This window comes from Cryobacterium sp. TMN-39-2, assembly GCF_004402745.1.
Classification (GTDB): Bacteria; Actinomycetota; Actinomycetes; order Actinomycetales; family Microbacteriaceae; genus Cryobacterium; species Cryobacterium zongtaii.
The window spans coordinates 57,672-170,754 of sequence record NZ_SOFX01000020.1; the positions used below are offsets into that span (position 1 = coordinate 57,672).

The following is a 113,083-nucleotide window of genomic DNA, read 5'->3' on the forward strand; positions in this document are numbered from 1 at the left end:
CATTGCGATCAAGATCGCCCTGATCGTCATCGCCGCCGTGTTGCTTGCCGCTACTGGTGCCTCCCTGGCTTTGGTGCTTGCTCGTGCCAAGTCCGAGCGTGACCAATGAGCCAAGAGTTGGAGAGTGCCGGCGACATCCTGCGCCGCTCTTTGTCGGAGGCCATTGCAGCAGTAGACCCAACCTTGGCGGGGCGGCTGGAGCACGAACCTGACTCCTATTTGGACCTTATTGACCTGACATCCCGAAGCGCCGAGGAAGCGTCTCGGCTCTTGTACTTAGCAGTCACATCAGCTCGTCAGGCTGGCGTGAGTTGGGAGCGGATAGGGCAGCGGCTAGGCATGAGCCGGCAAGCAGCTCAGCAGCGATTCGGGCGGGTTGTTGACAGCAAAGACAAGCCTGTCTCTGATGAGGAACGTCGGCTCTATCGCCTGACGGCATTCAACGAGATGGACGTGCTAAACGAAGCTGGTCGCATGGGGTGGCATTCCATCGGGTACGGAATGTATTTCCACGACGTCGTTCAAGCAAATGAGCAATGGGAGCACCAACGAGTCGCCGCATTCGGATCCAGTCGCCACAGCCTCGAAGGCGAAGGTTGGCATCGAATAGGCACGATGTGGTTTCCATGGGCCTACTACGCGCGCTCCACGGGCAAGCCGCTCGAAGAACCTGATCCACCCATCGTTTCCAACACATAGCCGAACCTTGTTTCATCGTGCTCGCGGTAGCTTGTGACTGTCAGCGCCATCGGGCGACTTTGCGTGATCGCTATGTGCCGCATCAACCTGCACCACCATCTGCAGTTGTGCAGACGAGCATGAAGACCAGTGCAGTCGAGTGCGAAAAACGACACATTTAGCGGAAACGGTGATCGCGGCCACCTGTCTGTGATTTTCGGCGCTATGTGGCGGCGTTCTGTGATCGCTATTTGGCGCATCGACCTGGTTATTTGCGTTGGCTCAGAGCGGGTAAACAGCGTCTTGTATCCCATGGGATACGAGGCACATAAGATACGAGACATCTCGTCTTAGTTCGTGCTCGGGCCAAATGACTCATGTGTACGCTCAGCCAAGGTTTGCACATAGTGCGATGGCACGAGGAGGGTAGTGATTCGGTGGATCCAGTGGAGTCTCCCGTTGGTTCAGTTGTGTTCTGGCTCGTCCTCGCTATCTCATTGACCCTCATCCCGGCAATATTCACTTGGTGGCTTCTCGCCCAGCACATGAACAACCGCTTAGCAAACACCGAAACCCCACCACGCGGAGTCCTCTGCCATTTCCTGCCGTTCGGCCCAACCTCACTGCTCGTCTCCGCCACTGGGTTCTCATGCGGACTCTGGATATATTCAATGCCGGAGAAAATGAGCACTTTCAGTCCGTACCTGGTAGTGCCCGCGATGGCCTTGATGGGGAGTGGCGTTCTTGCGTTCATGATGAGTATGGTGCTGTGGGCATACTCCAACTCCCCACCAAAACGGGCATGGGACGCTGACTAGCTGCGTCACGTAACCCATGGTTTCGACACATCTTGGTTGGGAGAGACCCAACCCGGCCGTGACTATTCGGGCGAGCACGTGTTCGACCCGCTCGTCCAAGGGGTGGGTATCCGATTCGCCGCAGTCCATGCCATCCTCGAACTACAACTAGAGGGGGACCATCGAGCGACCACCATCCGCACCGCCACAGCAGCCGCTTCAGGCCTGATCGCGCTCGCCTTGCTCACCAGCTGTACCACTGGGGGCGCCTCGCTTCTGCCCGACACCGCCCCGACCCCGCAAGCGACTGCCACGGCCTCCGCGCCAATCGAAGGGGACTCGAACGGGGACGGCAAGCTCTCCGAGTTCGAGAAGCAGGTGCTCACGAGGAACGCTCCCCGCGACATCACTCTTCACGATGGCACCGTCATCGTGACCCCCGGTCGGCCTCTCCCGCAGCCAGTTATCGACCAGATAGCCGCTGATGCGGCGCCCGGCGCGGCTCAGGCACAGACCGACGACGAGTTTGCGCCCATGGCGGGCATAAGAAGCATGCCTGAGGTCGCAAGCTCGTACGCGGACGAGCTTGGTCGCACCGTCGATATCGTCTACGGGGGCGGTGTCTGGGACACGATCTCCTCCGTCGACGAATCCGGCGGGACCGAGCTAGCAGGCACCAGCGACCAAGAAGCGATGGTCACGGCGGCTACCGACTGGGCCGAATCGCACGACGCCTACACGGTCGTAGTCGAATAATCATCCTCATCCTCGAAGTCCTCGCACTGCCCACCGCCGTGCTCCCCCTCACCGCGTGCTCTGCCCCAGAGCGAATCAACGCTCGACGCCGATTGGTACCGACACAAGTTGTCTCGTAACCCTACGGATGCGAGACAGGTCCAGATACGAGACAAGTCACCTGATGCTCGACGTTCGAACATGGCGGTCTCCTCTGTCTCGAATCCCATGGGTTATGAGGCGCGCAGGTTTCGAGACACTTCACTCGATCTGGCTTCGTGTCCGATAGAGGCTCCTTGCGCCTGTCCGTTGAGCCGCTTCGCAGCCATGCCAGCCCCTGCTAGTCCCGAACGCCAAGTGCAAGCAGCGCGATTGCAGTGGTGGGTGCTGGAAGTCGACTGCTCGCCACGAGTCGAAGCGCCGTTGGTTTACTTCTTCCGGATACATTCTTACGCGCTCTTGAAGACAGCGGTACGATCAAGTGGCCTTGGCCTTGACCCCGGAGAGTGGACACGGGTTAAGCGGGTGAGGCTACGAGGACTCAGGGCCGCCGCAAGATGAGCAGCCTCGAGCGGAACAGTGGGTCAAGGAAGGAAATCTTCACTGACGGAGGTAGGCGCATAGGTCTCAAGAGACGCGCAATGTGTCAATAACGCTTGAGAAGTGCGCCAGTCAATCTATGGTTGGCACATGGTTCACGACAATGCAGCCCTGAAATCGTGGGCCCCATTCACATCTACCTTCATCGCGCTGGCTTCGGTTGGCATCGCACTATCCGCGATCCTCGTCGCTTCTATTGCGATCAAGATCATATTGATCGTCGTCGCAGCGTTGCTGCTCGGTGCTGCTGGGGCTTCCCTTGCTCTAGCGATTGCGCGCGCCAAGCCACCTCACGACCGGTGAACTCGAGCGTGCCGACGACTTCCTGCGACGTTCCCTGTCAGACGCAATTGCGGCAGTTGACCCGACCCTGACGTCATTCAATCCCATGAACAATGGGAACACCTACGAGTCCGCATTCGGATCTGACTGTCACCAACCTGTCGGCTCAGCACAGCTAGGTAGGCGATCTCCTACGTCTCGTATCCCATGGGCGGATTCAAACGGTGGAAGCAACAGGGGCTATTTCCTTCCTCGAGACTAGCTCGCTCAGTGGGGAAGGAAGAGCGCTACGGCCAGGAGGTCGTAAGTGCTATCCGCCTCTTGACGAGCTAGGCCAAGGCTTCGAGACACCCAGCCGTGGAGAACGCGACGGTCAGCCTAATCTTCATCCGTCAGCGGGATACCCGCAACTGCCTGCAACGAACACCTGCGAGAATGCCAGGGCGAGTGCTGCAGATAGGATTCTCGTCTCGTCTCTGACGGGCAGCTGTTCATCGAGGTTTGGCTCGGTGTTGTGCTGCGCGGCGGCAGCGTATTGGTGGGGCGTCGACCGGCGGCCAACCACAAGCGAGAACGACGAAAAGGGAACGACACATGTCTGAGATTGAGGATCTGCTCGCCAACGTCCGCGAGCAACACCCCGTCAAGCCACGCCGTGGGAGTCGTGTGGCACTGCTGATCGCCGCGGGAGGGCTGAGTGTGGCTTTTGCGGCCGCCGCAGTGTTGGGAGTCTCCGCCACGGCGAGCATCATCTCCGCACTCGGGCTCGACAATCCATCCCCAACTGCGTCGGCAGAAACGACTACAGCTGTGGCAGAAACCCCACTTACCAGCTCTACTGCCCCCGGTCGCGGCCGCCCCGATCGCGGAACCGCCGATCTATGACGCATCCACTGACATTGCCACGATCCCACGCCCCCCGGCGGATTGGTCAGCGGACCAGCTCGCCAATGCCGAGATCTGGCTCACCCAGTCGGCGATCATTGGGGATTGCATGCTGGAAAAAGGGTACGAGTACCACTTCACGCCGTCCTGGCAGGGCTCAACCCCTTGGAAGTTTGCCGACCACGCACCCAGCGAGGCGCTGGCCCTATGGGGGCCGACGGACCGGGGGCTCGGCGACGACTATGACTGGCGGGACGCTGGCTGTCAAGGGTATGCCGTGCACGTAACCGGCATGGATGACGCACACTGAGCAACGCAAAAAAAGAATGCTTGGTCGTCCCGACTAGTACAAGAGGAGGACCGCTGTGGAACACGAAAGAACTGGATTTCTCCATCGGACCCCAATCCGTCGTTCATTCAACCGGTTGGCATTACCGAACTCATTCAAGAACAGAATCGCGAAGCCGATGGTGCATGCAGACGGCTTCGCCCCCGAACAATCGCCGGGCCGTCGATTCCCGCAAGGTCCGCCCGATGAAGATGCCCGCGCGCGTGAATCGTACGCGACACGGTACCTGTCTCGTATCCCTACGGATGCGAGACAGGTCCAGATGCGAGACAAGTCAGCTGCCGCTTGTTGCGTGAGCAGGCGAGCTTTGCCGTCTCGTAACCCATGGGTTTCAAGACAATGAGGTTTCAAGACACTGTGATCCGGTAACCCCAAGATGGGTTACTCAACGATCCCGACGTGCACTACCCAGCGAAATACCCACCGTTAGTCAGAATCGTTTGGCCCATAACCCACTGGGCAAGGACACAGGCCATGATCATCGCCGGCGCAAGGATGTAGTAGCCGACTCGCGACCCTTTGCCCATATGATGCGCATCAGGTTTCTTCCCTGAGCGCCACAGGCGAAAGAGAAGAATTAGAACGGGAGCCAGTGCGATCTGCATCGGAATTCCCGTCCCGCTCCGGTTGTATTTTCCGTCATACGGCATTCGGGTGTCCCACGGAACATTCATCAAAACAAAGACAGCGATCCCGAGAGAGGCTACGAAAGCAACAACACAAAGAACCGTCTTGATGTTCACGGCTCTTTGACCTAACAACAGGTCCTGCTCGGTAAGTCTCTTCGGCGGATCTTCATCTCCTGCGCCGGAACTCGTACCATCAGTTGCTCCCACGGCGACTCTCCTGTCCTGCCTCACTCCACAAGTTCTCCACCTGCGAATTCCGCTCTTGAAACTCGGTCCGGGAGCTCCTCGACCGGCCTGAGGGGGTTCAGGCGGATACCTTTGCTAAACCTATCGAATGCGGGACCTTGGGCCACGGCGGCAGCCGTTGACCGAGTTCCTTTTGTTCTTCATTCGTTCCGACCGTGAGCGAAGATATGAGACATGTCGGGGCCAATCGTCGCGTTAGCTGCGATTCCCTCAGTCTCGTAACCCATGGGATACGAGACGCTTGGGTTTCGAGACGCCCAGCCGCGGCCAATGCGACGGCCATCCACTTTTTTCCTCGTCAGCTGGGCGGGGCGTGGTTTTGATCCACAGGGCTCCGCGGCTGTCCGGCTCGGCTCGGTGCCGGCGTGTGCGTCGCTGTGGGAGGCTTGCGGTGTGAGCGGAAGACTGCACAGCAGATCCGTCCACGACCCCAATGATCCTGTCGGACGACTCCTGTTTAACGTGCTCGCCATGGTTGCCGAGTTCGAATCCGATCTGATTCGTGCCCGAACGCGCGAAGGCATGCAAGTCGCGAAAGCGAAAGGGCGACTCCGTGGGAAACAACCGAAGCTGTCGAACACTCAACAGAAACTTCTCGTGGAGGTGCCCAACGCCGGTACTCACTCGACAGCAGAGATTGCTGAGCTGTTCAACGTGGCTCGCTTGACTGTGTATCGGACTGTCCAGCGACAGCTCGGGACCGGACGCTGAACAACCGCTCTTTACCGTTCCCGTTGCCGGGCACTCTCGCCCTACAACGGGAACGCTCACTGTGGCAGGGCTGATTAAGGTCATTGTCCCTCCAGCATCCCTGTGAGCAGCAGGAAAACGGTGCTGTATAGGACAAAGGACTACGCAGTGGCGGGAGAGGCAACCATACGCACATCCCTGTTTTCTACAAGCAGGGCGGCGTCATCCGGCAGCATCGTCAGTCCGAGCATTCCGTCCAGCCGACGAGCCACCTCAGCGATTACCTCCGGCGGGTACGGCGGCAGCTGGCCATCAGCATGAGGCAGAATCACCGCATCCACGAGTCCGAGACCGCTGAGATCATCCAAGGACGTTCCGTCCGTGTGGCCGTCGAGTGCAATCGCTGTATCAATGCTTTTCCCTGTAATTACAGCGCCGGCGCTGGCTCCGATGTAAGGCAGCCCTGCGCGGACCCGCTCGATCAGGACTTCGTCAGTGCCTGTGCTGCGCAGAATGGCCATCAGACAATCAGCCATACCACCGGCTACATAGACCGCATCGACGGTATCAAGTGCGGCAGAAAAATCAGCAGCGGTACCGTCTCCGATCGTCAGCGGGACGAGCGTGTATCCCAAACTTTGAAGCTGAAGACGTTCCCGCTCAACAAATGGAGCATCACCGAGCGGCTTGGCTGCGTCATTGATATAAGCGATACGGATGTCCGAGAGAGAGTCTGATTTCAATGTGCTGAGGAAATCTGGAACAGCGCCGAGAAATCGGGAAAGTAGGAGAAGCTTCATGTCATCACTGTAGGCGGAGCCACTGACAGGCTCTGCGCCAGATGGATCGCCGCACACGTGGGGATCATTTTCTAGGATCGCATTGAGACGACTTCAAAGTCACGTGGGCCGGACCTCCAACGGGTACTCGCGCGGAGGCTGGCGCTTCCGACACTCCCAAATTGTGACGGTACTCGTTTGACTGTCCCGACATTAGGCCCGATGACGGGGCGCCATGCGCACGAGCTCGTCGTCTTACTGTCTCGTAACCCTAGGGATATAGGACGTCTCACGGCCTAGACCTGGTCTTTCGCATTTCTTGGGTAGTCTCGAGACCCGGCGAGTCTCGTAACTACGTCGCATAACCTCCGGCAGAAATTTCGGTACTCGTCTTTGGTTATGAGACACCATTTTGCGAGGCCCAATGCGGCTACGACTGCTCAGCTATCGGCATGGAGGCGGCGACATCCTCTCCTTGCGCGGTACGAAGACATGGCACTTGGCGCGCAGCGGACTCATCGCTCTACAGCAGCCAAAGCCTTGTCGATGGTGAGCCCGGACTCAGCGCCCTTGACGCCATCGAACCAACGCACGACGCCGTTAGCGGTTTGAGCTCGTGGGACGAGGGCGGCGGACTCCGCCGCCATTTCGAGCAGTCCGGCTACCTGTCCTGCCGGGCCCACGGCGTGAAGACCAGGCGCACCGGTGCCGTCTTTGCCTTTGTAAGGCGTGCCGTCAATCGCTTCCACGTGCCAGGCGGCCAACTGCTCGAAGACCTGCGCGAGCGCGTCTTGGGCGGCTTGGAGGTAGCACAACAGGTCGTAGGAGTCGGATGGGCGCAGAACGGTACGAATGGAGTGTGCAAGCTTTTGCGTCATAGCGAGTAGCTCGTCTGCGAGCTCGGTTTGTGGGCCTCTTCATTGACTACCGTGGCATCTCCTGGCCTGTCGGTCGTGGTTCGTGAATTCGGGATGCGTGCCGAGGTTCGGTGTATGGTTCGCGCGGCGTCGACACCGAGGAACTGCGAAAGCTCAGCCGCGACTCTGAGAAAACACAGGCTCCTCGAGTCGCTCCTGCTCGCCGCCATTGAAGTGTCCGGCAGTAGTCGCCCGACATCGCTCTTCCCGACCGCGCACGCGAACCAGTGTGATCGAGGTCGCGGGGCCTGCAACGAGGAACTTCAGCGAGTTCCACGCAAACAGCAACGCAAAGAGGTTCAGCCAGCCCGCGCCGCTATTGTCAGCCAGACCAGCACACAACACCATCGCGAATGTGTATGGGACCGCAAGAAGTGTCGCAGGCAGGCCCCACTTCAGACCGCGGCGAGTGTGGATGGCAGCGAGCGCGATGTTGGTCGGCATGAACCGCCGCACGACGTAGTAGGCGCGGGCCGTTACGCCCAGGATAAGTCCGAACATGCTTGAGCCTTCCTGATGTTCGGCGACGAGAACCTGGAAGGACTGCCTATTGGAGGGATCGTCGTGCCGTCACTGCAAGTGGCGGCGCACATGAGGTCGCTTGATTCGAGTTTAGAACTGGATGCCTGATGTCGGAAGCCCCAAGCTGACGCGCTGATGAGGTGCATCGGAGGCCGGGAGCCGATCCGCGAGGCGCTGAGCTCGTCTGAGCGCTGCGTGAGCGCGATCCCTGTCGAGCTGTTGGGCAGTCGATTGCGGTGGCGGGCCAAGAGCACTCGCGCTGACGATCTCGTATCGGTCCCGGTAGGCCGCGACGGTGCGTCCGAACTGGCGCCAAGCGCCATCCTCGGATTCCCGTGGTGCCGCCCCAAGGTGTTTCGTCCACGCCTCCGTCGCTACCAGCGAGGCTGCCAGGCATGCCGCTGCTCGGGCCTCCATCAGGTCGCTGCGCTCGGTGAGTGCTCGGTGAAGGTCAGCGCGCATCGGCCCGGAGGCTCGCGGAATGAGCCCGGCGATTAGTCTCGGCGTTTTGCGCGAGCGACCCGCCCCGGTTTCACGGGCGGTCACCGACGACACTCGGGCCCGAAGAACGGCAGCAATGTCTTGAGCATCCTCGACACCGCGAACCGCGACGACGTGCTTGAGTAGGCGCTCGATGTCGAAGTGGTGTGCCTCGGCGCGACGGAGTTCGGCGGTCAGCGGGCCGAACGCATCCGAGGCGACAACGCTATCGGCGTGCACCTGCGACAGCCCACTCTCGCGCACCATAGACACCCACCTGTCGTGCTGAGCGGCCGCCGCGATGGTCTCGTACTCTGCAGCAAGCTGGGCGATCGATCCCCACGAATCCTGCTCCCCCGCGATCGTCTCATGTGCAGACAGTTCAGCACCCACGTGCTGCAGAACACCATAGAGGATGCTTTGCGCCGTGGCTTCGGGGTTATCGCCAGGTCGAGGTCCGACGTGAGCATCATCGGATCGATCCACGGCCACATACGCGGTATTCGCCTTCCGGCCACGCGTCATCGCCACATAGAAGTTCTCCCTCGTCATGCCCGACGCAACAACAGTATGAGCGGTGTCCGTCGTCATGCCTTGGGCCCGATGAGAGGTGACCGCGTAGCCGAGTTCCAGGTGTCGCATGGTGTACTCGGCAGGGAGGAGAACCGTGCTCCCCCACCGTCGGCCGTGCCGTCGGACCTCAGCGGAGCCATTTCGGTGCACACTGATCACGGTCCACCTGTCGCCGTTGCGCACCCAAGATCTTGCCGCGCAAAGACGCCGTTCATTCCGACGCGTGATTACCGTGTCACCGACCGCCGCTCGGGTTCCGTTATGCAGGGTTATCTCCCGAAGCGCATCCACGCGCCCCTCCAGGATTAGTTCAGTCCGGGCGCGGACATTCAACGTGGCAACTGCCTCGAGCGAGTCACTAATGAGCACCGTGGTCTTGCCGGCTCGAGCATCGGTGCGCCAGGCCTCAAACGCAGCATCTGCCATTGACTCGGTGTTGCCCTCACGCACGCGATCGTGCCCGACGTAGAGGTCGATCGACTCCGGGTCACCGTGACGCAGGCCGAGTGATGCCGACTTCTCCCATTCATGGACGAAGCGGTGAACGTCAAGAAGTTCAGGCGCATCCGCTCGATCGTGAACCAGCAGGGACAACGCCCCTCCCGCATCGACCGACTGGAGCTGGGCGTAGTCGCCCACGAGGAGAACTTTCGCGCCAGCGCCCGCGGCGAGCGCGGTAACCTGGTCCAACGGCAAGGTCCCCGCCAACGATGCCTCGTCAATGATCACCAGCTGGCCAGCGCGGAATGTCGCTCCGTGCTCGAGATGGTTCTTCCACCACTTCGCCAGATTTTCGGTCGTAATGCCCAAGTCATCCGCGAGCACCTGAGCGGCGGAAGCAGAGGGAGCCAGCCCGACCACGCAACCCGCACCGTGGGCCGATTCCCATGCCCGCCGGAGCGTGTTCATCGCTGTAGTCTTACCCGCGCCAGCCGGCCCCACCAGGACGTCGAGCACCCGCCCGGATTCGATAATCGCGGTCAGCGCCTCCATCTGATCGGCGGCAAGTACGCCGCCACCGGGCAGAACCCGTCGCTCAGAAGATCGGAGTGTGGTCGCTGGTATCCGTGGGCCAGTCGTATCACGAGCCCGGTTGAGCAACCGACTCTCGGCGTTCAGCAACTCCGTGGAAGTGAAGACCGCGGAGTGTTTGGGACGGAAGACAGTCGTGCCGTCACCCCGTTGGAATGGTGCTGGGCTCGACGCCATTTCCGGAGGCGTGATCTGCAATGACGCGAACTCGGCGGCATCCACCACCAGGCCGACAACAGTTTCTCGATCGGATGCCGATGCGAAACGGTACTGCATGGTCTGGCGGGCGGCTTCGGCCAGGAGATTCCAGTGGCGCCAGGTCGCACGCCTTTCGCCGACCGCACGCACCACCTTCAACCCGAGTGCGCCGATGGTGTCAAGGGGCACGTCGGTCCCGTAAAGGACCACCGGTGACGGCCCCACCTCCGCTGCACTCGCCTGGGGCACGGCCTTATGGCCCAGCACACGCTGGGCGCGTTCACGCCACTCTGCGGTGAGTTCAGCCAGAGACCGCACTGTCTTCGTAGGTCGAGTGGACAGAGTAGCCTGCGCGCGAAGCCTGGTGATTGTGACCGGGTTGGGACGGTGACCGTGACTACCCACATATGCCTCGATTAACCGGTCGGTCTCGACATCTATTTGTCTGGACCTCGTGGAGAACTCGGAGACGAGCGCCTCGGGAACGGAGCTGATTGCCCATGCTGGGTGACGGTCTCTGCCTCGCTCGCGCGTTTCCCACCTCACGCAAATAGAGCGCGTAAGGGCGTCCGCAAACAAGGTCTCGTGCAATTCGGATAGGGCCACGACAGCCGCATGCATTGGTCGACCGTCGAGGGATCGCCACCGTCCATCCAGCACGGCTTGCACCTTGTTGCTGATCACGACATGCGTGTGCAGGTGCGGATCACCCGCCCTACTGTCAAAGTGATCGAAGGCCGTCGCGATCAAGCCGCTCACATCCACCTGGGCAACGGCGCCGTCGTGGACCGCTACGCCAGTCCTCGTGGCGGCAACCTCGCGCTCCATGTACGCGACAACCTCGGCGACCGCCGCATGATGCGCATCCACGATCTGCGCTTGGGTCGCTGCGTCTGCGACACCCCAGAGGATGCTCGCCGACTTGGGGATTGAAAATGTGAAGTCGTACCCGGCGACTGCGCGCCGCCGACGTGCTACCTGGTCGCTTCCCGCCGGGGTCACGTCCGACGCGACCGAGGTTTGATAGACGGGATACGCGCGTCCCAATGGTGCGCCAGTGACCGGGTCCCTCCCCCTACCAACCAACAGCTGTAATTCCGCCTCTGTGACTTCGGCGCCTTCGACAATGCGCCCCATCCCGAGGCTCGGGATGCCGCTGCCCATCCATCGTCCTGGCGGGGTGCCCTTCGCGCTGTAGTACCGGGTCAGTGGCGTTGACAACGACCGATCGCCGTCGCCAGCAGCGATGGTGCGGAGCAGGTACATGTAACCCTCACCAGCGCTCATCACCCGCATAGACACCGTCATTGAAACACACCGCCTCCGGGAGAGAGGTGCGCCGCCTCGATCTGCAAGAGGCGTGGCAATTCGGGATCGGTTCGCGAGGGCGTAAAACTTTGTATCGGTGGTCGTCCGCACGCGCGGTTGCTCGTGGATTCCATCTTGTGATGCATGTCAGCAGGGCTCGCGGTTGGCTTTGACGAGCTGACAAGAGACGATCTAACGTATGCACACATCAGCAACGTCCGCCCGCATCGCAGTTGTCGCTGCCATGGCATGCTCTGTCGTACTGTCGGGCTGCAGCGGAGCCGCTGTTAAGAACGATTCCTCTAGCGGGCCGCGAACACCTGTATCGCCGACGGCCCAGAGCTATGACTGCACCGCTCCCAATATCGGGGAGGAGTTGGGCTTGTCCTCTGACGCGGTCAGCGGTTCCCCAAACGCGCCTGCACCCATTCGCCTTCCTGCGAAGTTCAAGCCCGTCGGGGTGTACCGGTGCGCCATTGAGCTGACACCTACTGAATCACTGTCTAAGGGAGGCATCGTCGCAGAGCACTTGGTCGGGGACTTGTCCGCGTTGTTGCAGGTCCTTGTCACTCCGAACTCACAGGATGCGGATGGAGTCAGCGAGAACGGTGAGGAATTGTGTGCGGCAAACATGGAGATTGTTCCTGTTCTTTGGCTCGTGGATGAACTCGACCAGGCCATCCGAGTCCAATGGCCCACGAACGCCTGTGGCAAGAGCCTCACCGGGAGCCTTGAGGTTCTCGACGCCCTCGCTGCCACCCGAGTTGACGTGCGGGGGCCGTGATGCTGCCTCGCACGCGAAGGGGTGCGGCCGCGCTACGCGCCGTCCACATGAGCGGGTCTTGCTTGAGATGGCTCAGCCGAGTGCAGCCAGCGACGTCAGCCAGGCGCGGACTGCTGTCCTCCAACGCTCGCGATCTGAGTTCCAGCTCATCGTGTGGTCAGCCTCGAATTCGTCGAGACGCACGATGTCAGGGCGCAGTTCTCTGAGTCGACTCGAGACTTCGAACGGCGATGAGCTGTCGTGGGTGCCGTGCAGGATGAGTGTCGGCACGGTCAGCTCGTCAGCTCGCGCAATCCAGTCAAATCTTCGCAGCGGGACGGGATTAGGGAGACCAATCAAGCGAGCCAACGGCCAGGAGTTGAGCCAAGGCAGAGCGAAGGCTCCGGCCCATGCAGGCAGGCTGGCCCGTGAGCAGTTCGCTCTGATCGTCGACACCCAATCGAGGACAGGTGACTCAAGCACGAGGCCATTCACTACCACCCCAAGCTCTGGGTCCTTAGCAAGCTGGAGTGCGATGCCAGCGCCCATAGACCATCCGAACAGGATGACGCTGCGTGCGCCGTTCTCGCGGGCGAACCGCACAGCAGCGCGGACGTCATCCGTTTCGGCAGCACCGAGCTCGGATCGTCCAGCTCCTACAGTGGGGCCTACGCCGTCATTGCGGTACGTCACGACAAGCGAGGTCAAACCCGCTTCCGCGGCGACTTGCACCCCACGAAGCGTTCCAGCGCGCGGGCTCCCGAGACCGTGGATATGGATGGCCCACGTCGTCGATGGGCCGGCTGGCGGGCGGATGAGCCACGCTGGCGCGGGCCCAACATCGGTCGGCACCCAGACGTCCATCGCCGTCAAACCGGCATCCGCGGGGCTCGAGAAGAAGATTCCGCTCCAGGAGGCTTTGTCACCTGCTCTTAGCTCTCCGCTCAGGTCTTCCACCACGCGGCCGACGCGCCCTGTCCCACGGTCCACTATGCCCTTCGACAGCCGAACCCAGCCGCCGTTCTCGAGTATGAGGCAATAGATGCCGGATGCGCCGGTGTGAGTCGTCCGATCGAGAACGACGATGGTCCGCTCCCCCGTTTTCTCGACCCCGCGGACGGTGAGGTCAAACGTTCGATCGCCCGCGGGCGCGGTCAGGTTCCTCGCGATTACCAGTCCAAGCCAGGCGAGCGTTCCACCAACAGCGGCCGCCGCGCTGGCCATCGCCCAGCCGGCTTTCATCGCCCCAACTTTTCATCTCCGGTTGTCGTGGGTGAAGTGGCGGCTGATGAGATGGCCGGCCCCGCCCCAACAAGGTGGAGTTCGGCGCGCTCGATCAGCTCTCTCTCGGGCTCGCTGACTGCAAAGTTCACCCGGGTATCGATCATCGCGTCACGGATCTCGACGACCTGACGGTGGAGCACAGTGTCGGGTTCGTCCCCAGGGACCGCGACCTGCTGGTTTTGGCTGATTCCTGGGCGCGCCTTAGTCGCCTCTGCCCAGATCGGCCTGAGATCGTCGACCAGCTCCCGGGTCCGTCGTTCGCGAGAACGGGCCTGCAAAGTGCGAGCAGCCGGTTGGCCAGCGAAGCCGAGACAGAGAAATAGAAATGCCAGAAGTCGTAGCGGTTCGTATGTGACGGCGATCTCCGCCATCAGGTCCAGCTCGCCGGAGACGTGGGCGAGGTCCATGGCGATGACGACGACGCTCAGAATCACCCCAAGGATGCTTCCGATGAATAGAGAAGCTGGAGGCAACTTCTGGACACCCTCGATGTTGCGGAACTGCCGGGCAGCGAGAACTGCCATCGCGGCGAGGACGATCCCGTAGTAAACGAATTGGATCATTGAGTAGACAGCAGCCGCGGGTTGCTCGCCGAGTTCGAGCATGAAGTTTGTAGTGGTCCAGCCAAGGTCGATGAGAGTGAAGGCGACGACCGCACCCAGAATTGCGGTTACCAGGGCGACCCGCCCGAGCGCGAGCCTGACCGCCTTCGGTTGGCGCTCGGATGCTTTCATCACTCCGCGACCTAAGAAGAAGACACCGATCATCAACGCAACGTCTGCCACCAGGGTCACAAGGTTATCGCCGCCGGCCAGTTTGTCGAGAAGCCGATAGACAGGGTCGGTGTTTAGCGTCATTGCGACTGCAATCGTCAGCGCAGCGTAGGTAATGTTCCGTTCGGCACGACCACGCCGCAGGATAAGTAGACTCGCAGCGAGTAACCACATGGCTGCGGCAACGAGGACGACAGTCATCCGAAGGTCTCCAAATACCGAGAGTTGTGCATCGCCGACCCACGGATTGCCGCGGCGAGGCGGTCGGCAAGCGTCTCCGCAATGACCTCCTCGGCGGTGTCTAGATCCTGGCGCCTGAGTAGCCGGGCCCGAATCTGAGGCGGGATGTCAGGCAATAGGAAGTCCGGGGCTTCGGGATCATGGTTGGCATCGTGACCGAGAATCATGTGCGCCAATTCGTGAAGCACGAACTGCTGCCGATGCAGCGCCGAGTCACTGCTGGCGTGAAGGATCAAGTCTTCCCCGTCCGCCACGAGCCAAACCGCACACAAGCCGTCCTGATCGCCAAGGTCCGCGAGTTCAACGATTCTCAGTCGACGGCGCCGGCTCCTCTGCACGGCGCCGACGAGTTGATCGAATGTGAAGTTGTCCCCAAGATCGAGTTCGTCAACAGCCGTCGACACGCTCACGTCCTTGTTCACTGCGTCTTCACCTCAATTCATGGGCTATCTAGGGCTCATCTCCGGCACGATGCTCGTACGCTTCTGGAGATTTCGGAGAGATCTCCGCATCCAAGAACCTGCTGATCGCTTGCAGCGCTCCAGGAGAAATGTCTCCTAGGGTGCGTGCCGCGTAGGTCTTGATCCTGGCGGCTCGCATTGCGCGAACGAGGTCGAGTTGAGCGCTCACCTTTGCGGGAATGTCAGCGTCGGCGGCACCCGTGATGAACGCGGGATCGACGTCGAAGAATGCGGCCAGGCCGTCGAATAGTGGAAGGTCTTGTACATACCGGTGACCGTTTACCATGTACGTCCATCGCGACCGCGAGAGGTTCGTGCCGCGCTCTTCGAGGTACGCGGCGATCTGGGCGAAGGTCGGCTCGCTCCCCGTCTCCGCGGTCGCAACGTCGAGCAGCAGCCGGAGGCGTTTTGCGAGATTCTCGGCGGCTGTTTGGTCATCTTCATCGGTCATAGACAGACCCTCTCGCCCTGCGGCCTGGCCCGGTCATTGTCGGCGGTCACTCGAGGCCTTGGGAGTGCTCAATTTAGTCTTTGAGCATGGCCAACGCAATGGTTGCGCATGCTCAAATCTGGTGCTACAACGAACCTGAATCCAATTGAGCATGCTCAACGGAGACGACTCGCTAAGTGCGCTGGCATGGCGAGGCGCACCTCTGTGTCAGCCGCACACCCGTGCTGGCAGCCACTCGGGAAGGTGATCGATGTGTCAACGGATCCGCAAGCGCGAAAAGACCGGGATGCGAAGCTCGCGAGCCTTCACGAACGCCTGGTTACCTCGGTTGAGGAGCTCGTCAATGGAAATGAGTGGCGCCGCGCCCTTGAGTTCTCCGCTCGCTTTCGATCACGGTCTTTCAACAACTCACTGTTGATCTGGGCGCAGCAGTCAGCAGCGCACGAACGTGGATCCGTCCCGACTGCACTCCCGAGCTACGTGGCCGGGTTCCGGCGCTGGCAAGCGCTCGGGCGACACGTGGTCGCCGGGCAAAAGGGTTACATGATCTTCGCGCCCCTCACCGCGCGTTTCGCAACCTCCTCCCCCGTCGACATGAGTTCGTGGCGGCGGCTTAGCCGAAACGAGCGGCCTCGAGCCGGTGAGGTCGTACGCCCGCGAATGGTCGGAGCCCGACCCGCATTTGTGTGGGATGTCACCCAAACCGAGGGGTCGCCGATCCCTGAGCGTCCCACGCCAATGCTGCTCCGCGGCGAGGCGCCCAAGGGACTCTGGGATGGCCTCCGAGCGCTCATTCAAGAGTCGGGCTTCGCTGTCGTGTTGGTACCGGATGCCGCCGCGATCAATGAAGCAAACGGCCTGACCGACTTCGTGCGCCGAATCGTCTCGGTGCGAGCGGACATGGATCCTGCGGCCGGGGTGAAGACCCTAAGCCACGAACTGGCGCACATCAGAATGCACAATCTCGACGCTGGCCTGCTGTCGCACCGCGGGGTGGGTGAAGTAGAAGCGGAGTCGGTGGCACTGATGGTCGGCGCGGCACACGGGATGGATACAAGCGACTACACGATTCCGTACGTGTCCGCTTGGGCCAGCTCCGTGCCCGACAAGACCGAGACCGAGGTTATCCAGGAGACTGGCGAGCGCGTGCGTCGGGTGGCCGTGGCGATCCTTGATCGGCTCTCGACCGTTCAGATTGGCGCCGGCGATCCTCCCGAGTTGGGCCTGCCTCAACCAGTCCGGCATTCAGGAGTCACAGGGCCGGATACCCTCAATCAGCAGTCTGAGCGGCTCGGAGTCAGGACACTCTGATGGATATCGTCGACGTGCTGCTCGACACAAGCCGATCTTCGGTGGGAAGCGCAGCTCTCTCCTTCGCCCGGGCCGCCATCCCGATCTTCCCCTGCGCCAGAGACGGCAAGCGTCCGCTCACCCATGTCGGGTTTCACGAAGCAAGCTCTGACTTAGACCAGGTGCAGGCTTGGTGGGCCCGCTGGCCGTCTGCAAATATCGGGATGCCGACGGGCGGGCCGTCCGGTTTCGATGTAGTCGATATCGACGTCACGGCCGCGGGTTCGGGCTACATCGCGTATGAGCGTGCGAGTGTTGCTGGGCTCGTCGACGGCGAGCTCGCCCGGGTGCGCACTCCGTCCAGCGGAATGCATGTCTATTTCCCCGCGCTGGCGGCCCGCCCTCAACGCTGCTGGCAGGCTGCATCCGCGCATATCGACTTTCGTGGCGATGGTGGTTATGTCGTTGTGCCGCCCTCGATGCTGGCGACACCCAACGGCCGATTCAGCTACCGCCTCAACTCGCTGTCAGCGGCAGGCTCGAAGCCGGTCGACGCCATCGCCCTCCGGGAGTTCTTGGCACCCAGACCGCCTCAGGCGGTATCGAGGCCGGAGGTGCTCACCTCGGCTGAGCCTCAACGTCTGGCGCAGTGGGTCAGCAAGCTCGCCGAGGGCGAACGAAACAGAGGCCTGTTCTGGGCGGCCTGCCGGCTTGTGGAGGCTGGGTTTGCGCCCGCGGATATCGACGCTGCGCTGGCTCCGGCTGCATTGTCCGCGGGGCTGCCGACCGCCGAAATCACGGCGACCATCCGGTCCGCGAGCCGGCAGGCTGCCCCACATACGCCCGGCGCACAGAGCGAGCAATGGTGCGACCCCAGAGCTCAAGTGCGCGGGCGAGGTGACGCGCCATGCCTGGGGTGACGTTCGCGTTCCCCACGACGACTTGCCTTCCTCGGAGCGGTGCCATCCAGGTAAGTGTCGTCACTCCTGTAGTTCAAACCATCGAAATGAGGAAGGACCAAAGCCATGGCTAGGGATGAGTTCGACGAGGTAGGCGAATCAGCAGCTATCGAGACCCTCGGCGAAACGCAGCCGCAGCATCCATTGCCCGCAGAGTATCCCGTTCGCTCTGATGTAGCAGCTTCGCACGATGAAGCGGACAGACGATCACTCTTCACTGGCAAGGAAAAGCACTCCCCAGGTGGCGACGTCAACTGGGTTCGCGCTTCGGATCTACTCAGCAGTAGCACCGGGCGCATGGCCGGGCACGGCATCGACTTTGAGGCGGAGCTCGCACGCCGGATGCGCCGGACCCCGGCGACCACCCGCCGCGCAATACGCGACCGTGCGAGCAAGCTTCCCCCGCCGTCCGAATTCGGGCAGCGGAACGACCAGCCCCAGGTCTCACGCCCCGGGCTCGGCCGACCCTGATCTTAACGGCAGCCAGTGCGACGACGCACACCGATCCGAAGGGAGGTGCCGTGATGGAATGGACCACACACCGAGGAGCAGATTCGAGGGCGTTCCACGACTCCGAGGGACTGAGATCGGTGCTCGCAAGACTTCAGGCTGACGGTGGTCTCAGCTGGCGAACTGACCCCGAGGCATCCGAGCTCATGCGGTACGCCGCCAAACGCTACGCAGCCCTGGCGCACCGACACGGACTGGATCCCTGGGAGGCAGCCGCCGCGGCGTACGACGCAATGCGAGCACCGTCGGCGTTGCGCGCCGACGATCCCTGGGCAATCGTGACGAGAGCAGTGCAGGTGACCTGTATTGCGGAGGAACGCGCCCAAGGTCTCCTGTGTTCGGTCCACCAGGCACGCCGACGCAAGATCTCGAGATACCACGATGCCGAGCGCTTCAGTGATCGGGAGCACCCTCTACCGGAGTACCACCCCGCATTCCGCGCGGATGCGGGCGACCCGCAGACCGATGCATCGCCGCGACCCGAAGTGGAACCGGCTGTCGAGGACGCAATCATGCTGTTCACGCTGCTGGGCTGGGAGTCTGACCGAGCGCGAAGCTGCGTTGAGTACATCTGCAGCCGGCTCGCGGACTCCCAATCACGCCCCTCTGCTTTCGAGACTCTGCGCCGCGACTACTCCGCCCGAGCGCACCTAGACATTCCGCAACGGGCGTGGATGTCCATGCTTCGAGCACTCTTAGGGAACTGCGATCCGCTGCAAGCACACACGGCTGCCAGCCGCGGCATCCTGCTACGGTTGCTTATCGGCGAGCCACTTCGCACGCTTCTTCGCGACGACGACCTCGTTTCCGACATCGCGGCCAACGCACCAGGAGTGCGGGTATGACCAACACGCCCGGTCACATCGAGCTGGAGCGGTCGATCGACTCGATCCGGATTGGGTCGCGTCACCGCACTGACCTCGGCGACATCGATGCACTCGCGGCTTCGATCGAACGTCAGGGACTCCTGCAGCCCATCACGGTGACTCCTGAAGGCACTCTTGTCTGTGGCGCTCGCCGCCTCGCCGCACTGCGGCAGTTGGGAGTACGAAGGCTCAATGTCTGGGTTCGTTCCGGCATATCGGAGCGGCTCACCCAGCTACTTGCCGAGCAAGACGACAACGCTCTTCACAAATCGCTCAGTCCGACTGAAGCGGCCACCCTTTATCGCGAGGTGAAGGTGCTTCTCGCTGAGGATGCGAGCCGCCGTCAGGAGGCGTCGAGATTCCGTTCCGAGCAAGGAAAAGCCAGATCACACGGTGCTGCCACGGTGGCAGCACCGTTGATGCAACTCGAGGGCTATGCCCGTTCACAGGCAGCCTTGCTCGTAACCGGCCGTCGCTCGTACACGACGCTCGAACGTATCGGAGAGTTGCAACGGATCGTTGCCGACGAGAGTGCCGATGAGTCGCTCCGCAGCCGCGCCAGGGTCGAGCTCGACTTGATTCACAACGGTGGCTCTGTGACGTCTGCGCAACACCGAATGAAAACTCAAGCTGCTGTACTCGAACTGCAGCGGATGGCGGCAGACCCGGCACAGCCTGCTGGTATCCGCGAAGCCTCGTCGATGGGTGCAACACGGGTTCACGCTGCTGCCTCCATAACCCCGGATGCCGACCTCGAACGTCTGGCTAAAGATGCTCTGGCACGTGCCAAAACTGCGACGAAGGCCAAGAAGGCCCGACCCGCTGCCACCGCCGACGCGAAACTGCCTGTCCGTTCGTTCGTCTTCCTTTGGCATGATCTGGGCGAATGGTGGCTGCGCTACGACGTCGCGGAGATCGCGGCCCAGCTCGCGGATGGGCAATGGGAGCAGTTCGAAGAAACGCTCGCAGGCACCATCGCTTTCGCTGAGCAGCTACGCCGTCTGCGCGACTCTTCCCTCGGTTCAAGTCAGTTATCGGCAAGCCGATGATCCGGCACAAGACGCACTACGTCACCTGGACCTAAGGGCCTGAAATGCCCCTCGTTCATCAGCGCCGCTTCATCGTTGCGGTCATCTGCGGCGGCCTCACGCTGATTCTGCTCATAGCGATCGGCGTGTACGGCCTGATCCAAGGCCGCGAGAAGACGAGTCACCCGCACCGGCCCGCGGTCGAGACATCCGTCCCGTCGGTCTCCCCTGAACGCGCCGATGAACCGCGGCCGGTGCTAGTGACGTCGGACCCCGAGGTCTTCGCCCGCAGCGTGGCTCGTGCTTTGTTCGATTGGGACACCCGACACGAGGGTGGCCCTGCCGAATGGGCGCAGGTGCCGCTCGATGTCGCCGACGCGGAAGAGGCGCCAGCCCTGGCATCCGACGTTCGCGGCTACCTGCCCACCTCTGAGATGTGGGTGCGCTTGAGCGCTTACGGGACCCAACAACGGCTCGACGTGAAGTCAATCGCTATTCCCCAGTCGTGGTCCATTGCACGGGACCAAGCCACCGCGGGACAGCTTCCACCCGGTGCAGCGGCACTAACGATCACGGGAACCAGTCACCGAGTGGGTACGTGGAATACCGAAGTCATCCGTACAGAGCGTCCGGTGGCGTTCACGATTTTCGTTGCGTGCCAGGAAGGACAACCGTGTGTACTCCTTCGGCTTTCGCAGGTCGACCGTCCTTTGAAGTGATTGGGCGATGAAGAAGCTCATAGTCCTCAGCCTGGTACTCATATTCGTTGGCCCCTCCATCGTGCTGGTGAGCGTGGCCACCGTGATGAACCCGGCGGCGATTTCATGCGGTTCGGGATCCCTCGCCGTCGGTAGCGTGCCCGACTCGCTGACAGCCCAGACACGCGATGGCCGTTCGATCACTCTGAACAAGAACCAGCTCACCCACGCCGCGACAATCGCCACGGTAGGGGCACAAACACCCGGTGCCGGCCGAGAGGGCGCCCTCATCGCGTTGATGGCCGCGCTCACGGAGTCGACGCTCCGGATGCTGGCCAACACCAGTGCCTATCCAGAGTCAGCGAATTATCCAAACGACGGACTCGGCTCCGATCATGATTCCCTCGGCCTGTTTCAGATGAGATCTGTTTCAGGCTGGGGAACGGTGGCCGAGCTCATGGATCCGGACTACCAGGCACGAGCATTCTTCGGTGGGCTTTCCGGGCCCAATGCCGGATCCCCTCGTGGGTTGCTGGACATCCCGGGTTGGCAGTTGATGGACCCGGGCGAGGCGGCGCAGGCCGTCGAAGTCAGCGCCTATCCCGACCGCTACCAGAACTTCCAGCCCGTCGCAGAGTTGATCCTCTCGGCGTTGACTCGATCGCAGACGGCGAGCGCCGCAGGTTACGACCAGAAGGTTCCCGAAACATCGCGAGTTGCGTTCCCGCTCCCCGACGGCACATACACAAAGACAGACAGCTTCGGAATGCGGACCGACCCCTACAGCGGTGAATCTAGATTCCACGCCGGAAGTGACCTCGCGGCCCCCGCGGGCACGCCGATCCTCGCGGTCGCCGACGGCACCGTCAGCTTCGCCGCGCAACGCGGTACCTACGGAGGGCTGATCGTCCTCGACCACACTGTCGGTGGCGAGCGCGTCGCCTCGTTCTACGCCCACATGTACGAGGCGGGCATCCTGGTGAAAGAGGGTGACGGCGTTGCAGCCGGCCAGCACATTGGCGATGTCGGCTCAGCGGGCAAATCGACTGGACCCCACCTACACCTCGAGATTCACCCGGGCGGAGCAGACCAACCTGCTGTCAATGCTGAGCAGTGGCTCGCTGAGCACGGCGCCGCCGGTGTCGCAGGTGCAGCGGTCACCACAGCAGGATGCACACCAGAAAGGGCTGAATGAGATGGATGTCTTCCCCGACTTCGGAGCCGTCGGTGGCGCCGAAGAATTACAGCACATCGTCGGAGCCCTGCTCACCTTTGTGCTCATGATCTCGGTGCTCATGATGATCATCACTGGCGTCACTTGGGCGCTCGCTTCGGCGAGCGGCAACTTCCAAACTGCCGTCCGTGCTCGCACCGGGCTCTGGGTTGCATGCGGTGCAGCTGCCCTGGCCGGTGCCGGTGTCGCCTGGGTCAACTTCCTAATCGATATCGGTTCAACTCTGTAACGGCCGCCGCCCCTACGGGACGCCGTGCGCTCCTGTCTGTCGTACGTCCATCGACTGAGGGAGCTGATTGTGATCGACATTGATCCGAATGGGACGGGCCTACCCGGCATCGACCAGCTGCGCACCATTGTGGGCGCCGTCATGACCATCGGCCTGGTCCTGAGCGTCCTCGCCTTGATCGTCGCGGCCATTGTCTGGGGCTTCGGAGCCAACTCGTCCAACCCGCACCTCGCGTCGCGCGGCAAGACCGGCGTGCTCGTGTCCTGCGGTGCGGCCATCATCTGCGGCGCCGCTGTGACGCTGGTCAACTTCTTCTGGGGCGTCGGCCAAGCCGTCTGACCGTGATTCCGGCATGATCGGAGTGAGCCAATGAGCGTGTGCGATGTGCCGGTGATCGCGAGCGTTTGCGACGCGGTCGGCGAAGGCACTGCCTCGCTGGTCGCGGCACCGTTCGATTGGCTCGCCAACGCGATGGGCTCTGCCGCCGCCTGGCTGTTCGAGTCGGTGTGGGCCGCCTTCGACACGACCACACTGGTGGACGTCACGGACCCCGGATACATCGACGTCTACAACGTGCTCTTCGGCGTAGCTGTCTTCGTCACCCTCGTGCTCTTCTGCCTGCAACTCATCACCGGCCTCATTCGCCGCGACCCAACGGCACTATCCCGGGCCGCGACAGGCCTCGCAAAGTCGGTGCTCGGTGCTTTCGTTCTCATCACCATCACAGCCTTGTTGCTCGAGATCACGGATCAACTCACAATCGGAATCGTTCAGGCAAGCGGCAACACCATGGAAGGGATGGGCGACCGCATCGCTCTGCTCCCCGCCGGCCTCACAGCAATCAATGTCGCTGCTCCCGGCGTCGGCGCGATCGTGACAATCTTTCTCTCTGCGCTTGCAATCAGTGCCGCCGCGATCGTCTGGTTCTCGCTCCTCATCCGCAAGGCGCTGCTGCTCGTGGCAATCGTCTTTGGGCCAATCGCCCTCGCCGGCGCGACCTGGGATGCCGCCAAGGGATGGTTCGCGAAATGGGTCGCCTTCGTGATCGCGCTTATCCTGTCGAAGCTCGTGCTCGTCGTGATCTTCTTGGTTGCGGTCGCGCAAGTCTCGGCCCCAATCGACGCCGATCTCGCCTCGATCAGCGATCCGATCGCTGGGATCGTGCTCATGTTCGTTGCCGCGTTCGCGCCGTACATCACCTACAAGTTCATCAGCTTCGTCGGGTTCGACATGTACCACGCCATGTCGAGTGAGCAGGAAGCGAAGTCGGCCCTGAACCGTCCAGTGCCTGTGCCTGCCGCACCAATGGCAGAAAGCGCCAAGAAGATTCTTGGCCCGAACGGAGGCGACGAGAAGGGGGCAACGGCTCCAACCGCTCAGACAGCGACCACTTCGCCATCTGGGCCAGGACCCACCACCGCTTCGCCGACCGGGAGCCCCGGCCCCCCTGCCGGAGCGTCCAGCCCTGCATCATCAGGCGGCGCCAGTGCTGGAGCCGGAGCCGGCGGTGCGGGAGCAGCAGCCGGGGTGGGCAGCGCAGGAATCGTAGTTGGAGCAGCAGTTGCCGGCGCCGCCGCGGAGGCCGGACCAGGCCTCGGCAACGCGCTCGGACAGACTGCTGACAATCACACACAGGCAGTCGGTGACTCCGCCGGACCGAGCGCACCTACGGCGGAACCCGAACCCATGCAGCCAAGAACCCCCACGCCCCTAGCCGAGGCACCCGCCTCAGCATCCGGACTCGCCCGTAAGGACATTTAGTTATGGACGCCGACGAGAACCGCGCCAAGTACCAGCTGTCTCCCGTTCAATTCTCCCGTCTGACCAAACGCGGCATCGTCCTCAGCTTGTCGCTGCCACAGTTGATTGCACTGTCGATCGGAATGCTCACTCTCGTGACAGCGCTCTACACAGCTGGCGCCTCCGGCCTAGCGTGGACAAGTCCCGTCTGGGTGACCACCGCGGTCATCGCGGGTGTCTCGATCCGCGGTCGCAAGCTCGTCGAGTGGGTGCCGGTCGGCACACGGTGGATGTGGCGCGTCGCTTACCGCCAGCTGACCTACCGGCGTCGAATCATCCGGCCGCGCCCCGTTGGAACGCTGTCCCTTCCCGGCGACGCGGCCGCCCTTCGCGAATGGAACGATCCCGAGACCGGGGCGGTGATGATCCACGATCCGCACGCGAAGACTCTCACCGCTGTCGTGGCCGTGTCGCACCCGGCATTCGCTCTGCTCGACCCCGGTGAGCAGCATCGGAGGGTGACCGGTTGGGGGCGTGTACTCGCGGGTGCGTGCAGATCAGGACGCATCGCACGTCTACAGGTGTCGGAACGCACACTGCCCGATTCGGGCACCGGGCTCGCCGAGTGGTGGGAGCAACACGGCATCGATGACGGCGGGTGGGCTGCGGTCACCTATCGGGATCTCATCGGGAGGGCCGGACCAGCCGGCGAACGTCACGCCACCACGATTAGCCTCTCCGTCGATCTCGCCTCGGCGGCGCGCCAGGTCCGTACGCAAGGCGGCGGCATGCGCGGTGCGGCAGCGGTACTCCGCCAAGAAATGACGGCGTTGACGGGAGCGCTGCGGTCCGCTGACCTCTCCGTCGGAAGCTGGCTCACCGCCGACGAACTCGCCAAGATACTGCGAACCGCTTACGACCCCGCCGTGGGCGTCGACCTGGAACGGCATCCTGAGGTTGGGCGGTCGCTCGCCACGGCCGGCCCGGTCGCCGTCACCGAGAGCTGGGATCGTCTGCGCACAGACAGTGCCTTCCACGCGGTCTTGTGGATCAGCGAATGGCCCCGATCGCAGGTATTCCCCGGCTTCCTGTCGCCCCTCGTCTTCACCAACGGTGTTCTCCGCACGCTTGCGCTGCACTATCTCCCCGTTCGTGCGGATCAGGCCGCACGCGATCTCCGCAAGAAGAAGACCGAACTCATCAGCGATGCCCACCAGCGTAGGCGCATCGGCCAGATCGAGGATGCCAGTTCAACCGCGGAGTACGAAGACGTGCTTCAGCAGGAGGCGGAGCTCACCGCCGGCCACGGCATTGTTCGCGCGACCGGTCTCGTGTGCGTAACCGCATCCACTGCCGACGACCTCGACGCCGCTGTGGCGTCGATCGAGCAGGCCGCCATTCAGAGCTCATGCGAGACACGGCTGCTCGTCGGTCAACAGGCGCAAGCGTTCACTGCCGCGGCGCTGCCCCTCTGCCGAAGCGTGTAAGCGGTGCGCACCTGTCTCGTGAAGCCATCGATCGGAGTTGAGATGTTTGACGAAGGACTGAGACCAGCCGAACCTCGTTGGATCAGTGTCGTCTTCTTACAGGGAGATGAGGCGCACGCAGTGCTCGGCATGATCGACCTCAGGGGCGCCATCGCGGCGATCGATCACCTACAACAGTGGGACTACGGAGACGAGACTGTTGACGCTGCTCTGATCAACGGGTATGTCTACGACCGTATCCCGGCCGGGCGGACAGATCGGATCATCGAAGACGACGGATCTTCCTATGCGCTGACTTACAGCAAACAATTCGGCTACGTGTCGCTCTTACGCCGATATCCCGATGAACCTGAACCAAATCTTGCCCGGACCACAAGGGTCGCATCCACCCAGCCAGCCCAATCACGCCAGCCCGCCGCAACCTGGGCCAGCACTCAAGCCCGATCGAGCGCCAAGTCAGCGCAGGCGGTCTCGCTGTGAAGAATTCAACGGACGAACACCTGCACACCACTCACCTGCTTGAGCCGCACGGCGAAGTTCGGCGCGACCGCCAGGCGCGCAAACGCTCAGCGGCACAGATCGTGGCTGATGCGCGGCGCGTGAAGCACCTCGAAGCGCGAACGCAATGGCAGGCCGAACGGGACGAGGCACGATCAGCCGAATACCTTGCCGCCGGGGGTGAGCCAGGTCCCGCACAACTGCGGATGCCCGGGCGACTCCGGCTCCCCAAGCATCAGGACACCTCCGCCACTCTGTCGGGGCACTACCCATTCCTTGCCGAGGCCGGACTGGGCTCGGCCGGTGTCTTCGTCGGGCAGGACCTCTATTCCGGTGGCTCCTTCGTCTACGACCCCTGGGTGCTCTACCAACGCGGAATGATCACCGCCCCGAACATCGTCCTCGCCGGCATCGTCGGCTCCGGCAAATCATCACTCGCGAAGTCGCTCTACACCCGCTCTCTCCCGTTCGGCCGCCGGGTCTACGTGCCTGGCGATCCGAAGGGTGAGCACACCGTCGTGGCCGAAGCCGTCGGCGGCAAAGCGATCATCCTCGGGCACGGGCTGCGCAACCGGCTGAACCCGCTCGACGAAGGTCACCGGGCGGCATCCGCCACGGACGCTGAGTGGGCGGCGCAACTGGCATCACGGCGTCGAGAGCTCATCGGAGCGCTCGCCGAGACGGTGCTCGATCGAGTGCTGAGTCCGCTCGAGCACACCGCCATCGACCTCGCCCTGGCGGATGCCGTTCGAAGCGCTGAAGTGCCGATCCTCCCTATGGTCGTGGACCGTATACTCGCTCCCAACCCCGAGGACGACGAGGGACGGCTCGCAGAGGATGGACGTCTTGTCGGCCATGCGTTGCGGAGGCTCGTCGCTGGCGACCTCGCTGGGCTCTTCGACGGTCCGTCTACTGTGCGTTTCGATCCTTCCCTGCCAATGGTCTCGCTCGACCTCTCGCGGGTTGCCGAGAACTCAACGCTTATCTCCGTGCTCATGACCTGCTCATCCGCATGGATGGAAGCCGCACTTGCCGATCCGGCCGGCGGTCAACGATGGGTCATCTACGACGAAGCTTGGCGACTCATGGCCTACCCGGCACTCTTGCGCCGCATGGATGCCCAGTGGCGCCTGGCCCGGCACTTCGGGATTGCGAACATGCTCGTTTTCCACAAACTCAGCGACCTCGACAACGTTGGTGACTCCGGGTCCGCAATGCGCGCGCTCGCGTCGTCTCTGCTTGCCAACGCGGAGACTCGCATCGTCTATCGCCAGGAACCGGACCAGCTGGGGTCCACGGCGAGCGCCCTGGGACTCAGTGGGACGGAGCAGCAGCTGCTCCCCGCGCTCGGGACGGGTCAAGGCCTGTGGCGCGTCAAGGATCGCAGCTTCGTCGTGCAGCACCAACTGCACCCCAACGAGCTCGAAGCATTCGACACGACCGCCCGGATGTCCGCAGGTCGGTAGCAGTGCGTCCCCTCAGCCGACCTTCCACCCAGAACAAGGAGTCATACCGATGGTCAAGAATGTGAGCGAAGAGCGAGAAGCGAGGATGTTGCTTGCGGCGCTCTCCGAGCCGAGTGACGTCATCACGGGGACACTAGTCGCCCGTCTCGGCGCAGCGGCGACCATGCAGCTCATCACTTCCGGCGATCGGCTTCCGAATGGCGTCGAACCCGCCGAAGGCGAACTCTGGCGACGGCGGCTGGCTCCCCGCATCGACCCCTGGCAGATCGACCGCATTAACGTCGACATGGAGCACCATGACATTCGGCTTCTGACTCCTGAGGATGTCGACTGGCCCGGCGAGCTGCAGCAGCTCGGCGCTACCGCGCCCATCGCTCTGTGGCTCAAAGGCGACCCGAGTCAGCTCTCGGCTTCCCTCCCCGGCCGCGTCACCATCGTGGGCTCTCGTGCCGCAACGGCGTACGGCAGCCAAGTGGCGACCGAGCTCGCCTCGGAGCTCGCCTCGCAGGGCAGAGTGATCCTCTCCGGCGGAGCGTATGGCATCGATGGATCAGCGCATCGAGCTGCCACCGTGTCCTATCCCGGTTCCACGGTAGCCGTGCTGGCCGGCGGTCTCGATCGCCTCTACCCGGCTGGCCACGAGCAACTCTTCGAGCGCATCGAACAGAGCGGCGGCCTGCTCCTAAGCGAACTACCGCCGGGCTCCGCCCCGACTCGCTCGCGTTTCCTTCAACGGAACCGGATCCTCGCAGCGCTTTCGGGCGCGACGGTCGTCGTCGAGGCTGGCCACCGCTCCGGTTCGCTGAACGTTGCGGCCCAAGCTCACTCGTTGGGCCGACCAGTAGGCGCGGTTCCTGGACCGGTCACGAGCCCGGCGAGCGCAGGCTGCCACCGCCTGATCCAGGAAGGAATCGCAAACCTCGTGGTCGACGCCCAGGATGTGACGGACCTACTGGATGCCTCAGCCGGCTTCTCAGGAGACCGGACCTTCACTTACTCCCCCACGAGACGATTCAGTCGAAGCGGCACCGATCTCCGCCTGTAGGCGGTCTCCTCACGAAGGGACAGCACCGGTGAGCCCACCACGGAGTCAGGCCTCGCTCGGCGACGAGCTCGCAAACCTCGGCATCGGACTCCTGCTGTGCTCAGCAGTGCTCGCGCTACTTCTCCGGCTGGCGGGAACCGCCGCAGCCTGGGCGACAGGCATTCCGCAACCGGCGGGCGGACCCGAAACCGGACTCTCCGTCCTTCTTGACCCGGGCAACCCGTCAGTCGCCATGCAGGCTCCCGGGCTGCACCCGCTTCCGTACTGGCTGACGGCCAGCATCATGGTCGTTGTCGTTGGCGCAGCCGGGACCTGGCTGTGGCGGATGCTTCACGATCCGCAACGAGCAGCACGCATCGATCCGTACCGTATCCCCGGAATTGCGACACTGAACGATGTGCTGCGAGCGGCATCCAGCAAAGCGCTCATGCGTCGCGCTGCGCATCTCCGTCCGGTCCTATCGAACGCGAAACCCACGGATGTTGGCTACCGCATCGGACGATCACGAGGTACCGATGTCTGGGCCAGCGTCGAGGACTCCATCCTCGTCATCGGCCCGCCACGCTCCGGCAAGGGCGCACACATCGTCATCAACGCCATCCTCGACTCCCCCGGGCCGGTCGTGACCACATCGACCCGCCCTGACAACCTCACAGCCACACTCCGAGCACGCCAACGGGTAGGACCGGTCGCAGTGTTCGATCCGCAACAGCTCGCCCTCGGAGTGCCGGCGGGCCTGCGCTGGTCGCCGATCCGCGGCTGCGAAGATCCGCTCACAGCGATGATCCGCGCAACGGGATTGGCAGCGGGCACTGGACTCGCGGCCGGCGGCGTCGATGGAGGCGGGTTCTGGGAGGCAAAGACACGCACTGCTCTGCAGGCGTTGCTGCACGCCGCCGCCCTCGACCACCGCACGCCCGCCGAACTCTTCCGGTGGACCCTCGACCCGGCTGCAGCTCACGACGCCGTCGCTATCCTGCTCAGCGCTCCCGCAGCCGCCACTGGATGGGGTGACTCCCTGCAAGCAATGCTGGAGGCCGACCCACGAACACGCGACTCAATCTGGCAGGGCGTTTCCCTCTCGCTCGGCGCCCTTGCCGACCCGCGCGTGCTGGATGCCGTCTCGCCGGGTGAGGGAGAGAGCTTCGACCCGGAGGAATTCCTGCGCAGCAACAGCACCCTGTACCTGCTCGCAACAGGTGCGGGCTCAAACAACTCCGCCGCCCTTGTCTCGGCCTTTGTCGAGGACCTCGTAGAGACCGCCCGTCGCCTGGCCGCTCGCAGCGCGGGTGCGCGACTCGACCCGCCTCTTCTCCTTGCACTCGACGAAATCGGCAATTTGGCGCCCCTCCCATCACTCCCCAACCTGATGGCGGAGGGCGGCGGAACTGGAATCACGACCATGCCTGTGCTGCAGTCACTTGCGCAAGCACGCACGAAATGGAGCGAGAACGCAGCCGGCACGATATGGGACTCGTCCATCGTCAAGGTCGTTCTCGGTGGGGCATCCAACTCCCGAGACCTGCACGATCTCTCTACGCTGATCGGCGAGCGCGACGAGTCGACTGACTCGACCACCGTGGGCGATCGGGGTTCACGCTCAGCGCAGCGATCCATCCGCCGCGTCCCAATCATGCCGCCCGACACCATCCGCACCCTCCCGTTCGGGACCGGCTTAATCATGCTCCGCGCTGCCCCGCCCGTTATCGCGAGCTTGCAGATGTGGACCTCGCGTCCCGATTCGAAAACTCTTCTCGCGAACCGGGCGGACATCGAAGCGTTGATGCGCAGGCCGGCCCCGGAGGAACCCACGCAACCACCTATTGGCCAATCGGACTGAATCGTCGCCTCCACTGCTTCGCTGAAGTGGGTGCGGCGCGGTCGAGGTCTCTTGTTCACCGTCGTTGTGTTGGCGGCGGCACACCTAGTAGTGAGCGCGGATCAACGCAGTCCGCCCAGACCCAGGAGGTTGAGTCCCATGACACTTCACACGCAACAGTCGCTGTCAGGTTTCATCGCATCGGAGCCACAACAGTCGGTCACCGAGAACGGCGACACGCGCTTCTACGTGCGCGTCGGCCAACCCCACTTCCGTCGCGAGGGAGGAGGCTTCACCCCACTCGAGCCAAGCTTCCACGACCTCGTCGCTTACCGTGCTACCGCCGAACGGGCACTCACTCGGTTCGCGAAGGGCGACAGTTTTGTCGCCGAAGGATACGTTCGTAGCTTCCAAGTGGAGCGCGAAGGGGAAGTCATCGATCGGGAGGAGTTCGTCGCCAAGAAGATCGGCCACGACCTCGCCCGCACAAATTATGACGTGGATCGTGCTCGCCGCCCAGCACCGGCCGAGGAGTTAAATACTCCAGCCGCCCAAAAAGTCATGCGGCGAGTGCTCGGGGCCGCCCAGACCCGAACAGCAGCGTTCGGGTGGTGAAGGCGACCATGACCGTGCCTCTGGACGAGTGGGTCCCCGACGATGAGAATGCTTCGTTCGGCGAAGACTCGCTCGACGATCTCGACGGGCCGCTCACGGCAGAGCCGCCGCACCCCGTCAACTGGAACCTGCTCACCGCCGACGAAGCCGAAGTTGAGTGGATTGAGCTCAACCGGTGGGTGAATTGGCTCCGCCGGACGTATGGACTCCCGGCCTCCGTCGTGCCGCCCTTCTGGCACAACCACCCAGAACTCGTTTGGGAGCTTTCCGCGCTGCACTTACATTGGCTCTGCGCCTACGACCCCGATCAACACGGCTCGGCACCATTCGGCTGGCACCGTGACTTCGCCGACGCCCGCCAACGACTCCACGACTGGGTGGCGACATCGGGGACGCGACTCGACCGTGATCGATCTACTCGACAAACTGCATGGCCTGGCGAACCTCCTGCCGATACCGTCGAAGATATCCTCATCGACGACCGTGACGAGCATTTTGCGCGATTCGTCACTACAGACGTCGAACGACGTCGCGAAGTCGAGGTCGAATTTCAGACTCGCACTGGCCATGCCTGACCCCACATGAGTCGGAAGCCCGAAGGCCGGACCACGCTTGCGACGAGGTCGCCTAGCAGGCACACATGAGCGGGTGGGGCCGACCAAGGGAGGCACCCACCTAAGAGCGTTCTTGCCGTCTTGATTCGCGCGGCCCCACCTGCACTGGATATTCTCGTGGGTGCCGCTCTTCGACAGAAATGAAGTGCCGTAGATGACCTTTGAAGTACAAGACAACCGTTCGTCGTCCGCGCGCAATCCCCTCGATTCCACCGCGGACGATCATGGTTTGACAGCGCTGCGGCTCGTGCTCGGGCTTATACCGCTCGGTAGTTTGGCCACAGAGCTTGCTCCGTCGGCGGCCGACAGACAAACCAAACGGGCAATTCGGACTCTGCAAACGCTGGTACAGGACCTACAATTGCGGCTGGACCTCAGTACGTGGAGTCCAACGCCGACGGAAGAAGAGCTCGACGCAGCGTTCGTGCGCGCTCTGCGGGCCGCTCATGAGACTGCTGAAGAAGAAAAACGCGAATTCATCTGGCACGGCTTGATCAACGGCTGGGTGCGCACCCACGGCAATCCGAAGCGCGACCGCTTTCAACGCCTCGTTTCGAAGTACGATCTAGAGCACTTCAAGGTCCTGCGAGAGATGAGATCCTTTGTGAAGGACGATATCCACTGGTTTTCATTTGAATCAGGCAGCGATGCGCTCGTGGCTTGCTTGAATCGCAAGCGCGACGACCTTCTTCCATATCTACAGGAGTTCGCAGCCGACGGTCTGGTAATGATCTACGACCAACCCGACATCAGGCAGATGAGCGGCAATCCGTCGGTCTCGACCCGCAAGATCGTCTTATGGAAACAGGACTCAGACGACCTCCTGAACTTCATAATGGATCCAAGAAACATTCAGAACGCCCCGTCCGCTCCAGACGCACAGACCGAATGATCGTTCGGCGCTAAGCAGACGGCGTCCGCGTGAACGCACGCAGGAAGCTACGGCCATCAGCGATGAGGACCTCGCGGTCCGCGACGTGTCGTCATCGGCTGATGAGATCGGTAACCGACCAGCTCGTACCCGTCGTTGCGAACGAAACGGTGCCCTCGCTCACGTTCGATCGGTTGCCGGCGGAAATCACAAGCGATGCCGTGTGCACCCCGTGCATGTCCGCGTCGGGCTGGGCTCGGGTGGTCGGTGCGAGCAGAATGAATGAATCGGTGTCCGCCGATTCACTCGGATGCAGCGATGGGATCGTGAAAACTACTTCTGATCCGTCCTCGGATACTGAAATGTTTTTTTGCATCAGCCCGAAGTCAGGTTGCTCGACGAACGGGGACTGAGCGAGCATGCCAAGCGCGGCGAGTGTTCCGAGGGGAAGCATACCCGTCGGCGGTGCAGGTCTTTTCGGCAGTCGGCCGTCGATTTGGGATGCTTCTTCGAACGCGAGAATTTCGTCGGGCAGGCCTATCCGGATCCGAACGTCCTGCAACGGCTGGGGGGACGTATTCGTCACCTTCAACCTCAACAAACCTTCTCGTCGCGCCAACGCGGTGTGCAGAGTGTGAGCGGGCAATGCCCTCTCGAAACTCGCCATGTAGCGCTCGCGTTCAGTGGAGTAAGCGTCGAGGGCGTCCTGTTGATTCGTCCCTCCGAGCTGGAACCCGCGTGCTAGTCCAGCTGGCGCCGGTTGCTCTGCCGGGAACACAAGTATGTCGCGCTCTGCTGATACCGCCGCCTCAAGGGACGTTTCGTCAATGTCGACCACCTGGACCGCATCGGCGCGGTTGGCAATCGCAGTGACGCCGTCGATACGAATCGGGCCGGTGTGCGCCGCAAGCAGGCGCTGCTGCAGCGCGTCCAGATCAGCGGGCGTTGCCGGCTCTGAGCGAGCCTGGTGGCGGACGAAAATCGTTCCCGCCTGATGGGACTTCTTGGCTTTGTCGTCCGGCGCCCAGGTACGCATGAGCGGGAAGATGGGGTCGCCGTCGTGCGGTGGTTCCACGATGATGACGAGAACCGTTGCATTGTCAACGCGCACGGGGTGACCGGACCAAGTCGGGCCATTAGTTCCGGTGTAACGCTGAACCCATGGCTCGAGATCTGCCATATCGGGGACATCGATATCGTGCAGCTGGCCGGGTTCCGCGCCAATAATCATGTATCCGCAGCCACCGAAGTAGTTTGTTGCGGACTCGACAGGGCGGTTCGCCATCGCGAGCACGCACTTCGCAATGCTGAAGTGGCCCTCCTTCCCGGTCTTCCCGAGACTGAGAGTAGCCTTCCACTCTACGAAGTGTTGCTCGTCCGAAGGGTGCGCATCCATCGCGGCGCGAATAAGGGCGCGGAGTTGTGAGTCGGAACGGAGCGTGCGCAAGGGGTCAATGTTTAGTGCCACGAGCCATCGTCGCAGGAAAGTCCGACAACAGGTGCGGTAATTGCGAAATCCACGTATGCATCGCGTCGTCGCCACAGCGCAAAATCGACACCATAATCTCGATTATGGTGTGGATCGACGCGATGTTTACCCGAGCCGTGAAGCAACTACGGTTTGAACCCGAAGGGCCCTTTACCGCAATGAAGCTTGCGTACAAAAACGAGCGCGACATCGCTGACTTCGCGTCGCACATCGACGATACGGATGTGTGCTTCTATCCCGCGAAGAGTGAACGGGCCCACCGCTTCTTGTCGTCCCTTCGAAGCGGGGATCTTTCTCACCGTGAGAGCCCCGATTTCGAGGACGTCTCTGCATCGATTCTCCTAGAGGCGATGATTGTGGACGTCCGCGACCAGGCAAGAAGGACAAGACGCGAGCGCGTGAAGGTGCGGTGCTCCGAGAGCTCAAAGAGATCGGACTGGATGTCCCCTCCGATGTGACGGTTGTCGCTGCTGTTAGCAGCGGGCTCCCCACCAATCAAGACCATAATTATCGCGCCTACGTCGATCAGTTCACCCGCACTGTATCCGACCATGCGCGCAAGGTTGACACCTACCGTCACCAACGGCCGGGGTTCGAGCTCGGGTTCCTCGTTTTCGACGAGGCCACGGCATATTTAGAAACGCTGGGCGCCTTCGGACCATCTGGCAGAGGCAGGCCTCACTACTCGTTTGCCGATTCGGTTTTCATCGATGTAATCGTGCGGTCCGGTGTGGACTGCTTCGTCTGGCTGACACCCTACAAGCGCCTGCACACGCTCGATGTTGGCGAGTTCCCACTCCCCTTGATCACGATCATCGACCTCACGCCCTTAAAGCACGAAGAGCCCCATGTCTATAGCCCACAGCGCATGCTGTCCGCCGAAGTGTGACGCAAGTGACGCTGCAGCTCGCTGCGACGGTCGGAAGGGTAGGCATTCGGCCGCTCCCTCCTTTTTCTAAGAGCGGATGCAGCTCAGATGAGGTCGGTAATGATCACGGTCAGGCCCGTTGCGCATGAGACCGTTAGACGTCATCTTGCACGTCGGTAGCGCGCTCACAGCGATGAGAGAAGTGCAAGGTGACAGCCGGCCGTTGAGGTCTGGTGCGTCTTGCTAGGTTTGCGTCATGGCTTCCTCGAACCCGCAATTGTCAATTGACGAATTGGTACGTGGGTCGGTCAATCTCTCGTCCAGGATTAGACGAGCGTTGAACGCCCTAGATGATGGCGACCTGTCAGCGGCCGACAACATTGCTGCGGTGACCAGAATTCTGCTGGCCTATGGACGTGGCGACAAAGTGGTTTTGCGACTCTGCAGCGCGTTTGGTCTGCCGTCGCCCAGCTTCTGGCTGTCGGCGGTCCCGAACGACCAACCTGACACCGAGTTGGGAGTGGGGCGGCTGCCGATTGGAATTCCCGTCGATACATTTCGCGGCACCGCGCCGACCCGATCGCTGTTTAGTTTCGCGGACGTCCTAGATGGAACGTGCCTAGTCTCGCGGTCGACGCTTCGACGTCGGTATTCGTGGTCTCGTTTGGCCGACGAATACGGAAATGCGCGGGGAAACCACCTTGGACAGCACGTTCCGGAAATTCTCAGTCGGATCGACATGCTGGATGTCGCGGGCATGACCCTTGGGCACTTCGTTGTCAGGCAGATGGGGTGGATAGCGGAAGAGGCTTTGCGTCAAGTCCTTCCACTTGTTGACGGAGGGATAGAGGCCTGGGACCCCAGGGCCGTGTCGTTTCACGGCATAGACTTAACGCAGCTATCTGTGTACAGAACACCAATTCTGCTCGGAGATCTAAGGTCGGGTGGCCTCGGCATACGTGCCGAACTCTCGTTTCCCGAGCTGAAGGCAATAAAGGTCTTCCGTATCATGACGGAGCGATCGGACCTCACGCTCGAGCTCGATGCGTCGGGTCACTATGTTATGACGCACGGGACGTAGTTGCCCCTCGCCCCTAACGAGTCGCTAGTCGTCGTTGGTGCCGAATTCCTTGACACCGACGTAGGTCTCGGACCTGAGGCCCGGCCATTTCTCGGGCTAGGGCCTGACCGCGATCTCCAGCGGGAGCCAATGCGGCGTCTTGTAGCCCCGTTTGATACCACTCCCGGTGACGAGCGGATATTCCAACAGAGCGCCCTCCATCGCGTATGTGGCAGGCATCGCCGTAGTCACTTCCGACCGCTCGTCCGCGACGAGTCTCTGAAGCGCGGCGACGGCCTCGCCGCTCAGATCAATCCAGACGACAACATTTTCGCTCTGAAACAAGGCCCGGTCGCCCTCAACAGCTACCCCAAGCACGGCCAGCTCACCGGCAACCTCCGGGATCGTGAGCGCACCCTTACCGCGAATCGACTCGATCAGCGCCTCGTTCAATGCCACGGCATCCATGGAATCCCTTCGGTCGTTACTCACAGGCTACATCCAGCCCGGATACATCCCAGGGCACAACCCCGGCACTCATCGAGCCAGGGCCCCCTTGTGGGTCTGTCCAGTTGCGTCTCCGCTCCGATAAAGTGACTCATCATTGGTGGGGGGCGAAGATGACAGGGCTGAAATTCGAAGTTTGTGTTGCTTGCGCTGAACGTCACGCGCTATGGCGCGGAGCGATGACCGTTCACACCACGGCAGCGGGAGGACGGTGCTCCGGCAGGGTCAACGATCCGAGTGCTGCGTTCGAATCCAAAGCCGAGCAGGCCGCGAAGGTGCTCAGCCGGCAGGTTGGCGCAGTGACGACCGCACAGGTTCGAGACAAGTCACCGAAGACTTCCCACGAGGCTTACGCGCGTCACTCCGGACATCCGCTTGTCACACTCACGCCGATCCCCACACCGAAGCAGAGGCAAAACCCGCCGGGATCCAGGATGCTCCCTACGACCACGGCGGAGTCCCTCGCGAAAATTGCGAAGGCGGAGAAGAATGCACGGGATAAGAAGCGGAACAAGCTTTTCGGGATGCACCCTCGTCGTACTGAGCCACAAGATCGCGTCGTCTATGTGACGAAGACGACGCGCGTCGTCTCCGGCGGCCTTCCCAGCCTGGGAAGAGGCCGCTAGCTAGGACAACTAGGGCACGAGCAATGATGCGCTGGCGATCGCAGTCGTACGCGTCTTGGGCCACCAGGGCGCACCTACTCCAGAACTTCGAACTGGCGCGTATCGCGAGCACCGCACCCACCTCACTTCTCGACTGTGTCCCCACACACCGCGCATAGATGACCTGGGATGCACCGTCCACCTTGGGGTTTCAGCTACCGAGCACATCATCAAGGATCTCCGCGGTCACGATGTCGACCTGATCAGCCGTTACCACGTAGCTATTTCGCGTGGTCTGCTCGTTCGCGTGGCCAAGGAGTCGGGACGCCAGCGTGATACCAGCGGCCCGCTCGACGAGTGTTGCGGCCGTGCGCCGGTAGATGTGTGTGGTGTACTCGTCAACGTCGACTCCCAGCTTGACCAGGTTCTCGCGCTCGTCGGCAATGAATGAGCGCAACAGACGCTCGTAGTTACTGACACTCAGTGCGCGTCCGGTCTTAGTTGGAAATAGTGACGCCTCCGGGTCGGGTTCAGCGAGCGCCAGCCGTCGGCGCACAGCCGCTGCTGCCATCGATGGTAAAGCGATGCTGCGTCGCTGTCGGGAGCGCTTGGGCGTGTCCTTCCGGTGAATGCCCTCCGCCTTCGTGCTGACGATGGTGCCATTCACGACGAGGGTTGGTGGCCTGGTGGTCATGTCCACGTCACAGCGGCGCAGGCCGAGACATTCGCCGACGCGAATTGATGTGCCCAGCATGATTTCCATGCCGTCGATCAGAATGCGGTAGTTGGGTCTGGGACCGTCCGCTCGCGTGACTCGCCAATCCTGCATGAGCTCACGAATGCCGTTGAGTTGCTCCGTGGTGAGCGTGGACTGCTTCTTCGGGGTTGTCGGCAGGCGCTGGACGTCACGCACCGGGTTGCTGGGCAGCGCGTCGTCGCGTACGGCGTAGCCGCAGATGAGGCTCAATACCGCGCGGGCGTGGCGTGCTTTGGAGATGGATTCCTCCTCCAGAATCTTTTGGAGGATGCGATCGCAGCGACCAACGGTGAGTCGGTCGAGCTTGATTCCTCCGCAGCGGGGCAAGATGATGAGCCGCGCAGTTGTCTCATACGATTCGTAGGTCGAGTAGGTGATGCTGCCGGTCTTTGCACGGGCGGCGATTTGGGCGAGCCAGAGTTCGACCACCTGGGCGACCGTGTTCTTGGGAGACAGCGCGCCGGTGCCACCGGTACCGAGCACCGCCGCCTGCCGTAGAACGTCTGCGCGCGCGTTCTCATCAGTGTGAGCAACCGCGGACAGACGATGCAGGACTCCGCCGTCGTCGCGGAGGGATGCGCGTGCTCGATACCGGCCGTTCGGCAGGACACTCACAGTTATCGTGCCCAGCACGCCGGCGGCAATCTGTGGCCTAGCCATGCCGGTGCTCCTGGACCCAGGCCAGCACGTCCTGAACGTCGTAACGGACGTGACGGCCGAGCTTAAGGTAGGGCGGCCCCGCACGGGTCAAGCGCCAGTCTTCCAGGGTGCGCTCGGGTAGCTGGAGCAGATCGGCGAGTTCACGCTGGGTGAGAAACGTCGGAGTGATCTGTGTCGTCGCGTCCATACCCAGAAGGTGTGTGGGCGTTCCCGTGAACGGTCCGACTGTGCCGGGACAGGTCCGTATCAGTCCGGGCGATATGACGCCGAAGTCACCCCACAACGAAGTTTCTGGCCCATTTCTGGTCACAGCGGCCGATTCAGGCCTGGTCGGGAGGAGGGGCGAGGGGTGGTTTCGCCGCGGAATCCTGCGCCTGTTACTGCTGGGGTACCTGGACTCGAACCAAGAACAAATGAACCAGAATCATCCGTGTTGCCAATTACACCATACCCCAATGGCGATGTCCGAGGACCGCGCCGAAAAGTAACTCTATCCCACTCCGGGGCGACCAGCCAAATTGAGCGGTGGGTGTGTCGCGAGCGGGCCGAGAAGTTCCCGGTTTATCGCCACCGCGGCGCGAGCTCCCTCTCCGGCCGAGACCAGCAGTTGCTCCGGGCCGGGCGGGGTGGTGTCCCCCGCGGCGTAGAGTCCGGGCACCGAGGTACGGCCCTGGGCATCGACGACGAGCAGGCCGGCGGCATCCGTTGTCGGGGTCAGCGACGCAGCGAACGTGGCGGCGGCCTCGTACTTGGGGCGCACGAACCCACCCTCTCTGGCCACGAACTCGCCGTCGGCGACCTGGATGCCGGTCATGGCTCCCCGCTCCCCCACCACGTCGGTGAGCGGGCGGCGGTCGACGCGGATGCCGCGCGCGGCCAGTGCGGCCTCGTCGGGGTCGGTGACCTGGCCGACACCGTTGGTGAAGACGATCAGGTCGTCGGTCCACTGCGAGATGAGCAGAGCGTGTTCGGCGAGGTCGTCGGTCTCGCCGATCAAGGCCAGGGCCCGGTCGGCCTCTTCGTAGCCGTCGCAGGCGATACAGCTGTGCAGGTTGGTGCCGTACCAGGCGCGAATGCTCGGCAGCGCCGGCAGCGTCTCGGCCAGGCCCGTGGCGATGAGCACGGTGTGCGCGGTGACCACGCGGTTCTTCTCGCCCCGCATCCCCTTGGTGGACACGGTGAAGCGGGCGGCGGCGTCGGGCAACTGCTCGACGGAGCGCACCAGACCCATGTGGAACTCGGCGGCCGGGTAGGCCTCGTACTCCTCGCGGCCGATGCGGCGCAGCTCCAGCGGCGGCACGCCGTCGCGGGTGATGAAGCCGTGCGAACGCAGGGTGGCGGAGTGCCGAGGCCGGTTGCTGTCGATCATCAGGGTGCGGCGGCGGGCGCGCACGAGGTTGAGCCCCGCGGCCAGGCCCGCCGGGCCGGCACCGATGATGACGACGTCATACGGCGCCTCAGCGGTACCGGCAGCGGAATCGCTGCCGGCACCGGCGCTCAGCAGACCGTCCGAGCTCATGACACCAGGGTCGCCGAGAGCCGATCCAGGCGAGCCAGCGAGTCGGCACGGCCGAGGATCTCCATCGACTCGAACAGCGGCGGCGAGATCTTGCGACCGGAGACGGCGACACGCAGCGGGCCGAACGCGACCCGCGGCTTGAGGCCGAGGCCACCGATCAGGGTGTCGGTGAGGGTGCTGTGCACGAGTTCGTGGGTCCACTCCGCTTCGGGAATGTCGCGCAGCGCAGCTGTGGCGGCCGTGAGGATCTCGGCGGCGTTCTGCGGGAGCGAGGCGAGCGCATCCGGCTGGTGCTCGAGCTTGTCGGCGCTCTCGAAGAGGAATCCGAGCATGTCCGGCGTCTCACCGAGCAGGGCGATGCGCTCCTGAACCAGCGGGGCGGCGGCGGCGAGGACGGCCTGCTCGGTGTCGCTGAGCGGCTCGGTGAGCACGCCTGCGTTCACCAGGTAGGGAACCACGCGGGCGGCGAAGTCGGCCGGCTCGAGCAGACGGATGTGGTCGCCGTTGAGCGATTCGGCCTTCTTGAGGTCGAAGCGGGCCGGGTTCGGGTTCACGTCGACCACGTCGAATGCGGCGATCATCTCTTCGATGGAGAACACGTCGCGGTCGTGGGTGAGCGACCAGCCCAGCAGGGACAGATAGTTCACCAGGCCCTCGGGGATGAAGCCCCGTTCGCGGTGCAGGAACAGGTTCGACTCCGGGTCGCGCTTGGAGAGCTTCTTGTTCTTGTCACCCATCACGTAGGGCAGGTGGCCGAAACGCGGCACGAAGGTGGTCAGGCCGATGTCGATCAGCGCGTGATACAGCGCGATCTGGCGGGGCGTGGACGAGAGCAGGTCTTCGCCGCGCAGCACGTGGGTGACACCCATCAGGGCGTCGTCGACGGGGTTCACGAACGGGTAGAGCGGATGGCCGTTGGGGCGCACCACGACGAAGTCGCTGAACGAGCCGGCCGGGAAGGTGATCTCACCGCGGACCAGGTCGTCGAAGGAGAGCTCGGTGTCCGGCACCTTGAGGCGGAGCGCGGGCTCGCGACCCTCGGCGCGGAAGGCGGCCTTCTGCTCGTCGGTGAGGTCGCGCTCGTAGTTGTCATAGCCGAGCTTGGCGTCCCGGCCGAGCTTGATGTTGCGCTCGGCGATCTCCTCGCCGGTGGCGAAGCTCTCGTAAATGTGGCCGGATTCGATGAGCTTGGCGATCACGTCACGGTAGATGTCGTAGCGCTGAGACTGGCGGTACGGCTCGTGGGGCCCGCCGGCCTCCACGCCCTCGTCCCAGTCCAGGCGCAGCCAGCGCATGGCGTCCAGGAGCTGGGTGAAGCTCTCCTCGCTGTCGCGGGCGGCGTCGGTGTCCTCAACGCGGAAGATGAACTTGCCCCCGTTGTGCCGGGCGTAGGCCCAGTTGAACAGGGCCGTACGGATCAGGCCGACGTGCGGCGTTCCGGTGGGCGAGGGGCAGAACCGCACCCGCACATCAGTGCCGGTTGCGGTCGAGAACGGGTGCGCTGTTGTAGTAGACATACGACATTCATCCTACCGAGCGAGCGCCGCGCCCGGGGGGTGTTCACGGTCTGCCCCCACGAGTGACCAGGGCGCCGCGTCGATCTCGCCGATGGCCCGGATGGTGGCAGCCACGGCCGGAATCGACTCCGCGCCCTCCGTTCCCACCAGGTGAATCGTGCGGAAGTCGCCGCCCGCGGTCGGCCGGGCGACGATCCCGGCCGGCAACGGCGACGCGGCGATGGCCAGGGCGGGCACCAGCGCCACCCCCAGGCCCGCCGCGACCATGCCGAACACCGCCACGACGTTGTCGGTCTCGTAGGAGATGCTGGGGCTGAAGCCGCTGCGGGTGGCGAGGTCGAGCAGGTGCGCCCGGCAGCGCGGGCAGCCGCCGATCCACTGGTCATCGGCCAGCAGGGCCAGGTCGATCCGGTCGCGGCCGGCCAGGGGGTGCTCGCGGGGCACAACCACGAGCATCTCGTCGCGCCAGAGCGGCACGACGGTGAGGCCCTGGGCGCTCTGCCGGTGCGGGTCGGCCTGGTCGCCCGTGTAGCTGAAGGTGATCGCGAGGTCGGCGGCCTGGTCGCGCACGGCCCGCACGGCCTCCGGCGGTTCGGCCTCGAGGTAGTTCAGCTGCACACCGGGGTGCCGCTGGGAGAGGCCGCGCAGCACCGTGGGGATGACCGTGGCCGAGGCGGAGGGGAAGGCGGCGAGGGTCACCCGGCCGCTCCGCAGGCCGGCCAGGTCGCTGAGTTCGCCCGCCGCGGCATCCAGCGCCTGGGTCACGGTGGCGGCGTGCCGGGCCAGGATGCGGCCGGCCTCGGTGAGCCGCACGCCGCGGCCGGCCTTGGCCACCAACGGCATGCCCAGGCGGGCCTCGAGCCGTTTGAGGTGCTGGCTCACGGCCGGCTGGCTGTAGCCGAGCGACCGGGCCGCCGCGGTGATCGAGCCCAGCTCGTTGATGCGGTGCACGATGCGCAGCGCGTGGGAATCTACGTCGAGTGCACGGTGAAGATTTTCGGGCATGCCCAAATCATAACCACTGGTTATCTGATTGATCGAGGACTGGGCGTTGCCGAATGGATCGAACGGGGCAACGCTGGATGGATGCGATCCACTGTTTCGTCCGTAGCCCCGGCTCCCGCCCCGACCATGCCCCAGGTGCGGGCCGCCTACGCCCCCACGAGCACGCGCTACCTGGCCGCGTGCACCTCGGGACTGCCCACCCTGGACACGGTGCGGGCGCTCCGCGAGGACGCCGACATGTGGGGCAGCGGCCTGGCCTCCCCCGCGCACTACCAGGCCGAAATCGACCGGGCCCGGGCTCTCTACGCCGGGCTGGTCGGGGTGGGTATCGACCGGGTGGCGATCGGGTCGCAGGCGTCGGTGATGGCAGCCCTGCTGGCCGCATCCGTGCCAGAGGGGCGCGAGGTCGTCTGCGTCGACGGGGACTTCACGTCGATGGTCTTCCCGTTCCTGCAGCAGGAGCACCGCGGGATCACGGTACGCCACGTTCCGGTGGCCCAGCTCGCTGCCTCGCTCACCGAGCGCACCTGGCTGGTCGCCTTCTCGCTGGTGCAGTCCGGCACCGGTGTGATCGCGGATGCGCCGGCCATCCGCGCGGCCGCAGCCGCGGTGGGTGCATTCACCCTCTGCGACACAACACAGGCCACCGGCTGGCTGCCCGTACACGCCGGCGACTTCGATGCCACCATCTGCCACGCCTACAAGTGGTTGGGTGCACCGCGGGGCGCGGCCTTCCTCACCGTGCTGCCCGCGCTGGCCGAGGTGCTGCGCCCAGTGCAGGCAGGTTGGTTCGCGGGCGACGACCCGTGGGCATCCTGCTACGGCCCGACCATGACCCTGGCGACGGATGCCCGACGCTTCGACGTGTCACCGGCCTGGCCGGCCTGGGTGGGCACGCGGGTGGCTCTCGAGTTCTTCAGCTCACTCGACTCGGCCGCCGTGTACGCCCACGACACCGGTCTGGGCAATGCCCTCTGCGCCGGGCTGGGGCTGCCAGAGAACAATCAGGCCATCGTCACCTGGGCCGATCCCGCCGGAACCGACCTGGCCCGACTCACCGCCGCCGGCATTACCGCGTCCGGCCGGGCCGGCCGCGCCCGCGTGGCCTTCCACCTCTGGAACGAGCCCACCGACGTGGCTGCCGTTCTGGCCGCCCTGGGGCGCTAGCCTCGCACGAAAGCGGCCCTGTGGTCGCCTCGGGATGGTGAGGCGACCATAGGACCGCTTTCGCGAAACTGCCTGGTACGGCTAAGCGCTGCTACTTCTGCGCGGCCACCGCGTCGATGATTGCACTGGCGAGCTTCACCGAGGAGGCCGGGTTCTGGCCGGTGTAGAGGTTGCGGTCGATCTCGATGTGCTCGGCGAACGAGGCACCCTCGACGAAGTCGGCGCCGAGCTCGACCAGGCGCGCCTGCACGAGCCACTTGGCCTTCGGGGCGAGTCCGCCCAGGGCCTCCTCGGCGTCCGTGAAGCCGGTCATGCGGTAGGCCAGGAACGGCCAGGTGCCGTCAGCGGCCGTGGCGGCCAGAAGTGCGGCAGGGGCGTGGCAGAGCACACCGAGAATCCGGCCGGATGCGATGGTGTCCGTCATGATCTGGCCGCTGGTTGTATCGACCGCGAGGTCCTCCATGGGGCCGTGTCCACCGGGGTAGAAGACCACGTCGTAGTCGGCGGCAGTGACGTCGTCGATCGAGGCCGGGCTCTTCAGCGCGGGGATCGAGTCGAGATAGCTGCGGAGTTCGGTGGAGCGTTCTTCGCCTCCGGTGGCCCCGGCGGCCAGGCTGCCCTCGTCGACGGTGGGCGCGACGCCCTTCGGGGTGGCGATGGTGATCGACCAGCCGGCCTCGGTGAAGAGCCGGTGCGGCTCGGCGAGTTCCTCGGCCCAGTACCCGGTGGGGTGCAGGGTGCCGTCGTTGAGGGTCCAGTGGTCAGCGGCGCTGACGACAAAAAGTACGGAAGTCATGTTTCTCCTAGATCGAATTCAGTGAATCGGTTGCGGCGGTTGCGGATTAGTGCCCGGCCGCGGCGGAGTCAGAGGTCTTGACCACCATCTTGCCGGTGTTCTCTCCACGAAGCATGCCCAGGAACGCATCGACCGAGTTCTCGATGCCCACAACGACGGTCTCGTCGAAGACGATGTCGCCGGCCGTGAACCAGGCGCCCATCTGCTCGGTGAAGGCCGGGAAGTTCTGCAGGTAGTTGCCCACGGTGAATCCCGTGAGGGTGAGCCCGCGGGTGACGATGTTGACCATGTTCTGCACGCCGGTGGGGCCATCGGTGCGGTTCATCTGCGAGATGGCGCCGCAGAGTGCGGCCCGGCCGCCATCCTTGAAGGCACCGAGTGCGGCGCTCAGGTGGTCGCCGCCGACGTTATCGAAGTACACGTCGATGCCCTCGGGGGCGGCTTCGGCCAGCTGGGTGGCGAGGTCGCCGGTCTTGTAGTTGAAGGCCGCGTCGAAGCCGTACTTCTCGGTGAGCAGGGCCACTTTCTCGTCGGTGCCGGCGGAGCCGATCACGCGAGCGGCACCCTTGAGGCGAGCAATCTGGCCGACCATGCTGCCCACGGCACCGGCTGCGCCGGAGACGAAGACGATGTCGCCTGCCTTGAACTTGGCCACCTCGAGCAGGCCCACGTAGGCGGTGAGAGCGGTCATGCCCAGCACGCCCAGGTACGCCGACGACGGCACATTGGGAATCTCGGGAACGACGCGGAAGCCCGCGGCATCCTCCTGTACGACATCGCGCCAGCCGTACTGGTGCACAACGAGGCTGCCGACGGGCACGGACTCCGCGGCCGACTCGACCACATGGCCGACGGCGCCGCCGCCCATGGTCTCCCCGAGCACGAACGGCGGAATGTAGGACTTCACGTCGTTCATGCGGCCACGCATGTAGGGGTCGACGGAGATGAAGTCATTAACAACGCGCACCTGGCCCGCCGCCAGGTCGGGCAGGTCGATGACCGCGGTGCTGAAGTCCGTTGCGGTGGGCCAACCGGTGGGCCGGGCGGCGAGCTGAATCTGGGTGCTGGTGGCTGTCGTCATGAAAAGAGTCCTTACTGTTCGCGATCGGTGCCGGGGGCGTCCCTGTTCTCAACGGATGGTTTTCTGCACCGATCGTTTTACTATAGCTGGGCTATCGTTTATAGTGAAACGAGCGGTACAGAACATTCACAGCAACACCGCTCGTAACACCCACGGACCAGACGTCCGCGGACGGAAGGCAGACAGCTCATGGGACGGCTCCAGACGTTCGACAGCACCACGGTCGTGCAATCCGCCCGCGACGTCTTCTGGGACCGCGGCTACGACGGCGCATCCCTGGCCGACCTCGAGACAGCGACGGGTGTAAACCGGTCGAGCCTGTACCACGCGTTCGGCAGCAAACGCGGGCTCTTCGACGCCGCCGTCGCCGATTACCGCGACACCGTCATCCGGCCGCGCCTGCGCGGCCTGCAAGCGGATGGCGCCGGCCGCCAGGAGCTGCTGGCCTACTTCGACGAACTGCGGGAGGCCGTGGCGACGCTGCCACTGGACTCCCCCCGACGGGGCTGCCTCCTGGTCAACTGCGCCACGGGTCTGGCCACGCACGACGAACCCGCCCGGGAAGTGGTCGAGGCGTACCGAACCGAGTTGGCCGCCGCGCTTCGCAATGCCCTCGCCGGCGGACCAGCCGAAAACACCGACGAGCGGGTGCGAACCCTCGCGTCGCTCTCGATGAGCGCGATGCTGCTCGCGAGGGTCAATGCCGCCGAGTCGGCCGCGCTTCTCTCCACGGCCGCCGACCAGGTCCGCGCCTGGTTCCCGCTCTAACGGTTTCCCGTCCGCACAATTGGTCCCGGTGCGCCGGGCACAATTGTCCGCTTGGGCAACAGCCGCTGCCTAGGAGCGGGCGATTCCCCACTCCGCAGCGAAGACCTCTGGCGTGAATTCGTTCAGCTCGCGGCGCACCGTCTCCAGCATGGAGTCGGCCAGCTGCGAGTCGTTCTGCCCGGAGCGGTAGACCTCGCGCCCATCGGCCTTGACCCGGATGACGAGGTCGGCGACCGCCGGTCCTATCGGGGTGTCTCCCATGCCGAGCAGGCTGACCGCCAGCGATGCCACGGTGCCGGCGAGCATCCCTGCCCGCCGGGCCATGGTGATCTCCCGCGGTTCCAGGTCGGCCGTGTACAGCTCGGCGGCGTTCATCGGTCCCCCGTCGGTCCGGTCGGTCAGGCCGGGCGGCGAACCGGGTTGGTGAGCACGCCGAGGCCCGGGATCTCGATGCTCGCGGTATCGCCGTGCGACACTCGCCGTGCGGCGCTGGACGAGCCGGTGAGGATCACATCGCCGGGCAACAGGGTGAACGAGTGCGAGAGGAACGAGACGATTTCCGCCATCGAGAAGGCCAGCAGCGACACCTCTCCGCTCTGGAACTCCACGTCGTTGACCCGGCCGAGCACGCGGCCGTCCGTGGGGTCGAACTCGGTGTCGATGACCGGGCCGAGCGGGCAGAACGAGTCGAAGCTCTTGGCCCTGGCGCCGTGGCCACTGCCCTCGGCCAGGTCGACGGCGGTGACGTCGTTGGCAATCGTGTAGCCGAAGATGGCCCCGGGAGCGTCGGCGACGCTGAGATTCTTGGCGACCCGGCCGATCACGATGGCCAGCTCACCCTCGACGCGCACATCGTCGGAGGCCGCGGGCAGCACGATCGGGTCGTTGGGGCCTACGACGGTGGTGTTGGGCTTGAGGAAGAAGCGTGGCTCGGCGGGCTCCCCCGGCGCGGCAAGCGCCGCGGCCTTCTCCGCGGCATCCGCGAAATAGGCGCCGGCCAGGCCGACGACCTTGGAGCGCGGAATCACCGGCGCAAGCAGCGCCACATCCACCAGCGGCAGGCGCGCGCCGGTCGGGTTGTAGCCGGCGAACATCGGGTCGCCGGTCAGGACGACCAGTTCATCGTCGTCGATGATGCCGAACGCGATGGTTCCGGCGTGGCTGAACCTGGCGATCTTCACGCTGTCACCTCCGCGTCCAGACGCATCAACCAGCCGTGCCGGTCGGGCAGACGGCCGTACTGGATGTCGGTGAGCTCCTGACGGAGCGCCAGGGTGATCTCCCCCGCGGCAGCGTCGGCGTCGCCGATGGTGAAACCGACGGCCTTGAGCTGGGCGATCGGGGTGACCACGGCGGCGGTGCCGCAGGCGAACACCTCGGTGATCTCACCGGATGCCACGCCGTCGCGCCACTCGTCCACCGTCACGTCGCGCTCGATCACGGTCATGCCGCGGTCACGGGCGAGCTGGATGATGCTGTCGCGGGTGACGCCCTCGAGGATGGTGCCGGTGAGGCGGGGGGTGACGAGGGTGTCGGTGCCGTGCACGAAGAACACGTTCATGCCGCCGAGTTCGTCGATGTGGGTGCCGGTCTCCCCGTCGAGGAAGAGCACCTGGGCGCAGCCGTTGTCGTAGGCCTCCTGCTGGGGCAGCAGGGAGGCCGCGTAGTTGCCACCGCACTTGGCGGCTCCGGTGCCGCCGCGACCGGCGCGGGAGTACTCGGTGGACAGCCAGATCTTTACCGGGGCGACGCCGTCGGTGAAGTAGGCGCCGGCGGGGCTGGCGATCACGTAGTAGCCCACCTTGTGCGCGGCCCGCACGCCGAGGAAGGTCTCGTTGGCGATCATGAACGGGCGCAGGTACAGGCTGGTCTCCGGGGCGTCGGGCACCCAGGAGCCGTCGACGGCGATCATCTGCTTGACGGATTCGAGGAAATCGGCCACTGCGAGTTCGGGCAGCGCCAGCCGGCGGGCGGAGCTCTGCAGGCGTTCGGCGTTCTTCTCCGGCCGGAACGTCCAGATGGAGCCATCGGCATGGCGGTACGCCTTCATGCCCTCGAAGATCTCCTGGCCGTAGTGCAGCACCGAGGAGGCGGGGTCGAGCAGCAACGGCCCGTATGGCGTGACCCTGGCGTCGTGCCAGCCCTTCTCGATGGTCCAGTCGATGGTGACCATGTGGTCGGTGAAGTGCTTGCCGAAGCCGGGGTCGGCGAGGATCGTTTCGCGCTCAGCGATGCTGCGGGCGGTCTGTGACGGCGTGCGCTCGAACTCGAGCGGGAAGGATGTGGTCTGCTGGCTCATGGGAGTCCCTTGTGTTTAGACGGGAGTGCGGTTAGGCGGGAGTGCCGGTCAGGCGGGACACGATCGCATCGCCGACGGCGCTGGTGGATCGTGGCTCCGCTGCGACGCTGCGGGCGATGATGTCGGCCGTGACGGCCGCGCTCACCCGGGCCGACGCATCCGCCAGACCGAGGTGGTTCAGGAGGAGCGCGACAGAGAGGATCGCCGCCGTGGGATCGGCCAACTGCCGGCCCGCGATGTCGGGTGCCGAACCGTGCACGGGTTCGAACATGCTGGGGAAGCGACCTTCCGGATTGATATTTCCGGATGCCGCCAGGCCGATGCCGCCGCTGATTGCCGCTGCCAGGTCAGTGAGAATATCGCCGAAGAGGTTGTCCGTGACGATGACGTCAAATCTACTCGGATTCGTGACCAGGAAAATCGTTGCCGCGTCCACGTGCAGGTAATCCACGGTCACGTCAGGGTATTCGGCGGCGACCTCGGTGACGATGCGCTGCCACAGGCTGCCCGCGAAGACGAGAACGTTGGTCTTGTGCACCAAAGTGAGCTTCTTTCGCGGGCGGTTCTGGGCCGCTTCGAAGGCGTAGCGCACGACCCGTTCCACGCCGAACGCCGTGTTGACCGAGACCTCGTTGGCGACCTCGTTCGGTGTGCCTTGACGGATGGCGCCGCCGTTGCCGACGTAGGGACCCTCGGTGCCTTCGCGCACGACGACGAAGTCGACGTCGCCGGGGTCGCCGAGCGGGCTGGGCACACCGGGGAAGAGGACGCTGGGGCGCAGGTTCACGTAGTGGTCGAGGGAGAAACGCAGTTTGAGCAGCAGCCCGCGCTCGATGTTGGCGTTCTTCAGCCGCGGGTCGCCGGGCAGCCCGCCGACGGCGCCGAGCAGGATGGCGTCGTGGGCGCTGATCGCGGCCAGGTCATCGTCGGTGAGCACGTCGCCGGTCGCGAGGAACCGGGTGGCACCAAGTGAGAAGTGGGTGAGCTCGAACTCGACGGGGTCGGCGTGGGTCACGGCGTCGAGCACCTTCAGCGCTTCGGCGACGACCTCCGGGCCGATGCCGTCTCCGGCGATGACTGCGAGCTTGACTGAGCGGGACATGCGGCTCCGATTACGGTGAGGCAGCCGGTGGGCTGGCGATATTGGCGCGATATTGGCTTGGAGATACCCTGCAAATCAACCCTACTGTGCTCATTTGGCTGTCTATGCTTGAGAACCCTGACCGTGCGCGTCGCCGACGTGCATGTGCCACTGAAGAAGAAAGCAGCTACCTATGAGTATCGGATTGGGAATCTTCCTCTTCGTCGTCGGCGCCATCCTCGTGTGGGCCCTGAACATCCAGGTCGACTGGGTCGACCTCGACCTGGTCGGCTACATCCTGATGGGGGCCGGCGCCCTCATCTTCGTGCTCGGCCTGGTGTTGCTCACCCGCCGCCGCAGCAGCATCAGTACCACTCGCAGCGCCGTCGACCCGGTCAGCGGAGAGCGCGTCGTGCAGCGGGAGCGCTCGATCGACGACGTGTAACCCTCGCTTCACCAACGCTCCATCCACAAGAAAGCCCCGGATTCGCATCCGGGGCTTTCTTGTGTGTGCGGCCTGTGAGGCAGCGGTGTCCTATTCGGTGATGTCGATGGCGACCATCACGTCGGCAGTGATGGCTTCACGCACCGAGGCGAGCAGACTGGCCGGCACCGGCGAGTCGACGGTCAGCACGCTCAGCGCGGGGCCGCCGGCCTCGTGCCGCGCGATCTGCATGCCGGCGATGTTGATCTCGGCGTCGCCGAACTCACGGCCGTAGACCGCGACGATGCCGGGACGGTCGGTGTACAGCATGACGATGAGGTGCTCGGCGAACGGCACCTCCACGTCGTAGCCGTTCACCTCGACGATCTTCTCGATCTGCTTGGGGCCCACCAAGGTGCCGGACACCGAGACCTGCGAACCGTCGGCGAGGGCGCCACGGAGGGTGATCAGGTTGCGGTACTCGGGTGACTCGGCCTCGGTGATCAGGCGCACCGCGACACCGCGCTGCTCGGCGAGCAGGGGCGCGTTCACGTAGGAGACGGTTTCGCTGACCACATTGGTGAAGATGCCCTTGAGCGCGGCGAGCTTGAGCACCGAGACGTCGAACTCGACGATCTCACCACGCACCTCGATGTCGACGCTGGTGAGCGGGCTGTGCGCGGCGAGTCCGGAGAACACCTGGCCGAGCTTCTCCACCAGCGGGATGCCGGGGCGGACCGTCGGGTCGATGATGCCACCGGCGACGTTGACGGCGTCGGGCACGAGTTCGCCCGACAGCGCGAGCCGCACCGACTTGGCGACCGAGACGCCGGCCTTTTCCTGAGCTTCGTCGGTGGACGCGCCCAGGTGCGGGGTGCTGATCAGGTTGTCGAGGCCGAGCAGCGGTGATCCGGTCGGCGGCTCGTTGACGAAGACGTCGAGACCGGCACCGGCGATGGTCCCGTCGACGAGGGCCGTGTACAGGTCGGCTTCGTCGATGAGTCCGCCGCGGGCGACGTTGACGACGTACGCGGTGGGCTTCATCAGCTTGAGCTGCGGGGCGCTGATCATGCCCGTGGTCTCGGGGGTCTTCGGCATGTGGATGGTGACGAAGTCGGACTGCGCGAGCAGTTCGTCCAGGCTCACCGGGTGCACGCCCAGCTGCTGCGCGCGGGCCGAGGTGATGTACGGGTCGAACGCGATGATGTTCACGCCGAAGGCCTGCAGGCGAGCGGCCACCAGGGCGCCGATGCGGCCGAGGCCGATGATGCCGACGGTCTTTTCGTACAGCTCGATGCCGGTGTACTTGGAGCGCTTCCACTGACCCTGCGCGAGGGCGCCGTGGGCCGGCGGGATGTGGCGGGCCAGGCTGAGGATGTGGCCGACGGTGAGTTCGGCGGCGGAGATGATGTTGGAGGTAGGGGCGTTGACGACCATGACACCGGCCGCGGTCGCGGCCTTGATGTCGACGTTGTCGAGGCCGACACCGGCACGGGCGATGACCTTCAAGTTCGGTGCGGCGGCGAGGGCCTCGGCGTCGACCTTGGTCGCGGAGCGGACCAGGATGGCGTTGGCGGAAGCCAGGGCGGAGCGCAGTGCGGCACGGTCAGTGCCGTCGACGTTGACAACGTCGAAGTCGGGCCCGAGGGCATCGACAGTGGCAGGCGAGAGTTCTTCGGCGATTAATACGACGGGCTTCGACACGAAAACAGATCCTTAGAAAGCGTCGGGCGAGGGAAGCTCGCGCCTCGACGGTGGGGCGCCAGATACCACAACACCTTACTGGCACCACAATGGAGCCATGAGCCCCGAGTCAGTGACCTACGTCCTAACCGTGCTGAGAATCGTCCTGGCGGTGGTGTTCGTCGTCGCCGGGATCAGTCATTTCGTGCCCGCGGTTCAGCGCACGATGTCGGCCATGATCCCGCCACGACTGCGCGTGCGGGGCCTGTTGGCCCCGCGGAACCTCGTGATTTTCACCGGTCTGTGCGAGATTGCCGGCGGCATCGGGCTGCTTCTCGAATCCACCCGTGTTACGTCCGGTGTCGCTTTGGCCGTGTTCCTCGTGGCCGTCTTTCCCGCCAACGCTTACGCGGCGCGGCACAAGGACCGGTTCGGCGCTGTCGCGATTCCGTTGGTTCCGCGGCTACTCGGCCAGCTGGTGCTGATCGGTCTGGTGCTCGTGGCTGGTCTGGCCGGCTGAGCCAGCCGCCTAGGCCCTAGACGATCAGGCTGCCGAGGCCGAACACGAAGATGTCGAGGGAGATCGCCGAGACCAGGGCCAGCCCGGCCAGCAGCAGAAGCGCCTGCGGACCGGCTTCCCGGCGGCGACCGAGCCAGAACGCGATCCCGAAGACCACGATCGGGACGAGCACACCCGCCAACAGCAGGCCCCAGCCGAAGCCGCTCAGGGTGGTGTCGAGCGACTGGGCGGCGCTGTTGAGGCCCAGCAGGTTGCCCAGGCCCGACCACGCGCTGTACGCGTAGAACAGCCCGAACAGGATGGCGATGGTCGCGGAGAGCCACGCCGGCGTGCGACGGGTGCGCTGGGGTGCGGTGGGTGCAGTGCTCATCAGAGTCCCCCGGTTCCGGCAATGAAGGGCAGTGGGGCCAGCAGCACGACGCCCAGGATGAGCCAGGTCCAGCGTAGACGCGGCATGCCGCGGGTGAGCCAGTACGAAGCGGCGAACCAGACGAGCGGTGCGGCCACGGCCAGCCAGGTGCCCAGCGAGAACATGAACTGCGACAGCGGGTCGGTCAGCGGGTTCTCGATGCGCCCCACTCCGATGAACCAACCGATCGTGTAGAGCAGGTAGACGCCCGCGAGGATGCCCAGGCCAACGAGGGCCGGCGACGACAGAGCCGCCTTGCCCGCGGGAGCATCGACGTAGCCACCCGGCGATCCGGTGACGGCCCAGCCCTCGGGGAGGTCGGCAGCAGGCCCATCCGCGGGCTCGGGTGGGTTGGTGCTGCCGGACACGAGGGTGGGATCGTCGTCGCCGGCCCAGCCGAGCGCGTCGTCATCCCGGGAAGAAGTCATGCGCTCAGCCTATTAGTTCAGTGGCTGATCAGCACCTTGAGCGCATGGGTTTCGGCGGCGCGGGAGAACGTGTCGTAGGCGTCTTCCACGTGGCCGAAGTCGAAGGTGTGGGTGGCCAACCGGTCTGCGGGGATCTTGTGCTGGACCACCAGCTTCAGCAACATCGGCGTGGTGTTGGTGTTCACCAGGCCCATGCTGATGCTGATGTTCTGGATCCACAGGTTTTCAACGTGCAGCGGCACGGGCTTGCCGTGCACACCCACATTGGCCAGGTGTCCGCCGGGCCGCACGATCTCGGTGGCCATGGTGAAGGTCTCCGGGATGCCGACGGCCTCGATCGCCACGTCGACGCCGGCGCCGTCGGTGGCGGCGAGCACCTCGTCTCGCCACTCCGGTCGTCCGGAGCGCACGGTGTGGGTGGCCCCGAAGGTCTTGGCCTGTTCGAGCCGGTTCTCGTCGATGTCGACGGCCACGATCGACCCGGCGCCGTAGAGTCCCGCGGTGGCGATGGCGGCCAGGCCGACCGGACCGGCGCCGATCACGGCGACGACGTCGCCGGGTGCCACCTGGCCGTACTGCACACCGATCTCGAACCCGGTGGGCAGGATGTCCGAAAGCATCACGGCCTCGGCGTCGGTGACGGAGTCGGGCAGCGGGTAAAGCGAGTTGTCGGCGTAGGGCACCCGCACCAGTTCGGCCTGGGTGCCGTCGATGAGATGGCCGAAAACCCAGCCGATGCCCGAGCGGCCCTCGTCGCCGAGACAGTGCGAGTAGAGGCCCGTCTTGCAGTTCGCGCAGTGCCCGCAGGACTTGATGCAGGAGATCAGCACCCGCTGGCCCACGATGATGGATTCCACCGACTCCCCCACCGCGACGACGGTGCCGACACCTTCGTGCCCCAGGATGCGCCCGGGCGTCACGGCGGGCACGTCGCCCTTGAGGATGTGCAGGTCGGTGCCGCAGATCGTGGTGGTGTCGATGCGCACGATCGCGTCGGTCGACCGCACGATCTGCGGGTCCGGCACGTCGGTCCAGGATTTCACACCAGGGCCGCCATAAACGAGTGCTTTCACGATGACGCTCCTTCGAGTCAGTTGTGCGCTGCCCCCGGTGATGCGCGCCATAGTACTCGCGGGGTAGTCTGGTGGGCTCGTTCGACCCCGGGCGAAAACAGGTTGATCATGCAACACCATCTCGATACCAACCGCGCGAACTGGGACGATCGGGCCGCGGCCCACGCGGTGCGCACCGGGTTCGGTTACGGAGTGCAGCGGTACGTCGACGATCCCGCGCTTCTGTCGGATGTCGTCCGCTTCGACCGCGAGCGGCTAGGAGATATCGCCGGGCTGACGACGGTGCACCTGCAATGCCACATCGGAACCGACACGCTCTCGCTGGCCCGGTTGGGCGCCCGGGTCACCGGGCTGGACTTCTCGTCGGTGGCTCTTGCCGAGGCCCGCGCCCTGGTCGCCGAAACCGGGGACGCCGTCGAGTTCGTCGAGTCCGATGTGTACGCGGCCCTCGCCGTTCTTCCGCAGGCCGGCTTCGACCTGGTCTACACGGGCATCGGTGCCCTGTGCTGGCTGCCGAGCATCGACCGATGGGCGGCCGTCGTCGCCGGCCTGCTCGTACCGGGCGGTCGCCTGTTCATTCGTGAGGGTCACCCGATCCTGTGGACCATGGACGAGCGACTCGCCGATGACCTGCACCTGCGATTCCCCTACTTCGAGCAGCAGGAACCGTTGGAGTGGGACGACGATTCCAGCTACGTCGTGACGGATCGGCCGATCACCAACACGAAGACCTACGAGTGGAACCACGGGATCGGCGAGATCGTCACGGCGCTCTTGAACGCCGGCCTCACCCTGACGATGCTCGTCGAACACGACAGTGTGCCGTGGGAGGCCCTGCCCGGCCAGATGATCGAGCGACCCGACGGCGAGTTCGCGCTCGGTGAGCGAGCCGGGGTCGCACCGCTCAGCTACACGATCCAGGCCGTGAAGCCGCTCGGCTGACGGGCACCGCGGCGACTCAGCGGTGCCGCACGGCCTTGACCACTGCGATGCTCACCGCGATGACCCAGCCCAGCACCCCGGCCAGGCAGACCCGCTCGGCCAGGCCCAGCAGGCCGGGGGCGATCGCGGCGGTGATGCCCAGCGACACCAGGCCGACGGCGGCGACCCCGGTGAGCCACGCGGCGGCCGGGTAGGCGCCGGCCAGCTCGCTGCCGCGGAGCCACCTCGTCAGCAGGGCGAACGCCACCAGCGCGGCGACGAAGCCCGCGGCCGCGACGATCAGGTGCGCGGCGCCCGGCGCGGTGGTCGGGGCGAGCCCCGGCGCATCGGCGGGTGGGATGTCGGTGGGCAGAAATGCCAGCGCGGCGGAGCACACCCCGGCGAACAGCATCAGGACCAGGCCGGCCTGCCGCAGCAGTGACCGCGGGCCGAACGAGGAGAGCGCGGCGACGGCGCAGAGCGTCACCACTCCCCTGGCCAGGAAGTTCAGGTTCATGATCCACCCGTACGGCCCCACCGCGAGGTTGCTCTCGGCCTCCGAGATCACGCTGTAGTGCGGCGGTAGCAGCTGCAACACCACGTCTACCAGAACGTAGAGCACCGCGCCAACGAGGGCGACGGTCGCCAGCAGCCGGGTCCCGGGCCGGCCGGCGAACCGAGCCGTGACCGAGCTCTCGCCTCCGGCATTCATAGCGTTCACCTGCGGAAGCCTATCGGTCTGCCTGGGACGCTCGTAGACTTCCGCCATGGCTCGAGACGAGTCCCCCGGCGTCCCCTTCGCCATCCCTGGTGCTCCGGCCCCGACCGTGGGCCGGCACCACGTGAACGGATGCCGCCTGTACGCCGAGGTGCGCGGCGCCGGCCCGCCGCTGCTGATCATCGGCGCCGCCAGCGACGACGCCGAGATGTTCCGGCCGATCGCCGAGCGGCTGGCCGGGCTCACCGGCGTCGCCGGGTTCACCGTTGTGACCTGGGATCCCCGCGGCACCCGACGGAGCACTAGGGCGGGCTGGCCATGCGATTCGTATACCCACGCCGACGATGCCGCCGCGCTGCTCCAGGACCTCGGGCTCGTTCCCGCCGCGATCTTCGGCGCCAGCGCCGGTGGGATCGTGGCGATGCGGCTCGCCGTGCGGCATCCGGACCTGGTGCGACAGGTTCTCGTTTACGAACCGGGCTTCTTCCGCAGCACGGATTCGGGCACCGCGCTGCTGGCCCGCACCACCGACGCCGTGCGAAAGCACCTGCGGGAGCGCACCGACGACTGGGCCGGCGCCCTCGCCGTGGTGGCGCGCATGGCGGGGCGGGACCCGGCCGCCCGGCCGAACAGCCCCGACGACACCGCAGGCCGGGGTCCGCTCGACGCCCCGCCCGGGCTCGAGTGGTACACCGAGCGCGGGGCGGCCCTGGCCGAGAACTTCATTCGGGACGACCTGCCGCGCACCGGGGAGACCGTCGACCCCGCCCTCCTGCGCGCAACCGGCAGCGACATCCGTTTCGCGTTCGGCACCGACTCCGCCCCGGTGTTCCGGGAGATCGCCGAGACGCTCACCCGCGCCCGCCAACGCACCGGCGCAGATCCGCACCTGCCGGACGCGATCAATGCAGCCGCCCACCTCGTTTATCTCACCCCGGACCCGATCGCACGCTACATCCGCGCACGGTGCCTGCCCGAGGAAGAGGTCGACTAGCTCGCCGAGTCGCCGCAAACACCCCTTCGGGGGCTCTGCGGGGGGAAGGATGCCGCAACTCGACGCGAGGCCGTTTCCGTGAGTTGCCAGTTCGTACCCCCTGAGAGCGCGCGAAGTGGCGTCAAGAGGCCGGTCGGTGACTTGCCAGTTGGCGCCCCGTCATGGCGTCCGAAGGGGCTTCAACTGGCAACTGACGGCGCATTCACCTTGTTGGCGGCGCCGGCACACGCCGAAGGGGCCAGTCGATTCGACTGGCCCCTTCGGGTGAAACGGGTACGGAGTTAGCGGGCAGCTTCGCCGTCGACGTAGTCGTCGTCGTTCGAGGCGTTCCAGGCGAAGAGCTTCCGCAGCTCGCGGCCGGTGGCCTCGATCGGGTGCTCTTCGCCCTTCTTGCGCAGGGCCAGGAACTCGGGCGCTCCGGCATCCTGGTCGTTGATGAAGCGCTCGGCGAATGCGCCGTTCTGGATGTCGGCGAGAACGGCCTTCATGTTCTCCTTGACGCTCGGGTCGATGACGCGCGGGCCGGAGACGTAGTCGCCGTACTCGGCGGTGTCGGAGACGCTCCAACGCTGCTTGGCGATGCCGCCCTCCCACATCAGGTCGACGATGAGCTTGAGCTCGTGCAGCACCTCGAAGTAGGCAACCTGCGGCTGGTAGCCGGCCTCGGTGAGAACCTCGAAGCCGTACTGGATCAGCTGCGACGCGCCACCGCAGAGAACGGCCTGCTCACCGAACAGGTCGGTCTCGGTCTCTTCGGTGAAGGTGGTCTTGATGCCGGCGGCACGCAGGCCACCGATCGCCTTGGCGTAGCTGAGGGTCAGCGGCCAGGCGTTGCCGGACGCGTCCTTCTCGACGGCGACGATGACGGGAACGCCACGGCCGGCTTCGAATTCGCGGCGCACGGTGTGGCCCGGGCCCTTGGGGGCGACCATGACCACGTCGACGCCCGCGGGCGCCTCGATGTAACCGAAGCGGATGTTGAAGCCGTGGCCGAAGACCAGGGCCTTACCGTCGGCGAGGTTGGGGAGGATGTCGTCCTTGTACAGGTGACGCTGCACCTGGTCGGGAGCGAGGACCACGATCACGTCGGCCCAGGCGGATGCCTCGGCGGCGCTGAGGACGGTGAAGCCGACCTCTTCGGCCTTGGCACGTGACTTCGAGCCCTCCTTGAGTCCGATGACGACCTCGACGCCGGAGTCGCGCAGGTTCTGCGCGTGGGCGTGGCCCTGCGAGCCATAGCCGATGACGGCGACCTTCTTGCCCTGGATCAGGGACAGGTCGGCGTCTTTGTCGTAGAAGATTTCAGACAATGTGGTGTTCTCCTTGGTTTGTGTATTTGTCGGGAAAATTTTGTTTGGCGTTCTTGTCGAGAAGGTGCGCTGGTCGAGCTTGTCGAGACCCTAGTTTTTGAAGACGCGTTCGGTGATCGACTTGGATCCCCGACCGATGGCGAGGAGGCCCGACTGGGCGATTTCCTTGATGCCGTATGGCTCGAGCACCCGCAGGAACGCCTGGGTCTTGCCGGAGTCGCCGGTCACCTCGATCACGACGGCATCCGTGGACACGTCGACGACCCGGGCACGGAACAGGGTGACCGCTTCGAGGACCTGGGACCGGGTGGTGTTGTCCGCCCGCACCTTGACGAGCAGGTGCTCACGCTGGACCGACTGGCTCGGGTCGAGCTCGACGATCTTGATGACGTTGATCAGCTTGTTGAGCTGCTTGGTCACCTGTTCCAGCGGGGCGTCCTCGACGTCGACGAGGATCGTGATGCGCGACAGGCCGGGGATTTCGCTGTGGCCGACGGCGAGGCTCTCGATGTTGAAGCCGCGCCGGGCGAACAGGCCCGCGACGCGGGTCAGCAGTCCGGGCTTGTCCTCGACGAGGAGGCTGAGAACGTGGGTACTCATCGGTTACTCCTCTTCCCAGGTGGGGGCGTGGTCCTTGGCGTACTGCACGAAGCTGTTGCTGACGCCCTGCGGCACCATCGGCCACACCATGGCGTCGCGGCTGACGATGAAGTCGATCACCACGGGCCGGTCGTTGGTGGCCAACGCGAGCTTGATCGCGTCGTCGACCTGGTCGGCGCGGGTGACCCGGATTCCCAGGGCACCGTACGCATCGGCCATCTTCACGAAGTCGGGCACCATCGCGGTGCCGTGACCGGTGTTGAGGTCGGTGAAGGAGTGCCGGCCGTCATAGAACAGCGACTGCCACTGACGCACCATGCCGAGCGACGAATTGTTGATGATCGCCACCTTGATCGGGATGTTGTTGATCGTGCAGGTGGCGAGTTCCTGGTTGGTCATCTGGAAGCAGCCGTCGCCGTCGATGGACCAGACCGTGCGGTCGGGTTCGGCGACCTTGGCGCCCATGGCCGCGGGCACCGAGTAACCCATGGTGCCGGCCCCGCCGGAGTTGAGCCAGGAGTTCGGCCGCTCGTACTTGATGAACTGTGCGGCCCACATCTGGTGCTGGCCGACGCCGGCGGCGTAGACGCCCTCGGGTCCGGTGAGCTCGCCGATGCGCTTGATCACGTACTGCGGGGCGAGCAGGCCGTCGGCCGGTTCGCTGTAGCCCAACGGGAACTTCTCCCGGAGGCCCTTGAGGTAGGTCCACCACTCGGAGATGTCGGGGGTCGTCGTGCTGATCGCCTCGCGGTAGGCCACGGTGAGGTCGGCGATGACGTCCTTGGCGTCACCCACGATGGGCACGTCGGCGGCGCGGATCTTGCCGATCTCGGCCGGGTCCACGTCCACGTGCACGATGGTGGCATTGGGCGCGAATTCGGAGGCCTTGCCGGTGACCCTGTCGTCGAAACGGGCGCCGAGAGCGATGATGAGGTCGGATTCCTGCAGTGCCAGCACGGCAGCGACGGTTCCGTGCATGCCGGGCATGCCCAGGTGCTGGTCGTGCGAGTCGGGAAACGCTCCGCGGGCCATCAGGGTGGTGACGACGGGGGTGCCGGTCAGTTCGGCCAGCTCGAGCAGTTCGGGTGACGCCTGGGCGCGGATGACGCCGCCGCCGACGTAGAAGACGGGCTTCGCGGCGCCGGCCAGCAGCGCCGCCGCGGCCTGAACCTGCTTGCCGTGCGCCTTGGTGATCGGCCGGTAGCCGGGCAGGTCGAGCTTGGGCGGCCAGATGAACGGTGCCTTCATCTGCTGGGCGTCCTTGGTGATGTCCACCAGCACCGGGCCGGGACGGCCGGTGTTGCAGATCAGGAACGCCGAGGCGATGGCGGCGGGGATGTCTTCGGGCCGCTTCACCAGGAACGAGTGCTTGGTGATCGGCATGGTGATGCCGACGATGTCGGCCTCCTGGAACGCATCCGTGCCCATCAGCGTGGAGAAGACCTGGCCGGTGATCGCCAGCAGCGGCACCGAGTCCATGTAGGCGTCGGCGATGGCCGTGACCAGGTTGGTCGCGCCGGGGCCGGAGGTGGCGATGGCCACCCCGACCCGGTTGCTCGAGGACGCGTAGCCCTCGGCGGCATGGCCGGCGCCCTGTTCGTGGCGAACCAGGATGTGGCGGATGTCGTCCTGGTTCATCAGCTCGTCGTAGAGCGGGATGACGGCGCCGCCCGGCAGCCCGAAGACGTCGGTGACGCCGAGCATCTTGAGGCTGCGCAGAATTGCGCCGGAACCGGTGAGAATTTCAGGCGTTCCGGACACGGCGTCGGCGGACGGCGCGCTGGGGGTCGGGGCGGATGGCACGGGCAAAGGTTCCGTGGTCATGAGAGCAAATCCCTAATTCGAATGACGGATGGTGTCGATTATCCCGTGGTCGCACCCAGGGCCGCGGACTGCACGAGCTTGGAGTACTTGGCGAGAACGCCACGGGTGTAACGGGGAGGAAGTGGAGCCCAGCCTTCTCGGCGGGCGGCCAGCTCTGCGGGGTCGACCAGTAGGTCAAGCGAGCGAGCTGCGATATCGACCCGTATCAGATCACCATCGCGCACGAAGGCGATCGGACCTGCGTCCACCGCTTCGGGTGCTATATGGCCGATACACAGTCCGGTTGTGCCGCCTGAGAATCGACCATCAGTCAATAGTAGTACATCGGCTCCGAGCCCAGCGCCCTTGATGGCCGCGGTGATCGAGAGCATCTCGCGCATGCCCGGGCCGCCCTTGGGGCCTTCGTAGCGGATGACGACGACGTCGCCCTTGAGGATCTCCCCCGCGGTGAGGGCGTCCATGGCCGCGCGCTCACGCTCGAAGACCCGGGCGGGGCCCTCGAAGATGTCGCTGTCGAAGCCGGCGGTCTTGACGACGGCGCCCTCGGGGGCGATGGAGCCCTTGAGGATGGTGATGCCGCCGGAGGCGTGGATCGGGTTGTCCAGGGTGCGCAGGACCTTGCCGTCGAGCTCGGGCGGGTCGATCTCGGCGAGGTTCTCCGCCACGGTCTTGCCCGTGACGGTGAGCGCGTCGCCGTGGATGAGACCGGCCTCGAGCAGGGCGCGCATCACGGCGGGCACGCCGCCGTGACGGTCGACGTCGTTCATGACGTACTTGCCGAAGGGCTTGAGGTCACCGATGTGCGGCACGGTATCGCCGATGCGGTTGAAGTCGTCGAGGGTGAGCTCGACCTCGGCCTCCTGCGCGATGGCGAGCAGGTGCAGCACCACGTTGGTGGAACCGCCGAAGGCCATGGCCACGGCGATGGCGTTCTCGAACGCCTTCTTGGTGAGGATGTCGCGGGCCGTGATGCCTAAGCGCAGCAGGTTGACCACGGCCTCGCCGGAGCGGTGCGCGTAGTAGTCGCGGCGGCGGTCGGCGGAGGCGGGCGACGCGGAGCCGGGAAGGCTCATGCCCAGGGCCTCGGCGACGCTGGCCATGGTGTTGGCGGTGTACATGCCGCCGCAGGCACCCTCGCCGGGGGCGAAGGCGCACTCGATGCGCTTGGCGTCTTCCACGCTCATGCGGCCGGCCTTGACGGCGCCGACGGCTTCGAACGAGTCGATGATGGTGATGTCCTTCTCGGTGCCGTCGCTCAGCTTCACCCAGCCGGGTGCGATCGACCCGGCGTAGAGGAAGACGCTGGCGAGGTCCAGTCGCGCGGCGGCCATGAGCATCCCGGGCAGCGACTTGTCGCAGCCGGCCAGCAGCACCGAACCGTCGAGGCGTTCGGCCTGCATGACGACCTCGACGGAGTCGGCGATGACCTCACGGGAGACCAGGGAGAAGTGCATGCCCTCGTGGCCCATCGAGATGCCGTCGGAGACCGAGATGGTTCCGAACTGCAGCGGGTAGCCGCCGCCGGAGTGCACACCCTCCTTGGACGCCTGCGCGAGGCGGTCCAGGGACAGATTGCACGGGGTGATCTCGTTCCAGGAGCTGGCGATGCCGATCTGGGGCTTCTCCCAGTCCGCGTCGCCCATTCCAACCGCTCGGAGCATGCCGCGGGAGGTGGTGGCCTCGATGCCATCGGTGACGTCGCGGCTACGGGGCTTCATATCGAACTCAGACATGCACCGAGTCTAGAACGTCGCGGGCGGCACACCCGTCATGACGACCGGTGGCACGCCCGCGACGCGGGACCTACTGCTGCTGCGTGGCGGCGGCGCGGAAGTCGGCCAGGAGCGCCAGCACCCGGGTGACCTCCTTCGGGCCCCGCACCCGATAGCCGGCCTGGGTAGCGCCCGGGCCGATCTTGAGGCCCAGGTCGCCCTCGCCCAGCACCGTGAAGGCGTCTTCGTCGGTGACATCGTCACCGGCATAGAGCACCCTGTCGGCACCGGTGTGCGCGCGCAGGCGTTCGAGGGCGTCGCCCTTGGTGCTGGAGCGCACCGAGAACTCGAGCACGTTCTTGCCCTCGCGCACGGTGAGGGCCGGCAGCAGCTCGGCCAGCTGGTCGCGGGCCTCGCGCTGCACGGCCTGGCCGTCCTGCGCGGTGGCCAGGCGGGTGTGCAGCGCCAGGCCGGCCGGCTTCTGCTCGATCCAGGTGCCGAACACCGGGCCGGAGATGCGCTCAAGCACCCGGGTGAGGGTGTCGAGCTTCTCGACCTCTTCGGGTACCAGACCCAGCTCGATGCCGTTTGCGTCCAGCTGCACCTCGATACCGTGCGATCCGGTGAGCAAAACCTCGCTCTGCGGTTCGGCCACATGCTTGAGGCTCACCAGGGCGCGGCCGGAGACGAACGCGACACGCACGCCGGGCAGGTCGAGCAGCCGCTGCACCACGTCGTGGGTGCCGTCGACCGCGCGGGCGTCCTCGGGTTCGTCCACGTGCGGCGCCAGGGTACCGTCGAAGTCGAGGGCCACCAGGATGGTCTCGGCCGAGCTGATGTCCTTCAGCGCCGACACGAGGTTCTCCGGCACGCCGCTGGGCACGGCGGCCCCGCCGGTGAGGGTCTGCAGGAACGAGGCGGACCAGGTGGCCACGTCGTTGTCGAAGACCTTGCGGCGGAGGGCCCGCATCCGCCGGGTGCGTTCGCGCTTGGGCATGGTGACGGCCTTCATGATCGACGCCTTCATGCCGTCGATGTCGTGCGGGTTGATCAGCACGGCCTGCTTGAGCTCGTCGGCAGCACCGGCGAATTCGCTGAGCACGAGCACGCCGTCGCCGTCGTAGCGCACCGCGACGTATTCCTTGGCGACGAGGTTCATGCCGTCGCGGAGGGCCGTGACGAGCATCACGTCGGCGGCCAGGTAGAGCGCCACCATCTCTTCCCGCGGGTAGCCATGGTGGTGGTAGCTGATGGCGGTGTGGCTGATGGTGGAGTAGTCGCCGTTGACGCGGCCGACGGCGAGTTCGATCTCGTCGCGCAACTGCATGTAGGTGGCCACGCGCTCGCGGGACGGGCTGGCCACCTGCACGAGCGTGACGTCCTCGACGCTCAGCGTGCCGTCGGCGAGCAGCTCACCGAAGGCCTTGATACGGTGACCGATGCCCTTGGTGTAGTCCAGGCGGTCGACGCCGAGCATGATCGTCTTGGGATTGCCGAGGTCCTCGCGGATCTGGCGGGCGCGTTCCTGAATCTCCGGTCGCTTGGCCATTTCCTCGTAGGCTTCGGCGTCGATCGAGATCGGGAAGTGCTTGGCGATGACCCGGCGGTGCTGGCCGTTCTGGCTGGGCACGTCCACGGCGACACCGCGGGTGGCGTAGCCGAACAGGCGGCGCACGGCGCGGGAGAAGTTGCCGGCATCCGCCAGCCGCTGGAAGCCGATCAGGTCGGCGCCGAGCAGGCCGTCAAGGATCTGCTTGCGCCAGGGCAGCTGGGCGAAGATGCCGTACGGCGGGAACGGGATGTGGTTGAAAAAGCCGATCACCAGGTCGGGGCGGGCGTCGCGGAGCATCCGCGGCACCAGCTGCAGCTGGTAGTCGTGCACCCAGACCGTGGCGCCGGGCGCTGCGGATGCCGCGGCCGCGGTGGCGAACCGGCGGTTGACCTGCACGTAGGCGTCCCACCATTCGCGGTGGTAGCTGGGTGAGGCGATCACGTCGTGGTAGAGCGGCCAGAGGGTGTCGTTGGAGAAGCCCTCGTAGTAGAGCTCGAGATCTTCGGTGCTCAGGCGTACGGGCACGATCGAGATGCCGTCGTTTTCGAAGGGCTCGAATTCGCGGTCGGCCACGCCGGGCCAGCCCACCCAGGCGCCGTCGGAGGCGCGCATCATCGGTTCGAGGGCGGTGACCAGGCCGCCGGGCGAGGTGCGCCAGCTTTCGGTGCCGTCCTCGGCTACTTCGTAGTCGACCGGAAGCCGGTTGGAGACCACGACCAGGTCGAAGTGACCGGGCGCGACCGAATCGGGGCCGGGCTCTGCGCCGGCCTCTCCGGTTGTGTCGGGTGCGCTGACTGATGCGGTGGTGTCTGCTGCGATTTCGATGACTCATCCATTCCGGTGCCCGCCTGTGCGGCGCACCTGGCTGCACCTCGAGGTTACCAGCGAAGGCTATGCTGACGCCGTGATTCGCATCGGCATGAGCTCCACCTGCGTGTACCCGCTGGGGTTGGAAGACTCTTTCAGGTTGGCGAAGCAGGCCGGGTTCGACGGCGTTGAGATCATGGTCACCCGTGACGAAGCCACCCAGGATGCGGCGGCGCTGACCGCGCTATCCGAGCGGTACAGCCTGCCGATCTTCTCGATCCACGCACCGGTTCTGTTGCTCACCCACTTCGTCTGGGGCCGGGACCCCCGGGTGAAGTTGGAGCGGTCCGCCGAGCTCGCCGGGCTGGTCGGCGCATCGACGGTGGTGGTGCATCCGCCGTTTCGCTGGCAGGCCGGTTATGCGGAGGACTTTCTCGACATCGTGCGCGAGCTCGGCGCGGGCACCGGCCTTCAGATCGCCGTCGAGAACATGTTCCCGTGGAAGATCGGCGGGCGAGGGGTCAAGGCGTACTCCCCCGGTTGGGACCCCACGGTGATGGACTGCGCCGCGGTGACCCTCGATTTCTCGCACTGTGCGCTCAGCGGCCAGGACAGCCTCGCGATGGCCACGGCCCTGGGCGAGCGTCTGCGCCACGTGCACCTCTGCGACGGCACGGGCTCCCTCGACGAGGGCCGGGTCTTCGACGAACACCTGTTGCCCGGCCGCGGCACCGAGCCGGTGGCCGAGGTACTGCGGAACCTCGCCGCGGTGAACTGGGACGGCACCATCGTTGCCGAGGTGAACACCCGGACCGCCCGCACCGAGCCGGAGCGCCTGGCCCTGCTCACCGAAACCCTCACCTTCGCCCGCGACCACACCCGCGAGCTGTGACTCAAGCACCTAAAACCCGAGTTTTTTGGGGCTTTTCTCTCAGTTCGCGGGTAGTCGGCTAGCGTGTAGCCATGCGAAAGTTCTTGTTCAACACCGCAATGATCAGCGTCGTCGTCGGCGGCTGGCACATCCTGCAGGCCACCAAGAACGGTCCGAGGGACTGGCGCCTGGTGCTCACCTGGATCGGCTGGGGACTCAGCGTCGCGGTCGCCGTCGGCAACGTGGTGAAGGACGCCGACGAGAAATCCGTGCCGGGCGCCACTGCCGTGAAGGTTAATTAGCGGGCATCCCCCCGCCAGTCCCCGTTCTGCGGCGTGTCCCCCGTGATTTCGGGGTGGAGAAGGCGAAACTGGTCTTCTCGCGTTGTTAGTAGGAAGGGGCTCACGATGTTCGGTCGTCGACGTCGCACCGCACCCGTCATCCAGGCCCCGGTTGCTCCCGCTCCGGCAGAACTCAGCCGCGCCGAGGTCTTTGAACATCTCCACGCCGCGCTGGCCGATCTCGTCGGCGCCGAGGGAGCCTGGACCCTGGTCCCCCGCCGCTCCGATGACACCGACGTGATCTTCCACGGGCTCAAGGCCCACCAGATCGCCGAGACCCTCACCGAGCTCCTGGCTGCCGAGACCATGCGCCTGCGCACCGACACCCCGGCAGCGCCCCGCAACATCGCCGAACCCCGCACCGACACCCCGGTTGACGGAATCACAGCCGTCAACACCGGCGCCCTCCTGGTGTCCTCTGGTGCGGAACCGACCGCTCTGCCGTGGAACCCGGCTCCGATCTCGGTGTGGGCAGAACCGACGTCCGGCGCCCGCGCCGGATCGGCCACGATCAGTCGCCTCGTCGCCTAAGCGCCACCCGCGCTGCAGATCAGGTCGAGCTGCTACTCCCGCGGTTGCGGGTGGCCGCGCCGTAGATGAGCAGCACGATGATCGACCCGAGAATGGCGATCACCCAGGTGCGCAGGTCGAAGAACGATCCCATGTCGACCCCGAAGATCAGGCCGGCCAGCCAGCCGCCCAGCAACGCGCCGACCACACCGAGCAGCAGGGTCACGAACCAGCCGCCACCCTGCGTTCCGGGGAGGATCAGCTTGGCCAGGGCGCCGGCCAAGAGGCCGAGCAGGAGAAATCCGAAGAAACCCATGAGAACTGCCTTCCGTGTCCCGGCATCGGTGAACTCTCCGTCCGGCTGCGACGATCATAAAACCGCACAGGTCCGACGGATAGGCGTGCCGATGGCAGCGGGAAACCGGACCGGAGGCCCCGACCGGGACCCGTGACCAGCGTTCCGCCGGATTCTTTGTAGGTATTCCACTGCGGCGCCCTGCCGGGGAAATCTAGATTGAAAACCATGACAGCCCCCACCGTTCCCGCCCGTAGAGTCACGGCCCGCCTCAGCGTGCGCGACCTGGCCCAGATCGCCATTTTCGCCGCCCTCATCGCCGCCCTCGGGTTCCCCGGCGCGCTTTCCCTGGGCGCCAGCACCGTGCCGATCACGTTCCAGACCCTCGGCGTGATGCTGGCCGGCGCGATCCTCGGAGCGCGCAAGGGTTTCTTGGCCGTGCTGCTGTTGCTGGTCCTCGCCGCGGCCGGGCTGCCCCTGCTCTCGGGTGGGCGCGGCGGCCTGGTCTGGTTCACCACCTCCCCCTCCGCCGGCTACCCCTACGGATGGCTGCTGGGCGTCGTCGTGATCGGCGCCCTCACCGCGTGGCTGCTGCCGCGCTACCCGTTCTGGCCGGCACTGGGCGCCACCGTTCTCGGCGGCATCGTGGTCGTCTACCTGATCGGGGTGCCCGTCACCGCCGTCAACCTGGGCCTGCCGCTGTGGGCCGCCGCCGTCGACAGTGCGAAGTTCCTGCCCGGCGACCTGGTGAAGGTGGTCGTGACGGTCCTCGTCGCCAAGCAGGTGCACCGGGCATACCCGGGCCTGATCACCCCGCGCCGCACGGTTCCGGTCTCCGCGCCCGTCGACGCCCGGGCGTGAGCGTGAGCGCCGCCGGCATCCGTTTCGAGGACGTCTCGCACGGCTTCGACGACCAGCCCGTGCTGCGCGGCATCGACCTGCACCTCACCGAACGCCGGATCGGCATCGTCGGCGCCAACGGCAGCGGCAAGTCGACGCTGGCGCGCATGATCAACGGCCTGGTCACCCCCACTAGCGGCACCGTCACGGTGAACGGCCTGGACGTGCGCCGGCAAGCCAAGCTCGTGCGGCGCGAGGTGGGCTTCATCTTCACCAATCCCGACAACCAGATCGTGATGCCGACCGTGCAGGAGGATGTGGCCTTCACCCTGCGGCGCCGGGGCCTGGCCGCCGACGAAATCACGGCGCGCACGGCAGAGGCGCTCGATAGGTTCGGTCTCACCGCTCTCGCCGAGCGCCCCGCGCACCGTCTGTCCGGCGGTCAGAAGCAGCTGCTGGCCCTCGCGGCGGTGCTGGTGGCCGGGCCCACCATCGTGGTGGCCGACGAACCGACCACGCTGCTGGATGCCCGCAACACCCGTCTGATCACCGGGCTGCTGGTGTCGCTGACCCAGCAGGTGATCGTGGTGACCCACGACCTGGAGGTGCTGGACGGGTTCGACAGGGTGATCGTGATCGACGAGGGCCGGGTCGTCGCCGACGACGTGCCCTCCACCGCTCTCACCGCGTACCTGAGCATGCTGTCATGATCGGGCTGTACCGGCCGGGGACCTCGCTGCTGCACCGCGCGCCGGCGGTGCTCAAGCTGGCCGTGCTCGCCGTCGCCATGGTGCTGGTCGGCCTGGCGGCCGATCCGCTGGTGCTCGCGGGGGAATTCGTGGCCGTGGTCGCCCTGTACGCGCTGGCCGGCATCCCGCCCATGGCGGCCTGGCCGCAGATCGGTCCGATCCTGTGGATCCTGGTCTTCGCCGTGCCGGTGCAGGTGCTGGTCGCCAATGGTTCGGCGGAGGGCTGGACCACGGCCGGTCTGATGGCCGGCCGGCTGCTGGTGGCCGTGGCCCTCGCCGCCCTTTTCACCCTCACCACCACGGTCACCGCGGTGCTCGAGGCGTTCCAGCTGCTGTTGCGGCCGTTCCGGCGCTGGGTGGATGCCGACAGGGTGGGGCTGCTCGTGGCCCTGACCATCCGGTGCATCCCATTGGTGGCGGAGATCGTGCGGGAGGTGCTCGACGCCCGGAGGGCGCGCGGCGCACAGGGGTCGATCATCGCCCTGGCCGTCCCCGTCGTCGTACGCTCGTTGTACGCCGCCGATGCGATCGGAGAGGCCCTCGCCGCACGCGGATTGGACGACTGATCGAATTGACGACTGACAGCACCCCTCGAACCGTTCTGCGCACCCGCGTCAGATTCGCCGGCTGGACCGCGCTCACCGCGCTGGCCCTCGGGATCGTGGCCGTCCTGTTCTGGACGCAGCTCGTGATGCCCGCCGACCGCACGGCCGCCCAGGCCGTGTTCGACGACCCCGCCGTCACGGTGACCGACACCGACGTCTCCGTCGTGATCGCCCCGGCCGAGGAACGCTCGGTCGCCGGCCTGGTCTTCATTCCCGGCGCCAAGGTCGACCCGTACGCGTACCTCGCCACCCTGGCTCCCACCGTGGCGGAGACGGGGATGACCGTGGTCATCACCAAACCGGTTCTGAACCTCGCCTTCTTCGACCAGCGTCCGCTGGACACCTTCACGGCCACCGCGCCCGATGTGGCGGCGTGGTTCGTGGGCGGCCACTCGCTCGGCGGCGTGCGGGCCTGCATGTACGCCGAGGACAACGAGGTCGCCGGCCTCGTGCTGTTCGGCAGCTACTGCGCCTCGGCCGTCGACGACGAGCTGCCGGTGCTGAGCCTCAGCGGGAGCGAGGACGGCTTGAGCACCCCGGCCAAGATCGAGGACACCGCCGCCTTGCTGCCCGCCGATACGACCTTTGTGCGGATCGAGGGCGCCAACCACGCCTCCTTCGGAGCGTACGGGGCTCAGCCCGGCGACGGCGAGGCCACGCTGACCCGGGCGGCATCGGAGCGGGCCATCACCGAGGCGCTGTCGAGCTTCATCGCGCTGCGAGCTCCGCAGTCGGAGTGACCCGGCAGTCGCGGTGACCCGCGGGACCTGCTGCTCTTGTCGGTCGTCGGGGCCGGGGCCACTATGACTCGTGTCGGCCAACGTCGCCACGACCCGGGAGGACTCATGCACGCACTCGTCGTCTATGACACGAACTATGGCAGCACCCGCACCATCGCCGAGGTGATCGCCACCGAGTTGGGCCGGGGAACTACCACCCTCAGCGTGTCCGACATCACCGAGGCAAGCCTCGACGGCGTCGACGTCCTGGTGGTGGGATGCCCGATCAACGGCTGGAAGCCGACCGATCGGATGCGCCGGTTCCTGCGCACCCTCGCACCGGGCTCCCTCGCCGGTGTGCGGGCCGCCGCGTTCGACACCCGCATCAAGTTATTCATCCACGGGGATGCGGCGGCCAAGATCTCGCACGCCCTGCACGCCGCCGGCGCCACTATCGTGGCCAAACCACACGGCTTCGTTGTCGACGGCACCGAGGGGCCGCTGGCCGCCGGAGAGACCGGCAAGGCCGGTGCCTGGGCGGCGTACATCGGCGCCGAACTGCGCGCCAGCGCCTGAGACGACCGCGCCAGAGACGACACAGAAACGGCCCGTGCCGAGGCACGGGCCGTTCATAGACGGGGCAGTCGACTACGCGGTGAGCGAGTCCACGTACTCCTGGTTGTCTTCGATCCACTTCGCGACGATGGGGCCGTAGTCCTGGCCGTCGTAGTCAACGAACATGGCGGCTTCGAGCGACTGGAGCTTGTCGAGGTCCATGGTGTAGTCAGCGATCCACTTGGTGGCCTGCGGGAAGTCGGTGGAGAAGTCCTTCTTGCCGTAGGCGTGGATGGTCTCCGAAGCGCCGAGGGTGCCTTCGGGGTCTTCGAGGTTCTTCAGGTCGAAGGTGTCGTAGGCCCAGTGCGGCGCCCACAGGGTGACGGCGATGTTCTCGCCGGACTTCTCCGCAGCGGTCAACTCGGTGAGCATCGCTGCGGTCGAGGAGGTCTGGTAGTCCATGTCCTCGAGGCCGTAGGTGGGGATGGTGTTGTCGGTCACGGCCTCGGTGAGACCGGCGCCGGGCTCGATGCCCACGAGACGGTTGTCGAACAGGTCGGCGTTATCGGCCAGCTCGGCGAGGGTGTCGATCGGTGCATCGGCGTTCACGGCGATGGTGTTCTTGGCCTCGTCGTTCCAGGCCCCGAGTTCGGTGATGTCGTCGCCGTACTCCTCGAGGTAGGACTTGTGGGTGTTCGGCAGCCAGACGTCGAGGTTGAGGTCGTAGTCACCGGTGGAGAGCCCGGCGTAGACCGGTGCAACGTCGGCGTACTCGAGTTCGACGTTGTAGCCCTTCTCGTCGAGGATGGCCTTCCACAGCTCTGATGCCGCGATGCCCTCGTCCCAGCCGTTGAACACGGCGATGGTGAGGTCCTTGTTGTCCGAGTTGCCGTCGCCGACGGTCTCGGCTTCGGCCGCGGTGCAGCCGGCCAGGGCGAGCATGCCGATGGCACCGGTGGCGAGGATCTGGAGTGAACGGTTCTTCATGTGTCTGCCTTTCGTGTCACCTGCTGGTGGTGACCGGGGTTGAAGCTGCGGGGGTTGAAGCTACGGGCGGAGCTAGACGCGGGACGGCTCGCGCTCGGCGGCCTGCGTCGGTGTCACGGCCGGGGCCACGGTCGGTTCCACGGCGACGGCCGCGGCCGGAGCGTGGACCGGGTGGGCGCGGCGCTTGCGAGCGGCGAGCACCCTGCTGATCGGGGTGTTCCCGTTGCCGAGAGCCGCGGTGAGCCGGTCCAGGAAGATCGCGAGGATCACCACGGAGAGGCCGGCCTCGAAGCCGAGCGACACGTCGATGCGGTTCAGGCTGGCCACGACCTGCTGGCCGAGACCGCCGGCGCCGACCATGCCGGCGATGACGACCATCGAGAGCGAGAGCATGATCACCTGGTTGATTCCGGCCATGATGGTGGGCATCGCCAGGGGCAGCTGAATCTGACGCAGGATGCGCCACGGTGACGCACCGAAGGCCTGGCCGGCTTCGACCACCTCACTGTCGACGCTGCGGATGCCGAGTTCGGTGAGCCGAACCCCGGGAGCCATGGCGAAGATGATCGTCGCCACGATGCCGGGAACAACACCGACGCGGAACAGGATCAGCGCGGGGATCAGGTACACGAAGGCCGGCATGGTCTGCATGAAGTCGAGGATCGGGCGGATGATGCTGGACGCCACGCCGGACTTGGCCGAGAGGATGCCAAGCGGCACGCTGAACAGGATCGCCAGAACGCTCGCGACGAGCACCAGGGCGAGCGAGTCCATCGCGTTCTCCCACTGGTCGACACCCACGATGACAACGAGGCCGACGACGGTACCCACGGCGAACTTCCAGCCGCGGATCATCAGTGCCAGCGCCGCGGCCACGAGGATGATCACCCAGAACGGCGGTGTGGCCAGAATGAGGTCGACGAGGTCGTAGGCGCCGCTGAAGATGGCGCGCACGAAGTCGAAGAAGAACCCGAAGGTGTCGGTGATGAAGTCGATGAAGGTATCGGCCCAGGAGCCGAGGGGAATCCGGAAGTCGTTCACGGCTGTACTCCTTCCGACGCGGTTTCGCGCAGGGTTTCGGTGATGATGCTCATCGAGATGGTGGCCGGCGGTTCCATCACCGGCAGCTCACCGGTCGTCGGACTGACATTGCCGAGAGCCGCGAGCAGGGTCACCCGGGGGATCACGCCGAGCAAACGGTTGCGATCGTCGACCACGGCGATGGGCAGGTCGCTCTCCACGGCCAGTTCGACGAGGTCGACCAAGGCGGTGTCGGCGGCCACCGCGGTGGCGTCCAGGATGATGGCCCGCAGGTCGCCGTCGCCGGCCTTGACCTGTTTGAGCACGTCCCGGTCGCGCACGACCCCAGCGAAGCTGCGGTCACGGCGCAAAACGAAAGTGGCCGAGGTCTGCAGGTCGCGCATGGTGCGGAGAGCCGCACGCGGGCCGGCGGTGACGGTGACCACCGAACGCGCCGGCTCCATGACGCTGCCGGCGGTGAGCACCCGCGCCCTGTCGACATCCTGCACGAACTGGGCGACGTAATCGTTGGCCGGGTCGGTGAGGATCTCTTCGGGCGTGCCGATCTGCACGATCCGGCCGTCGCGCATCACGGCGATGCGGTCGCCGAGGAACATGGCCTCGTTGAGGTCGTGGGTGATGAAGATGATGGTCTTGCCGAGTTCGGCCTGCAGCTCGATCAGCTGTTCCTGCATTTCGCGGCGGATCAGAGGGTCCAGGGCGGAGAACGCCTCATCCATCAGGAGAACGTCGGTGTCGGCGGCCAGGGCCCGGCCGAGGCCGACGCGCTGCTGCATGCCACCGGAGAGTTCGGAGGGCAGATTGTCGGCCCATCCGTCCAGTCCCACCAGGCGGATGATGGTGCGCGCCTTGGCGAGGCGCTCCTCACGGGGCATGCCCTGCACCTCGAGGCCGTAGGCGACGTTATCGATCACCGTGCGGTGGGGCAGCAGGGCGAAGTGCTGGAAGACCATCGAGATGCTTTGACGGCGCACGTCCCGCAGCTTGGCCGCCGGGATGCCGGTGATCGGGGTGTCTCCGACGGTGACAGTGCCGCTGGTGGCCTCGAGCAGGCCGTTGAGCATGCGGATGAGGGTGGACTTGCCCGAGCCGGAGAGGCCCATCACCACGAAGATCTCACCACGCTGTACCTCGAAGGAAGCGTCGATGACGGCGGCCGTTCCCAGGTGCGCGAGCTCGTCACGGCTCGCGCCGCTCTGGAGTTTCTTGACGATGTCGTGCGGTTTGCGGCCGAAGGCCTTGTAGAGCCTGTCCGCCTTCACGGCGATTCCCGGTGCTACTGCTGCTGCAGTTTCTCTCTGCTCCGCCTCGCTGGCGGGTACTTCTGCCTTGACGGCGATGATTTCGGTCACGGATTCTCCGGAGCACGCCGAATAGACCGCCTGAGCGGTCGACAACACGGGGCTCGCTGTGTCGGACGGGTAGGCCGAGACCGGCCTCGACACCGAGAAACGGCGTGGGCTGGAGCGACCATGGGATCGCGTCCGTCTGGGCCTCACCGTACGCACGCGGCCGTCCCAGTCGAGCTGGGGGCTACGCGTTCGCGTCCTGGTGAAGGGTCGGAAGACCGTCACCGAGCCTACCACGGTGGGGCACTCCAGACCCCTGGACCCCCGACTCGCCGACCCACAACGTGCACTCTCATGTGCTGGTCAGCAGGGATAAAGCGCCCCGACTCAGATCAGCACGCCAGGGGCACCGGCCCCGGCGCGGCGGTCTGGGCGTACGTTCTCCCTAGAGGTCAGGATGGTCACGACGACGTGGCCCAGTGGTGCGGCCGGGAAGGATGGGTGCGAACGATGCACGGGTGGAGCATTACACGCCGGCTGTTCGTCGCTCACTCTGTGTTCATAGTGTCTTTGGCCGTGTTCGTGAGCACTGCCGCCTTCGTCGACGCCCGGGACCGCGGTTACTCCGAAAGGGCCGACCGGCTGCTCGCGGTAGCGGCCGCGATCGCCGACAGCCCGTTCGTGGTGACGGCGGCGACATCGCTGGATCCGACGGCGGCGCTGCAGCCGTACACGCTCGAGGTCAACCGGGACGCCGCGCTGGACTTCATCACGATCATGAGCCCGGCGGGGGTCAGTTGGACGCACCCGGACCCCGCCGAAATCGGCCGGCAGTATGTCGGCCGCACGGGCCCCGCCACGGCCGGAATGTCGTTCACCGACGTCACGCCGGGCACCCCCGGCCCGTCGGTGCGCGCCGTGGTGCCGATCCTCGACTCCGATGGCGAAGTGGTGGGCATGGTGGCCGCCGGCGTGAGAACCAGCAACCTGCAGATCGCCCTCGACGCCCGGCTGCCCGCCATCCTGGCGATAACGCTCACCCTGCTCCTGGCGGGTTCGCTGGCCACCTGGGTTCTGCGACGTTACCTGCGCCGGGTCACCCTGGGCTGGGGGCCGGAAGAACTCGCCCGACTGTTCGTCCATAACGACTCCGTGGTCAACTCGGTGCCAGAGGGGCTGATTCTCGTGGACGGCGCCGGCGATCTGGTGCTCTACAACGATCGAGCCGCAGAGCTGCTCGGGCTGCCGCCGCGGCCCGCTTCCCGCGCCGCGGGCGCCTTCTCGCCGGGCATCGACGACCTGGACCTGCCGCCCAGCCTCGCCGACCTGTTGCGGAGCGGCCGCACCGTGGTAGACGAGATCCACCTGTGCGGGTCCCGGGTGCTGGTGGTGAGCCAGAACCCGGCAGAGCCCACCCCCAGCCGGCTGGGTACGCGGGCGGCGCCGGTGGGAACCGTGGCGACGCTCAGGGAACGCTGAGCCCGGTCAGTGCAGGCGCCGCGCCCGCACCACGACGTCTTCGGTGTGGTGGGCACCGGCACCGGTGGCCACGTGGCGGGGCCGGGTTTCGTCGACCTCGATCCGCCAGGTGTCGTCCAGCAGGGCCGCGACCTGGGCCGGGCTCACGTACAGGTCGGGATCAAAACCGTGCGCGGCGGCCTCAGCGGCGGTGGGCGTGGGGTGGTGCACTATGAGCAGCACACCCCCGGGCGCGACGGCATCCAGCAGGGCGCGCTCCGCGATATTCTCGTCCGTGCGCAACAGGGCGGGGTACTGCGCGGAGACCAGGTCGAAGCTCGCCGCCGGCAGGGCCGCCTCGACGAGTCCGGCGTGCAGCCAGCGCACCGTGCCGCCGACCAGGTCGGCTCGCACGAGGTCGGCCTGGCGGGCGGCGCGCTCGAGTGCCACTCGGGAGACATCCAGCGCCGTCACGTCCCAGCCCTGTGCCGCCAGCCAGAGGGCATCGGCGCCCTCGCCGCAGCCGACGTCGAGGGCCCGCCCCGGCCGCAGGTGGTGCGTCTCGCTGACCAGCGCGGCGTTGGGCCGGCCGCTCCACAGGGTCTCATTTCCGGCGTAGCGCTGATCCCAGAAGTCTCCTATTGCGTCGGGCTCCTGGGGTTCACGGGCGGTGTCGTTGGTGTGCATGACTGCATCCTCCCTCGTAGGCGGCACGGCGACAAACTGGCTTGCCGAACCGGCAACCGGCCTGCGCCCCGGGGGCTCGTCGAAACGATAGCCTCGTCGCATGACAGCTGAGCCGGGGCGCCGTGGACGTGCCTGCTGAGAGCCGGGCGGCGCCCACGAAGGCCGATGTGCCCGCCGCCCGCCACACCCTGCAGATACTCACCCACCTGGCCGCCCAGCGCGGGCCGGTACCGGCGTCGACCGTCGCGCAGACGCTCGGGCTCCCCCGGTCCACCGTCTACAGGCTGCTCGGCGTGCTCACCGAGCTCGGCTTCGTTCTGCACTTTCCCGAGGCCCGTCGGTACGGCATCGGCCTGGCCGCCTTCGAGCTGAGCAGCGGCTTTGCCCGGCAGGAGCCCCTGGCCCGGCTGGGCCGGCCGATCCTGGCCGCGCTCGTCGACACCATCGGCGAGAGCGCGCATTTGGCCGTGCTGCACGGTCGCGATGTGATCTACCTCGTGGAGGAGCGCGCTCCCCGCCGCCCCGCCCTGGTGACGGATGTCGGTGTGCGCCTGCCCAGCCACCTCACGGCCAGCGGCCGGGCGCTGCTCGCGACGCTGCCGGTCGCGCAGGTGCGGGCCCTGTTCCCCGACCCGTCCGCCTTCGTGCAGCGCGACGGCGGCGACACCCCGGCGCCGGGCGGCGTGAGTAGCTATCGCGAGCTGAGCCGGCTCCTGTCCGAGGTGCGCGCGCAGGGCTACGCGGCGGAGGACGGCGACGTCACCCTGGGTCTCGCATCCGTCGCGGTGGCCGTTCGCGACCACAGCGGCTGGCCCGCCGCCGGCATCGCCGTGACCTTCGCCCGGTCCAGCGTGCCGCCGGAACGCTGGCCGGAGCTCGCCGCCGCCGTGGAGCACGCCGCGGCCGAGTTGGGCCGCCGCATCAGCGGTCGAACCGGCTAGTTTTTCGAAAAAGTGAACCGGTCTGAACCTTTTGGCCTGCCATCTCGTTGTACAGAGTGGATGACCACCATCCGCTCGCCAATTACACGCGAAGACCATGAACGAGGGTGACATGCAGAAAAAGACGAAGATCGGGCTGTGGATTGCGGGCGGAGTTGTCGTCATCGGCGGTGCCGCCCTGGCCTTCGGGCCTGCGGTCTATGCCGACTACGCCAACAGCACCGTCGAGGCGGCCCCCACCATCGCCGCGGGCACCCCCGGCCCGACGGATGCCGGCGCGGCCACCGAGGTCAACGCGGACGACCTCTCCGGCACCTGGAGCGTGGCCGCGGACTCCTTCGCGGGCTACCGGGTCGACGAGGTGCTGCAGGGCAACGACGTGACAGTGACCGGTCGCACGACCGACGTTTCCGGTGAGCTCACCGTCGACAGCCTCTCGCTCACCGCCGCCACGATCACGGTGGACGTGGCGAGCATCGCCACCGACGAAGGCGCCAGGGATGCCTACTTCCGGGACTCCGCGATGGAAGCCGACGACTTCCCGACCGCCACCTTCACGCTTACCGCACCGGTCACCCTCGAGGCCCCCGTGGCCGGTGTCGCGCAGACCCTGAGCGCCACCGGCGAACTCACCCTGCACGGCGTCACCCAGCCGGTCACGGTGGAGCTGCAGGCCGCGCTCACCGAGGCCGGCGGCCAGGTTGTCGGCAGCATCCCGATCACCTTCAGTGACTACGGCGTCGACGCCCCCGACCTCGGCTTCGTCTCGGTCGAAGATGCCGGCTCCGTCGAGTTCGAGCTCTTCGTCGCGCAGAATTAGTCCAGCAGAGCCGTGTTCATTGTGGGCATCGGGCAGACCGGGAGGTGACCGTGGCAGAGCCACACGCGGAGCTCCTGCGGGCGCTGCACGACGCCCACGGGCCGGCACTGTTTCGGTACGTGGTGCGTTTGACCGGGGATTACGGGTTCGCGCAGGACGTGGTGCAGGAGACCCTGTTGCGCGCCTGGACGCGGCCGGCGTTGCTGAACCGGGATGACGACGCCGCTCGTGCCTGGCTGTTCACGGTGGCCCGCAACCTCGTCATCGACGACAGACGGAGCGCTCGGTACGCCCGTGAGATCGCGACCGATGACCTGCCGGAGAGGTCGTCGACCGACGCCACCGAGGCCATCCTGGATCGCTGGCTGCTGACGGATGCCCTCACCGCGCTCACTCCCGAGCACCGCACCGTGCTGGTGAGCGCCTACTACCTCGGGCAGTCGATCGCGGAAATCGCCCTCCACCAACAGGTGCCGGAGGGCACCGTGAAGTCCCGCCTGCACTACGCCCTGCGAGCAATGCGGCTCGCCCTACAGGAAAGAGGGGTCACCGAATGACCTCCGACCGCTTCCGCGAGTGGGACGCCGCCTACCTGCTCGGCGCGCTCAGCCCCGAAGACCGGCACGCCTTCGAACGCCACCTGCCGACCTGCCCCGCCTGCGCCGGCGCCGTCGCCGAACTCGCCGGGCTGCCCGGCATCCTGGCGGCCCTGCCCGCGGCGGAGGCCGTTGCGCTCACCGAAACCACGCCTACCGAGATCGCCGCCTCTGCACCTCTGAGTGACGCGCATCTGCGCGCCGCGCCGCACCAGCCCGGAGCTGTGCAGCGGCTCGCCGGGGCGGCCGTCGCCCGCACGCGGCGCAACCGGCTGCGTCTGGCCATGGCCGGCACGGCCGTCGCTGCCGGCCTCGCCCTGGGCGGCGGGTTCCTCGGCGCCACCCTGGGCACGCCGGCGACTCTCGAGGCCGCACCGCCCTCATCCGCACCGTCCGCCACCGCACCGCCCACACCCGCCGACCCGGCCCCGACGATGGTCGTTGCCATGGAGCCAGTGGAGGCCGACGCCCTCACCGCGGCCCTCACCATCACCGACACCGACTGGGGCACCCGGTTCGACTGGTCGTGCGTGTACCTCAATCAGCTCTGGAAGGACAACGGGCCCCAGGACTACGACATGGTGATGACCGATCAGGACGGCACCGCGACGGTGCTCGCGACCTGGACGGCGACGAGCCCGAGCACCGAGAACCTCGCCGCGTCGACCGATGTGACCCTCGACCAGATTCGGAGCGTCGAGATCCGGGCCAGCCTCAGCGGCCTGCCGCTGGCGCACACGGACCTGTAGGGCCGTTCGGAGGGTCAGACCGTGAGCGGCCGCAACGTCCGCTCAGCCTGAACGCGCACCGCGGTCGAAACCGCGTCGAGCAGCGGCGACGACAGGTTCCAGCGCTGCCAGTAGAGCGGCACGTCCACCGGATGCGCCGCCGCCAGCTCCACCAGACGGCCGTCGGCGATCTCGTCCAGACACTGCTGCTCGGGCAGCACTCCCCAGCCCATGCCCAGCAGCACTGCGCGGGCGAAATCGTGGGAGGTGGGGATGACGTGACGGGGTGGGGCACCGGGCCCGCCGGCGTGCGCCCGCAGGAAGGCGTCCTGCAGGTCGTCGTTGCGGTCGAAGGTGACCACGGGCGCCTCCGGCAACGCGGCGAGTCCGTGGGCGAGCCAGCGGGTCACGAAGGCCGGCGTGGCGACTGCTCGGTAGCGCATCCGGCCCAGCGGCTCGGTGACACAGCCCTGGATCGATTCGCGGTCGGAGGTGACCGCTGCCATCACGGCGCCGGAGCGCAGCAGCGAGATCGTGTGCTCCTGGTCCTCGCGGTGCAGGTCGAAGGTGATGTCGAGTTCGTCGGCCACCCCGGCGAGCGCGCCGAGGAACCAGGTGGCCAGGCTGTCCGCGTTCACGGCGAGGGAGATCTGCACGGACCGTTCGGCGGACCCGTTCTCGCGCAGCGCTCGCTCGGTGTCGGCCTCCAGGAGTTCGACCTGGCGCGCGTAGCGCAGCACCACCGCACCGGCGGCCGTGAGGCAGACCGGGGTGGTGCGCTGCACGAGGACCCGGCCGCAGGACTGCTCCATGGCCTTGACCCGCTGCGAGACCGCCGACGCCGTGACGTGCAGCCGGCGGGCGGCCTTCTCGAAGGTGCCGTCCTGTACCAGGGCGCGCAGGGTCTCCAGCTGGTCGAGGGTGAAGCGTTGCATAAGACCAGCTTACGCATCCTAAGAAAACGTAGCTGGACTGAATCACCGCGACTCCCTAGCGTTGGAGGAATGACACCTGCGACAACCCTCCTCCCCGCGCTGTTGGGCCTGGTCACGGGTCTGTCCCTCATCATCGCCATCGGCGCCCAGAACGCGTTCGTGTTGCGGCTGGGCATCGAGGGCCGCACCCGGGTGATCGCGCCGGTGGTGGCCATTGCCGCTCTGTCCGATGCGGCTCTCATCCTCGCTGGCGTGCTGGGAATGGGTGCCCTGGTGGCGGCGGCACCGGCGGTCATGGTGGTCGTGCGACTGGTCGGGGCCGCTTTCCTGGTCGGTTACGGCCTGTGGGCGGCGCGGCGGGCCATCCGTCCGGGCGCGCTTCTGGTGACCGGGTCCTCGGGCAGCACCGGGATGCGGGTCGCCGTGGGCACGGTTCTCGCCCTCACCTGGCTCAACCCGCACGTTTACCTTGACACCGTGGTGTTCCTCGGCGCCGTGGCCAGCCAACAGGACCCCGCCGAGCGCTGGTGGTGGGCCGGCGGCGCCATCACGGCTAGCATCCTGTGGTTCACCGGCCTCGGCTTCGGGGCTCGTCTGCTGCGCCCGATCTTCGCGCGCCCCGGTGCCTGGCGGGTGCTCGACGGCGCTATCGCTGTGCTCATGCTCGCCCTCGGCGCCCGGCTCGCGTTCGACCTCTGACCCCGGTCGGCCGGCGGAGCCGCGGTACGCTTGCCCCGTGCTTTCCAAGGACCTGATCCGCCTCTACCCCGAGCTGTACCACGTGGCAGCGGATGGGTCGTGGCCGTCGATCGAGCGGCACGGACTGCTCAGCACGGCCTCGCTGGTCACCCGATGGGGCGTGCGGCAGGGGGCACCGCAGGCCGCGATCCTCACCAAGCGGCGTGGTGAGTCGCTGGAGTTGGAACATCCGGACTACGGCACCGCCGTCATCCGGCACCAGAAGGCGATTCACGAGTCATCGCTGGCGGCCGCGCTGGAGGACCTCTCCCCCAGCGAGTGGTACACGATGCTCAACGACCGGGTGTTCTTCTTCCTGCAGAAGCCGCGGCTGAACGAGCTGCTCGCCGCGCGCTCCTACCGGGACGACGCCCACACCGTGATCACGGTGGACACCCGCAGCCTGGTCACCGCGCACGAGGCCGACATCGAGCTCACCAGCGTGAACACCGGCTTCGCGCAGCGATTCAGCGCCGAGCCGCGCGGACGGGACAGCTTCCAGTCGATCGAGGAGTTCGCGCATCCGACCCGGTCGCACGCTTCGACCAAGGTGGTGGATGTTGCCGAACTCGCGGTGTATCGCGGGGTGCGCGACATCACCAAGCACGTGAAGCGCGTCGAGCGCATGCGCGAGGGCACGGTGCTCGAGCGCTTCGTCTAGCCGCGCGGCATCCCGCCTAGCTGTTCCCGTTCCGGACAATTGCACCCGGCGCACCGGGCACAATTGTCCGCATCGGCAACAGTTGCAGGGCAGGTCAGGCGGCGGGGGCGACCGACGGCTCCAGGCCGTTGCGGCGGGCGACCTCGCCGAGCCAGCTGGCGCTGGGCTTGGGGGTACGCGCGAAGGTCTGCTTGTCCCAGCCGATCAGGCCGAAGGTCGGTGCGAAGCCGGAGGCCCACTCGTAGTTGTCCAGCGCTGACCAGTGCAGGTAGCCGAGCAGGTCGATGCCGTCCTCGATGCAGGAGTGCAGCCCCTCGAGGGCGCCCTGCGTGTAGGCAATGCGGCGGCTGTCGTCCTGGGTGGCGATGCCGTTCTCGGTGACCATCACGGGAACGTGGTCGGTCAGCTCCCAGGCGGCGCGCACCCCGATGCCGGCGGCCGGCGGGAAGAACTCCCAGCCGGTGAGGGTGGTTTCCACGCCCTGGGCGACGGGCCGGGGGCCCTCGGGTCCGATGAAGGTGCGGGTGTACGCCTGCACGCCCACGAAGTCGTCACCCTTCACGTTCTCCAGGTACCAGTCCTCGCGCGGGTGGCCGTACTCCACGAGCTTCTCCGCTGCGCCCTCCTCGTCCACGGCCACAAAGGCCTGGGTGGCGACGGTCCAGCCCGTCTTGAGGTGCGGTACCTGGCTGAGCACCTCGCGGGAGCGCTGGTGCGAGAGCAGCAGGGCATCCGCCACCTGCAGGTCAGGGTTGGCGAGGCCGTGCGCCACCAGGTTGGCGGCGTCCTCTCCGCCGGCGAGCATCGCGGCGATATTGGGCTCGTTGATGGTGCAGACGTAGTTGACGCCCTCGGCCACGACGGGCAGGGCGAGCTCGGTGTACCGGGCGAACAGGTCGGCGGCATCGGGAGCCCGCCAGAAGCCGTCGTTCTCGAACCAGCGCGGCACCGTGAAGTGCATCAGGGTCACGACCGGCTCGATGCCGAACTCGTGGCAGGTATCGACCATCCGGCGGTAGTGGTCCACGGCCGATCGGGACGCGAAACCGCGCTCCGGCTCGATGCGGGACCACTCGATGCTGAACCGGTAGGAATCCAGGCCCAGGTCGGCGAGCAGCTTGATGTCCTCGCGGTAGCGGTGGAAGCTGTCGGCGGCGTCACCGGACGGTTCGACCATGGTGGTGCCCTCGGCGTGTTCCTTGGGCCACCAGTTGCTGTTGACGTTGTTGCCCTCGATCTGGTGGGCGGCGGTCGCGGCGCCCCAGAGGAAGCCTTGGGGGAAAGTGAGCATGGAGGATCTCCTTGGGTAGCGGTGGTGCGGTGTAAAGATGAAGAATCAGCTGGTGGATGCCCAGAAATCGTCGAGCATCGCGGCGGTGAAGCCGGGATTGTCGAGGTTGGGCAGGTGCCCGGCCTGCGGGATCACCCGGTACTGGGCGCCGAGTTGCTCGGCCATCAGCCGCTGCGACGGAATCGGCCAGGCGTCGTCGGCGTCGCCGTGCGCGACCAGGGTGGGCACCGTGCTGGCCCGCACGGCGTCGGTGGTGTCGGGGGTGCTGTCCAGGATGCGGGCACCGCCGAGGATGTTGTCGACCGAGGAGGCGATCAGGCGGTCGCGCACGAAGATGTCGTCCGCGGTGAGCGGGCTGCCCTCCGGGTGGTCGAGCGCCCAGACCGCCAGGGTGCCCTGCTCGGCCACCAGGGCGGCATTCGCCGCATGTACTCCGGCCCGGCCGCCGGGACCGGAGCAGAGCATGGTCAGGTCGGTGAACAGGGCCAGGCTCTGCGCCTGGGAGATGCTGTGCAGAAGCGCGGCCCGGGCGACGAGGCCGCCCAGGCTGTGGCCGACCAGGTGTACGGGGCCGCCGTCGCCGACGAACCGGGCGACGGTGATGGCATCCGCCGCGAAGTCCTCGAGCCGGTAGTTCTCGATGCCCACCGGGGCGGCCGAGTCGGCCTGGCCGCGCTGGCTGTAGCTCACGGCCTCCCAGCCGTGCGCCGCGATCAGCGGCAGCAGCAGCCTGAAGTCTTCCTTGGAGCCGGTGAAGCCGGGCACCAGCAGGGCCACACCGCGGCGCGGGCCCGCGGGCAGCACCCGGAACGCGGTGAGCGGCCCGGCCGCGGTGTCGACGGTGAAGTGCTCGAGCTCTGGGGCCAGGGCGAGGCCGCCGAACGGCGCGGTCACGCGACGACCTTACGTGGGTTGGGGATCGCGTCCAGCAGCCGGATCGTGTACTCATCCTGGGGGTTGCGCAGCACGTCGGCTGTGTTGCCGGTCTCGACCACCGCTCCCCCGTTGAGCACCATGATGTTGTCGGTGACCACCCGGGCCGAGAGCAGGTCGTGGGTGATGTAGAGCAGACTCACCCCCCACTGTTCGCGCAGGTCCTCGAGCAGGGCGAGCACGCCGGCGCGCAGCGACACGTCGAGCATCGAGACGGGCTCGTCGGCGATGATCACCTGCGGGTCGCTGGCCAGCGCCCTGGCGATGACCACACGCTGGCGCTGCCCGCCGGAGAGCTGGTGCGGCAGCTTGGCCGCGAACTCCTCCACCGGGTTCAGGCCCACGATGTCGAGCAGTTCCAGCACCCGGCGGCGGGCGTCGGTGCCGTGCAGCCCGGTGAAGTTGATCACCGGCCGGGTGAGCGCATACTCCACGGTGTGCAGCGGGTTCAGCGCGGAGTACGGGTCCTGGAACACCATCTGCACGTCGCGGTGCAACCGGCGGAAGTGCCGCCGGTTCAGCGAACCCACGTCGAGGTCACCGAAACGGATGCGACCGCTGGTGGGCTTCTCCACCGCCGTGATGAGCTTGGCGATGGTGGACTTGCCCGAGCCGGAGGCCCCCACCAGCGCCAGCGCGGCACCGGGTTCGAGGGTGAACGACACGTTGTCCACGGCGCGCACCGGCGCCTCGCCGCGGCGAGGGGCCGGGTAGATCTTCGAGACGTTCTCGACGATCATGGCGTGCTGGTCGGCGCGAAGGGTGCGCGGCGAGACCGTGGGCGTGTGGGTGGCCGCCTCTGTGCGCGAAGCCCCCTCGGCCTTGCGTTGCTGCCGGTCGGCGAAACCGGGCAGCTCCACCACCTCGGCCCGCGGGTCGGCGTAGTGCGAGAGCAGCATCCGGGTGTAGTCGGCTTGCGGGTTCTCCAGGATCTGTCGGGCCGGGGCATCCTCGACGATGCGGCCCTCGTGCATCACCATCACCCGCTGGGCGGATTCGAGGACGATGCCCAAGTCGTGGCTGATCAGGATGGCAGTGAAGTTCTCGGACTTCTGCAGCTCGATGATGGTGTTCATCACGGCGTGCTGCACCAGGACGTCCAGCGCCGTGGTGGGCTCGTCGAAGACCATCAGCTCGGGTTCGAGCGAGAGCGCCAGGGCGATGGAGACCCGCTGACGCATGCCGCCGGAGAGCTCGCCAGGGAACCTGTCGAGCACCTGCGGGGTCAGTTCGACCTTGCCGATCAGCTCGGTGGCCCGGGCGGTCCAGCGGGAGCGGTCGACGTGCCCGTGGGCGCGGAAGATGTCGACGAAGTGGTTGCGGATGCTGCGCACCGGGTTCAACGCGTTCATGCCGGACTGCAGCACCATCGCGATGCCGCCGTGGCGCTGCTCGCGCAGCTGTTCGGCGTCGAGGCTGGCGATGTCCTTGCCGCCGAAGAGGATACGGCCCTTCTCAATGTGCGCCGGGGGCTTGCTCAGCCCGGTGAGCGCGAAGCCGAGGGTGGACTTGCCCGAGCCGGACTCCCCCACCAGGCCGACGAACTCGCCGTGGGCCAGGCGGAAGGACACGTTCTGCACGGCCTTGGTGGCGCCGGCACCGTAGCCGTAGTGCACCGACAGGTCGTGCACCTCGAGCAGGGTCGTGTTGGCGGCGGGCGGGGTCTGTGCGTACGGTGCGGGGGTCATCGCTTGGTTCCTTCCCGGAGGCGCGGATTGCTGATGCCGTCGACGCCGAAGTTGATGAGGGTGAGGGAGGTGGCCAGCAGCGCGATGCAGAGGCCGGGGGCGAACAGCAGTGCCCACTGGCCGGTGAGCAGGGCGTTGGAGTTCTGGGCCCAGAAGAGCATCGTGCCCCAGCTCACCACCGTGGAGTCGCCCAGGCCGAGGAATTCGAGGCCGGCTTCGGCGAGGATCGCCGCGGTGGCGGCGCCGAAGAAGTTGCCCACGATGAGTGAGGTCATGTTCGGCAGGATCTCCCGGAACACGATGCGGAACGGCCGTTCGCCGCTGAACACGGCCGCCGTGACGAAGTCGCGGGAACGCAGCGACTGGGTCTGGCTGCGCAGCACCCGGGCGCCCCACGCCCAGCCGGTGATCACGACGACCACGATGATCATGCCGATGCCGCCGCCGGAGAGGTAGGCGGCGATGACGATCATCAGCGGCAGGCCGGGGATGACGAGAAACAGATTGACGATGAAGTTGATCACGTCGGCGCCGAACCCGCGCACGTAGCCCCAGCTGAGCCCGATCAGCACGGCGATGATGGTGGAAAGCAGCCCGGCGACGAGGCCGACGAAGATACTCACCTGGGCGCCGTAGAGCAGCTGGCTCAGCACGTCTTCACCGGCGGCGGTGGTGCCCAGCCAGTGTGCGGCGCTGCCGTCTGCGCTGCGCTCGAAGCCCGTCTCGCTGGCGCCGTACGGCGCGATCAGCGGGGCGAAGATCGCGAGCAGCACGAACAGGGCGAGCATGACGAGGCCGATGCGGGCCTTGCCGTTGCTCCACACCGTGGAGGCGACACGGACGACGACCTTCCAGGCTGAGGGTGCCTCGCCGATCGCCGTGATGGGTGCGCGAATGGCAGCGGTTGTGGGGGGCAGTGAGGTTGTCATCGTCGGGTCCTCGGGTCCAGCACGCCGTACAAAATGTCGACGAGGAAGTTGGCGATGAGCACGCTCACGGTGATCATCAGGAAGAGTGCCTGCATGAGCGGGTAGTCCTGGTTGGTGACGGCGTTGAAGAGCAGGTAGCCGATACCGGGGTAGCCGAAGACCTGTTCCACCAGGATCGAGCCGCCAACGACACCGCCGAGGGCCAGGCCGAAGGAGGTGAGGTTGGGCAGGATGGCGTTTCGCGCTGCGTAGCGGAGGGCGATGGTGCGGGGCTTGAGCCCGTTCGCCTCCGCGAAGGTCACGTAGTCGTCGCCGAGGGTGGAGATCATGGTGTTGCGCATTCCCAGGATCCAGCCGCCGAGTGAGGTGATCAGGATCGTCAGCGCCGGCAGCACCCCGTGGTAGAGCGCGTCGCCGAAGAACTCGAACGAAAGGTTCGGCTCGGCCGTGGGCCCGTAAGCGCCGGATGTGGGGAAGAGCCTCAGCACGTAGCCGGCAAAGAAGAGCAGCAGCAGCGCCGTCCAGAAGTACGGGAAGGCGCTCATGAACGACCCCACCAGGGTGGGCACGCTGTCGAGCCAGGTGCCGCGCTTCCACGCCGCCAGCACGCCGAGAAGGGTGCCGAGGACGAACGCGACCACGGTCACCAGGCCCACCAGCACGAGGGTGTACGGCAGCGCGGCCGAGACCAGCTCCCCGACGCTCTGCGGGTAGAAGGTGTACGAGATACCGAAGTCCAGCGTGACCACCTGGTGCAGGTAGGCCAGGTACTGCTCGAAGATGTTGCCGGTGGGCACACCGAGCTGGGCCTCGATGGCGGCCTTGGTGGCCTCAGAGACGGGGCCGTTCTGGGCGAGCTTGGCCAGCGCGGCATCCGCCGGCGTGCCGGGCATCAGCCGCGGCAACAGGAAGTTGACCGTGACGGCCGCCCACAGGGTGAGAGCGAACAGGCCGAGCTTGCGGGCGACGAAGCCCAGGGACGTGGCGATCGGGCTCGGCGCGTGCGCCGCATCCGTGGGGCCTGGCCTCGTTGGAGGGCGGCTCTCGGCGCCGCGGGGCGCCGCCGTGGTGCTAGTCATCATTGACCTTCTTCAGATTTGTGAGAACGAGAAGCGGAGTGGACTCGTAGGTCTTGGGCGAGGCGTACGGTTCCGCGGCACTGGGCCAACCGGTGAATTTCGCGTCGCTGAACAGGCCCCAGGAGCCGCCGTAGTAGAGGCTGATGGAGGGGATCTGGTCGTAGACGACCTGCTGCAGCTGGTTGGCCAGGTCGGCCTGCACCACGGGGTCCAGCGCAACCTTGTAGTCGGCGAGGATCTCGTCGACTGCCGGGTCGCTGAAGCGCTCGAAGTTGTTGCTGGCCTCCTCGCCGACGGGCTTGACCCACTCGCTGGAGAGCAGGTTGTTGAAGTCGCGGAAGGTGTTGCCGGTGCCGCCGGTGGCGCCCATGGCGAAGTCGTACTCGCCGTTGCGGAGAGCCAGGGTGTAGGCGGCGGGCTGCGGGGATTCGACCTTGACGTCGACGCCGATCGCGCCCCACTGCTTCTGCACCTCCTGCACACCCTTGAGCCAGTCGTTGTAGCCGGCCGCGGTGGTGATGGTCAGGCTGAGCTGGACGCCGGATCCATCGAGCAGCTTGCCGCCCTGCTGGGTGTAACCGGCGGCGGCGAAATACTCCAGTGCCTTGGCGGTGTCCTGGGTGATCAAGCCGGAGTCGGGGATGTCGGGGTTGAGAACATCTTCCTGGTTGGGCAGCAGGATGTTGGTCTGGCCGGCCGGGTCCATGTAGCCCTCGGCGGCGGCGTCACCGACCATGCCGCGGTCCAGCGCCGTGGACAACCCCTGGCGCACGTTGACGTCGTTGAACGGCGCCTTGGTGAGGTTGGGGAACAGGGCGATGGTGCCGCCCGGCGGGAACCAGTAGGTGTTCTGGTTGCCGGCATCCACCCAGGCGCCCTCGACATCGCTGATGAAGGAGTAGGCCCAGTCGTAGCCCTTCGTGGCCACATCGAGCTGGGTGTTCGTGGCCGGCAGGATCAGGTGCTCGGCCGCGACGGTGTCGGCCTGCCAGTACTCCTGGTTCTTGTCCACGGTGTACTGCTGCGGCGCGAAGTTGCCCAGCGTGTACGGGCCGGTGCCGACGGGGTCGGGGTTCCGCCAGGTGGTGGGGTCCTCCACCTTCGCCCAGATGTGCTCGGGCACGATCAGGGTGGTCGAGGCGATCAGCTGGGCGGCGGGCACATCCGGTGCGGTGAGGTGCACGGTCACGGTGTCGGCGCCGACCTCGAAGGTGTCGATGTAGCTCCAGATACCCTGCAGGTCCAGGGACGGGTTGTCCTTGAGCAGCTGGAAGGTGAAGCCCACGTCGGCGGCGGTGAAAGCCTTCCCGTCGGACCAGGTCACGCCCTGGCGGATGTCGAAGACGATCGTGGACGGGTCCGGCTGGGTGTAACCGGTGGAGAGCCACGGGTGCTCTTCGGCGTTGAGGTTGTCGAGCACGATCAGCGGCTCGTACATGTAGAACGCCGCGACCCGCTTGTTGATCATGAACGGGTTGAAGTTCTTCTCGAAAAGCGGTGAACCGTTGTCGGCCGCGACGAGCATGGTGTCGTCGGGGATGGACGGGTCCGGCGCACTCTGGATCTGGATACTGCAGGCGGCGAGGGTGGAGGCGACGACGGCCAGGGCCACGGCGGCCACTGTGCGCCGTGCCAGCGTCCGCCGCGCCGGGGAGTGACGGAGAGGCCCTGATCGGGGCCGAGATCGAGTGGGTTGCATCATTACTACCGGGTTTCCTCAGTCATCGTTGAGCTGATCGCGTCGGGGAGGCGCGAGATCTGACTCGAGTGTATGCGCATACATTGCGGGAAAGCAAGCACCTTTTTTTGTCGCGGGGGCGCCACGGCCCGGTCAGACGCGAGGGCAACTCTCCCGCAGCACGACCTCGACCGGCAGGGTGAACGCCTGCGGTTCCAGATTCGGGTCGTCGAGCCTGGCCGTGATGGCATGCACGGCGGCACGGCCCAGCTCCACCATCGGCTGGTGCACCGTGGTCAGCTTCGGCCGGGAATGCCGGCCGGCCGTGATGCCGTCAAAGCCCGTGACCAGCACATCCTCCGGCACCCTGATGCCGCGCTGTTCGAGCACGTCGAGCACGCCCAGGGCGGTTTCGTCATTGGAGCAGAGGATCGCGCGGGGCCGTTCCGCAGCGAGGATCCGCGCGGCCGTGGCCCGGCCGCCATCCCGGGTGAAGTCGCTGCGCAGGATGCGAACGTTGCGTTCGGCGACCCCGGAGTCAGCGAGGGCGTTGCGGAACCCGGTCAGCCGTTCCGCGTCGTCGGGGGAATCGGTGGGTCCGGCGATGTAGACCACGTCGTGCACGCCATGGTCCTGCAGCACGTAGTTGGCCAGGGTTCGCATACCGGGGCCGTTGCTGGCGCTCACGTGGTCGAAGTCATCGGCGCGCTGGGCACCGGCCAGGATCACCACGGGGATGCGTCGGGCCACGTAGGCGAGCAGCTCGTCGGGCACGGTACGGGCGAGCACGGCGAGGCCGTCCACCCGGCCGGCGATGTCGGTGACCAGGGCTTCACGGCTCGAGCCGCGCCCCGCGGCCACCATCAGGGCGAAGCCGCGGCGCCAGGCCTCGATCTCGGCGCCGCGGAGCACCTCGTCGAAGTAGAGGTTCTCGGTGTCGGAGGCGGTGTCGGAGTCGTCGTCGACGATCGGCACGGTGTCTCCGCGCGCCGAGTCGACGGGCTGGTCCGGCACGGTCTCGTCATGTCCGGGGAAGAACAGTCCGATCACGTTGGTACGCCGGGCGGCGAGGCCCCTGGCCGCGGCGCTGGGCACGTAGCCGAGTTCCGTCACGGCGGCGAGCACGCGCTCCCTGGTGTGCTCGCGCACCGCAGCCGGCGAGCGCAGCACGCGGGACACCGTCGCGATGGAGACGCCGGAGCGTTCGGCGACGTCGTAGACGGTGGGTGCTTTCGCCACGTCGTCGTCTCCTCGCGTCCGTACCGCTGCGGTGCCGCCGCTGCTGCGGGGCGTCCTGCCATCGTACGGCGGCTATTGTTCCCGTTCCGCAACAATTGCGCCCGGCGCACCGGGCACAATTGTCCGCTTGGGCAACAGTTGCAGCCGCGGAGGCGGCTCAGACGCCCTCCCGGGCCTCCAGCCAGCCGGTGTGCACGGCCTCGAGGAAGGCCTCGTAGTCCTTCTCGTTCTGGTCGGCATACCGGTTGGAGAAGTCGGTGACCGCGCGGTCGAACGTGTCGCTCTTTCCGAGGTACGCCGCGATCGCGACGGGATCGCCCGACCTGGCGTGGGCCCGGGCCAGGGTCCAGCCGCAGGCGTGCGCGTAGAAAGTCATCCCCATCGGCACCATCGCCTCCACGATCGCCGAGCCCTTCATGTCACGCAGCTGACGCCAGTACAGGTACCGGTCGGCCTGCACTCCCTTGGTCCAGCCCAGGAAGATGTCGCTGGCGGCCTGCATCATCCGCTGCCCCTGCACCACCCGCTCCCCCGGCTGCTCGTAGACGCTCTTGGGCAGGTGGTCCTCGAGCACGGATGCCGTGGCCTCCTTCACCTGCAGGAACAACGGGTCCTGCTCGTCGCGGCCCTGCAGCAGGGCGATAAACGCCCGGTTGCCGACGCTGCCGACACCCACCACCTTGTGGGCCACATCCACGACCTCGAAGCGTTCGAGCAGCCGGCGCCTGTCGTCCTGCAGGCTCTCGCGGTAGGACCTCAGCTGCTCCAGGACCGCCGCCTGCACATCGTCGGACGACAGGCCGAGGGACTCCGCGAGGTCGCGGACCGGTATGACGATCGGCGGTTGGCTGATGATCCGGTACTGGCCGTCGACGAGTTCGGCGAGCTTGGACAGTGCCTGCATGCTGTCGCGGGAGCGTGCCTTCGCGGCGTTCTTCAGCGCGGTCTTCTCCAGCCCCTTGGCCGCCTTCCGCGCCGCCTTGTCCTTCTGGGTGGCCCTGGCCATGTCCATGGCCTTGAGCATCTCCTGCTCGGTCATCCGGGCATACCAGATGTCCATGGTGCGCATCGCGGCGAACTGAGCCATCCCCTCCCGATACGAGCGCACGGCTTCCAGCGTCACACTCCGGATGTCCGCGGCATTGAACCCGTTGTTGCGGGCCGCGATCGTGAAGCTCGCCGTCATGCGCAGCACGTCGTATTCGAAGGGACCGGGCAGGGTCTCATCGAAGTCGTTGAGGTCGAAGAGCAGGTTGCGCTCCGGCGATGCGAACACGCCGAAGTTGGAAAGATGGGCGTCACCGCAGAGCTGGACGATGAGTCCGGCGCGCGGGGTGTCCTTGAGGTCGGTCGCCATGATCTTGGCGGCGCCGCGGTAGAAGGTGAACGGCGAGACCATCATCCGCCCGTGCCGCACCGGCACCAGATCGGGCACCCGGGTGCGATTCTGCTCCTCGATCAGAGCGACGGGGTCGGGGCGGTCTGCGGCCGGCTCCCACCCGTTGTGGCTGGCGCGGGGGGTCTCTGCTCGCGCCGCCTTGCCTCGAGCGGCGCGCGCGACCACGTTCGGGTGCTCGACGATGTGGTGCGCGCTGGTCCGACGCTCGGTGCTCGACCGCGTGGTGGACGGCTTCTTGGCGGGGGCCTTCTTCGCGGGCGTTTTCTTAACGGGTGCTTTCTTGACGGGCGCTGTCTTCGCGGTCGCTTTCCTGACGGGCGCTTTCTTCGCGGTCTGTTTCTTCGCGAGCGCTGCCTTGACGGGCGCTTTCTTCGCGGGCGCTTTCTTCGCAGGCGCTTTCTTCGCGGTCGCTTTATTTGCCATGATGGCGGCTCCTCTGTGGACGACGCTGGAGCCCTCGCGAGCGGCGAAACCCACCGGCGGGCGGAAAGACCCTGTGAAGGGTCCACGATTGCCCGGGGGTCGGCGGCTGTCAATGCCCGCCGAGGCGAAAGGTGTTCAGCCGGTGGGGTGCCAGGACACCACGCGTTGAGCCTGGACGTCGAGTCCGTCGATGCCCAACTCGAGGCCTCTCCACTATGACGGCAGGGGCTCGACGGTGGCGCCCTCGCCAGGGATACCGACGTCCCGCAGTACTGGATGCTTCGCGCCGGCCGGCCACTCCCGGTAGCGCCGAAAGGCCAGTGGCAGACCTCGCGCGATAGACAGGTCCGGGCTGTCCATCACCTGCAGATGCAGGTGCGGCTGGGTCGAGTTGCCGGAATTCCCGCATTCGGCCAGAGGTTGCCCCGGGTTTACGGTGTCTCCCGGACGAACGCGAATGGAACCGGCCCGCAGATGCACGAGAGCCAGAAACCCGGCACCCCCGACGAGTTCGATGACGATGTGATTGCCCGCGATGGCTCCCACTCCGGCCCGGAGCCGCGCCGCCTGGCCCAGGGCGTATGGCACGAGCGCCAGCTGAGATCGCCGAGCGGGGTGGTCGACCTCGCCATCGAACGCCTCGACGACGACGCCGGCGGCCGGTGCCAGGATCGCCCGCCCGTAGGCGAAGAACCGCTCCGGTGGTTCGGTGCCGACGTAGGTGCCCCAGTCGCGGTGGGCGGCCGTGCGCCCGCGATCGTCCACCCCGGTGAAGTCGATCGCGTAGCGCTCGCCGAGCAGGTCGGTGCCATGGCTCGGCACGCGTCGGGCCGGGCTGTTGCCCGCCAGCCACCGGCCCGCGAACGGCAGTGCGAGCACGACCGGGCCGCGCGCCGGGGGCTGGTTAGCTGGCGGCCTGCTCACGGCGCGGCAGGACCCAGCCCGGCCGCACGAAGTGGCAGGTGTAGCCGTTGGGGTAGTTCTGCAGGTAGTCCTGGTGCTCGGGCTCGGCCAACCAGAAGTCGCCGACAGGTTCCACCTCGGTTACGACGGGGCCCGGCCAGATACCGGATGCGTCGACATCCGCGATGGTGTCGCGGGCGACGCGCTCCTGCTCGGCATCCGCGAAGAAGATCGCCGAACGGTAGCTGCGGCCACGGTCGTTGCCCTGGCGGTCCTTCGTCGACGGGTCGTGGATCTGGAAGAAGAACTCCAGCAGTTCCCGGAAGCTGGTGCGCTCGGGGTCGAAGGTGATCTCGATCGCCTCGGCGTGGTCGCCGTGGTTGCGGTAGGTGGCGTTGGGAGTGTCGCCGCCGGTGTAGCCCACCCGGGTGGAGAGAACGCCCTCGCGCTTCCGCACCAGTTCCTCGACGCCCCAGAAACAGCCGCCGGCCAGTGTCGCCTTCTCAGTGGTTGTGCTCATAGTGTCTCTCCTCGTGTCGTGGACATTCTCTGGGCACAACGTGTCGGCGTACCGGCCTGTTCCGGCGCTCCCGTCACACACAGCCCGCTCACAGCTTAATCGGTCGTTTGAGGGTACAGAAAAGCCCGGCCGCACACTCGCGGCCGGGCTTGTCTTTCGTGTGGTGCACCCCCCCGGACTTGAACCGGGAACCCGCTGATTAAGAGTCAGCTGCTCTGCCAATTGAGCTAGAGGTGCGTATTTTTGTGCATATCGTTCAGGCGGGGCATCCCCGCCGACATGAGACATTACCATCAGTTTCTGCGCTCGCGCCAATCGAGAGCTGACATCGGCGTGTCGCGCCCCAGTCACTATTCTGGGGAGCGTGACCGAGACCCTGCCGCCCACCCTCGCCGATGATCTCACGCTGGCCCTCGAGCTGGCCGATGCGGCCGACGCGATCTCGATGGCCCGATTCGAAGCCCTCGACCTTGTTGTCACCACCAAGCCGGACCGCACCCCGGTGACGGATGCCGACCAGGCGGTCGAGCGCGCCATCCGGGCTCTCCTGGCCGAGCGGCGCCCCGGCGATGGAATCCTCGGTGAGGAATTCGGCACGGCGGGGTCGACGACCCGGCAGTGGATCATCGACCCGATCGACGGCACCGCCGGCTTTTTGCGGGGCATCAGCATCTGGGGAACCCTGATCGCCCTCGCGATCGACGGGGTTCCGGTGCTCGGTGTGGTCAGCTCCCCCGCCTTGGGTAAGCGGTGGTGGGCCGCGACCGGCGGCGGCGCCTGGTCGACCGATGCCCGCCGTCCCGCGGCCGCGCCCACCCGTCTGCACGTCTCCGGCGTCGAGACCCTCGCGGACGCGTCCCTCAGCTACGGCAGTATCCAGCAGTGGGATGCGGCCGGCCGGCTCGACGGGCTCGTGTCGCTGACCCGGCAGGTCTGGCGCACCCGGGCCTACGGCGACATGTGGTCGTACATGCTGCTCGCCGAGGGACACCTTGACATCGCCGGCGAATTCGACCTGCAGCCGTACGACATGGCGGCCCTGGTGCCTATTGTGCAGGAGGCCGGTGGCGTGTTCACCTCGGCCGATGGCGCGGCCGGCCCGTGGCACGGCAGCGCCCTGGCCACCAACGGCCTGCTGCACCAGCCGGCGCTGGACGCCATCGCCCCACCGATTCGCTGAGCCGACCCCACTGGGCAGACGGCGCCAAGAGCCCGGACCTACGGCCCCGCGGTGTCGGCTCGGTCGACGGCGCCGGCCGACTGCCAGAGCTCGTACTGCAGCAACAGCGCCAACTCGCGCAACAACACCAGGTCAACGTCCTCCTGGGAGCGGGGGTTCTGGTCGTATACGCAGAGCGCGCCGATGCGTTCGCCCGAGGGCGATTCGATCGGGAAACCGGCGTAAAAGCGCAACCGGGGACCGGAGACGACCAGGGGATTGTCCCGGAATCTCGGGTCAAGCCGGGCGTCGGGAACAACCAGAGCCGCCGACTCGAGCACCGTGACGGTGCAGAACGACTCGCTGCGGGGAATGTCGAACACCGCGAGGCCCACCGTCGCCTTGTGCCACTGCCTGTCACCGTCGATCACCGTGAACGCGGCCGCGCTGGTGCCCAGCGACGAGCGGGCCAGCGCAACAATCCGGTCGAACCGCGCCTCCGGTGCGGTGTCGAGCAGGTTCAACGCCATCAGCGCCCGGTGCCTGGCCTGTTCGATCTCCTCGGGTGTGCGGCCCTGCACCTCGGGTGCCGGCACCCCATCGGTGCGTCGCAGGGGCTCCAGCGGGGCGGCCATCGGCTCGGCCAGCACCTCTGCCCAGAGGTCGTAGTCGCTCGCGGACCGGAACCGGCCGGACCTGGCGACCGGCGTGCCGGGCAGCCTCACGAAGGTCAGCCGGTCGACAGCGGCACAGACGTCTTCGCTCACAGCGTTGAGCTCCAGCGCCTGCCTGCCGGCCAGTGCGCCGAAGGGGCCGCTGAAGGCCGGAATCAACGCCACCGGGGCGATCCCGGCGACGAAGACCTCGGTGCCGAGGGAGCTCGAGTGCTGGATCTGCTCAACCAGGCTGGCGAGGTCCCGGCGCCAGGCCCGTGTGGACGTGAGCCGGCCCGCGTCGAACAGGCCGAGGGTGAGCACCACGGCGTCGTATCGCCACAGGTTGGCGAAGTCGATGTGCTCTGGCGCGTTGCGCGGCGTCATGTTCGACCGGGCGATCACGTCGACATCCACGCCGCGACCGGTGCGGGCCGTGAGCGCCCTGGCCAGAGCGCCCGGCAGTGCGAGGGTGTGGCTGAGCACACCCCAGCCGATGGCCGGTCCGCCGCCGACGATGAGGATGCGGTCACTGTCGATTCCCGGCGAGTGCGCCTGGGGAGCATCGTCCGGCACCGGGATGCCGCGGAACTTGCGCTCGAGAGTAGCCAGCCAGGCGAGCATCACGGGGACCATCGCGCACCGCAGGGCTTCGCGCACGTGACCCTCCAACTCGAAGTTGTTGGTACTGGACGGTCGTAGGCGTACATTGCATACAACTGGGTCTCATCATACGCATCCGCCGGTGTCATAAGATTCTGTAGTGTCCCCTGTTACAGATCCCCTGCGTATCGCCCTGGTTTCCCTGCACACCTCCCCCGGTGCCGAGCCCGGTTCGGGGGACGCCGGCGGCATGAATGTCGTGGTGCGGCACCAGGCCGAGGCCATGGCCGCGCTGGGCCACCAAGTGGAGATCCTGACCCGACGGTCCTCCCCCGAGATGCCCGCCGCCCGGAGCCTGGGCGCCGGCGTCACCCTGCGTTACCTCGACGCCGGACCGCTCCGCTCGGTGCCCAAGGGCGACCACGAGGGGTTCATCGACGAATTCCGCGCGCAGGCCGCCGCGCTGGGTCCGTGGGACGTCATCCACTCGCATCACTGGTTCTCCGGCATGGCGATGCTGCCACTGGCCCGCGAGCTGGGCGTGCCGCACGTACAGAGCTTCCACTCCATCGCGGCCGACGAGGCCACCCCGCTGTCGGCGGGCGAGCGGCCCGAATCCGGCGGGCGGATGGCCGGCGAAGCCTGGCTGGCCCGGGAGTCGGACCTGATCGTGGCCGTGAGCGCCGCCGAGGCCGACACCGTCGTGCGTCGGCTCGGCGGGTCGATGGACCGCATCGCGATAGTCCCGCCCGGCGTGGACGGGTCCCTCTTCCATCCCGTCGCGCCCGCAGCAGCCGGAGCGGACCGGGCCACGCCAACGGACCGCGGTTACGCGGTGGTCGCCGGGCGCCTCCAGCCACTCAAGGGCCTCGACCTGGCCATCGAGGCCATCGCCGCCGTGCCGGCTCACCTGAGGCCGGAGCTCGTGATCGCGGGTGACGCCTCGGCCGACTACGACGGCTACATCGATGAGCTCAACCGGCTCGCGGCCCGGCACGGCATTGAGAACGGGGTGCGCTTCGTCGGTCCGCGGTCCCGCGTCGACCTGGCGGCCCTGTTCCGCGGCGCCCGGGTGGTGCTGGTTCCCTCACACTCCGAGACCTTCGGCCTGGTGGCGCTGGAGGCCGCGGCCAGCGGTGTTCCCGTCGTCGCCCAGGGCACGGGCGGACTGCGCGAAGCTGTGCTCGACGGCGACACCGGTCTGCTCATCGAGTCGCGCGACCCGCAGGTCTGGGCGGATGCGCTCACCGACGTACTCGCCGACCCCGCCCTGGCGCGGCGCCTGTCGCTGGCGGCCCGCGCGCGCGCCGAGACCTTCGACTGGTCGCGCTCCGCCGCGTCCCTGCTCGACGTTTACTGCGCCCTGCTGCCGGTATCGGTCTGCGCGTGAGCCTGCTCGACGGCCAGCGGTCGGTGCTGTTCGTGCACGCCCATCCCGACGATGAGACCATCTCCACCGGCGCACTCATCGCCGAGTTCGTCGCCAGGGACAGCCGGGTGTTCCTGCTCACCTGCTCACGGGGCGAACGCGGCGAGGTCGTCGACGGTCCGCTCACGGCCCTGGCCGGCACCGAGGAGCTGGCGCGCGAACGGGAACTGGAGCTCGAACGGGCCACCGGCATCCTGGGCATCACCGAACGGTTCTGGCTCGGTGAGCCGCCCGCCAGGGTCGACGGCCTCGAGCCCCGCCGCTACCGCGACTCCGGCATGGTCTGGATTCGCCCCGGCCTGGCCGGGCCGGCGGACGACGCCGCCGACGACGCCCTCTCGGTGGCGCCGCTGGCCGAGGTCACGGCCGACATCGCGGCCCTGATTGTGCGGCTGCGACCGTCCCTGGTGATCAGTTACGACGACGGCGGCGGTTACGGGCATCCCGACCATGTGCGCGCCCACGATGCCGCCCGCGCCGCGACCACGGCTACCGGCACCGCCTTCGCCGAGGTGCTCGAGGCACCCGCGGGTGACGCAGAATGGTTCGATCTGCCCCAGCACCTCGCGGTGGTGACGGATGCGCTGCGCGCGCACGCAAGCCAGCTCACCGTGCACGGCACCGAGATCGTGCACTCCGGCGGTCAGCGCGAGGCGATCGGCACCTCGGCCGGCCTGCGGCTGCACCCACACCCCGCCGTCTGACCGTGACGGGCGCTCTCAGCCGAGGATCGCTCCAGCGGCCACCGTCACCCTCTCGGCGCGCCGAGCCGGGGTCATCGTCCTGGTGAGCAGCCGGCGCAGCTCGGGCCGGCCGCCCCGGCTGAAGGCGGCACGCTGCTGTGCCGCACCGGTGCCGTCGACTCTGAGCCGGGCCACCGCCTCTCGCACCAGTTCGACGTCGCCCAGTTCTACGAGCTCGGGCTCGAGCATCCGCACGAATCGGCGGAGGCAGCCGTGAGCCGGGGCCAGCCCGCCGCGCAGCGGATCGAAGACCTGCCGGTCCATTCCGTGATGGGCCGAGTGCAGCAGGGCAGCGGAGAGGAGTTCGGAGGGCATCTGGGCGGATGCGCTCGCGGCGGCGGCCTGCGCGGCCGGCACCCCGAGTGAATGCGCCACGAACGCCCGGCACAGCGCGGTGATGAACAGCGTGGTCTGCGCGTCGAGCTGTGCGTCTGCCACCCGGAACTCGATCGTGGGCAGGTGCTCCGAGAGCCGCACGTCCCACATGATCACGCCCAGGTCGACGGTGCCGCCGATGCCCAGCAGTCGTGCGATGCGTCGGTCGTAGTCCGCGGCGTCGAGGAAGGCCGGCGGGCAGCCCGAGGTCGTCCACCGGCGCAGCAATACCGTGCGCCAGCTGTCGTGCCCGGTGTCCTGCCCCCGCCACAGCGGAGAGTTCGCGGCGATGGCCGTGAAGAGCGGCAACCAGGGCCGCACCGCATTCAGGACGATCACCCCGGCCTCCCGGCTCGGGATGCCGACGTGCACGTGCAGACCACTCACCTGATGGTCGGCGATCACGGCGTCCATGGTGCGTACGATGCGTTGGTAGCGCTCGGTGTCGGTGATAGTGGGGAACGCCGTCGTGTCGGGCGGGGTGCCGATACTCGCCACGATCACACCGAGTTCGGCCGCCTGGTCGGCGACCGCGCGTCGAAAGCCCGTCATGGCCGCGTGAGCGTCCTCCATCTTTTCGAACACCGCCGAAGCGTGCTCGATCTGGGAGGCCAGGAACTCCCGGTGCGTCACGCCCTGCCATTCGGGCATCGTCGACAGGTGCTCGAAGGCCTGGGCGCCCACATCCACGGGGAACAGGGTGTCAGGATCGAGGAATTGGAACTCCTCTTCGATGCCAAACGTAGCCACGTTGACCTCTTCCGTCGCCGTCGGATCACGACAGTGTGAACCGTCTGCGATGAGTGTGACCGGTAGCCGGATAGCGGTCAAGGGTCTTGCATCACCCTGCTGGGGGAACCGGACCGCCCTCGGTGGACGGGTGCACAATGGTCGCGTGCGCGCCACCGCGGCGGTGCCGGATGGGAGATGGACGGATGTGCAGATGGCTGGCGTACCTCGGGGAACCCCTGCAACCCTCAATGATCGTGCTCGACGCTAAGCACTCGATAGTCGCGCAATCGCTGAACTCCCCGCTGGGAGCCGAGACGGTGAACGGGGATGGCTTCGGCTTCGGCTGGTACCCCACGGGAGCCCCGAAGGGCACCGCACCGGCGCTTTTCCACAGCATCGAACCCGCGTGGAACGACGCGAACCTGAGCGAGCTCACCAGGGCTCTCACCAGCCCCCTCTTCTTCACCCATGTTCGCGCGGCAACCGCACCGCCGATCCAGCAGACGAACTGCCATCCGTATCGCTATCAGAACTGGATGTTCATGCACAACGGCGCCATTGCTGGGTGGCGCGAGCTCAGACGCGACCTGACGTTGGCGATCGACCCGTCGCTGTACCCGAACGTGCTCGGCACGACGGACTCAGAGGTGCTCTTTCACCTCGCGCTGACCTACGGGCTCCGTGATGACCCGATCGATGCCATCGGGCGCGCCATTCGCACCGTCGAGTCTGTCGGCCACGATCACGATGTGCGTTTTCCCTGGCAGGGCACCGTCGCCGTCTCCGACGGCTCCACCTTGTGGGCCTTCCGTTACTCGACCCAGGGACGCACGCGCACGTTGTTTCATTCGGCGGACATCCGCACGCTCCGCCAGATGTACCCCGACCAGGAGCGGCTGGCCGCCTTCGGTGATCATGCGAAGGTCGTGGTCTCCGAGCCGCTCAACGACCTGCCCGGCGCCTTCGTCGAGGTACCGGAATCGTCCGCACTCATTCTCGAAATGGACGGGTATCGGCATCAGCCCTTCCTGGTCGACTGACCACGTCGGGCCGGCCGCTCCTGAATACACAAAACGCCACCTCGAGGGTGGCGTTTTGCATGTTGGTGGTCAACAGCGTGTGGCAACAACCCAATGGTGGAGATGCGGGGAATTGAACCCCGGTCCATTGCTGTGGTCATGTTTCTTCTACGGGTGTATCCAGTGAAGGCGTTCTACTCGGCTCCGGAACTTGCCACTGGCAGCTGATCCGACGAGCCCAGCCCTCGTTTGAGTCCCCCTATACCCCGAGGCTCAGGATAGGAGCAATCTCTCTAAATGACGTCAGGATCCGAGTAGAGAGCATTCCCGGTCTGACGGTCTCAATGTGGTTCTACTTAGGCCGCGAGGGCGAAAGCGGAACGCGAGACAGTGCGGTTTGAATTGGCACTTATTGTTTTGCAGAGATCGTTTACGAGATAACCCTGCATCCTCGACCCGCTTCTCACAGTTACGTAGGCAATGTCGAAACCGATCATCCCCATGTTCACGTGCTGCCGACTCGAATGAGTTGCGCAGAACGCGGTTGTTGTCACACGCTGTTGAGTTACCAATCCTGTTTCCAGAACCGCAGTGGCGAACATTGCAGCTCACCACCACGGCCTTTTAGGATACAACACTTTCGCGCCACCCCGGTAGCGACGGATGCCGCAGGCCGTCCTCGACAACGCGATCCGTCGGAGATCCCGGGGGTGCAGCGCGCGTTCACCGGCGCCTTCGGTGAAAAGCTCCGGGTCCTCGCGGATGCCGCGGGGATGGTGCAGGCCGTTCTGGAGTCGACCGACCTCGACGCGCTCAGTGACGCGGAGGTGGTGGCGTTCACCCAGACGGTCGAGAATGCCGGCCGGCCCGTGGACGCGGCCCGGATTGGCGCGGTGACCGTTGTCGGATACCGGTCCCGCCCCGGGTTGGGCCGGGATTCGATGGCGTGGCGGTTGGGGGCGTCGCATCAAAGCACCTGCTCACCCGCCTCACGTTGGCGTCTCGGCAGGAGATGAAACGGCGCCTGGCGCTGGGTGAGAAGGTGGCCCAGAGGATGCTAACGCACCGGCGGGGAGAAGCGCGCCGATATTCTCCGCGGCATCCTGGTGCAGGTCGCCCAAGACCCCCGCACCCCGACCATGGGCGGCATGCCACCGACGGTGATGGTGCATGCGAACGCGGCCGACCTCCTCAAGGACGCCGGCGTCGGTTGGATCGACGGCGTCGACGGGCCGGTCTCGATGAAGACCATTACGCAGATGATCGACAACGGCGCCTTCCAGCCCGTCTTCTTCGGCAGGGCCGGTGCCGTCCTCGGCCTGGGCTCCAAGGCCCGTTGTTTCTCCCCGATGCAACGCAAAATGATCACCGCCCGAGACGGCGGCTGCATCATCCCGGGCTGCGACTGCCCACCCCAGTGGACCGAGGTACACCATGAAGGCCCCGCACTGGATCGACCCGCCCGGGACATGGCGCACACCCGAGAAGCACCGGGCGCACGACCCGAAGACCCGACCACAAGACGAGTAGCGGCCAGATTGAGCGGGCGACTCGGGGCGGGTCGGGGCTGGCTAGTCGCCGAGGTTGCGGCGGGCGGAGATGGCTCGGTCGGACTCGCGCTTGTCCTGGCGTTCGCGCAGGGTCTGCCGCTTGTCGTATTCCTTCTTACCCTTGGCCACCGCGATCTCGACCTTGGCCTTGCCGTCGCTGAAGTAGATCTTCAGCGGAATCAGGGTGTAGCCACCCTCTTTGGTCTTGTGGCTGATCTTGACGATCTCCGCCTTGTGCAGCAGCAGCTTGCGCTTGCGACGGGGCGGGTGGTTCGTCCAGGTGCCGGCGGTGTACTCCGGAATGTGCACGGCATCCAGCCAGGCCTCCCCGGACTCGATGAACGCGTAGCCGTCGACGAGGGACGCCCGTCCGGCGCGGAGGGACTTCACCTCGGTGCCGCTGAGCACCATTCCGGCCTCGTACGTATCCTCGATGAGGTAGTCGTGGCGCGCCTTGCGATTGGTCGCGACGACCTTCTCGCCTTTTTCCCTGGGCACGGCATTCTCCTCGATCGGTTCAGTGAAGCGGCCAGGCATCCGCCGGGCAGCCCATTAGTCTAGTGGATCTGATCAGACCTTCAGATAGCGGGTGATCGCGAAGTTGGCCGACGCTGCGGCCAGCGCCGCACCGAGCACCAGCAGGATCGGCACCACGGTGAACGCGTCATCGAGGCCGACCAGGGCGAAGCCGGTGAGACTGGCACCCAGGTAGCCCTGCACGAAGTAGTGCACGATCGCCACGATCGCCCCACCGGCCAGCAGTGAACCCAGCAGCGCCGCGAAGACACCCTCAAGGATGAACGGCGTTTGGATGAACCGGTTCGACGCACCCACCAGTCGCATGATGCCCAACTCCTTGCGCCTGGAGAACGCCGACAGCCGGATGGTCGTGGCAATCAGCAGGGCCGCCGCCACGAGCATCAACGATGCGATGCCGATGGCTGTATAGCTGGCCACGTTCAGCACCGAGAAAATCTGATCGAGGTACTTGCGTTGATCGGCGACATTCTCGACCCCGGCGACGCCGGACAGGCTCTCGACCAGCACCTCGGAGTCCTCGGGGTTGTTGAGGTTGACCCAGAAGGTCTGGTTGAGCTGTTCGGCTGTCACGTAGTCGGCCACGGGGTTGCCCGCGAACTGCGTCTTGAAGTTCTCGAACGCCTGCTCGTGCGTCTCGAAGTAGTACTTGTCGATGAAGGTTGCCAGGGTCGGGGACTCCAGCTGCGCCTCCACCGAGTCGATCTGCTCCTGGGAGGCTTCGCCTGCGGTGCAGGTCTCCCCCGGCGAGATGGCGGTGCACATGTAAATGCCCACCTGAGCGCGGTCGTACCAGAAGTTCTTCATCTGGCCGATCTGCATCTGCATCAGGATCGCCGCGCCCACGAAGGTGAGCGAGATGAAGGTGACCAGCACGACCGAGACGACCATGGAGGCGTTGCGGCGCAGGCCGTTGGATGCTTCGGAAAGCACAAGTCCGAGTCTCATCGGGTGGGTCCTACGTTCTGCTCACTGGTGGGATCGGCCTTTTCGCCCGGAGCCCGCAGGCCGAGCTTCTCGGCCAGGGTGAGCTGTTCTGGTTCGTCGTGCTGGGTGACCGGGAGCACCGGCCTGGACATCGTGGAGGTCGGCTGCTCGACCGGCGGCGCAGCGGCCTGCTGGTCGGGTTCCGGCTGAGGGGTTTCCGGCTGACGGTCAACCGCTGCGGGCTGCTCGGCCATGACCGGAACCGGCGGGATGGGCGCCACGACAGGGACCGGCGGGGTGGAAGCCACGACCGACAGGGGCTCGGCCCGTTCGATCACCGTTGCCGGTTCGGGCGTCGGCTCCACCGGCAGCGCGGTGCTCACCGCAACGGCGGCGGCCTCGACCTCGGCCGATGCCACCTCCTGGGGCAGCACCTCCGGCGCGGGGTGGGTCAGCGGCGTGGCCGGGGCGGCGCCCGTGGCCGGCATCCGCGAGGACCGCGACGCGGCCCGCTCGCCGGGGGGCAGCACCATCGGGATGGCCGCCGTGGCGTAGCCGCCCTGACGCTCGTCGCGCACGATCTGGCCCGCGGAGAGTTCGATCACGCGGCGCTTCATCTTGTCGACGATGCCGGCCTCGTGCGTGGCCATGATCACGGTGGTGCCGCCGGCGTTGATCCGGGCCAGCAGCGACATGATCTCCGCACTGGTGGTGGGGTCGAGGTTTCCGGTCGGTTCGTCGGCGAGAACGATCTGCGGTTTGTTCACGATCGCTCGGGCGATGGCCACGCGCTGCTGCTCACCACCGGAGAGTTCGTGTGGCAGACGCTGCGCCTTTTCAGCCAGGCCCACCATCTGCAGGGTGTCGGGCACGGCTTCCTGGATGTACCCACGGGACTTACCGATGACCTGCAGGCTGAACGCGACGTTGTCGTAGACGGTCTTGTTCGGCAGCAGACGGAAGTCCTGGAAGACCACCCCGAGGTTGCGACGGAAGTAGGGCACCTTGCGGTTGGAGATGGAGCGCAGGTCCTGGCCGAGCACGTGAATGCTACCGCTGGACGGCTTCTCCTCCTTCAACATCAGGCGAAGGCAGCTCGACTTTCCCGAGCCCGAAGCCCCGACCAGGAAGACAAACTCGCCGCGAAGAATTTCGACGTCGATTGAGTTCAGGGCCGGTCGGTTCGTACCGGGATATTTCTTGGTGATGTGATCAAATCGGATCATGGCGTTTCGAGCCTAGGCAGCCATCCGGGATTTACCTACTTGCGACATGCCTCAAGCAGCAAGTCCAAAGGTTGACACGCCTAGTCGGTGGGGGTCTTGCGCCAGCGGATGCCGGCGGCGATGAATCCGTCCAGGTCACCGTCGAACACGTTGGACGGGTTGTTGACCTCGTACTCGGTGCGCAGGTCCTTGACCATTTGATACGGCGCGAGCACGTAGCTGCGCATCTGGTCACCCCAGCTCGCGGTGATGATTCCGGCGAACTCCTTCTTGGTGGCCGCCTCCTGCTCACGCTGCAGCAACAGCAGCCTGGACGCCAGCACCCGCATCGCCGCCGCGCGGTTCTGGATCTGGCTCTTTTCGTTCTGGCAGCTCACCACCAGTCCGGTGGGCAGGTGGGTGATGCGCACGGCGGAGTCTGTGGTGTTCACCGACTGCCCGCCGGGGCCGCTGGAGCGGAACACATCGACGCGGATGTCGTTGTCGGGAATCTCCACGGCCTCGGCCTGGGCGATCAGCGGGACCACCTCGACGGCGGCGAAGGAGGTCTGGCGCTTGCCCGCGGAGTTGAACGGGCTCATCCGGACCAGGCGGTGCGTGCCGGCTTCGACGCTGAGGGTGCCGAACGCGTACGGCGCGTTCACCTCGAACGTGGCGGACTTGATGCCGGCCTCTTCGGCGTAGCTCACGTCGAGAACGTTGGTGGTGTAATCATGCTGCTCGGCCCACCTCAGGTACATGCGCAACAGCATCTCGGCGAAGTCGGCGGCGTCCACGCCACCGGCCCCGGCCCGGATGGTGATCACGGCAGGGTTCGGGTCGAACTCACCGTTGAGCAGGGTGTGCACCTCGAGGTCGCCGAGGACCTTCTGCACGCTGCGCAGTTCCGCCGTGGCCTCATCGGCCGATTCCTGGTCGCCCTCGGCGTTGGCCAGCTCCACGAGCACCTCGAGGTCGTCGAGGCGGGACTCGATGCTGTCGATGCGTTTGAGCTCGCTCTGGCGGTGGCTGAGCTCGCTGGTCACCTTTTGGGCGTGCTCGGAGTCGTTCCACAGGTCGGGGGCACCCGCCTGGTCGCTCAACTCGGCAATGTCCAGCTTCAGCCTGTCGATGTCGATCACCGACCGGATGTCGTCAAACGTGGCCCGCAGCGCGGCGATCTGCTCAGAGAAATCCAGCTCAATCATTGTGGAATCCAGCCTACCGGGCGAGAGGTAACATCGAACGGATGAGCACCGAGCGCCCCTTCAGCCTCCGGGGAGTGGCTCTGGCCGCGTTTCTACCCACGCTGCTCTTCTCCATCGGCGAGGGTGCGATGATCCCGCTCATCCCCTTGGTGGCGGACGGCCTCGGCGCGTCGCTGGCCTTCGCCGGCTTCATCGCGGCCATGGTCATGGTCGGTGAACTCGTCGGCGACATCCCCAGCGGCGCGATAGTGTCCCGCATCGGCGAACGCAACTCGATGATCGGGGCGTCGCTGCTGGCGATCATCGCCGTGCTGGTCTGCATCGTCGCCCCCAACCCGGTCGTGCTGCTGGTGGGCATCTTCCTGATCGGCCTGGCCACGGCCGTGTTCGCTCTGGCCCGGCACGCCTTCATGACCAGCTACGTGCCCGTGGCCTACCGGGCCAGGGCGCTGTCGACCCTCGGCGGCGTCTTCCGCGCCGGCTGGTTCGTCGGACCGTTCCTGGCCGCCGGGGTCATCCACCTCACCGGCAGCACCACCGCCGTCTTCTGGGTGTTCATCGTCTGTTGCGTGGCCGCCGCCGTCGTGCTGATGCTGCTGCCGGATCCGACGATTACCTTCGCGAAGCCTGCTCCCGTCGCCGCCGTGGAGACCGCGGGACTGTTCAGCACCATCTGGCGCTACCGGGGTGTGCTGCTGCGGCTGGGCACCGGCGCGGGACTGGTCGGTGCGATGCGGGCCACCCGCACGGTGCTGCTGCCGCTCTGGGCGGTCAGCATCGGCATCAACGAACCCGACACCGCCCTCATCATCGGCATCGCCGGCGGCATCGACTTCGCGCTCTTCTATGCCAGCGGCCAGATCATGGACCGCTTCGGGCGCATGTGGACCGCGATCCCGTCGATGATCGGACTGGGGGTCGGCATGCTCGCCCTCGCGTTCACCCACGATCTGCCCGAGAACGTGGCGTGGTTCATCGCCGTGGCGATGTTCCTGTCCGTGGCCAACGGTATCGGCAGCGGATTGCTGATGACCCTCGGCGCCGACCTGGCGCCGGCCGGCGGCCCGGCCCCGTTCCTGGGCGCCTGGCGGTTCACCGCCGACTTCGGCAGCGCCGCCGCTCCCCTGGCCGTCGCCGCCATGATCGCACTGTTGTCGCTGTCGGTGGCCAGTGCTGTGATGGGAGTGGTGGGCCTGGTGGGAGCCGGCGTGCTCTGGCGCTACATTCCGTGGTACGCCCCGCGCCACCCCCGTTTTCCCCCGAGAGAAAGATAGCCAGCATGCCCCTGCACGGAGAGTACGAGCCCAGCCCCGAGAAGTGGGTCCGCGACCAGGTCGAACTGTACGAGACCTCCGCCGGCACCAAGGGCACCACCATGCGCGGGATGCCCGTGATCGTCCTGAGCACCCTCGGCGCCAAATCCGGCAAGATCCGCAAGGCTCCGCTCATGCGCGTCGAACACGACGGCCGTTACGCCGCCGTGGCGTCGCTCGGCGGCAGCCCGAAGAACCCGGTCTGGTACGCCAACGTGCTCGCGCATCCGCTCGTCGAGGTGCAGGACGGTCCGGTGCGACGCGACATGCTCGCCCGGGAGATTACCGGCGACGAGAAGGCCCTTTGGTGGGAGCGGGCCGTTCTGGCGTACCCCGACTACGCCGATTACCAGGTCAAGACCGACCGGGTCATCCCGGTGTTCCTGCTCGAACCCGTCGCCGAGCCGGCCTCCTAGTGGCCAAGCCACCGGCCCGGTCGAAGCGGCGCGGACCCCAGCTGGACCGGATCCTGCTCGAGAACCTGCTCGACAACGACGGCGCGCTGGTGGGCCGCGGTGACGACCGTGAGGCCGAACGCTACAGCCGGGTGGACTTCTCCGGCCGGGACTTCACCGGCACCCGGTTCGCGGAGTGTGAGTTCCACGGCGTTGACCTGAATACCACGGTGCTGCGCGGCAGCACCTGGAACGAGTGCGTCGCCACCGAACTGCACGCGGCCGTGTTCAGCGCGCCACGATCGAGCTGGCGGGACGTGCGCATCGAGCACTCCAGGCTCGGCTCGGTCGAGCTCTACGACTCCGGCCTGCGCAGCGTTCAGCTGGACGGGTCGAAGCTGGACTTCATCAACCTGCGCAACGCCACCCTCACCGACGTGCTCATCTCCAACTGCATCATCGACGAGCTCGACCTCTCCGGGGCCACCGTGCAACGGCTGGAACTCCGCGACTGCCGGATCGGCACCCTCGACGTGGCCGGCGCACGGCTGACCGACGTGGACCTGCGCTCCAGCGACTTCTCGGCCATCCACAGCCTGGAAGGGCTCAGGGGCGCCACCATCGACGACGCCCAGCTCGCGCTGCTCGCTCCGTTGCTCGCGGCGCAGCTGGGCATCCTCGTTGAATAAAAGTAGGGCTCTCTAGAGCCACTTCTCGGCAAGGTGCTCCGCCACGACCCGGCGGATGGTGCCGGTACTGCCGCGCAACACGATGCTCTCGGTGCGGATCTTCGGCCCCATCTTGCGCACCCCGCCGACCAGCTGGCCGTCGGTGACGCCGGTGGCGACGAAATAGGTGTTGTCGCTGGTGACGAGGTCGTTCACGCCCAGGATGCGGTCAAGGTCGTGGCCGGCGTCGATGGCCCGCTGTGCCTCGTCGTCGTCCTTGGGGTGCAGCTTCGCCTGGATGAAACCGCCCAACGCCTTCAACGCGCAGGCGGTGATGATGCCCTCCGGGGTGCCGCCGATGCCGACGCACATGTCGATCCGGGTCTCGGTGATGGCCGCGTTGATGCCGCCGGCCACGTCGCCGTCGAGCATCAACCGGGTGCCGGCGCCCGCCGCGCGCACCTCTTCGATCAGGCCGGCGTGCCGCGGCCGGTCGAGGATGGCGATGGTCATGTCGGACACATCCTTGCCCTTGGCCTTGGCCAAGGCGCGAATGTTCTCGCCGATCGGCTGGCGCAGGTCCACGACGTTGTGGCCCTCCCATCCGGTGACGATCTTGTCCATGTAGAACACGGCACTGGGGTCGTACATGCTGCCCCGGTCGGCGACCGCGATCATGCTCAGTGCGTTCTGACGCCCGTTGGCGGTGAGTGAGGTGCCGTCGATGGGGTCCACCGCGATGTCGCAGGAGGGCCCGCGCCCGCTGCCGACGTGCTCGCCGTTGTAGAGCATCGGCGCGTCATCCTTCTCGCCCTCGCCGATGACGACGACGCCGTCGAAATCGACAGTGCCGAGGAATTTGCGCATCGCGTCGACGGCGGCACCGTCTGCGGCGTTCTTGTCGCCGCGGCCGATGAACGGCACAGCGCGGATGGCGGCGGCTTCGGTGGCCCGCACCAGCTCCATGCCGAGGCTGCGGTCGGGGTGGAGGTAGAGAGAATCGTGTTCAGTAGTCACTGTGTATTGGTGTCCTTCGAGGTCGTATGTGGGTTGCTGAGGGACGCGCCGGAACTACGCCGGTACGGGGCCAGCATACCCAGCGTGCCTAGAGCGGGACCTTGTACCCCGAGCGCTCACACAGAAGCCCTCGCTAGACTTGCCGGACACCCCCGCTCGATTTCGAGGAGAAGCAATGCCCATCGCAACCCCAGACCAATACGCCGAAATGCTGAACAAGGCCAAGTCGAAGGGGTTCGCGTACCCCGCATTCAACGTCTCCTCCTCGCAGTCCATCAACGCCGTTCTCCAGGGCCTGACCGAAGCCGGCTCTGACGGCATCATCCAGGTCACCACCGGTGGCGCCGACTACTTCGCCGGTCACACCGTCAAGAACCGTGCCGCCGGCGCCCTCGCGTTCGCCAAGTTCGCGCACGCCGTTGCTGACAACTACCCCGTCACCGTGGCCCTGCACACCGACCACTGCCCCAAGGGTGCGCTGGACGACTTCGTACTACCCCTCATCTCGGCCTCCGAGACCGCCGTCGCCGATGGCTTCAACCCGATCTTCCAGTCGCACATGTGGGACGGCTCGGCCATCGCGCTCGACGAGAACCTCGAGATCGCCAAGGGCATCATCACCCGCACCAAGGCGATCAACGCCATCCTCGAGGTCGAGATCGGCGCCGTCGGCGGCGAAGAAGACGGCGTTGAGGGCGACATCAACGACAACCTGTACACGACCTTCGACGACACCGTCAAGATGATCGAGGCCCTCGGCCTCGGCGAACAGGGCCGCTACATGGCCGCCCTCACCTTCGGCAACGTGCACGGCGTCTATAAGCCCGGCAACGTCAAGCTGCGTCCGGAGCTCCTTGCGGAGATCCAGGCCAGCGTCGCCGCCAAGTACGGCACCAGCGCACTGCCCCTCGACCTCGTCTTCCACGGTGGCTCGGGATCGACCGATGCCGAGATCGCCGAAGCCGTCGCCAACGGTGTCGTGAAGATGAACGTCGACACCGACACCCAGTACGCGTTCACCCGCGCCATCGCCGACTACATGCTGAAGAACTACGACGGCGTGCTCAAGGTCGACGGTGAAGTCGGAAACAAGAAGCTGTACGACCCGCGCGCCTGGGGCAAGGTTGCCGAGACGGCCATGGCCGCTCGCGTTGCCCAGGCCACCCGCCAGCTCGGTTCCGCCGGGCACTCCAACAGCTAGTTCAACAGAAAACACCGGATGACGATGGCAGAGAACGCTTCAGACCAGACCCCGGCGGTCACCCCGCCGGTGGACTACCGCCCCCAGCCCCGCTACGGCGAGCTGGCTCCGGAGGGCTGGACCTGGACGCCGCCGCAGGACGAACCCGTTCCTGCGGCCTCTGCCGCCGCATCCACCACGGTGACGCCGGCCCGGGCGACGCGGGGATCGGCCGAACGGCCGGCCTCCGCGGCGCCAGGTGCGGTGCCGGGAACGGCGCCTGCCTGGGACCGACCCCTCACCATCAGCCTGCTGGTCTTCGGGCTGCTCGGCGCCTACTTCACCATCTCGATTCTCGGCAGCCTGCCGCAGGCCCTGGCGATGCTCTATTCGCAGGCCGAGCTGGGTGAGTACACCGTGACGGACTCCGTCAACGCGATCATCACCGGCGGCAGCATCGGCCAGGCCGTCGTCTGGGTGGCCGCGGCCGTCTCGTCGATCCTGCTGCTGCTGCGCGGACGACGCGCGTTCTACGTCCCGATCATCGGCGGCGTCGTCGCGTTTGTCCTGCTGGTCGCGGCCGTGGCCGTCGTGCTGGCCGGCGACCCGGCGTTGCTCGAGTACCTCAGCCAGCCATAAGGCCCGGCCAGCCGCCGACTACTCCGGTCGACTGACCCTGCCCCCGAGCGCACGCGCGTCGGTCTTGCCCTGCAGGTCTTTGCGCAGCTCCTTGGGCAGCGAGAACAGCAGGTCTTCCTCGGCGGTCTTGATCTGCTCCACGTCGCCGTAGCCGGCGCCGGCCAGGTCGCGCAGCAGTTCCTCGACGAGTTCCTCGGGCACGGATGCTCCGCTCGTGACGCCCACGGTGTTCACGCCGTCGAGCCACTCCTGCTTCACTTCGTTGGCGTAGTCCACCCGGTAGGCGGCCTTCGCGCCGTACTCCAGCGCCACCTCCACCAGGCGTACCGAGTTGGACGAGTTCGCCGACCCCACCACGATCACCAGATCGGAGTCGCGGGCGACCTTCTTGATGGCCACCTGACGGTTCTGGGTGGCGTAGCAGATGTCGTCGCTGGGCGGGTCCTGCAGGTTCGGGAACCGGGCCCGCAGCCGGCGCACCGTCTCCATGGTCTCGTCAACGCTCAGCGTGGTCTGCGACAGCCAGACCACCTTGTCCGGGTCGCGCACGACGATAGTGTCGGCCTCGTCCGGGCTGCCGACGAGCGTCGTGTGCTCCGGCGCCTCGCCAGCGGTGCCCTCGACCTCTTCGTGGCCTTCGTGGCCGATCAGCAAGATCTCGAAGTCGTCGCGGGCGAAGCGCACAGCCTCGCGGTGCACCTTGGTGACGAGCGGGCAGGTGGCGTCGATGGCCGACAGGCCGCGGGCGGCAGCGGCGTTGACCACCGCCGGCGACACGCCATGCGCGCTGAAGACGATATGCGAACCGGTGGGGACCTCATCCACTTCTTCGACGAAGATGGCGCCCTTCTTCTCGAGTTCGCTCACCACGTGGGTGTTGTGCACGATCTGCTTGCGCACGTAGACGGGCGCCCCGTACAGTTCGAGGGCCTTCTCCACCGCGATGACGGCCCGGTCCACGCCGGCGCAGTAGCCGCGCGGGGCCGCGAGCAGCACCTTTTTCGGCCCGACCACCGGGGTATCCTTGAGCCTGTTGCGCAGGCTGGGAATTCTGGGCATGCCAAGGCCGATCACGGGCGCATTAGTACTGGTACTCACCCGAACAGTCTAAGCGGGCATGTCTGAACGGACCGTGCGAGCCCTCAGCAGACCAGGAGACCCATGAACGCAGTCACGATGCCCGCCGCGGGCGACGAGCCGCCCACCGTCGACGCCCCCTGGCCCGTCGCCGTGCTCTCCAACAAGATCCGCGGCTACATCGAACGGCTCGGCACCGCCTGGGTGGAGGGCGAGATCGTGCAGTGGGGCACCAGCGGCGGCAACGTCTACGGCAAGCTCAAGGACCTCTCCGTGGATGCGACGGTGAGCTTCACGGTCTGGTCGTCGGTGAAGGCCCGCCTGACCGGTGACTTCAAGCAGGGCGACAGGGTCATCGCCCTCGTCAAGCCCAACTACTGGGTCAAGGGCGGCTCCCTCACGATGCAGGTCTTCGAGCTGCGCCACGTGGGGCTCGGCGACCTGCTGGAACGGCTCGAACGCCTGCGCGCGCAGCTCAAGGCCGAGGGCCTCTTCGACGCGTCCCGCAAACGATCGCTGCCGTTCCTGCCGCACCGCATCGGGCTGGTCACCGGCAAGGACTCCGACGCCGAGAAAGACGTGCTCCGCAACGCCCAGCTGCGCTGGCCGGCCGTCGACTTCAGGGTGGTGCACGCCGCCGTGCAGGGCGACCGGATGGTCGGTGAGGTCACCGCGGCCATCAGGGCGCTGGATGCCGACCCCGAGGTGGACGTCATCATCGTCGCCCGCGGCGGCGGCGACTTCCAGAACCTGCTCGGCTTCAGCGACGAGTCACTCGTGCGCGCCGTCGCGGCCTGCACCACCCCGGTGGTCAGCGCCATCGGCCACGAGGCCGACCGGCCGCTGCTCGACGATGTCGCCGACCTCCGCGCCTCGACTCCCACCGACGCGGCGAAGCGGGTGGTGCCCGACGTCTCCGACGAACTCAACAGGGTGCAGCAGGCACGGGCGCGGCTGAGCAGCCGGCTCACCGGTATCCTCGCCACCGAAGTCGACAGGCTCGGCCAGTTGCGCAGCCGACCGGTGCTCGCCGGCGCGGACTGGATCATCGACAGTCGTTCGCAGGACCTCACCCGGTACGTGGCGCGCGGCACCGAGCTGATGCACCGTACTCTCGAACGCGCCGGTTCCAGCGTGGTCGAGTTGCGCTCCCAGCTGCGCGCCCTCTCCCCCCAGGGCACCCTCGACCGCGGCTACGCCATCGTGCAGCTGCCGGACGGCCACGTGCTGCGCTCCAGCGACCAGGCCCCGGCCGGCACCGAGCTGCGCATCACCGTGGGCGTTGGCACCGTGCCCGCGGTCTCGAAATAGATGGAAAGAAATAGGATGGATGACATGACTTCGTCCGCAGCCCCGACTCCGACCACCGCCGGCACCGTCCCGGCGGTCGACTCGCTCAGCTACGAGCAGG

The 113,083-nt window shown here is 66.2% G+C and carries 112 protein-coding genes, 2 tRNA genes, 1 other RNA gene and 2 pseudogenes (2 of these 117 only partly in view); 58 read left to right on the forward strand and 59 right to left on the reverse strand.

The genetic code is table 11. The annotated features are described in order from the left end of the window. From E3O57_RS05700 to E3O57_RS05715, 4 genes are all read left to right on the forward strand, one after another. Positions 1-109 carry the 3' portion of a hypothetical protein gene (locus tag E3O57_RS05700; protein ID WP_133159773.1) on the forward strand. The gene continues 104 nt to the left of window position 1, outside the view, so 109 of the gene's 213 nt are visible here — the last part of the coding sequence; the start codon falls outside the window, past its left edge; it ends in the stop codon at positions 107-109. Then, positions 106-699: a hypothetical protein gene (locus E3O57_RS05705; RefSeq protein WP_103479341.1), complete on the forward strand. Its 594-nt coding sequence runs from the start codon at positions 106-108 to the stop codon at positions 697-699. Before E3O57_RS05700 ends, E3O57_RS05705 begins: the two co-directional genes overlap by 4 nt. An 875-nt stretch (positions 700-1,574) precedes the next feature. Beyond that, positions 1,575-2,231 (forward strand): hypothetical protein, encoded by a 657-nt coding sequence (locus E3O57_RS05710; protein ID WP_103479342.1) that lies wholly within the window; start codon positions 1,575-1,577, stop codon positions 2,229-2,231. Positions 2,232-2,900: 669 nt separating this feature from the next. Further along, entirely contained in the window at positions 2,901-3,113 is a 213-nt protein-coding gene (locus E3O57_RS05715) for a hypothetical protein (RefSeq protein ID WP_133159774.1), read from the forward strand. 1,617 nt (positions 3,114-4,730) lie between these two features. Here E3O57_RS05715 and E3O57_RS05720 read toward each other — a convergent pair. Next, the gene (locus tag E3O57_RS05720) at positions 4,731-5,162 is read right to left on the reverse strand and encodes a hypothetical protein (protein ID WP_133159775.1); all 432 of its coding nucleotides are present in this window, start codon (positions 5,160-5,162) and stop codon (positions 4,731-4,733) included. 456 nt (positions 5,163-5,618) lie between these two features. Here E3O57_RS05720 and E3O57_RS05725 point away from each other — a divergent pair. After that, positions 5,619-5,912 (forward strand): annotated as a pseudogene (locus tag E3O57_RS05725) (recombinase family protein); the annotation flags it as partial. Between the two features lie 140 nt (positions 5,913-6,052). On the opposite strand, the gene E3O57_RS05730 reads toward E3O57_RS05725, so the two are convergent. From E3O57_RS05730 to E3O57_RS05765, 8 genes are all read right to left on the reverse strand, one after another. Then, positions 6,053-6,691: a Type 1 glutamine amidotransferase-like domain-containing protein gene (locus E3O57_RS05730; RefSeq protein WP_103479344.1), complete on the reverse strand. Its 639-nt coding sequence runs from the start codon at positions 6,689-6,691 to the stop codon at positions 6,053-6,055. Positions 6,692-7,185: 494 nt separating this feature from the next. Then, positions 7,186-7,548, reverse strand: a complete 363-nt coding sequence (locus E3O57_RS05735; protein WP_103479345.1) for a hypothetical protein — start codon at positions 7,546-7,548, stop codon at positions 7,186-7,188. 153 nt (positions 7,549-7,701) lie between these two features. Further along, the gene (locus E3O57_RS05740) at positions 7,702-8,088 is read right to left on the reverse strand and encodes a sulfate permease (protein WP_174776311.1); all 387 of its coding nucleotides are present in this window, start codon (positions 8,086-8,088) and stop codon (positions 7,702-7,704) included. A gap of 111 nt (positions 8,089-8,199) precedes the next feature. Next, positions 8,200-11,688, reverse strand: a complete 3,489-nt coding sequence (gene mobF / locus E3O57_RS05745) for a MobF family relaxase (protein WP_241990315.1) — start codon at positions 11,686-11,688, stop codon at positions 8,200-8,202. A gap of 868 nt (positions 11,689-12,556) precedes the next feature. Further along, positions 12,557-13,705 (reverse strand): S9 family peptidase, encoded by a 1,149-nt coding sequence (locus E3O57_RS05750; protein WP_241990316.1) that lies wholly within the window; start codon positions 13,703-13,705, stop codon positions 12,557-12,559. Continuing rightward, on the reverse strand, positions 13,702-14,721 hold the full coding sequence (locus E3O57_RS05755; protein ID WP_103479348.1) for an MAB_1171c family putative transporter: 1,020 nt from the start codon (positions 14,719-14,721) through the stop codon (positions 13,702-13,704). The genes E3O57_RS05750 and E3O57_RS05755 overlap by 4 nt, the downstream gene beginning before the upstream one ends. Further along, complete coding sequence (locus E3O57_RS05760) at positions 14,718-15,182, reverse strand: ImmA/IrrE family metallo-endopeptidase (protein WP_103461503.1); 465 nt, start codon at positions 15,180-15,182, stop codon at positions 14,718-14,720. The genes E3O57_RS05755 and E3O57_RS05760 overlap by 4 nt, the downstream gene beginning before the upstream one ends. Positions 15,183-15,210: 28 nt before the next feature. Continuing rightward, positions 15,211-15,672: a hypothetical protein gene (locus E3O57_RS05765; protein WP_103479349.1), complete on the reverse strand. Its 462-nt coding sequence runs from the start codon at positions 15,670-15,672 to the stop codon at positions 15,211-15,213. A gap of 252 nt (positions 15,673-15,924) precedes the next feature. On the opposite strand from E3O57_RS05765, the gene E3O57_RS05770 reads away from it, so the two are divergent. The 16 genes from E3O57_RS05770 to E3O57_RS05850 all read left to right on the forward strand — a co-directional run bounded on the left by E3O57_RS05770 (position 15,925) and on the right by E3O57_RS05850 (position 32,662). Further along, positions 15,925-16,983, forward strand: a complete 1,059-nt coding sequence (locus E3O57_RS05770) for an ArdC family protein (RefSeq protein ID WP_133159776.1) — start codon at positions 15,925-15,927, stop codon at positions 16,981-16,983. Beyond that, positions 16,983-17,882 (forward strand): bifunctional DNA primase/polymerase, encoded by a 900-nt coding sequence (locus E3O57_RS05775; protein ID WP_103479351.1) that lies wholly within the window; start codon positions 16,983-16,985, stop codon positions 17,880-17,882. Before E3O57_RS05770 ends, E3O57_RS05775 begins: the two co-directional genes overlap by 1 nt. 1,390 nt (positions 17,883-19,272) lie before the next feature. Further along, positions 19,273-20,346, forward strand: coding sequence for a ParB N-terminal domain-containing protein (locus tag E3O57_RS05785; RefSeq protein WP_103479353.1), 1,074 nt, complete (start codon positions 19,273-19,275; stop codon positions 20,344-20,346). A gap of 44 nt (positions 20,347-20,390) precedes the next feature. Continuing rightward, positions 20,391-21,044 (forward strand): hypothetical protein, encoded by a 654-nt coding sequence (locus E3O57_RS05790; RefSeq protein ID WP_103479354.1) that lies wholly within the window; start codon positions 20,391-20,393, stop codon positions 21,042-21,044. A gap of 7 nt (positions 21,045-21,051) precedes the next feature. Beyond that, entirely contained in the window at positions 21,052-22,218 is a 1,167-nt protein-coding gene (locus E3O57_RS05795; protein ID WP_103479355.1) for a M23 family metallopeptidase, read from the forward strand. A gap of 1 nt (position 22,219) precedes the next feature. Further along, positions 22,220-22,486 (forward strand): DUF6112 family protein, encoded by a 267-nt coding sequence (locus E3O57_RS05800; protein WP_103479356.1) that lies wholly within the window; start codon positions 22,220-22,222, stop codon positions 22,484-22,486. A 69-nt stretch (positions 22,487-22,555) separates the two neighbouring features. Next, the gene (locus E3O57_RS05805) at positions 22,556-22,825 is read left to right on the forward strand and encodes a DUF6112 family protein (RefSeq protein WP_103432436.1); all 270 of its coding nucleotides are present in this window, start codon (positions 22,556-22,558) and stop codon (positions 22,823-22,825) included. Positions 22,826-22,855: 30 nt separating this feature from the next. Further along, positions 22,856-24,247, forward strand: a complete 1,392-nt coding sequence (locus E3O57_RS05810; protein ID WP_103479357.1) for a conjugal transfer protein TrbL — start codon at positions 22,856-22,858, stop codon at positions 24,245-24,247. 2 nt (positions 24,248-24,249) lie between these two features. Beyond that, complete coding sequence (locus tag E3O57_RS05815) at positions 24,250-25,713, forward strand: SCO6880 family protein (protein ID WP_103479358.1); 1,464 nt, start codon at positions 24,250-24,252, stop codon at positions 25,711-25,713. Between the two features lie 42 nt (positions 25,714-25,755). Further along, positions 25,756-26,193 (forward strand): hypothetical protein, encoded by a 438-nt coding sequence (locus E3O57_RS05820; RefSeq protein WP_103479359.1) that lies wholly within the window; start codon positions 25,756-25,758, stop codon positions 26,191-26,193. Continuing rightward, entirely contained in the window at positions 26,190-27,677 is a 1,488-nt protein-coding gene (locus E3O57_RS05825; protein WP_103479360.1) for an ATP-binding protein, read from the forward strand. Before E3O57_RS05820 ends, E3O57_RS05825 begins: the two co-directional genes overlap by 4 nt. A 49-nt stretch (positions 27,678-27,726) precedes the next feature. Then, positions 27,727-28,722, forward strand: a complete 996-nt coding sequence (gene dprA, locus E3O57_RS05830) for a DNA-processing protein DprA (protein ID WP_103479361.1) — start codon at positions 27,727-27,729, stop codon at positions 28,720-28,722. Between the two features lie 28 nt (positions 28,723-28,750). Next, entirely contained in the window at positions 28,751-30,562 is a 1,812-nt protein-coding gene (locus E3O57_RS05835; RefSeq protein WP_370289883.1) for a TraM recognition domain-containing protein, read from the forward strand. A gap of 138 nt (positions 30,563-30,700) precedes the next feature. Further along, positions 30,701-31,156 (forward strand): single-stranded DNA-binding protein, encoded by a 456-nt coding sequence (locus E3O57_RS05840; RefSeq protein WP_103479363.1) that lies wholly within the window; start codon positions 30,701-30,703, stop codon positions 31,154-31,156. A gap of 8 nt (positions 31,157-31,164) precedes the next feature. Further along, positions 31,165-31,731, forward strand: a complete 567-nt coding sequence (locus tag E3O57_RS05845; protein ID WP_103479453.1) for a hypothetical protein — start codon at positions 31,165-31,167, stop codon at positions 31,729-31,731. A 193-nt stretch (positions 31,732-31,924) separates the two neighbouring features. Next, entirely contained in the window at positions 31,925-32,662 is a 738-nt protein-coding gene (locus E3O57_RS05850; protein WP_103479364.1) for a hypothetical protein, read from the forward strand. 91 nt (positions 32,663-32,753) lie between these two features. On the opposite strand, the gene E3O57_RS05855 is transcribed toward E3O57_RS05850, so the two are convergent. Further along, complete coding sequence (locus E3O57_RS05855) at positions 32,754-34,109, reverse strand: hypothetical protein (protein ID WP_103479365.1); 1,356 nt, start codon at positions 34,107-34,109, stop codon at positions 32,754-32,756. A gap of 104 nt (positions 34,110-34,213) precedes the next feature. Between E3O57_RS05855 and E3O57_RS18620 the strand changes: the two genes are divergently transcribed. From E3O57_RS18620 to E3O57_RS05865, 3 genes are all read left to right on the forward strand, one after another. Continuing rightward, positions 34,214-34,588, forward strand: a complete 375-nt coding sequence (locus E3O57_RS18620; RefSeq protein WP_103479366.1) for a hypothetical protein — start codon at positions 34,214-34,216, stop codon at positions 34,586-34,588. Next, positions 34,540-35,019, forward strand: a complete 480-nt coding sequence (locus E3O57_RS05860; RefSeq protein ID WP_133159778.1) for a hypothetical protein — start codon at positions 34,540-34,542, stop codon at positions 35,017-35,019. The genes E3O57_RS18620 and E3O57_RS05860 overlap by 49 nt, the downstream gene beginning before the upstream one ends. 367 nt (positions 35,020-35,386) lie before the next feature. After that, on the forward strand, positions 35,387-36,079 hold the full coding sequence (locus E3O57_RS05865; protein WP_166804762.1) for a hypothetical protein: 693 nt from the start codon (positions 35,387-35,389) through the stop codon (positions 36,077-36,079). Between the two features lie 96 nt (positions 36,080-36,175). Here E3O57_RS05865 and E3O57_RS05870 read toward each other — a convergent pair whose 3' ends face one another. The 7 genes from E3O57_RS05870 to E3O57_RS05900 form a co-directional block, all read right to left on the reverse strand. Beyond that, positions 36,176-36,526 carry a hypothetical protein gene (locus tag E3O57_RS05870; protein WP_103479369.1) on the reverse strand — a complete coding sequence of 117 codons (351 nt, stop codon included), beginning with the start codon at positions 36,524-36,526 and terminating at the stop codon, positions 36,176-36,178. An 855-nt stretch (positions 36,527-37,381) separates the two neighbouring features. Further along, on the reverse strand, positions 37,382-38,587 hold the full coding sequence (locus E3O57_RS05875) for a tyrosine-type recombinase/integrase (RefSeq protein WP_103479370.1): 1,206 nt from the start codon (positions 38,585-38,587) through the stop codon (positions 37,382-37,384). After that, a complete protein-coding gene (locus tag E3O57_RS05880; protein WP_103479371.1) occupies positions 38,580-38,774 on the reverse strand; it encodes an AlpA family transcriptional regulator in 195 nt (64 codons plus the stop codon). Before E3O57_RS05880 ends, E3O57_RS05875 begins: the two co-directional genes overlap by 8 nt. Before the next feature lie 196 nt (positions 38,775-38,970). Then, positions 38,971-39,042, reverse strand: a tRNA-Gln gene (locus E3O57_RS05885). A 35-nt stretch (positions 39,043-39,077) separates the two neighbouring features. Continuing rightward, entirely contained in the window at positions 39,078-40,106 is a 1,029-nt protein-coding gene (locus tag E3O57_RS05890) for an NAD(P)/FAD-dependent oxidoreductase (RefSeq protein WP_103479372.1), read from the reverse strand. Then, positions 40,103-41,623 carry a glutamate--tRNA ligase gene (gene gltX / locus E3O57_RS05895; RefSeq protein WP_103479373.1) on the reverse strand — a complete coding sequence of 507 codons (1,521 nt, stop codon included), beginning with the start codon at positions 41,621-41,623 and terminating at the stop codon, positions 40,103-40,105. Before gltX ends, E3O57_RS05890 begins: the two co-directional genes overlap by 4 nt. 12 nt (positions 41,624-41,635) lie before the next feature. Next, complete coding sequence (locus E3O57_RS05900) at positions 41,636-42,628, reverse strand: LysR family transcriptional regulator (protein ID WP_103461526.1); 993 nt, start codon at positions 42,626-42,628, stop codon at positions 41,636-41,638. A gap of 81 nt (positions 42,629-42,709) precedes the next feature. Here E3O57_RS05900 and E3O57_RS05905 point away from each other — a divergent pair, with 81 nt between their 5' ends. Beyond that, positions 42,710-43,795, forward strand: coding sequence for an aminotransferase class V-fold PLP-dependent enzyme (locus tag E3O57_RS05905; protein ID WP_241990318.1), 1,086 nt, complete (start codon positions 42,710-42,712; stop codon positions 43,793-43,795). A 91-nt stretch (positions 43,796-43,886) separates the two neighbouring features. Here E3O57_RS05905 and E3O57_RS05910 read toward each other — a convergent pair whose 3' ends face one another. Both E3O57_RS05910 and E3O57_RS05915 read right to left on the reverse strand, forming a co-directional pair. Next, positions 43,887-44,591, reverse strand: coding sequence for a type 1 glutamine amidotransferase domain-containing protein (locus E3O57_RS05910; protein WP_103479375.1), 705 nt, complete (start codon positions 44,589-44,591; stop codon positions 43,887-43,889). Between the two features lie 46 nt (positions 44,592-44,637). Next, a complete protein-coding gene (locus E3O57_RS05915; protein ID WP_103479376.1) occupies positions 44,638-45,672 on the reverse strand; it encodes an NADP-dependent oxidoreductase in 1,035 nt (344 codons plus the stop codon). A 189-nt stretch (positions 45,673-45,861) separates the two neighbouring features. Between E3O57_RS05915 and E3O57_RS05920 the strand changes: the two genes are divergently transcribed. Continuing rightward, a complete protein-coding gene (locus E3O57_RS05920) occupies positions 45,862-46,440 on the forward strand; it encodes a TetR/AcrR family transcriptional regulator (RefSeq protein ID WP_088456647.1) in 579 nt (192 codons plus the stop codon). 69 nt (positions 46,441-46,509) lie between these two features. Here the strand turns inward: E3O57_RS05920 and E3O57_RS05925 are convergent, their stop codons facing one another. The 4 genes from E3O57_RS05925 to E3O57_RS05940 are packed head-to-tail and all read right to left on the reverse strand — an operon-like array spanning position 46,510 to position 49,841. After that, complete coding sequence (locus E3O57_RS05925; RefSeq protein ID WP_103479377.1) at positions 46,510-46,815, reverse strand: hypothetical protein; 306 nt, start codon at positions 46,813-46,815, stop codon at positions 46,510-46,512. A 23-nt stretch (positions 46,816-46,838) separates the two neighbouring features. Next, positions 46,839-47,621, reverse strand: a complete 783-nt coding sequence (locus E3O57_RS05930) for a fumarylacetoacetate hydrolase family protein (protein WP_088456649.1) — start codon at positions 47,619-47,621, stop codon at positions 46,839-46,841. Continuing rightward, positions 47,618-48,739, reverse strand: a complete 1,122-nt coding sequence (locus E3O57_RS05935; RefSeq protein WP_103479378.1) for a branched-chain amino acid aminotransferase — start codon at positions 48,737-48,739, stop codon at positions 47,618-47,620. Before E3O57_RS05935 ends, E3O57_RS05930 begins: the two co-directional genes overlap by 4 nt. Before the next feature lie 31 nt (positions 48,740-48,770). Next, positions 48,771-49,841: a 3-isopropylmalate dehydrogenase gene (locus E3O57_RS05940; protein WP_088456651.1), complete on the reverse strand. Its 1,071-nt coding sequence runs from the start codon at positions 49,839-49,841 to the stop codon at positions 48,771-48,773. 172 nt (positions 49,842-50,013) lie between these two features. Between E3O57_RS05940 and E3O57_RS05945 the strand changes: the two genes are divergently transcribed. Continuing rightward, positions 50,014-50,265, forward strand: a complete 252-nt coding sequence (locus E3O57_RS05945) for a DUF6458 family protein (RefSeq protein WP_103429701.1) — start codon at positions 50,014-50,016, stop codon at positions 50,263-50,265. A gap of 90 nt (positions 50,266-50,355) precedes the next feature. Here E3O57_RS05945 and serA read toward each other — a convergent pair whose 3' ends face one another. Further along, positions 50,356-51,948 carry a phosphoglycerate dehydrogenase gene (gene serA / locus E3O57_RS05950; RefSeq protein ID WP_103479379.1) on the reverse strand — a complete coding sequence of 531 codons (1,593 nt, stop codon included), beginning with the start codon at positions 51,946-51,948 and terminating at the stop codon, positions 50,356-50,358. A 97-nt stretch (positions 51,949-52,045) separates the two neighbouring features. Between serA and E3O57_RS05955 the strand changes: the two genes are divergently transcribed. Beyond that, a complete protein-coding gene (locus E3O57_RS05955; protein ID WP_103479380.1) occupies positions 52,046-52,447 on the forward strand; it encodes a DoxX family membrane protein in 402 nt (133 codons plus the stop codon). A 16-nt stretch (positions 52,448-52,463) separates the two neighbouring features. On the opposite strand, the gene E3O57_RS05960 is transcribed toward E3O57_RS05955, so the two are convergent. From E3O57_RS05960 to E3O57_RS05970, 3 genes are read right to left on the reverse strand one after another with little or no spacing between them, the layout of a single operon-like run. Beyond that, positions 52,464-52,817 (reverse strand): bacitracin resistance protein, encoded by a 354-nt coding sequence (locus E3O57_RS05960; RefSeq protein WP_088456655.1) that lies wholly within the window; start codon positions 52,815-52,817, stop codon positions 52,464-52,466. Further along, entirely contained in the window at positions 52,817-53,284 is a 468-nt protein-coding gene (locus E3O57_RS05965) for a DNA polymerase III subunit gamma/tau (protein ID WP_103461533.1), read from the reverse strand. Before E3O57_RS05965 ends, E3O57_RS05960 begins: the two co-directional genes overlap by 1 nt. 17 nt (positions 53,285-53,301) lie before the next feature. Next, on the reverse strand, positions 53,302-54,357 hold the full coding sequence (locus E3O57_RS05970; RefSeq protein ID WP_103461534.1) for a zinc-dependent alcohol dehydrogenase family protein: 1,056 nt from the start codon (positions 54,355-54,357) through the stop codon (positions 53,302-53,304). 108 nt (positions 54,358-54,465) lie between these two features. Here E3O57_RS05970 and E3O57_RS05975 point away from each other — a divergent pair, with 108 nt between their 5' ends. Beyond that, on the forward strand, positions 54,466-55,299 hold the full coding sequence (locus tag E3O57_RS05975) for a bifunctional 2-polyprenyl-6-hydroxyphenol methylase/3-demethylubiquinol 3-O-methyltransferase UbiG (protein WP_103479454.1): 834 nt from the start codon (positions 54,466-54,468) through the stop codon (positions 55,297-55,299). Positions 55,300-55,315: 16 nt separating this feature from the next. On the opposite strand, the gene E3O57_RS05980 is transcribed toward E3O57_RS05975, so the two are convergent. Then, positions 55,316-55,990 (reverse strand): DUF998 domain-containing protein, encoded by a 675-nt coding sequence (locus E3O57_RS05980; protein WP_241990333.1) that lies wholly within the window; start codon positions 55,988-55,990, stop codon positions 55,316-55,318. A 55-nt stretch (positions 55,991-56,045) separates the two neighbouring features. Here E3O57_RS05980 and E3O57_RS05985 point away from each other — a divergent pair, with 55 nt between their 5' ends. Then, complete coding sequence (locus tag E3O57_RS05985; protein ID WP_103461535.1) at positions 56,046-56,990, forward strand: alpha/beta fold hydrolase; 945 nt, start codon at positions 56,046-56,048, stop codon at positions 56,988-56,990. A gap of 281 nt (positions 56,991-57,271) precedes the next feature. On the opposite strand, the gene ilvC is transcribed toward E3O57_RS05985, so the two are convergent. The 5 genes from ilvC to E3O57_RS06010 form a co-directional block, all read right to left on the reverse strand. Beyond that, the gene (ilvC, locus tag E3O57_RS05990; protein ID WP_088456660.1) at positions 57,272-58,300 is read right to left on the reverse strand and encodes a ketol-acid reductoisomerase; all 1,029 of its coding nucleotides are present in this window, start codon (positions 58,298-58,300) and stop codon (positions 57,272-57,274) included. 90 nt (positions 58,301-58,390) lie between these two features. After that, positions 58,391-58,900 (reverse strand): acetolactate synthase small subunit, encoded by a 510-nt coding sequence (gene ilvN / locus E3O57_RS05995; protein ID WP_088456661.1) that lies wholly within the window; start codon positions 58,898-58,900, stop codon positions 58,391-58,393. Positions 58,901-58,903: 3 nt separating this feature from the next. Beyond that, on the reverse strand, positions 58,904-60,724 hold the full coding sequence (locus tag E3O57_RS06000) for an acetolactate synthase large subunit (protein WP_103461536.1): 1,821 nt from the start codon (positions 60,722-60,724) through the stop codon (positions 58,904-58,906). Positions 60,725-60,762: 38 nt separating this feature from the next. Then, entirely contained in the window at positions 60,763-62,457 is a 1,695-nt protein-coding gene (ilvD, locus tag E3O57_RS06005) for a dihydroxy-acid dehydratase (protein WP_103461537.1), read from the reverse strand. A gap of 70 nt (positions 62,458-62,527) precedes the next feature. Further along, positions 62,528-64,702: a bifunctional alpha,alpha-trehalose-phosphate synthase (UDP-forming)/trehalose-phosphatase gene (locus E3O57_RS06010; RefSeq protein WP_241990319.1), complete on the reverse strand. Its 2,175-nt coding sequence runs from the start codon at positions 64,700-64,702 to the stop codon at positions 62,528-62,530. A 190-nt stretch (positions 64,703-64,892) separates the two neighbouring features. Here E3O57_RS06010 and E3O57_RS06015 point away from each other — a divergent pair, with 190 nt between their 5' ends. From E3O57_RS06015 to E3O57_RS06025, 3 genes are all read left to right on the forward strand, one after another. Next, positions 64,893-65,687 (forward strand): sugar phosphate isomerase/epimerase, encoded by a 795-nt coding sequence (locus E3O57_RS06015; protein WP_103461846.1) that lies wholly within the window; start codon positions 64,893-64,895, stop codon positions 65,685-65,687. Between the two features lie 71 nt (positions 65,688-65,758). Continuing rightward, a complete protein-coding gene (locus tag E3O57_RS06020) occupies positions 65,759-65,968 on the forward strand; it encodes a hypothetical protein (protein WP_103429712.1) in 210 nt (69 codons plus the stop codon). A 105-nt stretch (positions 65,969-66,073) separates the two neighbouring features. Continuing rightward, positions 66,074-66,538, forward strand: coding sequence for a hypothetical protein (locus E3O57_RS06025; RefSeq protein ID WP_103461539.1), 465 nt, complete (start codon positions 66,074-66,076; stop codon positions 66,536-66,538). Positions 66,539-66,557: 19 nt separating this feature from the next. Here the strand turns inward: E3O57_RS06025 and E3O57_RS06030 are convergent, their stop codons facing one another. Further along, positions 66,558-66,833, reverse strand: coding sequence for a GlsB/YeaQ/YmgE family stress response membrane protein (locus tag E3O57_RS06030; RefSeq protein ID WP_088456667.1), 276 nt, complete (start codon positions 66,831-66,833; stop codon positions 66,558-66,560). Positions 66,834-67,040: 207 nt separating this feature from the next. On the opposite strand from E3O57_RS06030, the gene E3O57_RS06035 reads away from it, so the two are divergent. The 5 genes from E3O57_RS06035 to E3O57_RS06055 all read left to right on the forward strand — a co-directional run bounded on the left by E3O57_RS06035 (position 67,041) and on the right by E3O57_RS06055 (position 70,301). Continuing rightward, complete coding sequence (locus E3O57_RS06035) at positions 67,041-67,673, forward strand: biotin transporter BioY (RefSeq protein ID WP_103461540.1); 633 nt, start codon at positions 67,041-67,043, stop codon at positions 67,671-67,673. After that, entirely contained in the window at positions 67,670-68,362 is a 693-nt protein-coding gene (locus tag E3O57_RS06040) for an energy-coupling factor ABC transporter ATP-binding protein (RefSeq protein ID WP_241990320.1), read from the forward strand. Before E3O57_RS06035 ends, E3O57_RS06040 begins: the two co-directional genes overlap by 4 nt. Continuing rightward, complete coding sequence (locus E3O57_RS06045) at positions 68,359-68,967, forward strand: energy-coupling factor transporter transmembrane protein EcfT (protein ID WP_103479382.1); 609 nt, start codon at positions 68,359-68,361, stop codon at positions 68,965-68,967. Before E3O57_RS06040 ends, E3O57_RS06045 begins: the two co-directional genes overlap by 4 nt. A gap of 5 nt (positions 68,968-68,972) precedes the next feature. Further along, positions 68,973-69,746: an alpha/beta hydrolase gene (locus E3O57_RS06050; RefSeq protein WP_241990321.1), complete on the forward strand. Its 774-nt coding sequence runs from the start codon at positions 68,973-68,975 to the stop codon at positions 69,744-69,746. Positions 69,747-69,851: 105 nt separating this feature from the next. Beyond that, the gene (locus E3O57_RS06055) at positions 69,852-70,301 is read left to right on the forward strand and encodes a flavodoxin domain-containing protein (RefSeq protein ID WP_103461542.1); all 450 of its coding nucleotides are present in this window, start codon (positions 69,852-69,854) and stop codon (positions 70,299-70,301) included. A gap of 72 nt (positions 70,302-70,373) precedes the next feature. Here E3O57_RS06055 and E3O57_RS06060 read toward each other — a convergent pair whose 3' ends face one another. From E3O57_RS06060 to E3O57_RS06070, 3 genes are all read right to left on the reverse strand, one after another. Then, on the reverse strand, positions 70,374-71,267 hold the full coding sequence (locus tag E3O57_RS06060; RefSeq protein ID WP_103479383.1) for a glycine betaine ABC transporter substrate-binding protein: 894 nt from the start codon (positions 71,265-71,267) through the stop codon (positions 70,374-70,376). 72 nt (positions 71,268-71,339) lie between these two features. Continuing rightward, on the reverse strand, positions 71,340-72,308 hold the full coding sequence (locus E3O57_RS06065; protein ID WP_088456672.1) for a proline/glycine betaine ABC transporter permease: 969 nt from the start codon (positions 72,306-72,308) through the stop codon (positions 71,340-71,342). Then, complete coding sequence (locus E3O57_RS06070) at positions 72,305-73,576, reverse strand: glycine betaine/L-proline ABC transporter ATP-binding protein (protein WP_088458059.1); 1,272 nt, start codon at positions 73,574-73,576, stop codon at positions 72,305-72,307. Before E3O57_RS06070 ends, E3O57_RS06065 begins: the two co-directional genes overlap by 4 nt. A gap of 603 nt (positions 73,577-74,179) precedes the next feature. Here E3O57_RS06070 and E3O57_RS06075 point away from each other — a divergent pair. Then, on the forward strand, positions 74,180-75,076 hold the full coding sequence (locus E3O57_RS06075; protein WP_165787939.1) for a PAS domain-containing protein: 897 nt from the start codon (positions 74,180-74,182) through the stop codon (positions 75,074-75,076). A gap of 6 nt (positions 75,077-75,082) precedes the next feature. Here the strand turns inward: E3O57_RS06075 and E3O57_RS06080 are convergent, their stop codons facing one another. Next, positions 75,083-75,742 (reverse strand): bifunctional 2-polyprenyl-6-hydroxyphenol methylase/3-demethylubiquinol 3-O-methyltransferase UbiG, encoded by a 660-nt coding sequence (locus E3O57_RS06080; protein ID WP_103461544.1) that lies wholly within the window; start codon positions 75,740-75,742, stop codon positions 75,083-75,085. Positions 75,743-75,870: 128 nt separating this feature from the next. On the opposite strand from E3O57_RS06080, the gene E3O57_RS06085 reads away from it, so the two are divergent. From E3O57_RS06085 to E3O57_RS06100, 4 genes are all read left to right on the forward strand, one after another. Then, positions 75,871-76,683 carry an IclR family transcriptional regulator gene (locus E3O57_RS06085; protein ID WP_241990322.1) on the forward strand — a complete coding sequence of 271 codons (813 nt, stop codon included), beginning with the start codon at positions 75,871-75,873 and terminating at the stop codon, positions 76,681-76,683. Positions 76,684-76,795: 112 nt separating this feature from the next. Then, positions 76,796-77,503 carry a YceI family protein gene (locus tag E3O57_RS06090; protein WP_103479456.1) on the forward strand — a complete coding sequence of 236 codons (708 nt, stop codon included), beginning with the start codon at positions 76,796-76,798 and terminating at the stop codon, positions 77,501-77,503. Between the two features lie 50 nt (positions 77,504-77,553). After that, positions 77,554-78,060, forward strand: a complete 507-nt coding sequence (locus E3O57_RS06095) for a sigma-70 family RNA polymerase sigma factor (protein WP_103461849.1) — start codon at positions 77,554-77,556, stop codon at positions 78,058-78,060. Beyond that, positions 78,057-78,848, forward strand: a complete 792-nt coding sequence (locus E3O57_RS06100) for an anti-sigma factor (protein WP_103479385.1) — start codon at positions 78,057-78,059, stop codon at positions 78,846-78,848. The genes E3O57_RS06095 and E3O57_RS06100 overlap by 4 nt, the downstream gene beginning before the upstream one ends. A gap of 14 nt (positions 78,849-78,862) precedes the next feature. Here E3O57_RS06100 and E3O57_RS06105 read toward each other — a convergent pair whose 3' ends face one another. Further along, positions 78,863-79,762 carry a LysR family transcriptional regulator ArgP gene (locus tag E3O57_RS06105; RefSeq protein WP_103479386.1) on the reverse strand — a complete coding sequence of 300 codons (900 nt, stop codon included), beginning with the start codon at positions 79,760-79,762 and terminating at the stop codon, positions 78,863-78,865. A 69-nt stretch (positions 79,763-79,831) separates the two neighbouring features. Between E3O57_RS06105 and E3O57_RS06110 the strand changes: the two genes are divergently transcribed. Further along, positions 79,832-80,461, forward strand: a complete 630-nt coding sequence (locus tag E3O57_RS06110) for a LysE/ArgO family amino acid transporter (RefSeq protein WP_103461548.1) — start codon at positions 79,832-79,834, stop codon at positions 80,459-80,461. Positions 80,462-80,498: 37 nt separating this feature from the next. After that, on the forward strand, positions 80,499-81,161 hold the full coding sequence (locus E3O57_RS06115) for a hypothetical protein (protein WP_103479387.1): 663 nt from the start codon (positions 80,499-80,501) through the stop codon (positions 81,159-81,161). A gap of 94 nt (positions 81,162-81,255) precedes the next feature. On the opposite strand, the gene E3O57_RS06120 is transcribed toward E3O57_RS06115, so the two are convergent. The 11 genes from E3O57_RS06120 to E3O57_RS06170 form a co-directional block, all read right to left on the reverse strand. Further along, a complete protein-coding gene (locus E3O57_RS06120; RefSeq protein WP_103461550.1) occupies positions 81,256-82,452 on the reverse strand; it encodes a glycoside hydrolase family 1 protein in 1,197 nt (398 codons plus the stop codon). A gap of 45 nt (positions 82,453-82,497) precedes the next feature. Beyond that, positions 82,498-83,346 (reverse strand): alpha/beta fold hydrolase, encoded by an 849-nt coding sequence (locus tag E3O57_RS06125; RefSeq protein WP_103479388.1) that lies wholly within the window; start codon positions 83,344-83,346, stop codon positions 82,498-82,500. After that, complete coding sequence (locus tag E3O57_RS06130) at positions 83,343-85,073, reverse strand: ABC transporter ATP-binding protein (RefSeq protein ID WP_103479389.1); 1,731 nt, start codon at positions 85,071-85,073, stop codon at positions 83,343-83,345. Before E3O57_RS06130 ends, E3O57_RS06125 begins: the two co-directional genes overlap by 4 nt. Then, positions 85,070-86,002 carry an ABC transporter permease gene (locus tag E3O57_RS06135; RefSeq protein WP_103461553.1) on the reverse strand — a complete coding sequence of 311 codons (933 nt, stop codon included), beginning with the start codon at positions 86,000-86,002 and terminating at the stop codon, positions 85,070-85,072. The genes E3O57_RS06130 and E3O57_RS06135 overlap by 4 nt, the downstream gene beginning before the upstream one ends. Next, positions 85,999-87,081 (reverse strand): ABC transporter permease, encoded by a 1,083-nt coding sequence (locus tag E3O57_RS06140; RefSeq protein WP_370289861.1) that lies wholly within the window; start codon positions 87,079-87,081, stop codon positions 85,999-86,001. Before E3O57_RS06140 ends, E3O57_RS06135 begins: the two co-directional genes overlap by 4 nt. Next, entirely contained in the window at positions 87,074-88,693 is a 1,620-nt protein-coding gene (locus E3O57_RS06145; protein ID WP_241990323.1) for an ABC transporter substrate-binding protein, read from the reverse strand. Before E3O57_RS06145 ends, E3O57_RS06140 begins: the two co-directional genes overlap by 8 nt. 219 nt (positions 88,694-88,912) lie before the next feature. Then, the gene (locus E3O57_RS06150) at positions 88,913-89,998 is read right to left on the reverse strand and encodes a LacI family DNA-binding transcriptional regulator (protein ID WP_103461554.1); all 1,086 of its coding nucleotides are present in this window, start codon (positions 89,996-89,998) and stop codon (positions 88,913-88,915) included. A gap of 157 nt (positions 89,999-90,155) precedes the next feature. Next, the gene (locus E3O57_RS06155) at positions 90,156-91,820 is read right to left on the reverse strand and encodes a DUF2252 domain-containing protein (protein WP_103479390.1); all 1,665 of its coding nucleotides are present in this window, start codon (positions 91,818-91,820) and stop codon (positions 90,156-90,158) included. A 213-nt stretch (positions 91,821-92,033) separates the two neighbouring features. Beyond that, the gene (locus tag E3O57_RS06160; protein WP_241990324.1) at positions 92,034-92,699 is read right to left on the reverse strand and encodes a M23 family metallopeptidase; all 666 of its coding nucleotides are present in this window, start codon (positions 92,697-92,699) and stop codon (positions 92,034-92,036) included. Positions 92,700-92,724: 25 nt separating this feature from the next. Continuing rightward, positions 92,725-93,243, reverse strand: coding sequence for a peptide-methionine (S)-S-oxide reductase MsrA (gene msrA, locus E3O57_RS06165; protein WP_103429733.1), 519 nt, complete (start codon positions 93,241-93,243; stop codon positions 92,725-92,727). Between the two features lie 161 nt (positions 93,244-93,404). Next, positions 93,405-93,480, reverse strand: a tRNA-Lys gene (locus tag E3O57_RS06170). Between the two features lie 127 nt (positions 93,481-93,607). Here E3O57_RS06170 and E3O57_RS06175 point away from each other — a divergent pair. Next, on the forward strand, positions 93,608-94,423 hold the full coding sequence (locus E3O57_RS06175; protein ID WP_241990325.1) for an inositol monophosphatase family protein: 816 nt from the start codon (positions 93,608-93,610) through the stop codon (positions 94,421-94,423). 38 nt (positions 94,424-94,461) lie between these two features. Here the strand turns inward: E3O57_RS06175 and E3O57_RS06180 are convergent, their stop codons facing one another. Next, a complete protein-coding gene (locus E3O57_RS06180; RefSeq protein ID WP_133159780.1) occupies positions 94,462-95,715 on the reverse strand; it encodes a GAF domain-containing protein in 1,254 nt (417 codons plus the stop codon). 103 nt (positions 95,716-95,818) lie between these two features. On the opposite strand from E3O57_RS06180, the gene E3O57_RS06185 reads away from it, so the two are divergent. Together E3O57_RS06185 and E3O57_RS06190 are read left to right on the forward strand one after the other, a co-directional pair. Continuing rightward, positions 95,819-97,048 (forward strand): glycosyltransferase, encoded by a 1,230-nt coding sequence (locus E3O57_RS06185; RefSeq protein ID WP_103479393.1) that lies wholly within the window; start codon positions 95,819-95,821, stop codon positions 97,046-97,048. Continuing rightward, complete coding sequence (locus E3O57_RS06190) at positions 97,045-97,791, forward strand: PIG-L family deacetylase (RefSeq protein WP_241990326.1); 747 nt, start codon at positions 97,045-97,047, stop codon at positions 97,789-97,791. The genes E3O57_RS06185 and E3O57_RS06190 overlap by 4 nt, the downstream gene beginning before the upstream one ends. Positions 97,792-97,806: 15 nt before the next feature. Here E3O57_RS06190 and E3O57_RS06195 read toward each other — a convergent pair whose 3' ends face one another. Next, positions 97,807-98,955: a YbdK family carboxylate-amine ligase gene (locus E3O57_RS06195; RefSeq protein WP_165787940.1), complete on the reverse strand. Its 1,149-nt coding sequence runs from the start codon at positions 98,953-98,955 to the stop codon at positions 97,807-97,809. Between the two features lie 230 nt (positions 98,956-99,185). On the opposite strand from E3O57_RS06195, the gene E3O57_RS06200 reads away from it, so the two are divergent. Next, complete coding sequence (locus tag E3O57_RS06200) at positions 99,186-99,977, forward strand: class II glutamine amidotransferase (RefSeq protein ID WP_241990327.1); 792 nt, start codon at positions 99,186-99,188, stop codon at positions 99,975-99,977. A 94-nt stretch (positions 99,978-100,071) separates the two neighbouring features. Here the strand turns inward: E3O57_RS06200 and ssrA are convergent. Then, positions 100,072-100,457, reverse strand: a transfer-messenger RNA (tmRNA) gene (gene ssrA, locus E3O57_RS06205). A 209-nt stretch (positions 100,458-100,666) separates the two neighbouring features. On the opposite strand from ssrA, the gene E3O57_RS06210 reads away from it, so the two are divergent. Next, the gene (locus E3O57_RS06210) at positions 100,667-100,972 is read left to right on the forward strand and encodes a hypothetical protein (RefSeq protein ID WP_103479397.1); all 306 of its coding nucleotides are present in this window, start codon (positions 100,667-100,669) and stop codon (positions 100,970-100,972) included. A gap of 57 nt (positions 100,973-101,029) precedes the next feature. Then, positions 101,030-101,323, forward strand: a pseudogene (locus tag E3O57_RS19225) (DUF222 domain-containing protein); the annotation flags it as partial. Between the two features lie 204 nt (positions 101,324-101,527). Here the strand turns inward: E3O57_RS19225 and smpB are convergent. The 4 genes from smpB to prfB form a co-directional block, all read right to left on the reverse strand. Beyond that, a complete protein-coding gene (smpB, locus tag E3O57_RS06220) occupies positions 101,528-102,004 on the reverse strand; it encodes an SsrA-binding protein SmpB (protein ID WP_088458063.1) in 477 nt (158 codons plus the stop codon). A gap of 72 nt (positions 102,005-102,076) precedes the next feature. Continuing rightward, positions 102,077-102,991, reverse strand: a complete 915-nt coding sequence (gene ftsX, locus E3O57_RS06225) for a permease-like cell division protein FtsX (RefSeq protein WP_103429741.1) — start codon at positions 102,989-102,991, stop codon at positions 102,077-102,079. Continuing rightward, a complete protein-coding gene (gene ftsE / locus E3O57_RS06230; RefSeq protein WP_103479398.1) occupies positions 102,988-104,196 on the reverse strand; it encodes a cell division ATP-binding protein FtsE in 1,209 nt (402 codons plus the stop codon). Before ftsE ends, ftsX begins: the two co-directional genes overlap by 4 nt. 80 nt (positions 104,197-104,276) lie before the next feature. Beyond that, on the reverse strand, positions 104,277-105,383 hold the full coding sequence (prfB, locus tag E3O57_RS06235; RefSeq protein WP_088456692.1) for a peptide chain release factor 2: 1,107 nt from the start codon (positions 105,381-105,383) through the stop codon (positions 104,277-104,279). 41 nt (positions 105,384-105,424) lie between these two features. Here prfB and E3O57_RS06240 point away from each other — a divergent pair, with 41 nt between their 5' ends. Genes E3O57_RS06240 through E3O57_RS06250 form a run of 3 tightly spaced genes read left to right on the forward strand, consistent with a single transcriptional unit; the run spans position 105,425 to position 107,780 of the window. Continuing rightward, positions 105,425-106,657: an MFS transporter gene (locus tag E3O57_RS06240; protein ID WP_103479399.1), complete on the forward strand. Its 1,233-nt coding sequence runs from the start codon at positions 105,425-105,427 to the stop codon at positions 106,655-106,657. Between the two features lie 5 nt (positions 106,658-106,662). Beyond that, positions 106,663-107,112 (forward strand): nitroreductase family deazaflavin-dependent oxidoreductase, encoded by a 450-nt coding sequence (locus tag E3O57_RS06245; RefSeq protein ID WP_103479400.1) that lies wholly within the window; start codon positions 106,663-106,665, stop codon positions 107,110-107,112. After that, positions 107,112-107,780, forward strand: coding sequence for a pentapeptide repeat-containing protein (locus E3O57_RS06250; protein WP_103461566.1), 669 nt, complete (start codon positions 107,112-107,114; stop codon positions 107,778-107,780). The genes E3O57_RS06245 and E3O57_RS06250 overlap by 1 nt, the downstream gene beginning before the upstream one ends. A 12-nt stretch (positions 107,781-107,792) precedes the next feature. On the opposite strand, the gene glpX is transcribed toward E3O57_RS06250, so the two are convergent. Next, entirely contained in the window at positions 107,793-108,725 is a 933-nt protein-coding gene (gene glpX / locus E3O57_RS06255; protein ID WP_174776216.1) for a class II fructose-bisphosphatase, read from the reverse strand. A gap of 226 nt (positions 108,726-108,951) precedes the next feature. Here glpX and fbaA point away from each other — a divergent pair, with 226 nt between their 5' ends. Both fbaA and E3O57_RS06265 read left to right on the forward strand, forming a co-directional pair. Further along, a complete protein-coding gene (gene fbaA, locus E3O57_RS06260) occupies positions 108,952-109,977 on the forward strand; it encodes a class II fructose-bisphosphate aldolase (protein WP_088456697.1) in 1,026 nt (341 codons plus the stop codon). 18 nt (positions 109,978-109,995) lie between these two features. Continuing rightward, the gene (locus E3O57_RS06265) at positions 109,996-110,595 is read left to right on the forward strand and encodes a DUF6264 family protein (RefSeq protein WP_103461567.1); all 600 of its coding nucleotides are present in this window, start codon (positions 109,996-109,998) and stop codon (positions 110,593-110,595) included. A gap of 18 nt (positions 110,596-110,613) precedes the next feature. Here the strand turns inward: E3O57_RS06265 and E3O57_RS06270 are convergent, their stop codons facing one another. Beyond that, complete coding sequence (locus E3O57_RS06270) at positions 110,614-111,654, reverse strand: 4-hydroxy-3-methylbut-2-enyl diphosphate reductase (RefSeq protein WP_088458064.1); 1,041 nt, start codon at positions 111,652-111,654, stop codon at positions 110,614-110,616. Between the two features lie 102 nt (positions 111,655-111,756). Between E3O57_RS06270 and xseA the strand changes: the two genes are divergently transcribed. Both xseA and E3O57_RS06280 read left to right on the forward strand, forming a co-directional pair. Next, the gene (gene xseA, locus E3O57_RS06275; RefSeq protein WP_240632223.1) at positions 111,757-112,983 is read left to right on the forward strand and encodes an exodeoxyribonuclease VII large subunit; all 1,227 of its coding nucleotides are present in this window, start codon (positions 111,757-111,759) and stop codon (positions 112,981-112,983) included. Positions 112,984-113,007: 24 nt separating this feature from the next. Beyond that, positions 113,008-113,083 carry the beginning of an exodeoxyribonuclease VII small subunit gene (locus E3O57_RS06280; RefSeq protein ID WP_088458066.1) on the forward strand. Its footprint extends 173 nt past the window's final position, so 76 of the gene's 249 nt are visible here — the first part of the coding sequence; its start codon is at positions 113,008-113,010; the stop codon falls past the right edge of the window.

Bases quoted from the DNA above. Each gene is read 5' to 3' on its own strand.
- E3O57_RS05705 (WP_103479341.1), top strand. From the start codon at position 106: ATGAGCCAAGAGTTGGAGAGTGCCGGCGACATCCTGCGCCGCTCTTTG.
- E3O57_RS05715 (WP_133159774.1), top strand. From the start codon at position 2,901: ATGGTTCACGACAATGCAGCCCTGAAATCGTGGGCCCCATTCACATCT.
- E3O57_RS05730 (WP_103479344.1), bottom strand. From the start codon at position 6,691: ATGAAGCTTCTCCTACTTTCCCGATTTCTCGGCGCTGTTCCAGATTTC.
- E3O57_RS05735 (WP_103479345.1), bottom strand. From the start codon at position 7,548: ATGACGCAAAAGCTTGCACACTCCATTCGTACCGTTCTGCGCCCATCC.
- E3O57_RS05740 (WP_174776311.1), bottom strand. From the start codon at position 8,088: ATGTTCGGACTTATCCTGGGCGTAACGGCCCGCGCCTACTACGTCGTG.
- mobF (WP_241990315.1), bottom strand. From the start codon at position 11,688: ATGCGGGTGATGAGCGCTGGTGAGGGTTACATGTACCTGCTCCGCACC.
- E3O57_RS05750 (WP_241990316.1), bottom strand. From the start codon at position 13,705: ATGAAAGCCGGCTGGGCGATGGCCAGCGCGGCGGCCGCTGTTGGTGGA.
- E3O57_RS05755 (WP_103479348.1), bottom strand. From the start codon at position 14,721: ATGACTGTCGTCCTCGTTGCCGCAGCCATGTGGTTACTCGCTGCGAGT.
- E3O57_RS05765 (WP_103479349.1), bottom strand. From the start codon at position 15,672: ATGACCGATGAAGATGACCAAACAGCCGCCGAGAATCTCGCAAAACGC.
- E3O57_RS05775 (WP_103479351.1), top strand. From the start codon at position 16,983: ATGGATATCGTCGACGTGCTGCTCGACACAAGCCGATCTTCGGTGGGA.
- E3O57_RS05785 (WP_103479353.1), top strand. From the start codon at position 19,273: ATGACCAACACGCCCGGTCACATCGAGCTGGAGCGGTCGATCGACTCG.
- E3O57_RS05790 (WP_103479354.1), top strand. From the start codon at position 20,391: ATGCCCCTCGTTCATCAGCGCCGCTTCATCGTTGCGGTCATCTGCGGC.
- E3O57_RS05795 (WP_103479355.1), top strand. From the start codon at position 21,052: ATGAAGAAGCTCATAGTCCTCAGCCTGGTACTCATATTCGTTGGCCCC.
- E3O57_RS05800 (WP_103479356.1), top strand. From the start codon at position 22,220: ATGGATGTCTTCCCCGACTTCGGAGCCGTCGGTGGCGCCGAAGAATTA.
- E3O57_RS05810 (WP_103479357.1), top strand. From the start codon at position 22,856: ATGAGCGTGTGCGATGTGCCGGTGATCGCGAGCGTTTGCGACGCGGTC.
- E3O57_RS05815 (WP_103479358.1), top strand. From the start codon at position 24,250: ATGGACGCCGACGAGAACCGCGCCAAGTACCAGCTGTCTCCCGTTCAA.
- E3O57_RS05820 (WP_103479359.1), top strand. From the start codon at position 25,756: ATGTTTGACGAAGGACTGAGACCAGCCGAACCTCGTTGGATCAGTGTC.
- dprA (WP_103479361.1), top strand. From the start codon at position 27,727: ATGGTCAAGAATGTGAGCGAAGAGCGAGAAGCGAGGATGTTGCTTGCG.
- E3O57_RS05840 (WP_103479363.1), top strand. From the start codon at position 30,701: ATGACACTTCACACGCAACAGTCGCTGTCAGGTTTCATCGCATCGGAG.
- E3O57_RS05845 (WP_103479453.1), top strand. From the start codon at position 31,165: ATGACCGTGCCTCTGGACGAGTGGGTCCCCGACGATGAGAATGCTTCG.
- E3O57_RS05850 (WP_103479364.1), top strand. From the start codon at position 31,925: ATGACCTTTGAAGTACAAGACAACCGTTCGTCGTCCGCGCGCAATCCC.
- E3O57_RS18620 (WP_103479366.1), top strand. From the start codon at position 34,214: ATGGTGTGGATCGACGCGATGTTTACCCGAGCCGTGAAGCAACTACGG.
- E3O57_RS05870 (WP_103479369.1), bottom strand. From the start codon at position 36,526: ATGGATGCCGTGGCATTGAACGAGGCGCTGATCGAGTCGATTCGCGGT.
- E3O57_RS05875 (WP_103479370.1), bottom strand. From the start codon at position 38,587: ATGGCTAGGCCACAGATTGCCGCCGGCGTGCTGGGCACGATAACTGTG.
- E3O57_RS05880 (WP_103479371.1), bottom strand. From the start codon at position 38,774: ATGGACGCGACGACACAGATCACTCCGACGTTTCTCACCCAGCGTGAA.
- E3O57_RS05890 (WP_103479372.1), bottom strand. From the start codon at position 40,106: ATGAGCTCGGACGGTCTGCTGAGCGCCGGTGCCGGCAGCGATTCCGCT.
- gltX (WP_103479373.1), bottom strand. From the start codon at position 41,623: ATGTCTACTACAACAGCGCACCCGTTCTCGACCGCAACCGGCACTGAT.
- E3O57_RS05900 (WP_103461526.1), bottom strand. From the start codon at position 42,628: ATGCCCGAAAATCTTCACCGTGCACTCGACGTAGATTCCCACGCGCTG.
- E3O57_RS05905 (WP_241990318.1), top strand. From the start codon at position 42,710: ATGCGATCCACTGTTTCGTCCGTAGCCCCGGCTCCCGCCCCGACCATG.
- E3O57_RS05910 (WP_103479375.1), bottom strand. From the start codon at position 44,591: ATGACTTCCGTACTTTTTGTCGTCAGCGCCGCTGACCACTGGACCCTC.
- E3O57_RS05915 (WP_103479376.1), bottom strand. From the start codon at position 45,672: ATGACGACAGCCACCAGCACCCAGATTCAGCTCGCCGCCCGGCCCACC.
- E3O57_RS05920 (WP_088456647.1), top strand. From the start codon at position 45,862: ATGGGACGGCTCCAGACGTTCGACAGCACCACGGTCGTGCAATCCGCC.
- E3O57_RS05925 (WP_103479377.1), bottom strand. From the start codon at position 46,815: ATGAACGCCGCCGAGCTGTACACGGCCGACCTGGAACCGCGGGAGATC.
- E3O57_RS05935 (WP_103479378.1), bottom strand. From the start codon at position 48,739: ATGAGCCAGCAGACCACATCCTTCCCGCTCGAGTTCGAGCGCACGCCG.
- E3O57_RS05940 (WP_088456651.1), bottom strand. From the start codon at position 49,841: ATGTCCCGCTCAGTCAAGCTCGCAGTCATCGCCGGAGACGGCATCGGC.
- E3O57_RS05945 (WP_103429701.1), top strand. From the start codon at position 50,014: ATGAGTATCGGATTGGGAATCTTCCTCTTCGTCGTCGGCGCCATCCTC.
- E3O57_RS05955 (WP_103479380.1), top strand. From the start codon at position 52,046: ATGAGCCCCGAGTCAGTGACCTACGTCCTAACCGTGCTGAGAATCGTC.
- E3O57_RS05960 (WP_088456655.1), bottom strand. From the start codon at position 52,817: ATGAGCACTGCACCCACCGCACCCCAGCGCACCCGTCGCACGCCGGCG.
- E3O57_RS05965 (WP_103461533.1), bottom strand. From the start codon at position 53,284: ATGACTTCTTCCCGGGATGACGACGCGCTCGGCTGGGCCGGCGACGAC.
- E3O57_RS05975 (WP_103479454.1), top strand. From the start codon at position 54,466: ATGCAACACCATCTCGATACCAACCGCGCGAACTGGGACGATCGGGCC.
- E3O57_RS05980 (WP_241990333.1), bottom strand. From the start codon at position 55,990: ATGAATGCCGGAGGCGAGAGCTCGGTCACGGCTCGGTTCGCCGGCCGG.
- E3O57_RS05985 (WP_103461535.1), top strand. From the start codon at position 56,046: ATGGCTCGAGACGAGTCCCCCGGCGTCCCCTTCGCCATCCCTGGTGCT.
- ilvN (WP_088456661.1), bottom strand. From the start codon at position 58,900: ATGAGTACCCACGTTCTCAGCCTCCTCGTCGAGGACAAGCCCGGACTG.
- E3O57_RS06000 (WP_103461536.1), bottom strand. From the start codon at position 60,724: ATGACCACGGAACCTTTGCCCGTGCCATCCGCCCCGACCCCCAGCGCG.
- ilvD (WP_103461537.1), bottom strand. From the start codon at position 62,457: ATGTCTGAGTTCGATATGAAGCCCCGTAGCCGCGACGTCACCGATGGC.
- E3O57_RS06020 (WP_103429712.1), top strand. From the start codon at position 65,759: ATGCGAAAGTTCTTGTTCAACACCGCAATGATCAGCGTCGTCGTCGGC.
- E3O57_RS06025 (WP_103461539.1), top strand. From the start codon at position 66,074: ATGTTCGGTCGTCGACGTCGCACCGCACCCGTCATCCAGGCCCCGGTT.
- E3O57_RS06030 (WP_088456667.1), bottom strand. From the start codon at position 66,833: ATGGGTTTCTTCGGATTTCTCCTGCTCGGCCTCTTGGCCGGCGCCCTG.
- E3O57_RS06035 (WP_103461540.1), top strand. From the start codon at position 67,041: ATGACAGCCCCCACCGTTCCCGCCCGTAGAGTCACGGCCCGCCTCAGC.
- E3O57_RS06045 (WP_103479382.1), top strand. From the start codon at position 68,359: ATGATCGGGCTGTACCGGCCGGGGACCTCGCTGCTGCACCGCGCGCCG.
- E3O57_RS06055 (WP_103461542.1), top strand. From the start codon at position 69,852: ATGCACGCACTCGTCGTCTATGACACGAACTATGGCAGCACCCGCACC.
- E3O57_RS06060 (WP_103479383.1), bottom strand. From the start codon at position 71,267: ATGAAGAACCGTTCACTCCAGATCCTCGCCACCGGTGCCATCGGCATG.
- E3O57_RS06080 (WP_103461544.1), bottom strand. From the start codon at position 75,742: ATGCACACCAACGACACCGCCCGTGAACCCCAGGAGCCCGACGCAATA.
- E3O57_RS06090 (WP_103479456.1), top strand. From the start codon at position 76,796: ATGCAGAAAAAGACGAAGATCGGGCTGTGGATTGCGGGCGGAGTTGTC.
- E3O57_RS06100 (WP_103479385.1), top strand. From the start codon at position 78,057: ATGACCTCCGACCGCTTCCGCGAGTGGGACGCCGCCTACCTGCTCGGC.
- E3O57_RS06105 (WP_103479386.1), bottom strand. From the start codon at position 79,762: ATGCAACGCTTCACCCTCGACCAGCTGGAGACCCTGCGCGCCCTGGTA.
- E3O57_RS06110 (WP_103461548.1), top strand. From the start codon at position 79,832: ATGACACCTGCGACAACCCTCCTCCCCGCGCTGTTGGGCCTGGTCACG.
- E3O57_RS06120 (WP_103461550.1), bottom strand. From the start codon at position 82,452: ATGCTCACTTTCCCCCAAGGCTTCCTCTGGGGCGCCGCGACCGCCGCC.
- E3O57_RS06130 (WP_103479389.1), bottom strand. From the start codon at position 85,073: ATGACCCCCGCACCGTACGCACAGACCCCGCCCGCCGCCAACACGACC.
- E3O57_RS06135 (WP_103461553.1), bottom strand. From the start codon at position 86,002: ATGACAACCTCACTGCCCCCCACAACCGCTGCCATTCGCGCACCCATC.
- E3O57_RS06140 (WP_370289861.1), bottom strand. From the start codon at position 87,081: ATGACTAGCACCACGGCGGCGCCCCGCGGCGCCGAGAGCCGCCCTCCA.
- E3O57_RS06155 (WP_103479390.1), bottom strand. From the start codon at position 91,820: ATGGCAAATAAAGCGACCGCGAAGAAAGCGCCTGCGAAGAAAGCGCCC.
- msrA (WP_103429733.1), bottom strand. From the start codon at position 93,243: ATGAGCACAACCACTGAGAAGGCGACACTGGCCGGCGGCTGTTTCTGG.
- E3O57_RS06200 (WP_241990327.1), top strand. From the start codon at position 99,186: ATGATCGTGCTCGACGCTAAGCACTCGATAGTCGCGCAATCGCTGAAC.
- ftsX (WP_103429741.1), bottom strand. From the start codon at position 102,991: ATGAGACTCGGACTTGTGCTTTCCGAAGCATCCAACGGCCTGCGCCGC.
- ftsE (WP_103479398.1), bottom strand. From the start codon at position 104,196: ATGATCCGATTTGATCACATCACCAAGAAATATCCCGGTACGAACCGA.
- prfB (WP_088456692.1), bottom strand. From the start codon at position 105,383: ATGATTGAGCTGGATTTCTCTGAGCAGATCGCCGCGCTGCGGGCCACG.
- E3O57_RS06240 (WP_103479399.1), top strand. From the start codon at position 105,425: ATGAGCACCGAGCGCCCCTTCAGCCTCCGGGGAGTGGCTCTGGCCGCG.
- E3O57_RS06245 (WP_103479400.1), top strand. From the start codon at position 106,663: ATGCCCCTGCACGGAGAGTACGAGCCCAGCCCCGAGAAGTGGGTCCGC.
- glpX (WP_174776216.1), bottom strand. From the start codon at position 108,725: ATGGAGCTGGTGCGGGCCACCGAAGCCGCCGCCATCCGCGCTGTGCCG.
- fbaA (WP_088456697.1), top strand. From the start codon at position 108,952: ATGCCCATCGCAACCCCAGACCAATACGCCGAAATGCTGAACAAGGCC.
- E3O57_RS06265 (WP_103461567.1), top strand. From the start codon at position 109,996: ATGACGATGGCAGAGAACGCTTCAGACCAGACCCCGGCGGTCACCCCG.
- E3O57_RS06270 (WP_088458064.1), bottom strand. From the start codon at position 111,654: ATGCCCAGAATTCCCAGCCTGCGCAACAGGCTCAAGGATACCCCGGTG.
- xseA (WP_240632223.1), top strand. From the start codon at position 111,757: ATGAACGCAGTCACGATGCCCGCCGCGGGCGACGAGCCGCCCACCGTC.